This is a genomic window from Marinomonas phaeophyticola, from assembly GCF_026966905.1.
Classification (GTDB): domain Bacteria; phylum Pseudomonadota; class Gammaproteobacteria; order Pseudomonadales; family Marinomonadaceae; genus Marinomonas; species Marinomonas phaeophyticola.
In genome coordinates this window covers 230687-319977 of sequence record NZ_JAPUBN010000006.1, presented here as the reverse complement: position 1 = coordinate 319977, position 89291 = coordinate 230687, and the positions used below count along the sequence as shown (strand labels likewise).

The following is an 89291-nucleotide window of genomic DNA, read 5'->3' as shown; positions in this document are numbered from 1 at the left end:
AGCTCGGAGATAGCTGGTTCTCCTCGAAAGCTATTTAGGTAGCGCCTCGTATCTCACCATTGGGGGTAGAGCACTGTTTGGGCTAGGGGGTCATCCCGACTTACCAACCCCATGCAAACTCCGAATACCAATGAGTGCAATTACGGGAGACACACGGCGGGTGCTAACGTCCGTCGTGGAAAGGGAAACAACCCAGACCGTCAGCTAAGGTCCCAAAGTTACAGTTAAGTGGGAAACGATGTGGGAAGGCTTAGACAGCTAGGAGGTTGGCTTAGAAGCAGCCATCCTTTAAAGAAAGCGTAATAGCTCACTAGTCGAGTCGGCCTGCGCGGAAGATATAACGGGGCTAAAACTGTACACCGAAGCTACGGATGCAAGATTTATCTTGCATGGTAGAGGAGCGTTCTGTAAGCCGTTGAAGGTCAAGCTGTAAGGCAGGCTGGAGGTATCAGAAGTGCGAATGTTGACATGAGTAACGATAAGGGGAGTGAAAAACTTCCCCGCCGGAAGACCAAGGTTTCCTGTCCCATGCTAATCAGGGCAGGGTGAGTCGGCCCCTAAGGCGAGGCAGAAATGCGTAGTCGATGGGAAACAGGTTAATATTCCTGTACTTATGTATATTGCGATGGAGAGACGGAGAAGGCTAGGCTAGCACGGCGATGGTTGTCCGTGTTTAAGGTGGTAGGTTGAGAGCTTAGGTAAATCCGGGCCCTCTTAAGACCGAGAACTGATGACGAGTCCTCTTTTGGACGAAGTAGTTGATGCCATGCTTCCAGGAAAAACTTCTAAGCTTCAGATATACATGAACCGTACCCCAAACCGACACAGGTGGTCAGGTAGAGAATACCAAGGCGCTTGAGAGAACTCGGGTGAAGGAACTAGGCAAAATGGCACCGTAACTTCGGGAGAAGGTGCGCCGGTTAGTGTGAAGGATTTACTCCGTAAGCATTGATCGGTCGAAGATACCAGGTGGCTGCGACTGTTTATTAAAAACACAGCACTCTGCAAACACGAAAGTGGACGTATAGGGTGTGACGCCTGCCCGGTGCTGGAAGGTTAATTGATGGGGTTAGCGTAAGCGAAGCTCTTGATCGAAGCCCCAGTAAACGGCGGCCGTAACTATAACGGTCCTAAGGTAGCGAAATTCCTTGTCGGGTAAGTTCCGACCTGCACGAATGGCGTAACGATGGCCACACTGTCTCCACCCGAGACTCAGTGAAATTGAAATCGCAGTGAAGATGCTGTGTATCCGCGGCTAGACGGAAAGACCCCGTGAACCTTTACTATAGCTTCACAGTGAACTTTGAACCTACTTGTGTAGGATAGGTGGGAGGCTTTGAAACTAGGACGCCAGTTCTAGTGGAGCCAAACTTGAAATACCACCCTGGTATGTTTGAGGTTCTAACTCAGGTCCCTTATCGGGATCGAGGACACTGTGTGGTGGGTAGTTTGACTGGGGCGGTCTCCTCCCAAAGAGTAACGGAGGAGCACGAAGGTGTGCTCAGCATGGTCGGAAATCATGCGTAGAGTGTAAAGGCAAAAGCGCGCTTAACTGCGAGACAGACACGTCGAGCAGGTACGAAAGTAGGTCTTAGTGATCCGGTGGTTCTGTATGGAAGGGCCATCGCTCAACGGATAAAAGGTACTCCGGGGATAACAGGCTGATACCGCCCAAGAGTTCACATCGACGGCGGTGTTTGGCACCTCGATGTCGGCTCATCACATCCTGGGGCTGAAGCCGGTCCCAAGGGTATGGCTGTTCGCCATTTAAAGTGGTACGCGAGCTGGGTTTAGAACGTCGTGAGACAGTTCGGTCCCTATCTGCCGTGGACGTTTGAGATTTGAGAGGAGCTGCTCCTAGTACGAGAGGACCGGAGTGGACGAACCTCTGGTGTTCCGGTTGTCACGCCAGTGGCATTGCCGGGTAGCTATGTTCGGACGGGATAACCGCTGAAAGCATCTAAGCGGGAAGCCTCCCTCAAGATGAGATCTCACTGGGACATAAGTCCCCTAAAGAGCCGTTGAAGACTACGACGTTGATAGGTTGGGTGTGTAAGTGCTGTGAGGCATTGAGCTAACCAATACTAATTGCTCGTGAGGCTTGACCATATAACACCAAAGTGGTTTTGAGTGATAAAGAGAGACTGAGAAAACTCGTAAAGAGAAGGGTCAAACGGCATCATGAAAAGATCATAGAGACACAGATTACGACAGCATCAGCAATGATGTGGCTGGTTTGATACTTGGTTATCGCTATTTCAAAAAAAGCATTGTTAAAGATTCAAGCACGTATTGGCGTGTTGTGAGTGAACATGCTGGATTAAGCCTAACGGCTTAACACAGACACTCAGAACGAACGCAACCCGTTTGCTTGACGATCATAGAGACGTTGAACCACCTGATCCCATCCCGAACTCAGAAGTGAAAAGCGTCATCGCCGATGGTAGTGTGGCATTCGCCATGTGAGAGTAGGTCGTCGTCAAGTTTTATTTAGAAAGCCCTGATTGCTCGCGCAGTCAGGGCTTTTTTTCGTCTGTAGGTTGGCCTTTAGGCCAACAATAATGCCACACATAATACCTATATCGACTAACATGATACTTTTTGTCGGGATGAATCCCGACTTACATCTCCTGTAGATACTATCTCTCCCAACTACCCGCAACTTAATTTTTTAGCAGTGGGTAGTATTCATTTTGATGATTAATAACACCAAAACAAATTTGTACAAGCTTTCTCATAGCGGCACCTAAAGCCTGAATTTGGTCTAATAGCCAACGCCCTAAACGCTGATGCTCATCAGTCGTATTTTTGAATACCTTTGTTTTCACTTTATTGAGTTGAGGGTCTTTTAGCCACAAGCAATCCAATTTATGTTTACTGATATCTATTCCAATATTATTCATCTTTTATTACCCTTGTTCATACGGCGTCACTAATCAATAGGCACCTGAATACCATTCAATATAACAAGATGAAGAACCCGGGAGCGTAATCTACAGAACAGCATTTAGTGCTAAGGTCGGGCACGGCCTCATCGGATTCTTAGAGCCTCTATTAGCTAAACAGAAACTCTAGGAGAGATACAAGGTTGGAATTAATGGCGACAATGTGTGTTCGTAATAAATTCAGACCTGTATTGCTCTTCAAGAGTAACCAATCAACTTATCCTGATGATCCTCTTTTTGTCGGCATAAATGCCGACCTACCTTAACTAGGGTTGTCGATCTAACCTCCACAATCAATAATAAATAAAATAGAATATCTATCATTAATTTAGATAACAGCTATCCAATTTCACTAAATGGATAGCTGTTAACTTTTCATTAATATTAATGTGTTATAGCTAATTATTGTATAACTCTAAATCTAGTTTGAAATAAATAATAACTAAAAATGGACTCTGATTTTTACAATGATAGAACATAATAAGAAGACTTTACTAATAGTAGACGATGACCAAGATATTAGAGACCTCCTTTGTGATGCTTTTACTCAGAAAGGATATCTTTCCATCAGTGTGAAAAATGGTTCTGGAATGTGGGAGCAATTAAATCAACATCATGTAGATTTAATTTTAATGGATTTGTATCTTCAAAATGAGGATGGTCTTCAATTAGCTAGAAAAATACGGGAAACATACTCTATGCCTATTATGATGCTAACTGGGAAAGGGGATGAAACAGACAGAATCCTTGGCCTAGAGTTAGCTGCCGATGATTATATGATGAAGCCTTTTAATTTAAGAGAGCTTATGGCTAGAGTACATGCTCTTTTACGACGCGCAAATAACTCGCCTATTGGGATAAATCATGTAATAGAAGAATCCCATGATTACCTATACTTTGACGGTTGGAGTTTAAATTTAACCTCACGTCAATTACATGATCCAAAGGGTAAGCAGGTAATTCTCACTTTAGGTGAGTTTTCATTATTAGAAGTGTTAGCACGCCATCCCGATCGAATTTTTTCTCGCGAACAATTAATTGATCAAAGCCGAGGTTTAGAAACAGAGGTATTTGATCGTACTGTCGATGTGTTAATTTTAAGGTTAAGGCGTAAAATTGAAATAAATCCAAAAACGCCGCAGTTTATAAAAACACAACGAGGGCTAGGGTATTGTTTCCAAGGTCCCGTCCGAGCAAGTTGAATGAATTTTATTAGTATTCGTCAAAAAGCTTCATTAACGATTTTTGCTATCAGTGCTGTGGCGCTTTTTATGGTGGGCATAGGTTGGCAATCAATGAAGGTCAGCCAAGCCTCATTATCTGAATTTGAGTCTGAGACCTTGCCAGAAATTAGTACTGCATTAACCTTAGCTGAAGGGGTTGCTCAACTTGCCGCTATCGCGCCTTATACCGCTGGATCAGGGCGACCGTTTCAGCTTCAAGCAGAATCTGAACGCATTCATAGTCGTATCTATGAATTAAGAGTTGTTGCTGAAAGTCTCGTCAATACTCGGTTTCGTAATAATATAGATAATCGCTTAAACGATTTACAAGACACATTAGAGGAACTGGTTGCTCTCGTCAGAGAGGAGCTTTATCTTCGTGAAGATAGTCTTGTCCACCAATTTCATATTCGTCAGCTTCAAAATGAAAATACTGCCATCGTGAGTGATTTACAGGGCCTAGCTTGGCTACTGCTGTTACTTGAAGATCCTAGTAATGTTCCTGAAAGTATCGAAGAAACTCTTCGTTTAAAAACGCAAAAGTCACCCGTATCAGGTATCGCTAATGATCTCTTATCCGCACATAAAAGATTGAATTTGACCCAAGAAAGGAAAAATTATTTATTGATTTCTATTCGTGCTAAATCAGAACAATTGAGTAGCCAGGTGAGTAATTTTGTTGGAGATCTACAAAAAAAAGTAAGTCGACAGCGTCAGGATGTGACTTCATTTGTATCCAATGGTCAGAATTGGATTCTTGGCATCTCTATTTTTTTATTATTTGGATTGACCCGTTTATATCTATATAGCCAACGTATGACAAAAGATTTAGAGTCAATTACCTATGAAATGGAACAGCTGTCTCTAGGACGGGTAGATTCAAAGAAACCTATGGCCCATAGGAATGATGAAATAGGGACATTAGTCGATGCCTTTGAGGTCTTTCGTCGTGATGCTCTACAGAGACTAGAGGTTACAGCCGAATTGTCTGAGCAAAAACGATTGTTAGAAACTATTTTTGACAATATGAATGATGGGTTAAGTGTTTTTTCTACAAAAGGAACACTGATCGCCTGGAATTCTGGTTACCAAAATGTATTTGGCCTAACAGATAAAGATTTACGTATAGGTATGTCACTCAGTGAAGTCCAAAGTTTAATTAATCGAGGACAACATAAAAACCTTAATCTAGAAAATCAACAAGTATATATGGAAGAAATTAACATTTCTCGTCATCTAAGTTCTCAAAGTTTCGAACGACACTTTGACTCAGGTAAAATCATTGAATTTCGGTCAAAACCTATGCCTGAAGGGGGCTTTGTTACCCTCTATACGGATTTAACCGAACGGAAAAATGTTGAGAGTCAATTGCAACAAGCACAAAAAATGGAAATGCTGGGGCAATTAACCGGTGGCGTTGCTCATGATTTTAACAATTTATTAGCAGCGATTATGGGGAATTTGCAAATGCTATCAGATTCCTTCCCACAAACACAAAATCAAACCAGATACATAGATAGAGCGTTAGCGGTATCAGAGAAAAGCAGTAACCTAGTTCAGCGCTTGCTCTCTTTTAGTCGACGACAACAACTGTTTCCAATATCTATTGCCGTTGATGACTTGATTGAAGGAATGTTAGATTTGGTTGAATACAGTGTAGGTGAAAAAATTCAGGTTAAAAGCAATTTACACTGTCCTGATGCCTTTAGCATAATTGATCCATCTCAGCTTGAAAATGCATTGTTAAATTTAGCATTAAACAGTGCTAGCGCTATGCCTGAAGGTGGAACGCTGTCTTTCTCTACAAATTTTTGTACTTTACCTGAAAGCGATGTTCCTGCTATAAGAATTCGTGTTACAGATACAGGAGAAGGCATTTCTGAAGAAGTTATTGATCGTATCTTTGAGCCTTTTTTCACAACCAAACCTATCGGTAAAGGAAGTGGGTTAGGGTTGAGTATGATTTATGGTTTTGTGAAGCAAAGTGGAGGCGAAATTTTTATTAAATCAGAGCTTGGAAAATGGACACAAGTGTGTCTATTTTTACCTAAACAGCTAACTTTTCACGATCCTTCTTTAGACAACCTTAAGAGTGATTCAGCATGGACTAGCTTGCCTGATTCAAGCACTATCTGGTTAGTTGAGGATGATAGTGAAGTGAGTCAAACAATACAGGAACAGTTAGAGAAAATGGGGTTTTTCGTACAATGTTTTGATCGTGCTGAGGCAGTTTTTGAGATGTTTACCTCATCTGTGTTACCAGATGCGATTGTTTCTGATGTTAATCTGGCTGGATCTATGAATGGTGTTGAGTTAGCGCATCGTATTGAAAATGAGAAGAGTCTTGGTACAACAGGGTTTTCCGGTCTGGTATTATTGATGTCAGGATTACCACAAGAAGAGCTTAAGGAAAAATATCATTTAGAAGATGATGACTTATTCATTCAAAAGCCATTTAAAATCAATGATTTAAACAGAATATTTAAAATATCATAAATGAAACATTACAAAAATTACAAATAAATATCTAATGTGAAATCATCTATTAATTTTTGTTCTCCATAGTTATTACTCAGAAACAAGAGCAAGACAATTTGTTTCTTGGCATTGCTGCCAATAATAACAACAACAGTGGAGTAATAAATAGAATGAAATTCATGTATCGTAAAATCGCTTGTCTTATCGCAGCTGGTGCTATGTCCTCTGTCACTATAGCTGATCCTACTATCATTGGTCTGATAACGAAAACAAATACCAATCCATTCTTTGTAAAAATGAAGGAGGGTGCTCAGCAAAAAGCAGAAGAGCTTGGTGTTGAGTTACGTACTTTTGCAGGTCGTTACGATGGTGACAATGAGGCTCAAGTTCAAGCGATTGAAAATTTAATTGCTTCGGGAGCAAAAGGCATTTTAATTGCACCAAGTGATCCTTCCGCCATTGTCCCAACGATTGAAAAAGCCCGTGAAGCGGGTTTAGTAGTGATCGCATTAGACACGCCTCTAAGTCCCGCCAGTGCAGCCGATATGACTTTCGCAACGGATAATTTTAAAGCAGGCGAAATGATTGGTATGTGGGCCAAAAAGAAAATGGGGGATGACGCCAAAACGGCAAAAATTGCTCTTCTAGACCTAAATAGTAGCCAAATTACTGTCGATGTTGCTCGTGATCAAGGTTTCTTAAAAGGTTTTGGGATTGATATTAAAGATCCTAATCAAATGGGCGATGAAACAGATCCAAGAATAGTCGGTAATGATGTGACTCAGGGCTCAGAAGAAGGTGGTCGTCGGGCTATGGAAAATTTACTTCAGAAAGATCCAGGAGTAAATCTCGTCTATACCATCAATGAGCCAGCAGCAGCAGGAGCTTATGAAGCTTTAAAAGCATTTGGATTAGAAAATAATGTCACCATTGTATCCGTTGATGGAGGTTGCCCAGGCATATTAAATGTTAGGGATGGTGTGATTGGTGCCACGTCCATGCAATTCCCATTAAAAATGGCTTCTGAAGGGGTAACAGCCATTGTTGAATTTTCGAAATCAGGCACGAGGCCATCCGCCTCAGATGGGTTGGATTTCTTCGATACTGGTGTGCAGTTGATTACGGATAATCCTGTTAACCATGTCAACTCAATAGGTTCTAAACCTGGTTTGAGTATGTGTTGGGGCTAATCCTTCTCAATTTTATTTGTAAGATAAAGGGCTAAAAGGCGCCCTTAGCATGCCGCTAGTCTCTTGTCTTTTCTAGCGGCTCTTTTCTCGCCTGGAGTAAACTATGAGTTCTACTGATCCAAAACCTTCTACAGCGGTGCTTGATCACGATAAAGTCGCAGATCAAGCACAGACTTATACTGCGAACTTCGAGAATAAAGAAAATTTTGTTCGAAGTTTTCAAAAATTCTTACATAAATACCCTATAGCGGCTCCAAGTATCGTGTTACTACTTGCTGTGTTCGGTTTTAGTTTAATTGTCGGTGATCGATTTTTATCACCTTTTAATTTATCCCTCGTATTGCAACAAGTCACTATCATAGGTGTGATCGGAGTTGCTCAGACCTTAATTATCCTTACGGCTGGCATTGATTTATCCGTAGGTGCAATTATGGTGTTGGCATCTGTTGTAATGGGTCGAATGGCAGTTGATTATGGGTTTGATGCTTGGTTAGCTTTGTTGATCGGCATTGGGGTCGGTGCATTCGCTGGGTTTATTAATGGCCTGTTAATCACTCGTATGAAATTGCCTCCTTTTATTGCTACTTTAGGCTCTTGGAATGTGTTTTTTGCTTTGAACCTTTGGTATTCGAAAAGTGAAACCATCCGCTCGCAAGACATTAGTTCTATGGCTCCGTTACTTCAATGGTTAGGTGAAACAGTGAATGTTTTTGGGGCTCGTTTAACCTATGGCTCCATACTAATGTTAGGTATTTTCTTTATTATCTGGTATGCCCTAAATTGGACTCCATGGGGACGTCATGTGTATGCCACAGGTGATGATCCAGCCGCTGCAAAATTGGCAGGGATTCGTACTGATCGCATTCTCTTATCCGTATATGTGTTGGCCGGTGTTGTGTGTGCTATAGGTGCTTGGGTTCTGATTGGAAGAATTGGCTCAGTTAGCCCTCAGGCAGGATATACCACAAATTTAGATAGTATAACCGCTGTTGTAATTGGTGGTTGTAGCCTATTTGGTGGTAGAGGATCTATTTATGGAACACTTGTTGGCGCTTTAGTCGTTGGCGTCTTTCGTAATGGCTTAGCCCTAGCAGGTGTGGATGTTTTATGGCAAGAATTCACTGTTGGTATTTTGATTATCGTCGCTGTTGGCGTCGATCAGTGGATCAGAAGAGGGACAGCATAATGAGTGCTCAATATGATAAAACACCGGTAATACAAACGAAAAATTTAGTAAAACGCTATGGTAGTGTAACCGCCATCGATCACGCTGATTTGGAATTGTATCCTGGAGAAATTTTAGCCATTATTGGTGATAATGGGGCTGGGAAATCATCTTTAATTAAAGCCTTGTCAGGGGCCTTAATACCGGATGAAGGAGAAATACTGCTTGATGGAAAAGCGGTACATTTTTCATCCCCGATGGAAGCTCGATCTCTAGGTATTGAGACTGTCTATCAAAATTTGGCCGTATCTCCAGCATTAAATATTGCTGATAACTTGTATCTCGGCAGAGAATTGCTGAAACCAGGTATCTTAGGCTCAGTATTTCGGATGCTAGATAAAAATAAAATGGAAAAGCGTGCACGTGATAAAATGGCTGAATTAGGTTTGATGACGATTCAAAACATTAGCCAAGCGGTTGAGTCGCTTTCTGGCGGACAGCGGCAAGGGGTTGCGGTTGCTCGCTCTGCGTTATTTGGTAGTAAAGTCGTTATAATGGATGAACCAACTGCCGCTTTAGGTGTAAAAGAATCCCGTAGGGTATTGAGTTTGATCAAGGAAGTGAGAGATAGAGGGCTTCCCATTATTTTGATCAGTCATAATATGCCGCACGTGTTTGAAGTAGCTGATCGTATTCATATACATCGTTTGGGTAAACGTGCTGCCGTGGTTACGCCTCAGTCTCATACTATGTCCGATGCTGTCGCTATAATGACTGGCGCAATGGAGGTAGAGAGTTCGACTGTTGCCGCGTAATACACTGCTGACTCGGATTTAATACCGAGTCAGCTACTCGTTGAAATCAGAGGAAAACTAATGCATCAAATGAAGAGGATAAGATTACTTATAAGTCAGCCATATCAACTGGCCGTTCAAATACGGTTGCTTCAAAGTATTTCGATGCTTTTTCTAGTCGCTATGTTACTAATGCCTCATACTATTCGCTCCTCTGAAACCTCCCCTCTTAAGTCGATTGGGATTAGCGTAGCCGATTTAGGGAACCCATATTTTGTTCAATTAGTGGACTCAATTACATCAAAAGCTCAAGCTGTTACTGGTGAACCTGTAAAAATGTTAATTCGTTCAGATGCTTATGATTTAAACCGTCAAATTGAACAACTCAACTATTTTATAGAACAAAAAGTAGATTTAATTGTATTAACTGCAGCGGATGAATACAAAGTTGCTGCTGTTGTTGCAAAGGCTCAAAGATTAGGAATTAAAGTAATTGCGGTTGATGTCAATGCTAAAGGTGCTGATGCAACGATCACTACAGATAATGTTCAGGCTGGTATGGTAGCCTGTGAGCGATTGGCAAGAGAAATTGGTTATAAAGGCAATTTTGTTATCATTAATGGAGTATTGGTTTCTTCGGTTATTGAGCGTGTCACCGGGTGTAAATCAACACTGGGTAATTATCCTGATATCAAATTACTTAGCGATAGAATGAATGGGGCGGGAAGTGTCGAAGGGGGCATGGAAGCTATGACGTACTTAATGGAGGAATATGATCGTATTGATGCAGTATTCGCCATTAATGACCCAACAGCGTGGGGAGCATTACGTGCCGCACAACAAGCACATCGAAATGAGTTTATCATGGCATCGGTAGATGGTGCGCCTTTTGCGATTGATATTATAATGGAGAAAAACGGTCCATGGATTGCTACAGCTATTCAAAGACCAGAGTTGATGGCGAAGAGGGCAATCGAAATTGGTATGAAGCTGCTTAAAGGAGAGGCTATAAACCAACATTTTATCCTAATCCCCTCTATCCTTGTTGAAAAATAGAGTGCCTATAATACTATTGCGGTAAAAATATTTTAAGGCATGCGCCATTAAGTAAGTCTGATTTTCCCTTAGTTATATAGCCACTCGTATCATTTATGATATGAGATTGTGCCGACAAATCACAAAAATATAGACCAAGCCCAGTATTTTGTGAAAACAAAAAATCATCATGTTCATCATTCTCAAAACCAGGGCCATCATCTTCAATTGAAAAAACCAAAAAATTCTCATGCATTTCAGCCGTAATAGTGATGGTTTTTTTAGCGAATCGAAAAGAGTTATATATTGTTGTACTGATTGCAGAAGTGATCAGTCGCTCATCGAATGTCGCGAATAAACCGTCCTTACATCTAAAATCTAACGTTAAATTTTTTGATATTGCTGTACTGCTTAATACAAAAACTTGATCATCTAGAAACTCAGATACATTCAAGGTTTCATATTGAATGTTATAGCCATTTGTTGATAATTTATAAAGATATAAATACTCAACCCATTCATCGTTCAGTTGTTTTAAAATATTTTCAATGGTATCAACTGTTTGGTCGATATCTGTATCCATTTCCTTATGATTTTTAATGGTATGGGTATGGTAAAGCAATGTGCCAATACGGTTTTTACTTTCGTGAATTGCGCTAGCCAAAATAGTACTGATATCTAATTCGTTCATAATAAATACCTAGTTAAAGACTAAGTTGCTCTTTGATTTCATTATAAGGCTGAGAAGCAGCCCCACTCTTAAAATCATCTTCCCATAAGCTAAACGCATCGGTTGCATTTATTTTATCATTTTGATTTAAATATAATTGTACTTTAATTTCATGCGCCGCTGTATTTGTTTCAATACTTTCACTTAAAAAGACTTCAACTTTCTTCAAAGTACTTTTAAAACTCTCTTTTTGACGAGGCAAAAGTTCTTGCTGAGATGCTATGCCCACAATCGCGCGTAAATGATTTAGATAAATATCAGACGAGTTGAAGCAAGAATGCTTAGCTAAAAATACAGCTCTTCTAAAAGAAATTTCTGCAAGATGATAATCTTTTAGATCTAAACTTAAACGGCCCAGCTCGATTTGTCTCAGTATACTTTTAGGGGAGCGCTCTAATGCATCAATTAAAACTGCTTGCGCTTCAGTGTGCCTGCCTTGAGCAATAAGGCACTTTGCTAGCCAGTCATAGGCATTAACAAAAAACTTATTATCAAGCATTAACTGTTTTAGTTTCGTTTCAGCGGCCGCATATTCTTTTAATAGCAGATGAGTTTTTGCCAAACCAAACAGAGACCAAGGCATTTTTTGTTTTTTAAGTTCTTTACTATAGAGTTTTTTGGCTTTGTCGTATTCTTCTAATGCAATATAACACTCACCAATAATACGGTTACACTTTCCTTGCAAGAAAGGGTACTTTTCAATGGTAATTCTGCATTCTTGTATCGCTACGTCATAATTTTTTGTATCAAGTGCGATATTGATATTTTTCAGTTTTTCTTTATTTTCTAGAAGCTTTAATAAACGTCTTTGAAGCAGTGCTTGAGAGAAAGGTTTGGTAATATAGCCATCAGGTTGGTATTCAATGGCACCCATAACCATTTCAATTGAGGTTTCAGCTGTCACCATTAAATAAGTGGATGTATTCGGAATAAGCGCAGAACAACGTACTTCTTCAAGAAGCTGTTGACCATCTTTACCATTACCAAGATTATAATCTGATAAGATCAGGTCATATGAGTTATTTCTAAGCAACTCGATGGCCGATTCGGCCTTCATTGCAATATCGATAGATTTAAAACCAAAATCCGTAAGCATCTTTTTCTGCAGAATCCTTGCTTCAGCCATGTCTTCAATAAGGATCGCTTTTTTTGTTGAAAAATCAATCATTGCTGGTACTTCCTTAGTGTAAGTAGCCAGAGTCAGAGGATAGATCTGCGGTCATAATCTCGTCCTCTTCTGAGTCAATTTGAGGGATACTGTAGCTTTCGTTAGCCCAGTCTCCAAAATCAATCAATTTACATTTGTCACTACAAAATGGTCTGAAGTCATTTTCTTTAGACCAAAGTGTTTGCTTCTTGCAAGTTGGACAAGCGATGAACGTGTTTTGTTTTACTTTATTCATTAATACTGTTTAAAATCTGTTGATGTAGTAAAGAGACTTTATCACCCAATTCATCTACATTGCCAGTATTTTCAATAACATATTTAGCTTTGGCTACTCGATCATCATTAGATAATTGCGTATTTATAATTTTTAATGCTTCTGCGCTAGAGGTTTTATCACGGTTACAAACTCTTTCGACTTGGAGATCTTTGGAAACAGATATGGCGATAACTGCGTCACAAATTTGATCTTGATTCGTTTCGAAAAGAAGAGGGTGGACTAGTAAACAATACTTTGACGTGAAAGACTCTATTCTTTCCATCGTTAATTGTCTAATTGCCGGGTGGGAAACGGACTCTAGCCATTCTTTTTCAGAGAGATCGTTAAATATAATACTGCGTAGTTTACTTCTATTGAGAGTGTGGTCAGAGTTTAGTATATCACTACCATATCGCTTTGATATTTTGCTTAATAAGAGCGAGCCTGGGAGAACGGTTTCTCTTGATATATCGTCCACATCAATATATTCAACATTGAGTTGTGAGAACAGTTTAGCAACGGTTGATTTTCCACTACCAATACCTCCAGTTAGCCCCACTAGAATTTTTTTCATAAAATTTGATTCCAAAAAAATAAATATGCAGCAGTACATAAATAAGGACCGAAGGCGGTTTGCCTTTGGCGGTGGAATAGAAAAGTAATAATTCCAAGTATACTAGCAATGAATAATACATAAGATAATGACCCAACACCTAACCAAGCACCAATACCGGCTAATAATTTTGCGTCACCTAAGCCAATAACTTCAATATTACGAAGTTTTAAAAAAAGTAAGCGAATGATATAAATCCCACCGTATCCAAATAAAACACCATATACCGAAGATTTTAAATCCGTATTCGAGTGAAGTACCAGAACAAGTGAGAGGAAAATCAGAATTCCATTAAGCTCATCAGGAATCCATTGGTGGTGGTAATCGAAAATAGCAACAGTAAGCAAACAACAAAAAATTGAACTTAATAAGAACAGTTGTAATACATTTACTTCAATAAAAATGAGTGGGATACAGAATAAGAGAGTGGCAATCTCAATCATGAAGTAACGAATGTTTATCTTTTTTTGACAATGACGACACTTTCCTAGTTGTATCAGATAGCTAAAAACAGGAATAAGCTCAATAAAAGAAAGTGTCTTGTTGCATTTGGTGCATTGTGAGCGTCCATATATGAATGATGGGGGCTCTTTTACATCAAAGGGAAGCCCAACAATATCATGAGCTTCTTTGTTCCAGCGGAATTCACATAGCAATGGCCACCTATGTAAAAACGCCGTAATTACGCTGCCTATGCATAACAAAATCAAGCTGTAAAAGAAAAGAAAAGTTATGTCATATTGCATCAAAAAGGTTCCATTAAAGGGGCGTAAATACTAATTAATAGCTGTGCTACAAATAAGCCTGCAATTAATAAAGAAGCAACAGGGATGATGTTATTCAGTGTGTTTAACGTTTTTGTCCATCGTTGTTTTTGTAATTCAGAAGCCATGCTAAGCGCTCTGTCTATACTGCCATTTTTATTAGAGTTTACCAAGGCCAGCCGAGACTCTTTAAGAAACCAATTTTGCGGGAAGCTGTCTGAATAATCAAAGCCAAGCCTGATTTTATAATAGAGAATATAGAGCTGTTTCTTATTTAGGTGGTGAGACGATGACATTGCTATTTTTTTGATGCTATTTTGCAAAGATTCACCTGAGTCGATGGAAGCCAATAGTAACTCAAAAAAATTATAAAGCCTAAGAGATGAAAAAAATTGCTCTAAAAAAATATGATCTTCCCACTGATGACCAAATACAAAATGACCGCCTGAACTCCGCATGTTAGCCCATAAATAGCTAAAAGAGAAAGTTCAAATGCATCTTTCATGATAGCGTTAATGATCATGATAATTGAAGATGATTGTGCTATAAAATAAGGGTAATACAGTGATTTTACTAATTTATCTGACACCTCTTTTCTGGATTTTAAATATTGAATTATGATCGCTAAACTCTTCTTAAAACCTTCTTGTGTTGTGTTCTCTGGCAGAAATTCACATAAAAACCGAGTCGCTTTATCGCATACATTTGATACAGATTGATGAACGGATACTCCGTTATTTATTTGTTGTGAAATATATAAGCATAGGCAGGACAGCTGTTTATCGCCAGATGAGGCAATACTCGAAATGGCTTGATTGAGGGTCATTCCCATTTCCATACTGTTATTTAACTCAACGAGCAAAGACATCAGTTTGACAGTATTTATTTTATGGATTCTTTTTTTTATGACCCTAAAATAACGCTTATTTTGTTGAAATTCATTTATACAAAATTGATTGTATTTTATTTCAATTTGTTGTCGATCCTCTCCTAAAAGGTAGTAAAAATAACAATTAGGCGTTTCCATCGTCATTAAAAACCTCCCAGATTGATTTATTATTGATCAGTGAAAAGTAATCATCGGGGAGATTATTTCCCCAATTAGGAGCAATACCGCTGAAGTGAGGGCGACGATGCCCCTCTTGATAGGTCATTTTTTGATGAATAACAAAATTTAATGCACTTACCAAGGTGAACATGTCGATATTCCAGTTCTGTAGTCTATAGAAAAGTTCTAGTGCGGAGTTTGTGTGTATTGTTGTCAGAACTAAATGACCAGTATGAGCGGCCATTAACGCAAGCTCTGCCGTCTCTTTGTCTCTTAATTCTCCAATAAAAATGACATCAGGGTCCTGCCTCAATAGGCTTTTTAATATATATTGAGGAGTAATATCAATTTGAGGATTCAGTTCACATTGATAAAATTCTTTAATAGTAAACTCTACAGGGTCTTCAATGGTGAAAATGGTTCTTTCACCATTATTCAAATATTCTAAGCAAGAGTATAGAGTGGTGGTTTTGCCTGCGCCTGTGGCACCACAAACAAAAATAATTCCTTTTGGCTTCAATAGCGATTGAATAAGGTTTTCGTGGATGCTCTTTGGTAGATTAATACTGCCTAATGAGTGTTTGAAGCCGGTGGGTAATATACGAAGTGCGACTTTTTCTCCTAGTTTCGTGTTAATAATACTGATTCGGATGAAAAAATCTTCTTTATGATGGGTAAATGAAAACTGGCCTTCCTGAGCTCTTCTAGTTTCAGAAAGATCAAGGTTAGAGAGCATCTTTAATCTATTTAATGCATTTTTTGAGACATGATTTGCATGAAGTTGGGTGATTTTACCGGATATTCTATATTGAACTAAGAAATCAGTTGCTGTTGGGCATAAGTGAATATCAGTAGCGTTATTTTCAATTGCAATGTTTAGTGACTCTTCAATCATTATCATCTTCATGCCCCTCATTGTTAATATTACGGCAATGTTCAGAAAGTAATGATTTTGGAAGCGTTGATGAGCAATCCCATTTAGCCGTTATGGTACGAGAAAAAAGAAAGTATTGATTTGCTTCGATTCCATTTTCTTCTTTTAACTCAATTTTAACCGTACCTGTAATGCCCTGAGCTTGCTCAATAGATGCAGAAGTAATAATGCTATTATCACTTAGGTTTTGTGATGTTTTTAATGATTCAAATTGGGTTGAGTTTGGGAAAGAGCCTGTAGTTAAGATAATTTCTTCTATTGCCGTTTGTAGGCCATTTGAATAACTATATACTTCTAGTAATTTGGCTTTCGCAATTTTTTGTATTAATTGTGGTGCACCAAAGCTTGCAAGAATAGAAATTATTGTTATGACAACAAGAAGTTCAATAAGGGTAAACGCACGGAGAGTCGTTGTTTTTTTCATTTTTTAATCCTTTAAAAAAGTTGATAATACATCCTGTATTATTGTTGGTTAATTAGACTATTTTAGATAAGGTACCTCCTATTGTGTTTGTGTTTGAGTTTAGTAAATAAGAGTCAATCGGCCGATAATTATTAATGTCATTTTGTGTATCGTTCGAATCGCTATTAACTGAATTGTTAGATTGCCGATCAGTCTGTTTGTTGTCAATAGTTTCATTTTTACTTTCTAAAAGCTCGGCTCTTGCAGCAGATATTTTGCTTTGAGAATCAGCGGCAATACTTCTATCTGCAGAAGAGGGTTGTGCTGGTGCAAGAGCCGCTTGATAAACCTGTTGCATTTTACTTATAGTGGCCTGTGGGTCATTTGCAATAGTACTTACATCAATTGGAACTTCACCTTCGACGGCGTAATTATTCCCATCATGTCCTTGCTCATAGGTATAACTAGGTGAGCCAGCGTGTTTACCACCCACCATTGCGTGAGCTTGTTCATGGGTTTTAACTTCAATATCTCGAGCTTTTAACTCGGCTACTTTTTTGACTTCATCTTCAGTTAGCTCTGTAGTCTCCTTGTCCTGTGTCTTTTCTGTTTCATTAATTTCAGCCTCTTCCGAAGCGCTATCGCTTTCTTCATTAGTAGACGTGTTTTGCTGAGATTTATCATTCTCTGACAGTCGTTTACTTTCTTCGGAAAGCGTTACTACAGTTGAAGCTGTTGTTAATGTTTGGTTTTCTTCATGTGATTTTCTTTCTTCAAGGCGAACGGATTCATTATCAACATAAGGCTGATTTTGAAAATTATTAATATAAGCAAGAGAAACCGACATAAAACACCTTATTACATGACCCCATAAACTATAACCTCCAGAGTTAGCCTTGTCTATTATTGGATTTTAGACAAGGCCTAGGTTGGAAATGATTCGTCTAGAGAGTCTAATTATTCGCAGCTTGAATAGCGGTTATCGCAATCGTATATACAATGTCGTCAACGAGAGCCCCCCTTGAAAGGTCGTTTACTGGTTTACGAATGCCTTGAAGCATAGGGCCAATACTGACAACATCAGCGCTTCTTTGTACCGCTTTATAAGTGGTATTACCTGTATTCAAGTCAGGGAAGATAAAGACAGTCGCTTTCCCTGCAACCTTACTGTTCGGCGCTTTTTGTTGCGCTACTTTTTCCATGATCGCTGCATCATATTGCAACGGTCCATCAATCAACAAATCTGGTCTTTTAGATGATGCGATTACTGTTGCTTTTCTAACTTTATCAACATCATTACCCGTACCTGAGCCACCAGTACTATAACTTATCATTGCCACTCTTGGAGTAATGCCAAATGCCGCCGCTGAATCAGCACTTTGAATGGCTATTTCCGCTAACTGTTCTGCTGTTGGATCAGGGTTAATTGCACAATCGCCATAAACCAATACTTGATCTGGTAAACACATAAAGAATACAGATGAGACAATAGATGCATTAGGGGAAGTTTTAATAAGTTGTAGCGCTGGTCTAATTGTATTCGCTGTTGTGTGAACAGCACCAGAAACTAAACCGTCAACATCGCCAGCTTGCAGCATCATGGTACCTAGAACCACGTTATCTTCTAACTGTTCTTGAGCTACCACTTCCGTTAAGCCTCTTTGCTTTCTTAGCTCAACCATTGGTCCAACGTATTTGGATCGTAGTAATTTAGGATCTAAAACTTCAACTAGATCATGTAGATCTATGCCGCTGTTTTTAGCTATTCTTATAATTTCCTCTTTATCTCCAAGCAATACACATCGAGCTATACCGCGCTCAGCACAAATGGATGCGGCTTGTATCGTACGTAGTTCATTACCTTCAGGCAGAATAATACGTTTATTTAATGCTCTAGCTTGTTCAATTAAGCGATAACGAAATGCAGGGGAGAAAATTTCCTTTCTTCTTGGTTTAGAGCAAAGGAATTAATCCAGTCATGATCGATACAACGAGCGATGTGTTCTTTAACATTTAGTATCCGCTCTTTGTCATCAAGAGGGATCTCTTGGTTAAAAGACTGCATGTTAATCGCCGTTTCCCAACTGTTAGAGTCAACAGACAACACAGGGAGTCCCTTTGCCATAGCTTTACCACAAAGTGCCATAAGGGCATTGCTGGGTTGATAACCCCCCGTTAAAACGAGCGCTGATATTTTAATGTCATTGAGTGCCGCAATAGCAGTAGCCATAATGACATCAGTACGATCTCCTGGAGTAAAAACAAGCACACCAGGCTTTAATGCTTCCAGCATGTTTTCGACACTGCGTGCGCAGAGAGTGAAAGACTGAACTCTACGAGTTTCTATTTCACCTTCATTGATGATCTTTGCGTTCAAAAAGTCAGATATATCTTTAACTCTAGGATGGGTAAGTTCCTCTGATGCAGGTATTTGACCTAAAAGGCTGAAATTACGTTTAAAGATTGGTCTTTGAGCAAATATATCACCGTAAGATCTGGACCCTAATGATCCTGGAAGTGTTTTATTAAGAATGCATCCAATCACATCTGCCGCTTTTATGCCGCCATAAGAGCCAGCAGCTATCTCAACATGATGTTCTAATTCATTCGGTTTCATGTTGTTTGGCGCGGTAACTAAAACAAGTCCAGCATCTAAAGTTTTCGCTATGGCTTTATTTAATCGAGTTGCATACGGGTGACCGGGAATTTGAGCAAGCCCTTCAACAATCACAGTTGACCCAGGTTCTATTGAGGCTTGAAAGCGACCAACAACTTCTTCCATTAATTCATTTAATTTATCATTATAAAGATAGCGTTCTGCTTCAATTAAGGAGATCGGTTCAGCTGGCGATAGTATTGACCCTTGAGATACCATCGATGTTGACCTATCAGGGCCAGTATCTGATGGATGGGGTTGCGATATCGGTTTAAAAAAACTGGCTTTGAGTCCTTGCTGTTCTAATGCTCTAACAAGACCCACTGAAACAGAAGTCAATCCGACTCCGGGGCCTGTTGGGACAGTCATCAATACATTTGTTGACATCTTAGTGTTCCACCTTGTGAAATAAGGTAATGAAAGTATTATTCATCATTTTTTATTAGATTAATTGTGTCTAGGGCTATCATCTTTTCTTCATTAGTTGGAATTATCCAGATTTTAGATGATGAACTATCTTGAGCTATCGAACTAATGTCACCCCTTGAGGCGTTCAGGTTTTTCTGAGTATCAATGCTTATATTGAATGCTTTTAGATTGGTGCAAATTTTTTCTCTGATGTAAGTTGAGTTTTCGCCAATCCCACCTGTAAAAACAATATGGTCTATTGAATTTAAAGTGGTAGCGACACTCATAAGTTGTTTTGCGGCACGATTTGAAAACATATCTAAGGCAAGCTTTGCTTTCACGTTACCCGCTTGCATCGCTTCTTCTAAAAGACGGCAATCATTTGAAATTTCAGATACCCCTAATAAACCACTTTTCTTATTTAAAACATCAATCGTTTCTTCGACTGTTAGTTTTTCTTTTTCAGCAATAAATGCAATTAGGCTTGGGTCAACACTGCCTGAGCGAGTGCCCATCATTAATCCATCTAAAGGTGTAAGTCCCATACTAGTATCAGAAGATTTACCTGAATTGATTGCACAGACACTTGCACCATTACCTAAATGAGCGACAAGTACCCCCTGTTGAATGCTTAAAGGAAAGCATTCTTCCAGTTTTTGGCTGATATATCGATAGCTTGTTCCATGAAATCCATACTTTCTAAAATGGTAGTCTTGATAGTAGGATATTGGTATTCCATACAAAAAGTGCTCTTTTTCTATTGTTTGATGAAAAGCTGTATCGAACACGGCGACTTGAGGTAGAGTAGGGAATAAGTATTGTGCTATTTCAATACCTTTTAAGTGAGCTGGACTGTGTAATGGTGCTAACTCAGCGCATTCATTTAAGTGTTTAATCACATTGTCATCGATGATGACCGAAGCGCTAAAAAACTCTCCTCCATGAACAATACGATGACCAATACCTTTTAGGCAGGACTTCAAAGATGGACTCTCTTCAAGCCATGAGTTTATTTTTACCAATGCATTCTTATGATCAGCTTGTGTCAGTTCTTGAACCGTTTTTCTGCCGTCACACTTAATTGTTAAATGGCCAGCCGAAGAACCAAGCCCTTCGGCAATTCCTTCTACAACAAGTTGGTTACCTGCTTGCGCAAGAATGGCAAACTTTAAAGATGAGCTACCACTGTTGATAACTAATATCGCATCATCCATTTATGATTCCTTGATAACTCTTAATGATAAGTCAATAGCGATTACATGTTTCGTTAACGCGCCAATAGAAATGTAATCAACTCCAGTTTTCGCTACCAGTAAAAGATCCGATTTTGTCATATTGCCTGACGCTTCAAATCTCACCTTAGATTTGTATTTAGTAACGGCCAATGTCATATCTTCTAGAGTAAAATTATCGAGCATAATGATATCTGCACCAGCTTCAACGGCTTGATCAACTTCGTCTAAGTTTTCAGTCTCTACTTCTATAGCCTTACCGGGTGCTATTAACTTGGCCATTGATATCGCTTTTTCGATAGAACCTGCTGCCATGATGTGATTTTCTTTAATTAAGAAGGCGTCGTATAAACCAATCCTATGGTTTTTAGCTCCCCCAACAGTAACGGCGTATTTTTGAGCCAATCTCAATCCGGGGATGGTTTTTCGAGTATCTAGAATCGCAAGTTGGGTACCGCTTACTATATCTGCATATTCTCTTGAGACTGTGGCTGTGTAGGAAAGTGTTTGCAAAAAATTTAATGCGGTCCTTTCTGCTGTAAGGATAGATCTAGCCGAGCCTTCAATGATCAAAAAAGGTTTATTTGGCTCTAATAAATCGCCTTCTTTTGCAAGCCAAGTTAAAGAAACTCGGTCATCGATCTTATTAAACACAGTGTTAACCCATAAGGTGCCACATAAAACAGCAGGCTCACGCGTTATAACATTAGCGGTTAATGTATTTTCAATAGGTATTAGTTGGGCCGTAATGTCGCCACTTCCTATGTCTTCTTTTAATGCGGTTTCTACTTGTTGAATAATAGAGGCATGAAAGTGATCATCTAGAGTCATGATATTGAATTCCGGTCATTTAAAAAATAATCTATTGTAGCTTTTAATTGTTATTTCGTCAGTTACTCAATTATTGAGAATTGTATAAATGTAGTCGCTAAAGTTTGATAATAACAAGTGCCCATAGCAATAAATGATGAGTAGAAGGCAGGTAAACGCGCAACCAACTGACGAAAACGTAGGGGTGTTATAGGTATAAGGAGGTCTATAAATAGTGGGGATTTCATAAAGAAGTAACATATCAATCTTTTGATATCGACTATTCATTAAGTGAATAAGGCGCTCTAAATAGATAAAATGCATAATGCAACTAACTTGAACTTCTCTTTTTACTCTGAATCTAGGTTTTTTTTGCTTTTTTTAACCGCTTTTTATGCTCCTACATTAAATGAATATAACTTGTCCAGTCTAGGCGATGTAAAAATTAGGTGTTACTCTTAGCGCGAAGTTGTAAATAGGTTAGATGTTTTTTTACATATCAAAGCTGATTCTAATAGATGATAAACAAGGCTAAAGGTCTGATTTTCTATTAAAAACAGCTTGATTTCTTTTGTAAATCTAGCAAAGTTATTTGCAAAAAATACGGATGTGAATTTTTTATCAAGCAATTTTCTATCCACAAAGAGTTCCAATTAAATAAACGATTCAAGTGATGTAATTCATAAATGACGTTGAATAGAGAACAAAATAATAACTCTGCGCATTTGAGAGATTACTAATATTATGCCTAAATACTCATTAAAGTATGGCATGGTTGTAGCTGGTTTTTACATTAATGATAGTGTAGATTCCGACGTTTCGTTTAACTCTTCCCAATCATTGACTCAAAAAGTCAAATGATAGGGATTTTAGAATCTGTTCTTATGGCGGGGGTTATAACACTATGACGGAGCAGCATATACTCGAAGATATCGATCCAACTCAAACAAAAGAGTGGCTAGATGCACTTGAGTCTGTCCTTCGAGAAGAAGGTCCTGATCGCGCGCAATTTATTCTAGATCGTTTAACAAAGGAAGCTGCAAAAGCGGGTACACCGATGCCAGCTTCTATAACGACATCTTATCGCAATACCATTTTACCTCATAATGAGAAAACGTTACCGGGCGACTTATTTATGGAGCGTAAAATTCGCTCTATTATTCGCTGGAATGCGTTAGCAATGGTGATGAAAGCGAACCGTATTGATTCGACACTTGGTGGGCACATTACCAGTTTCTCATCAGCTGCGACGCTATATGATATTGGTTTTAACCATTTCTTCCGTGGTAACACAGAAAAGCAAGACGGTGATATGGTTTTTTTCCAGGGTCATATTTCCCCTGGAATCTATGCTCGTTCTTATATAGAAGGGCGTTTAACAGATGAGCAGTTAGATAATTTCCGTCGCGAAGTCGATGGCAAAGGGCTTTCCTCTTATCCACACCCTTGGTTAATGCCTGATTACTGGCAGTTCCCAACGGTATCTATGGGTCTTGGTCCTTTACAAGCTATTTATCAAGCACACGTCATGAAGTATCAACATAGTCGTGGCTTAGTAGATCAAGGTGACCGTAAGGTTTGGGCATTCTTAGGAGATGGAGAGTGTGATGAACCTGAATCTTTAGGTGCTATAGCACTCGCTGGACGTGAAAAACTTGATAATTTGATTTTTGTTATCAACTGTAATTTACAGCGCTTAGATGGCCCTGTACGTGGTAATGGTAAAATCGTACAAGAGCTTGAAGGTGTGTTCCGTGGTGCTGGCTGGAATGTCGTTAAATGCTTATGGGGCCGTCATTGGGATCCATTATTTGAAAAAGACGATAAAGGCTTACTAATAAAACGTATGGATGAAGTTTGTGACGGTGAGCTGCAAAATTACAAAGCGAATGGTGGCGCTTATACACGCAAACATTTCTTTGGTAAGTATCCAGAACTATTAGAAATGGTTAAGGATATGTCTGATGACGATATCATGAACCTTAACCGTGGTGGACATGACCCTTATAAAGTTTATGCAGCGTATGCAGAAGCAACGTCTCATAAAGGTCAGCCAACTGTTGTTCTTGCTCAAACTGTTAAAGGTTATGGCATGTTCAAAGCGGCAGAAGCTCAAAATACAGCACACCAAACTAAGAAGTTGGATGAAGAGTCATTGGCCATGTTCCGTGACAAATTCGGCATTCCAATTACAGATGAAGAACTGAAAGATCTTCCTTACTATCGTCCGGCAGAAGACAGTCCTGAGATGAAGTATTTGAGAAGTCGCCGTGCGGCACTTGGTGGAGATTTCCCTGTTAGACGCCGTGAGTGTGAAGCATTAGAAGTTCCATCACTTGAAACCTTTAAAGCTCAATTACAAGGTACAAAAGGCCGTGAAATTTCGTCAACTATGGCGTTTGTTCGTGTTCTGAATACATTAGTAAAAGATAAGAAAATTGGTCATCGAGTTATTCCAATTGTTGCGGATGAAGCTCGTACTTTTGGTATGGAAGGTATGTTCCGTCAATTGGGGATTTACTCAGCTGAAGGCCAAAAATACACACCTCATGATCATACTCAGATCATGTATTACAAAGAAGATGCAAAAGGCCAAATCCTTCAAGAAGGGATTAACGAAGCCGGCGCTATGTCTGCTTGGTTAGCCTGTGCTACCTCTTATAGTAATAGTAATTATCCAATGATTCCTGTGTATATCTATTATTCCATGTTCGGTTTCCAACGTATTGGCGACCTTGCTTGGGCGGCAGGTGATTCGCAGGCTCGAGGTTTCTTGATTGGTGCAACAGCAGGTCGAACAACCTTAAATGGCGAAGGTTTGCAGCACGAAGATGGGCACTCTCACATCATTGCTGGCACTATTCCTAACTGTGTTTCATATGATCCGACCTATTCTTATGAAGTCGCTGTTATCGTTCAAGATGGCATGCGTCGTATGTATCAAGAGAAAGAGAGTGTTTTCTATTACTTAACCGTAATGAACGAAAACTATACACATGAAGACATGCCTGAAGGTGTCGAAGCCGATATCATCAAAGGTATGTACAAACTTCAAGAACATACTAAAAAAGGCAATAAGCAACATGTACAACTTCTTGGTGCTGGTGTTATCTTGCGTGAAGTTGAAGCGGCCGCTGAAATCCTATTGAATGACTTTGGTGTTAATTCAGATGTGTTTAGTGTGACGTCTTTCAACGAATTACGTCGTGAAGGTTTAGATGTTGAGCGTTGGAATATGTTGCACCCAGAAGCAACCGCAAAAACGCCTTTTGTTGCTTCTTTGTTGAATGGCGAAAGTCCTGTAATTGCTTCAACAGACCATATGAAACTCTATGCTGATCAAATTCGTCCATTCGTTAAAGGATCTTATAATGTCCTTGGAACCGATGGTTTTGGTCGCAGTGATACTCGTGAAAAACTACGTCATTTCTTTGAAATCAATCGTTATTGGGTCGTTGTGTCTTCACTTAAGGCATTGGCGGACAAAGGAGAGATTGACGCATCTGTTGTAACACAAGCAATCGTCAAGTTTGGTTTAGATCCTGAAAAGCCTAACCCAGTTACTTGCTAATTGTCAGTCAACTAATAGTTCATCGACCTGAACTTCGGGTCGATGTAGTTTTTTTTGTTTATTTGATGCGTCTTTACGACAAAGGAGATTTCCGTGAGTACAGAAATCATTCGCGTACCGGATATTGGTGGTGCAGCCGATGTCGATGTAATCGAGATTAATGTTAGCGTAGGCGACATGATCGAGGTTGATCAACCAATTATTGTGTTAGAAACAGACAAAGCCTCAATGGATGTTCCATCTCCATTGGCAGGTAAAGTTTTGGCTATCTCTATTTCTGAAGGTGACCAAGTGTCTGAAGGCTCGGTGGTTCTAGAGCTTGAAGTGGCTAGCACTGCAGAAGCACCGACTCAAGAGACGGTAACGCCAGTAGTTGAACCGGCTCAAAAAGAAGTATCTGCTGATTCTGCAGCTACAGAAGCAGTAAATACAGAAACAGCAAATAAAGCTGTTGTTGTTCCTGATATTGGTGGAGCAACAGATGTTGAAGTAATTGAAATTTGTGTGTCTGAAGGTGATGATGTTGAAGAGGGCGATTCTCTAATTGTTCTTGAGACAGATAAAGCATCTATGGATATACCCGCCCCATTCAGTGGTAAAGTTGGCTCAATTAGCCTTTCTATTGGTGATAAGGTGTCTGAAGGTAGCGATATGATGCTGCTATCTACCACTGAAGCAGCACCCGTTAAACCGGCTGCTGACGCTCAAGAAACAGCCGTAGTAATTGAGACTGTTACAGAAGCACCTACAACGGCCACCACGGCAGGTGGAGTTGAATCTGTTAATGTTCCTGACATTGGCGGCGCTACTGATGTTGACATCATTGAAATTGCTGTTGCTGTTGGTGATAAAGTATCGGAAGGTGATTCTTTAATCGTTCTCGAGACAGATAAAGCGTCTATGGAAATACCTGCTCCTAAATCAGGCGTGGTAAAATCCATTTCGGTTAAGGAAGGTGATAAAGTTTCTGAAGGCGATTTGATTCTTGATTTAGAAGTTGAGGGTAGCGTGATTTCCGCTCCTGTAGCGACGGCTACTCCAGCAACATCAAAAGCTGAATCAGCACCTGTTGAGAAAAAAATAGCGGCTGCCGCTCCTGCTTCAGATCAAAATTCAGCCGTCTTATCAACGCCTTCTAAAAAGGTTCATGCTGGCCCTGCTGTTAGAATGCTAGCTCGCGAACTTGGTGTTGAATTAAGCCTTGTACGCGCTACAGGTCCTCGTGGACGAATTGTGAAAGAAGATTTGCATGCTTATGTTAAAGCCGCCGTTAAATCTTCTATAGCAGCACCTACCCAAGCCGTCTCTTCTGGCACCGGTATCCCTCAAGTCCCTGATGTTGACTTTAGTCAATTTGGCGAAATTGAAATTGTGAAAATGAGTAAAATCCAAAGACTTACGGCACAGAACATGTCTCGTAATGCATTGGTTGTTCCTCATGTTACACAATTTGATAAGGCCGACATCACTGATTTAGAGGCATTTCGTAAAGGTCTTAAAGGGGAGATGGAGAAAAAAGGCATTAAGCTAACACCTTTGCCATTCCTAATTAAAGCCGCGGCACAAGCGTTGGTAGAAAATCCTTCGTTTAATGTTTCTTTAAAAGCCGATGGTGAAAGCTATGTGCAGAAGCATTATGTAAATATCGGTATAGCTGTTGATTCTCCAATTGGTCTAGTTGTACCTGTATTACGTGATGTTGATAAGAAATCCGTTCTGCAAATTGCTGAAGAAGCGAATGTATTGATTAAGAAAGCCTTAAGTAAACAACTTAAGCCAAATGATATGCAGGGCGGTTGCTTTACTATTTCAAGCCTAGGCGCAATCGGAGGGACAGGCTTTACACCCATCGTGAACTGTCCTGAAGTAGGTATCCTTGGGGTATCTAAAGCCGATATCGAGCCAAAATGGAATGGTAAAGAATTTGAACCACGCACAATGTTACCTCTATGTTTATCTTATGATCATAGAGCTGTAAATGGTGGTGATGCAGGACGATTTATGACTTATTTAAATTCGATCTTGAGTGACCTACGTCGTATGGTTCTGTAATTCTAGTGATCATAATTGCTTAGAGAAGCGCTTCTCTTCAAAAGGCCCGCTTAATTAAGTGGGCCTTTTTATCTCTAATGAAAACTAGAAATAACACGGCAATCCTAATAATTCTTTGGTCTTAGAGTATGTTTTTAAATAAGATGCCAAGATAGGCTAATTGATGATTAAAAGCAGACGATTGGATGAAGTAGATATATTACTGTAAAAAAACGCATCTCGAAAATGCGTTTTGTGAAACAGGTAAACCATTGAACATTTAATCTAGAGCATGCGATTGCTGACCAAGGTGATACGTATGAGCGCCTACTTCATAAAACATTCGCTTTAGTTCTCTAAAAGGTATGTCTCTTAAAAGTGTTGTAGGGATAGATAGACTTTCTCTTTGCCCTGCAAACCATTGGGCTAACTCTGCCCCGACTACCGTTCCAGGGCCAATTCCTCGCCCGCTATACCCTGCGACACTGAATAATCCATTTTGAAGCTGTTGGCAATGTGGCAAATGATCTTCACTGTAAGCAATTTTACCTGTCCAGCAGTAATCCCATTCTACGGCTTTGTTGAGAAATGGAAATAATTCACTCACTCGCTGGCAAGCCCAATTAGAAAGTACACTTCCTTCGCCTCCCATCCCTCCAAATATTAAGCGACCTTGTTGATCTAAACGAAAGGAGCTCATTACTGTACAAGTATCCCAAGCACCTTCTTTATTTGGCAGTATTTGTCTTAATTGAGGTTCAGAAAGAGGTTTGCTGGCAAGTTGAGAATAGAAAATCGGCACAAACTTACGCGCTTGCTCCTTGACCCCATGTTCACTGTAAGCATTTGTAGCCAAAATCACCTTTTCCGCATGTACTTCACCTTGTTCCGTAAATATTGCCCAACCTTCCTGAGTCGGCTGAATTTTATTTACAGGTGAATGATCAAACAATTTTGCCCCTTCTTTGAGAGCCGCATCAGCTAAGCCCCTTGCATAAGCTAAAGGTTGGATGGTTCCAGCTCTAGGATCAAATAATGCAGAGTTAAACTTTTCGGAACCAATACGAGACTGGGCTTCGGCCGTGTTTAATAATTGCACTGGCGCGCCACGCTTAGCCAGTTGCTCATAACGTCGCTCTAATTGTGCTAGTCCCGCTTTACCAACACCTGCATGTAGGGTGCCGTTACGGGTAGCTTCACACTGAATTTTGTATTCGTCTATTAATTTGTAAACGTAATCTGGGGCAGCGGCTAGAGCATCATAAAGCACTTTTCCAGCTTCTATACCTATCGCTTTATCCAGTTGATCAGGTTCTAACCACAAACCCGCATTGGCTAGTCCAACATTACGACCAGAACCGCCAAATCCAATTTCTTGCGCTTCTACAACGGCAACCGATATGCCAAATTTTGCCATATGTAGAGCAGCCGATAGCCCCGTAAAGCCTCCGCCGACAATAACAACATCAACGTTTAAACGACCCTCTAGTTGGGGTAACACAGGAGCGGCAGGTGCACTTGCACGCCATAAAGAATCACACGATAGTTCAGACATAACGACCACCTCAATAGCGACCATTGTATAAATGTAAGTATTAAATGCAGAAGACCCAACTGAACATTGATTCAGTCGGGTCTGTTGGTTTTACTCGAAAACAATACCTTGAGCTAATGGTAAATCGCCACCATAGTTCACTGTATTTGTCGTTCTACGCATGTAGTTTCTCCAAGCATCAGAACCTGATTCACGACCACCACCCGTTTCTTTCTCTCCTCCAAAAGCACCACCGATTTCAGCACCAGAAGTACCAATATTAACATTAGCGATACCACAATCAGAGCCGGCAGGAGACATAAACAATTCAGCTTCACGCATACTTTCAGTGAATACAGCAGAGGATAAACCCTGAGGTACTTCATTTTGAATTTCAATTGCCTCTTCAAAAGTACTGTAAGTTAATACATACATGATAGGTGCAAACGTTTCTTGATGAACGATAGAAGCATCGTGTGCAATACGAACAATTGCGGGTCTCACATAGAAACCGCCAGCAGGCACATCCTCTGTAACGCGCTCGCCACCACAAATGATTTCACCGCCTTGCTGCTTCGCAGTTTCCAATGCCGCTTGCATACGATCAAAACTGCCTTCATCGATAAGTGGTCCAACAAGCTTACCCGCTTCCAATGGATTACCTACTGGTAGGGAGCTATAAGACTTAGCTAGACGCTCAACTAGCCCGTCAACGATGCTTTCATGAGTAATAAGACGACGTAAAGTCGTACAACGTTGGCCTGCTGTGCCGGCAGCAGAAAAGACAATAGCACGTAACGCTAAATCAAGATCCGCTGTATCAGAAACAATCATGGCATTGTTACCACCAAGTTCTAGCAAAGAACGCCCTAAACGACCTGCAACAGTCTTTGCAACAGCACGCCCCATTGCTGTTGAACCCGTAGCTGAAACGAGCGGGAAAGTCTCGTTAGCGGCAATAGCTTCACCTAAATCACGGTCACCGATCATGACAGATACTGACGCTTTTGGTATATCAGGCATATCAGCAATAACATTTTGTGCGATTTGATACATTGCCAATGCACATAAAGGTGCTTTTTCAGAAGGTTTAAGAAGAATAGGGTCGCCACACACAAGACCTAGCATTGCATTCCAAGCCCATACCGCCATTGGGAAGTTAAATGCCGTAATAACGGCAACTGGGCCAAGTGGCTGCCATTGCTCCATCATACGATGACCTGGACGTTCAGAAACGATGGACAAACCATGTAGCATGCGAGATTGACCTACAGCAAAGTCACAAACATCAATCCATTCTTGAACTTCTCCTAATGCTTCAGGAACGATTTTCCCAGCTTCAAGAGAAATAACTTGAGCAAGTTCATTTTTGTATTTTCGAGCTTCATCACCAATACGACGCACCAATTCACCACGACGAGGAGCTGGAATAGTACGTAATACTTTAAAAGCATCTTTTAGTTCCGCATTTACTTTATCCAATTGCTCAGGAGAAGCGTTATTGAAAGTGGATAGCTTAGCGCCATCTATTGGACTATGAGCAGAAAAAGTACTGCCATTACCTAAAGCCAATGTATTGCCTGTTAACAAGCTATAGTAAGTATCGCCTTGCTTAAGATTATTGATACCAAGTGTTTCTAGGCATGTAAGTGACATATGAACCTCTTTAAGTGTTGATGTAATAAGATTTTCTAACAATAACCACTCTTGAAGTAAATGAGAAATACCGTTTTTCTGCCATAGGTCTAGTTTTTAGCTATAGCAATGAGCTCCCTCTATAGATATATTAGAACAACACTTAACATTAAAAGGGTTTGATATGGACATACGATCATTACGTTACTTTATTGCTGTATATGAAGAGCGTAGCTTAAGTTCAGCGGCTAAGCGTTGCTTTGTTGCACAGCCATCAATTTCAACCACAGTCGCTCAATTAGAGGATGATCTCGGTACTAAGTTGTTTGTTAGACATTCAAAAGGGGTTTCACCAACAGACAGTGGTTCTCAGCTCTATCCACATGCCTGTAGAATGGTGAGTGACCTCAGTGCAATCCGTAGTTTATTTATTGATACTCCAACACCGCTGTCCTTATCTATTTCACTGGCGCCTTTTTTATCGGGCTCTCTTATTAGCCAGGTAATAAAAACGATGCTGGACGAGGTATCAGGGTTGACACTTAAACTCGTTAATGAATCTGAAAGTGCTGATTTACGCTTTACCTGTAACCGATACACTAACGAAGATGATGTTTTCTATCCGTTATGGGAGGACGATTATGTTATTGCTATGCCAGTAGGGCACTGGTTAGCCGACTTTTCTTCTATCTCGATCAAACAGATAGATAAACAACCTTTTATATCTCGTACTTCCTGTGACATTTTAGAGTCGTGGAATTACTTGATGCAAAAACAGGAACTTACGACAGATGTGCGAGCAGAGGTAAAAACAGAAGAGTACGCTTTAGATTTAGTCGCTGCAGGACTCGGAATTTCTTTGATACCGGAGCACTCTTCGCGAGGTCGGCACGACTTGTGTTTACGACCACTTAATGATGTGAAACTAAAGCGGATTGTTGGTTTAGCCCATAAAAAGACATGTAGTTTCCCTGCGCACCTTATTAATACTATTCTAGCTGTTAAACAGCAGCTATTAGTTAATAAACTCCCTAATCAATAGAGGGCTTTAGTCAAATGCTACTTTAATAAAGTAGAGAACTAAAAAACCCCTCATAAAGAGGGGTTTTTGTAACGCTAAATTAAGTGATTATGCCGTCGTATCTGTAGCAATAACAGAAGATGCTTTCTTAACGAAATCACCCATCTTATCAAAGTTCAGGTAGCTATAAACTTCAGCAGACATGCTGTTAATTTTATTAGCATATTCTAAATACTCTTCAGGTGTTGGTAATTTACCTAGAAGAGAGGCCACCGCGGCCAGTTCAGCAGAAGCAAGATATACATCAGCGCCATTACCTAAGCGGTTAGGGAAGTTACGTGTTGAAGTCGATACAACCGTTGATTTTTCTGCTACCCGTGCTTGGTTACCCATACACAATGAACAGCCAGGCATTTCCATGCGAGCACCCGCTTTACCAAAGATGCTGTAATAGCCTTCGTCGGTCAGTTGTTGTGCATCCATTTTTGTTGGTGGCGCAATCCATAAGCGGGTTGGAACCACTTTTCCAGCGGCATCAAGCAGTTTACCTGCTGCACGGAAATGACCAATATTAGTCATACAAGAACCGATGAATACCTCATCAATTTTTGCACCTTGAACATCAGACAATAAGCGAGCATCATCAGGATCGTTTGGTGCGCAAAGTACAGGTTCTTTGATGGTATTTAGATCAATCTCAATAATAGTAGAATATTCTGCATCAGCATCAGCACGCATCAATTGAGGGTTAGCTAACCATTCTTCCATTGCTTTAGCGCGACGTTCGATCGTGCGAGGATCACCATAACCTTCAGCAATCATCCAACGTAGCATCACAATATTTGAACGAAGATACTCGGCAACGGACTCTTCAGAAAGGTTGATGGTACAACCTGCAGCAGAGCGCTCAGCTGACGCGTCAGATAATTCAAATGCTTGTTCAGCTGTTAAGTTTTCAAGACCTTCAATTTCTAGGATGCGACCAGAGAAAATGTTTTTCTTGCCTTTCTTCTCAACAGTAAGATGGCCTTCCTTAATTGCTTGGTAAGGAATAGCATGAACCAAGTCACGTAAAGTGATACCAGGTTGCATTTCACCTTTAAAGCGAACAAGTACAGACTCAGGCATATCTAATGGCATTACACCTGTAGCCGCTGCAAAAGCAACTAAACCAGAGCCGGCAGGGAAAGAAATACCTAGAGGAAAACGTGTATGAGAATCACCACCAGTACCAACAGTGTCAGGTAAGAGCATACGGTTTAACCAAGAGTGGATGATGCCATCGCCTGGACGCAAAGCAACACCAGCCCGGTTCATTATAAAATCAGGCAAGGTATGATGTGTTACTACATCTACCGGTTTTGGGTATGCTGCGGTATGACAGAAAGACTGCATAACCAAATCAGCTGAAAAGCCAAGGCATGCCAGATCTTTTAGCTCATCACGTGTCATTGGACCAGTTGTATCCTGAGAGCCAACCGTTGTCATTTTCGGTTCGCAATAGGTTCCTGGGCGAACACCGGCAACACCGCACGCTTTACCAACCATCTTTTGTGCAAGGGTATAACCTTTGCCTGTATCAGCTGTTTCACCTGGCGTTTTAAATAAATCAACAGGACCTAAACCTAAAAGGTCACGCGCTTTGGCGGTTAAGCCACGACCTATGATTAGAGGGATACGACCACCAGCACGAACTTCATCCAATAAGACGTCTGTTTTCAATTCAAATGTACTAATGACTTCATCAGAGCCGTGTTTTTTAACCACGCCTTCATAAGTATAGATGTCGATTACATCGCCCATTTCTAGACCATTAACATCCATCTCGATCGGTAGCGCGCCAGCATCTTCCATTGTATTAAAGAAGATAGGAGCAATTTTATTACCAATACACACACCACCGCCACGTTTATTAGGGATGAATGGAATATCATCGCCCATGTGCCACAACACAGAGTTTGTAGCTGATTTACGGCTTGAGCCAGTCCCCACTACATCACCAACATAAGCAAGAGGGAAGCCTTTTTCTTTTAAGGCTTCGATTTGTTTGATTGGTCCAATAGTGCCATCATCGTCTGGATTAATGCCTTCACGAGACATTTTAAGCATGGCATTAGCGTGTAATGGAATGTCAGGACGAGACCATGCATCTGGTGCAGGAGACAGGTCATCGGTATTTGTTTCGCCTGTTACTTTAAATACAGTAACTGTGATTTTTTCCGATGGTTTTGGCTTAGTAGTAAACCATTCGCCAGCGGCCCAAGATTCTAGGATCGCTTGAGCATGAGAATTACCTGCTTTTGCTTTTTCTTCGACATCGTGGAATGCATCAAATACAAGCAATGTATGAGATAATGCTTTCACGGCAATAGGGGCAAGAGCATCATTGTCTAGGCAAGCAATTAAAGGTTGAACATTATAACCACCTAGCATAGTACCTAATAACTCAGTGGCCAATTCAGGAGAAATAAGAGTAGAAGTTGCTTCTCCAGTAGTGATGGCAGCAAGGAATCCAGCTTTCACATAAGCGGCTTGGTCAACACCTGCAGGGATTCTGTTTTTCAAAAGGTCAAGAATAAAATCTTCTTCACCTGCTGGTGGATTTTTTAGAAGTTCAACAAGCGCAGAAACTTGATCAGCGTCAAGTGCTTTTGGTGGTATGCCTTCTAATGCGCGTTCTTCAACGTGTTTACGATATGCTTCTAACACAATTTATTCCCCTTTTTTATTATCCATCTATTCAAATCGATGAATAGATATGATGGCTCGAAGGATTATTTAAAAAGCAAATAACCCTTCTGTATATTAATATTCCCTATTTTATAGGAATATCATCATAAAAAACGCTTCTTAGTCATAAGATTTCAGAATAAGGGCCATTTAGTAGAATTATTACTCTTATAAATCATAAGGTTGCATCACTTTTAATGACTCTTGTTACTCTAAATCCCCAGTTACTGGCTTTTAAATTTGGATCTGCTCGATAGCGGGTAGAGCTTCTGCCGACCCTTGGAATGTCAAACCATGAGCCACCGCGGATCACTCTACTGTCACAACTCTCATCATTCCAGGCGGTATTCGATGTTGGAGCACCGATATAATCATCGTGGTAACAGTCCTCAACCCATTCAGCAACGTTTCCATGCATGTCGAAAAGACCAAGAGGGTTACTGAGTAAACTGCCCACTGGAGCCGTTGATTTTCCGTCCCAAATACTACCGCATCCATCACAAACTGAATATCCAGAACTTACTTTATCCCCATACCAAAAAGAGGAGCCAGATCCAGCTCTAATTGAATACTCCCATTCAATTTCAGTAGGTAATCGATAGTTTTCATTTGTTTGCTCAGTTAACCACTGAGTATAGGCTTTTGCATCATACCAACTCACATTAATAACTGGACGTTTACCTCTTCCCCAGCCGTTATCTGATGGGAGAGGGCGATTAGTGGATTTTGCAAATAAGTCATAATGATCAAACGTCACTTCATACGAGCTAATATAGAATCCTGTAGGAACTATTACGGTATGGACCGGTTTTTCATTATCATCACCCACATTTTGTCTATCCCCCATCTCGAATGTACTGGGCTGTATCTTAGTAACCTCAGGTGCTTTATCACCATTTTGCAATTCATCTTGAAGTGTATTAGGTAGCAATTTAAATTCATCTTCTGGAGTTTGCTGCGCTGAATTTTTTGCGGCTTGTAATGGAGCTTGTGTTTGAGGAAACGCCTCTTCATCGGGAGCGTTAAACACAAAAGCAAGTATAGTCGATATAAAAAAGAAGGAGCTTACACCTATAAGTGCAAGTTTATGCTTTTTGATTATGGTAAATTTCTTTTTAACGGGTTTTCTATCAATATTCTTATTGGCAGTAACTTGGTATAAGTTCGCTCTTAATAATCGAATAACATCAATCAAATTCTTTGGGCGTTGCTTAACCGGGGTTCGACACCAGTTACAAATCGTCTTCCAATCTTTATCGCTTATTGTTGAGTGAGAACTAGGAAGATCAATGCGTCCATCTGAAGAAACCTTTGATTCACCTAATAAAGAAGCCAGTAAAATCCTCATAAAGGAGTAAGAATCTGTGCTGGCATTAATTTTTCTCTGTGCTGTTTTGGATTCCGGAGCAATAAATCTTAAATCGGCATCATCTTCCGTAATGGAGGTTAACCAATTGTTATGACCAAATGCGATCATCACGCCAACACCATTTACAACATGAATGTGATTAAGATCTAACGTGCCATGAAATAAATTACTTTTGTGAGATTGATCCAGTGCTTTTGCTATACCTTCAAAAATGCTAATGACTACGTTCAGAGGGGCTCCTTCAGGGTATTTTCCTAAATAGCTATAAAGTTTTTCCCCTCCACAGACCGCTGATAAATTATAAACCCAAAGGCTAGAATAAAAAGGAGGGTAATTGGGTGTGATAGAAGGATGCTTTAAATTTAAATATTTTCTAGCATTCACGAGAAAATCATCCGATGACCCTCTTTTTGGATCATAGAAACGCAATACAAAAGGGCGTCCACCTTGATCAGCGACCCAGGTGTTTTTAGTATTGCCTAAAGGGTAATTTAACGTATAAGGTTCAAGCTCAAGACCAACCTTTACCCCTATAGTGAGTTTGTTTGGATCAAAAAACTGATTCATTGTTAAAATAGTATCCAAATCAAAGAGTTGTTACTTAAAATTTTGTACAATTGCTATAATCCGTGTTTTTACAGTAAAAAGGTAGAAAAATGTTATCGTCCTATCCTGAATTAATGGCTTTTTTGCCTTGTACCTCTCCAGAGTCTTGGGTTCATTGGGCCATTGAAAACCAAGATATCATGTTAGTTGATCATGCTCATTGTGAGAAAAAAGCCGCATCAACCGCAATGAGCCTTATGTATCGCTATGTTGAGAGGGATAATTTATTACATAAAATGTCACGATTAGCCAGAGAGGAGCTGATTCATTTTGAACAAGTACATAAATTAATGAAAAAGCGTAACATATCTTATGAACATTTGGCGGCATCAAGATACGCTGATGGGCTACGTAAAAAAATTCGTACTCACGAACCCGCACGATTAGTTGACACGCTTATCGTTGGTGCTTTTGTTGAAGCTCGTTCATGTGAACGCTTTGCCGCCCTAGCACCTCACCTTGATGAAGAGCTATCCGCTTTCTATATATCACTTTTAAAGTCAGAGGCTAGGCACTTTGAGGACTATCTAGCGCTTGCTCAAGAATACAGTGAAGAGAGTATTGATGATAGAGTGGCCTTATTTAGGGAAATAGAGCAAACGCTAATTGTTGAACCTGATGATGTTTTTCGCTTGCACAGTGGTCCCCCAAATAAACCCATTTAAATTCATCTCAAAAGTTGATAGATATATTTTAAAAAGATTTTTATGTTCTCCAGAAAATACTGCTACACTTTTAATCGTACGACAGTAAAACTGGAGAATATCATGAAAGATAAACTTGCAGATGTGACTTTTTGGTTAGCAATGGAAATTGCAAAAAGCGATCCACCAGTCAATTTAAATGAAATATATCAAGGCTCTCTTGAACTAGATTACTTATACCAAATATTAACAAATAAGGCTCAAAGCCATTGGCGGATTGCACATAAAGAAGAGCTGACACCAGTATTAATCAATAATGCCTTTTTTCGAGCAATAGCACTTTTATATGATCGAGGTTTAGAATACGAACGATCAAGAGGCGCCAAAGAAACGATTTGGGTAAAAGATTTACTGCATTTGCCGATTTAAAAAATATCTAAATATACGTAAGGGCGAGCTATCTAGATGTCTTTAAATGATTAATGAGTGCATTTTGCACAAATTTGACAATGCCCAATCATCCTCATTATTCATACTCTTAATATCTGCTTTGTATTGCTGTAATTTATTGTCTTCTAGAATAGCCACCCAAATATCTTGGTCCCAATCACCTAAAACCAATCGCTTGTAGTTAAGCTCCTTATGCAGGCAGGGTTTATGGGTGTGCCCATGAATACACACCTTGCATTGATGCCTATTTAATTGATTGATTATTTCCGTTTCTGTGACGTCCATAATATCGTTTGCTTTATCAGAAGACATGCTCTTACTGTCATTACGTAGTTGTTCAGCTAAGGCGAGTCGATTTGCTAAAGGCATAGATAAAACTGTTTCCTGCCATTCAGGTTGTCGCACTTGGGCTCTGAAAGATTGATATTCAACGTCTGCAGTACAATACTCATCACCATGAGATAAAAGAATAGGGGACTGGTTTTCTGCATAAACAAGAGAGTGCTCTGTAAGTAAGCTAGCGTGAGTTTGCTGTAGCCAGGCTTTACCTAATAAAAAGTCCCTATTCCCATGCATGATAAAGACAGGAATGTGGCTTGTATTGAGCGATACTAATGACTCAATAATTGGCTTATTCCATTCAGGTTTATAATCATCCCCAATCCATGCTTCGTAAAAATCTCCTAAAATATAAAGTTCGGTAGGCTGATCGTGAGTTTTTTTAATTTGCTCAATTAATAAAACAAACGCCCGGATTAAATCCAGGCGTTTGTCACTTAAATGCAAATCAGATATAAAATATCGACGCATCTTTTACTCTTTAATGATTTCTGCACTTTCAATGATCACATCTTCAACTGGAACATCCTGGTGCCCAGATTTTGATGTTGTCGCCACTTCTTTAATTTTATTAACAACATCGATACCGGCGGTTACTTTACCAAATACGGCGTAACCCCAGCCATTTGTTGTTTTAGATTTATGATTTAAGAACCCATTGTTACCAACATTAATAAAGAATTGCGCAGACGCTGAATGAGGGTCCATGGTACGAGCCATCGCAACAGTACCAATTTCATTAGTTAAACCATTATCGGCTTCGTTTTCTATCGTGTCTTGGGTTTCTTTCTGAGTCATTCCTGGCTCAAAGCCACCACCTTGAATCATAAAGCCGTTAATTACACGATGAAAAATTACGCCATTATAAAAACCCGATTCAACATACTGCTCGAAGTTTTTAGAGGTTTTTGGCGCTTTTTCGTAATTTAATTCAAGAGTGATGTCGCCATAATTCGTATGTAAAACGATCATAATAAAATTCCTTACAAAGGGATTGAGTTTAAAAGGTGACATTTAATGAAAGAATGTCGTTATTCAATGATGGGCATTTTATGTGTTTGTCCGCTAAGACGCCACCGTGTATTCGTTAAACACGTACTTAAAGTTAGATTTTTTGATGCTTAAAGTCGAATTCTCACCACCTATCCGTGACTTTTATCCATTAATTGTAAACAGAAGAGTACATTCTATTCTTTTACTCATAGTCAATTGGGTCATTTTTCCCTTGCTCAGCAAAAGCCTCTAATCGCTCAATGCAAGAACCGCATCTTCCACAAGCCTTATGTCTACCATTATAACAGGTCCAAGTATCAGCGTAATTCAATCCCATCGCCAAGCCTGATTTTAAGATTTCACTTTTAGTATTCTTTAAGTAGGGCGTTACTATCTCAACAGGATGGTAGTTGGCAATTTTTGAAACCACATTCATGGCATGTACAAATTCTGGACGGCAATCAGGATAAATATGATGATCCCCTGAATGGGCGCCGTAATAAACGGCATGAGCTTCAAGGGAAACCGCATAGGCAATGGCCATAGATAGTAAAACCATATTTCTGTTAGGTACAACCGTGGATTTCATATTGTCATCTTCATAATGACCTTCAGGTATATCGATATCACTCGTTAATGACGATCCGGCCATTAAAGTGCTAATACTATTGATATCGATTTCTTTATGAGAGATAGATAGGTCTTTGCATACTTTCTGGGCGACAGCTAATTCTTTAGAATGCTTCTGCCCATAATTGAAAGAAATAGCAAAAACCTCTGCCCCTGATCTTATTGCATGATGTAATACTGTGAAAGAATCCATTCCTCCCGAGTACACAACGACAACCTTATTCGTCATTAAATATTCCTGCTTCGGTGTAGTAGTTAATTTAGTGGTAAATGTTTCTTTAAATGAAAACTGATCCGTTGAATCAATTTCTAATAAATTATATCAGAAACGCTTACTGAAAATTTAGGCTTATATTTGATAAGCAGATTACTGCATTGATTCTGAGGCAAAGATTATTTATTATGCGTAACCAGTTACATATATGACAGAGGGTGAGATGGAGCAGTTTGGCGTATTGACCTTAGGGAGTCGCTTAAAGAGATTAAGTGATCGTCTTTTTTTGGATGTTCAAGAGTTATACATGGCATGTAAAGTTCCCATTTCTGGAACGTATTTTCCAATTTTAAAACTGCTGCAAGTATCTGGACCCTTATCGGTTGTTGAGGTTGCCAGTGAGCTTCGTTTGTCTCATCCTGCCATCAGTAAACAAGTGGCTAAAATGATTAAGGAGGACTTACTTGATAAGATAATTGACACTAAGGATAGTCGACGATTTATCTTAACTTTATCAGTAAAAGGCCAACTGGCGATGCTAAAAGCAGAACCTGTGTTGAATGAGATAAAGTTTGTATTAGAGCAAACCAATTCACTTAGCCAAGGCGATTTTTTAACCACTTTAAAGCAATTTGAAGATCAGCTTATGGCGGGGGAGCTATGCTTTAAAGTATTAGATAGGCTGAACCCAATCAAAATAATTCCCTTCGACAGTGCCTATCTAGATGAATTTAATCGCATCAATCTGGCGTGGTTAACGCGTTTTTTTCCGACACAAATCACGGAAAGTGAACGCTTGCTGCTTAAAGAACCCCAAGAAAAAGTCATTAACAAAGGGGGGAGTGTATGGCTAGCCATTAGCGATAGACCTGAATCAAATCGTCTTCTCGGTGCCGTAATAGTATTGCCTACGAGCTCGCCTATTCGCATTGAAATGGCCAAACTATCTGTTGTTGATCACGCTCAAAAAATGGGTGTAGCTCAAACGCTAATGGATACAGTCATTACGTATGCTAAGGATAACGATATAAAAATCATTAGTTTGGAAACTTCATCACGGCTCACCCAAGCTCAGAATCTTTATTTACGTAATGGTTTCATAGAGAAAGCACATCCTACCGTATCGAGTTATGAAAGAGCGGATATTTATATGGAAAAATATTTATTTCATTCACCCAACCTCGAGATGAAATCCTAATGCCCATTTTAATTGACATGAAACGCGGTTCTTTAGCCTCAATACCTATGATTATAGGTGGCATTCCATTTGGGGTTTTATTTGGCTCTCTTGCCTCGAGCTATGAATTGAGCCCTTGGTTTGCCATTGTGATGTCACTATTTGTCTTTGCTGGCTCGGCCCAGTTTGTTGCTATCGGTTTAATTGCTGTAGATGCGCCATTATGGGTAATCGTATCCACTACATTCATTGTGAATTTAAGACATTTGTTGTATGCCGCTGACCTTATCAAGTATGTAAAGCAATTACCGTTATTGTTAAGGGTGCTTATGGGATTTGGACTAACAGATGAAACTTATGCGGCGGTTCGTCCTTTATATGGCTCAGGTGAAATATGTGAAAGAGCCGGGTATTACACTTATCTGGGATCATTTCTTTCTTTCTACTTAATGTGGAATATTACAACGGCATTAGGCGTTATTTTCGGAGAACTAATTCCGGGCATGAGCGAATGGGGGCTTGAATTTGCCATGGTAGCCACTTTTATTAGTATCATCACTCCTTATCTTAAAACCTATCCATTTTGGCTTGCCATGGTAACGGCTGGTGGCACATCCATCCTATTAGTAAGTTTACCAAACAATCTCGGTTTATTGGTGTCGGCAATGGCTGGAGTTGCTGTCGGGTATCTGGCTGATTTGCAATATAGAACTATAAAACCAGTCAGCAATAATGAGGGAGCTTCATGACATTCGCTGATTATACTTTTATTCTAATAGGCATGTTTATTGTAACCTTCGGTATACGTTTTGTTTTATTTGCTAAAGCCCACAAGGTGGTCATGCCAGACTTTCTGGAAAGAGCATTAAAGTTCGTTCCTGTTGCGGTTTTAACGGCTATTATCACACCGATGATTTTCTCTACAGATAAGATATTTTCAGCGGTGGTTTCAAACGAATGGTTTGTAGGGGCTCTATCTGCTTTTATTGTAGGCGTTTGGTTACAAAAACAGCTACTAACTATCCTTATAGGTGTTACTGTCTTTTTTATTGTGAAATTTGTTAACTCCTAAAGCATATTTTTACAGGTGCATTATTACTATAAAACCGAAATCGGATATACTAGCTAGCAAAATTAACAATCTTGTTAGATGAACTCAGATCGGGACACGCATTTACATGTCAGAGATTTCAAAACCAGGCAATTTTATTACTCAAATTATTGATAAAGATAACGAATCAGGAAAGCATGGCGGTAATGTAATGACCCGCTTTCCACCAGAGCCAAATGGTTATCTTCATATTGGCCATGCAAAGTCCATTTGCTTGAACTTTGGTATAGCTGAGCGCTTCAATGGCAAATGCAACTTACGTTTTGATGATACTAACCCTGAAAAAGAAAGTTTAGAGTACATCAACTCTATTAAGAAAGATGTGCAATGGCTTGGCTTTGAGTGGAACGAGGAACCAAAATTTGCGTCCAACTATTTTGATCAGCTGTTTGATTTTGCTGTTCAACTTATTAAATTAGAAAAAGCCTATGTGTGTAAACTAAATGCAGATGAAATGCGTGAATATCGTGGAACCTTAAAAGAGCCAGGTAAAAATAGCCCTTATAGGGATACATCAGCAGAGGAAAATCTAGCACTCTTTATGCAAATGAAGAACGGTGATTTTGCTGATGGTGAAATGGTTTTACGTGCAAAGATAGATATGGCTAGCCCAAACATCAATATGCGTGATCCTATTATCTATCGTATTCGTCATGTACATCACCATCAAACGGGTGATAAGTGGTGTGTCTATCCAATGTATGATTTTACGCATTGCTTGTCTGATGCAATGGAAAATATTACACATTCGATTTGCACATTAGAGTTTCAAGATCATCGACCTCTATATGACTGGGTATTAGACACTCTGGGGACAGCCCATCCCCAGCAAATTGAGTTTGCACGTCTAAACTTAAACTACACAGTGACCAGTAAACGTAAATTGAAACAGCTAGTGGATGAAAAACATGTAGAAGGTTGGGACGACCCTCGTATGTCTACCATCTCAGGGTTGCGAAGACGTGGTTATACAGCAAATTCAATTCGCAACTTTTGTGAGCGTATTGGTGTCACAAAATCGGACGGCACCGTCGACTTAGGAATGCTTGAGCACGCTATTCGTGAAGATTTGGATCAAAATGCCAATCGTGCTATGGCTGTTTTAAACCCAATAAAAGTTACTCTCACAAACTATCCAGAAGATAAACAAGAAATATTCACGGTAAATAATCATCCAAAGAATACAGATGCAGGAACTCGTCAAGTTCCTTTTTCAAAAAACTTATTTATTGATGCTGCCGACTTTGCAGAAGTACCACCTAAAAAATGGAAACGTCTAACTTTAGACAGTGCAGTTCGTTTACGAGGTGGTTATGTCATAACCTGCGACAAAGCTATTAAAGATGATAATGGGGACGTTGTTGAGCTACTTTGTCGCTATGATGAGAATACATTAGGGGTTAACCCGGAAGGTTATAAGCCGAAAGGAGTAATCCACTGGGTGAGTGCCACGCATGCTGTTACAGCAGAAGTGCGTCTATATGATCGTTTGTTTAATGAAGCAGCACCTGACGCCAATCACGAAGGGAAAACGTTCTTAGATTTCATAAACAAAGACTCTTTAGTTATTTTAACAAATGCCAAGCTTGAACCTTCCCTTAAACAAGCCGAAAAAGGCAAAGGATTCCAGTTTGAACGGGAAGGGTATTTCTGTCGAGACTTAGAATCTGAAGGGATGGTATTTAATCGCACCGTTACATTGCGTGATTCTTGGGCAAAAATTGAAGCAAAAGGATAAAATAGACCAATGCTAAAAATATACAACACACTTACAGGTAAGAAAGAAGAATTTCATCCGATTGTTCCCGGTAAAGTCGGCATGTATGTGTGTGGCAATACTGTCTATGACTTTTGTCATATTGGTCATGCTAGAGCAATGATCTCATTTGATATCATTTCACGCTTCTTACGACATGTCGGTTATGAACTAAATTATGTTCGGAACATTACAGATGTTGACGATAAGATCATCAAACGGGCAGCGGAAAACAATGAGTCAACAGAATCGTTAACCCAACGAATGATTGCAGCACAGGTGGAAGATGAACTGAAACTTGGTAACAAAATGCCTGATAGGGAGCCCCGAGCCACCGAGTTTATTCAAGAAATTATTGATTTGATTGAAATATTGGTTGAAAAAGGTTTTGCCTATCAAGGAAGTACAGGTGATGTTTATTACCGTGCTTCCGCATTTAAAGAATACGGTAAGTTAAATAACCGTAAACTTGAAGATATGCTGGCGGGCGCCCGTATTGATGTTGAGATTGCAAAAGAGCACCCAGCCGATTTTGTGCTTTGGAAAACGGTAAAAGAAGGGGAAGTTTTTTGGACGTCTCCATGGGGTAATGGTCGCCCTGGTTGGCATATTGAATGTTCAGCGATGTCGATTAGTTGTTTAGGTCCCCATTTTGATATCCATGGTGGTGGTCCTGATCTCAAATTCCCTCACCATGAGAATGAGATTGCTCAATCTGAAGCAGCAACAGGACAACAACTTGCAAATGTATGGATGCACTGCGGCCCGGTTCGAGTTAATAATGAAAAAATGTCTAAGTCATTGGGCAATTTTTTTACTGTACGCGATGTTCTGGCAAAGTATAACCCAGAGATTGTTCGCTTTTTGATGGTTTCAAGCCAGTATCGTAGTGCAATTGATTATTCAGAAGACAGCTTGCTTGAGTCAAAAGTCGGTTTAGAGCGTTTGTATAATGCATTAAAAGGACAAGACAAGACCGAGGAGTATAGCAAATCAGAGTTTTCCATTCGCTTTGAAGATGCGATGAATGACGATTTTAATACTCCAGTGGCACTTTCTGTTTTATTTGATTTGGTGCGTGAGTTAAATAAAGCCAAAGCGGATGATGAGCAGCTAGCCGCAACGCTCGCAAAAGAATTATCCGTTTTGTCTGAATTACTTGGGTTATTGCAGCAAGAGCCAGAATATTTTTTACAGAATAGTGTGCTTACTGATGGTTTGACTGCAGAAGAAATTGAGGCGTTCATTCAAGAGCGAACTCAAGCTCGAAAAGACAAAAACTTTGCTCGTAGCGATGAAATCAGAGATGAGTTAGCGTCTCGGGGAGTTGAGTTGCTAGACAGTAGAGAAGGAACAAGTTGGACGCGTTGTTAAGATGTTTCAATGTAATGTACAGAGAAATAAAAGAGGGTGATGTTAAAGCATCACCCTTTTATTTTATGCGGCTTAACTAAGCATGAGATTAATCTGTTTTTACTCTGACGGCTAAAACGTCACAAGGTGCACCGTGCAATACTCCATTGGCGGTTGAGCCCAATAACAAAGCTAAACCGTGACGACCATGGCTGCCAACAACAATAAGATCAGCACCTTTTTCTTCTGCTAGACGATGAATTTCGTGCTCAATGCCTCCCTGTGTAATGCAGGTATCAGAGGGTGTAATATCGAGTTCTTGAATCAATTGCTCCATTTTGCTCTGTGCATCGCTGTGTAACTGTTGTTGGATATCTGTGATGTCAATCGGAACATCACCCCCATAAGCATAATTTAGAGATTCAATGACATGTATTAAGATTAACTCTGCACCTGAATCTTTACATAGTTGAATAGCCTTATCTGATACTTGATTCATTCCATCAGTCAGATCAGCCGCAAGTAAAATTTTTTTATAGGGCATAGTAAGTACCTCCAGTTAATTACATAATAATAGCTTAGTTCAATTTTGAGAAAATAATGACAATAGTAATTGTAGTATTTATCACGTTATCTTTAATGGGTTCGGTTTTATGGATTATGCCATCAAAAAGAGATAAAGAAAAAATGTCTCTAAGAATGGAAGCCCGTCAATATCAGCTAACTGTACAACTAATGAAGGTGGAAATACCAGATAAATGGGATAAAACAACAGAATCTATTGACTCGTGTGCCTATAGGTTAAATCGAATCAAAGAAAAAAAAGCCATTATTAATACGATTCGCCTATTGCCGAAAGAGGTTTGGAAGTACGATTCTGTTTGTGACGGCTGGTGGTCAAGTCAACCACTCCATTTGAGTGTTACGGCGATTGAATCATTACAACTAATTGGAAAAAATATTGATAGTATTGAAATAACATCAAATTCAATTAGTTGTTTTTGGAATGAACAAGGTAACAAAAAAGACGTATTAACGCTGTCTTCTCTTTTAAATGAGCTTAAAGAGACCATTTAATTTGGATTGTTTTTTTCATCTATCAGCTGTTCATCTGGCGTTTCATCGAAATCCAGAACCAGATCCGCTACCATGTCGTCAGGATTATCAGACTCTTGTATAGCAACAATAGGAGGTTTCAGTATTGACTTGATCTGACTGTCGACATAACGTATTGCTTCATGTCTCTCAGGACGGTCTATAGAGGTCGCTTTTAAATGAGACATGATGACACTATAGAGTGACTGAGCTACTCTCATATCGCCGCTGGTAAAGTTATTGTTTGCTTGTACGAGCTGTCGATTAAGTTGCAGCCAGAGGTTGAGCCAGCGAATATAGTCGTAGCATGCCTTATAATGTGAATGACTTATGCGGCCTTTACGGCGCATATAAAGCAAAAGCTTAGCCGCTTTCGTTAATCGTTCTTTATACTTGCTTTTTTCTTGAAAACTATAAGAATGAGGCGTGGTAGTAAACTCAACTAAATCGTCATTACGTTCTTCTTCGGCTTTAGAAATTCGTAATTCGATCTCATCAGGCTGGTCGCTATAGTTCATTAAGTCCCGTAACGTATCAATATAAAAATCATACAGAACGTCAGTAACAATTGCGTCAGTATTTAAATTTTTAAGGCCAGCTATGTGGTGTTGAACACGATCCGCTCTATTCATCAATTGTAGCTGTTTAAAACGACGCTCGGTTACTTCTCTTTCTTTTTGATGAGCTCTAGTACCAACGATTACCGAAATCACAACAATAACAAATAAAATAGCAATCGTAATAAATTGTAGTAATGGCATGATTGTCCTCAAGTGATTTATTGAGTATGTTAAAAAAGAAATACGTAACTTGGCAAATAATAATGTGCGAAACAATACAGTGATCGCTTGTCATATAAAAGAGGTTTGCTTAATATCAGCGCCCCGAGCGAATAAATTACGCAATTGTATTGATTCGGAGATGCACTCTAAAATAAGGCTTATATAGCACAATGGGAAAATCACTGGTTATCGTGGAGTCGCCAGCAAAGGCGAAGACCATCAACAAATATTTAGGCAACGACTACGTCGTAAAATCGAGCGTAGGGCATATCCGTGACTTACCTACAGGGAAAACAGCCACTTCTACGCCCCAGGAGCGTGCCAAACAAGCGGCTTTAACTCGTAAAATGAGCGCTGAAGAGAAAGCAGAGTATCGCCATAAAAAATCCCGACAGCAGCTTATTAACCGTATGGGGGTGAATCCAGAAAATAATTGGGAAGCCCATTATGAAATTCTGCCAGGGAAAGAAAAGGTCGTTGAAGAGCTTAGACGTTTAGCGAAAAATGCCGACACCATCTACCTCGCAACCGATTTGGATAGAGAGGGAGAAGCGATTGCTTGGCATCTTCGTGAAGCAATTGGTGGTGATGACTCTCGTTATAAACGGGTTGTTTTTAATGAAATAACTAAAAATGCCATTACGCAGGCGTTTGAATCTCCTTCGGAATTGGATATTGATCGAGTTAACGCTCAGCAAGCAAGGCGCTTTTTAGATCGCGTTGTAGGGTTCATGGTTTCTCCTTTACTCTGGTCTAAGGTGGCTCGTGGTCTATCCGCAGGACGAGTGCAGTCCGTTGCCGTGCGCTTAATCGTTGAGCGTGAGCAGGAAATACGTGCGTTTATTCCTGAAGAATTTTGGGAATTGGACGCACAGCTTACAACACCATTGAACACATCGTTAACTTTCGAAACAACAAAATACAAAGGCAGTGATTATAGGCCTTCAAGTGAAAAAGAGTCTCAAGAACATGTAAATAGGCTGCAGAAAGCGTCTTTTAAAGTGGCTAAACGTGAAGACAAGCCGACTTCGAGCAAGCCTTCCGCTCCATTTATCACTTCGACATTGCAACAATCTGCCAGTACCCGTCTGGGTTTTGGTGTCAAAAAGACAATGATGCTTGCTCAGCGTTTATATGAAGGTGGTTACATCACCTATATGCGTACTGACTCGACTAACTTAAGTGCTGAAGCCGTTGAGGCCCTACGTGAATATATTCTTAAAAGTTATGGCAAAGAGTATCTACCGGAAGAAGCCATTCGTTATTCGAGTAAAGAAGGTGCTCAAGAAGCGCATGAGGCTATCCGCCCATCTGATGTATCAATCACATCAAATGACTTACTTGGAATGGATAAGGATGCACATCGTTTATATGACCTGATCCGTAGTCAGTTTATGGCGTGTCAAATGCCTCCGGCTTTATATACATCGACCACAATAACGTTATTGGTAGATGATTATGAGCTGAAAGCCCGTGGAAGAATTCTACGCTTTGATGGTTACACCCGAGTAATGAGTGCCATTGGTAAGAAAGCAGAAGACAGTATTTTGCCCGATATTGAACCAGGTGAAATACTTACACTCAAGGAACTACTACCTGAGCAGCATTTTACTAAACCAACAGCGCGTTTTAGTGAGGCAAGTTTAGTAAAGGAGTTAGAAAAACGGGGGATTGGCCGCCCGTCAACGTATGCCTCTATTATTTCGACCATTCAAGACCGGGGCTATGCTCGGGTTGAAAATCGTCGCTTTTATGCCGAAAAAATGGGCGACATTGTTACTGAGCGTCTAGTAAATAGCTTCCACACTCTAATGAATTTCAGCTTCACTGCCCAAATGGAAGAACAGTTAGATGAAATCGCTGAAGGACGTGAAGATTGGATTAAAGCGCTTAATTCATTTTATGCAAGCTTTAATGAGACACTTAAAAAGGCAGAAGACCCAGAAAATGGTATGATGCCAAATGAGCCTACGCCTACAAACATTGAATGTCCAACGTGTTCTAGACCAATGCAAATCCGTACAGCGAGTACTGGTGTGTTTTTATCTTGTTCAGGCTATGTGCTGCCTCCTAAGGAGCGGTGTAAAGCGACAATTAACCTGACACGTGGTGAAGAAGCGGTTGCTCTTTATGATGAAGAAGCGGAATCAAAAGCACTTATTGCAAAGCGTCGTTGCTCAATATGTAGTGCCACAATGGACAGCTATCTAGTTGATGAACAAAGAAAGCTGCATGTTTGCGGTAATAACCCAACATGCAGTGGTTATGAAGTTGAGCATGGTGCATTCAAGATAAAAGGGTACGATGGTCCAGTATTAGAGTGCGATAAATGCGAATCTGAAATGCAATTAAAAAATGGCCGCTTTGGTAAATATTTTGGGTGCACAAACGAAGACTGCAAAAATACGCGTAAACTGCTTAAAAGTGGCGAAGCAGCACCACCAAAAATGGATCCGGTACCAATGCCAGACCTCGCTTGCCTTAAAGTGGAAGACCATTATGTACTACGTGATGGTGCGACAGGGCTGTTTTTAGCGGCCAGTCAATTTCCAAAAAAACGGGAGACTAGAGCGCCTCTGGTTGCTGAGTTACTCCCCTATATGGAGCAGATAGATCCTAAATATCATTTCTTTTCAAATGCCCCTATTGCTGATTCAGAAGGCCGTCCAGCGATTATTCGCTATAGCCGTAAGACAAAAGAGCAATACATTATGACAGAAGACAATGGTAAACCTACAGGTTGGAAAGCGTATTATGTTGGTAATAAATGGGTAATTGAAGAAGGTAAAAAATCTAAATGAGTAACCCAAGTGAGGCGAGTGTAACCAATCAGAGACTTGATGTAGCTCGTCGCTTCTTAATAATGACAAATGGGGTTGAAGAATCTTGGATGGAAAAGGCCTATGAAAACGCAGCCTTATTCCATCTCAAAAGCGCTATTAATGGCTTACTTCAGGAAGTCTGTAGTAATTATTCTCTTAAGCGTGATATGAATATTTCTGCTTTATTAGGTCATGCTCAAGAAAAAGGTACGTCAATTCCTGTATTACAAGAGTTAAATGCTTTATCATTCGATCCTGCAAGTTGGTTTTCTCAGCTAGAGAAAGACTATACCGTCGCTATAGAGTGTTATTCAAGGTCACCAGTGGTTGTGTCAACTAACGTTATCGCGAGTAGTCAAAGCTTAGAAAGTTCAATAGCATTCTATTTAAAGTCTATTACTGAGCTTGTCCTCAGATATAGAGAAGAGTCCTCAGAGTATTAAGAATGAATGAAGCTTATTTAGAAATTGTTGAATTAGATAATGGCGATATTGTATTACGCCCAGTAAATACAGACGAAAATGAAACTTCTGAGCCGTTAGCCGTATTAACGATTTCTGATGATACAAAGGCTTTTTTACAGAATCGATATTTTGATCTTGCTAAATGCATGTTTCATGCAGGAATTGATTTTGTTTATTCTGAAGATTTCAGAGAAATGACGGATGATGACCAAGATATTCTTGATGAATTTGAGAGTCACTTAGATATTTCTTCTACATTGCATTAATTCAATAGAAATCATGAGTTCGCTCTGATTAGACCAGATAGACAGACTAAACTTAATCGGTTTATTTGGTCTAATGATTTAGAGGTTCACGAGCACTTCTATACAGACTGTCTAATGACGCCGACCGAAATGCCTTCAATAGCAAACTCAGAGCTTTCTAAGTCTACCTCAATGTTATTAAAGTCTTCATTTTCAGCAATAAGGTGAACGATATTCCCTTCTTGTTGGAAACGCTTAACCGTCACTTCATTATCGATTCTAGCAATGACAACTTGGCCATTTTTTACTGACTCGGTTTTATGCACGGCAATCAGGTCACCATCTAAAATGCCAATATCTTTCATACTCATTCCAGTAACGGAAAGAAAATAATCCGCTTTTGGATAAAACATTTCCGGAGGTATCTGCACATAAGATGAAACATTCTCTTGCGCTAGAATTGGAAAACCGGCCGCCACTTTGCCTATAATGGGCAAACCAAGATCTGTAGCTGCGGGGTCTTGCGCTTCCTCGACTATGCGTAATCCTCGGGAAGCTCCAGGTAAAATTTCTATAGCACCTTTTTTACATAATGCTTTAAGATGCTCCTCAGCTGCATTAGGAGATTTAAAACCTAAATGTTTCGCTATTTCTGCTCTTGTAGGCGGAAAACCTGTTTCAGCAATAAATTCGCGTATCATGTCCATTACTTCGGATTGTCTATTTGTTAATTTAATCATAAGGCATCTGGTTGTTTGTACAGTTACTGTTATTATATACAGCTTTTAAAGATGTTCTCAATTAAATAATGCTATCAGATGAATTAAAGACAAAAATACATGCCGCATATCGAGCGTCGTTGGCAGCAAAAGGCCATAAACCACGATTAGGTCAAAAACAAATGATCGCCACTATTGCTCGTACAGTGGGTAATATATTGCAGGGATCTGAAGGAGAGAGATTAGGGGAGAAGCATGTAGCGGTTGTCGAAGCAGGTACTGGAACGGGTAAAACCCTTTCTTATTGCCTATCTGTTATCCCAATTGCTAAAGCCCGAGATAAAAAATTGGTTATTTCGACCGCCACCGTAGCGTTACAAGAACAAATTCTTCACAAGGAACTACCTGATCTGCTAAAACATACAGAATATCATTTCACCTACACCCTTGCTAAGGGTCGTGGTCGCTATTTATGCCTCAATCAACTAGAGGGATATTTAGATACAGAAAATAAAGTTATGGAAGATATGTTTGCAGGCCTGTTTGAGCAACATCTACAAGCTGGTGATATTAACACTACGTTATATCAAGAAATGGATGAACTGATTAAAGCGGGAAACTGGGACGGCGATAAAGATAATTGGGAGGGTATATTACGAGAAGAAGATTGGAGGAGAGTCACAACTGATCACCAACAATGCACAAATCGCAATTGCGCAAATTTTTCAGCGTGCCCATTTTATAAAGCGAGAGCAGAGATTGAAACGGCGGATGTGATTGTAGCCAATCATGACTTGGTGCTCGCGGATCTATCTTTAGGGGGTGGAGCGATTTTAACAGACCCTAGTGAAACTATTTATGTGTTTGACGAAGGCCATCACCTACCTGATAAAGCAATCAATCACTTTCGCCATGAAATACGCTTACAACAGAGTATTCAATGGCTAAGGCAGTTAGAAAAAAATCTAGTGAGCCTTAAACAAGAATTAACGGAAGAAATCAGTTTAACAGGGCAGTTGCTATTAAAAGTACCACAGCAAATACAAGCTTTGGTGAATTTCATACAATATGCACAGCAGGGTCTTGCACCTTTTATTTCAGAGAAAAATTTAGATAGTGAAAATAATGTCTATCGATTTGAATTTGGCGTTATTCCTGATGAATTAAGGCAATTGTCTTACAGCTTACAAACTGGCTTTCAAAAACTGTTTAATAGCATTGAAAGTATTCAAGACGAATGTAAAAAAGTGAAACAAAATGAAGGTATGGGACTGACTCAAGAGGTGGCTGAGACTTGGCTATCCATACTTGGTGTGGTGTTATCTCGCTTAGATCAAGCAAAAAATTTATGGCAATTGTTTTCACTGCAAGATGATCTTAACTACCCTCCCAATGCGCGCTGGTTAAGCGTGACCGGTAGTGGTATGGAACAAGATATTGAATTGGGAGGGTCTCCTATTTTAGCCGCCCATACATTACGCCAACAATTATGGGGAAAGTGCTATGCAGCCGTTGTGACCTCAGCAACATTAACGGCTCTAAATAACTTTCATCGTTTTAATATGAGAAGTGGAGTTCCTCAAGAAAGTGAATACTTAAGAGTGTTAAGTCCCTTTGACTTCGAAAATAAAGGGCAACTCATTATACCTAAAATGGACTGCGAACCTACACAAGTTGAATTGCATACCACCACCATAGTAAATTATTTGAACAAAAATATTAATGTAGAAGGCTCAAGCTTGGTGTTGTTTTCATCCAGAAAACAAATGGAGGAGGTATCACTGAGACTAGAAGCTAAATTACAATCCATAATGCTAGTTCAAGGAGAGCAATCTAAACGTATCATTTTAGATTCACATAAAGAAAAAATCGATAATGGGGACGGTAGCCTGTTAATGGGATTAGCCAGTTTTGCGGAAGGTGTTGATTTACCAGGAAAATATCTGACGCATGTTATTATTGCTAAAATTCCCTTTTCCGTACCAGATGATCCGGTAGACGCAACCTTAGCCGAATGGATTCAAAAGCGTGGCGGCAATCCATTTATGGAAATTACTATTCCTGATGCGTCTCTACGATTAGTGCAGGCTACAGGAAGACTATTAAGAAGCGAGCAAGATGAAGGTAAAGTCTGCATTCTTGACAAGCGGCTGATATCGAAGCGATATGGTAAGCAATTAATTAATAGCTTACCGCCTTATAAACTCCTTGTTGAGTCCTAATAGGCGCACCATTTTTAAGTTTAAATACGGTTAAAGGTGTCTAAATCTAACCCATTTAGGTACACTTATGACAAATTAAGTTATTCAAATCATTTATAAAGAAGCAAATAGATTTCAAATGGAAAAACAAACTGTAGATACCCCATCAAAGCCAAAAGAAGCCGTAGAACTTATTCAAAGCCAAATAGAAAGCCTTCAAAACAAACTGAATCGAATCAATCTGATAAAAAAGTCTGGTCTATAGAAGAATTTCAAGTTGAAAAAGTAGAAGGGAAGCTTAGGTTTCATGATTTAAACCTTCCAGATCGTGTATTAAAATCTATCTCTGAAATGAACTTTGAGTATTGCAGTGAGATTCAGGCCGCAACCTTACCTCATACCCTTGAAGGTTATGACATTATTGGTCAAGCGCAAACAGGAACGGGAAAGACCGCCGCATTCCTAATTGCAATGATTTCTGATTTTCTTGATTACCCTATTGAAGATGATAGAGGGGATCGTTTTGCCCGTGGTCTCATTATCGCTCCAACACGTGAACTTGCGCTGCAAATTGCGGAAGATGCGGAAAAATTAACTTCAAACTCGGACTTAAATGTCATTTCTTTAGTCGGTGGATTGAGTTATGAAAAACAAAAGCAGCAGCTTGACACATTGAGAGTCGATATTGTTGTGGCAACACCTGGGCGTTTATTAGACTTTGCTCGAAGCAAAAAAGTGATGCTAAACAAAGTTGAGTCCTTAGTTTTGGATGAAGCGGATAGAATGCTTTCTATGGGATTCATTCCAGATGTTAAAAGTATTATTCGTATGACGCCTCACAAAGAGAAACGTCAAACTATGCTTTTCAGTGCGACTTTCCCAAAAGATATTCAAGCTTTGGCAACCCAATGGACTTACGTGCCTAAAGAAGTCTCTGTGGTACCTCTTGAAACTACAAATAAAAACATCGACCAGGTCATTTATACTGTTGAAGCGGATCAAAAATGGGATGTTTTACATCAGCTATTATTGGAAAAACCAGGTGAAAGAACGATTATTTTCGCTAACCGTCGCGATGAAACTCGTGATTTATATGAGCGTTTAAAAGAAGTTAATATAAATTGTGCCATGCTATCTGGAGAAGTGGCTCAAGATAAACGCGTTAAAACCTTAAATGGCTTCAAAAGTGGTAAAATTCAGGTCTTAGTTGCTACAGATGTAGCGGGTCGTGGAATTCATGTTGATAATATTGAGCTAGTCGTAAATTACTCTCTTCCTGAAGACCCAGAAGATTATGTACATCGTATTGGCCGTACTGGTCGTGGTGGTGAATTAGGTCGCTCCGTAAGCTTTGCCAGTGAAGATGATGCGTTTTTGGTGCCAGAAATTGAAAAAGTCGTTGGAGAAAGTATTCGTTGTGAATACATTGAGCTAGCTGCAAAATAATATATTTCACTATAATAAGACTCATTGATTGGAGGCTGACATGATAAAACATGTTTTTTCACAACTTGGTGAGTCTTTTTTTTGCTTCACCAAAGTGCAACCTTTATTAGAACAGCGCCTTGTCGAATGCAATCACACACTTGCTGACGAGTTAGGGTTGGATTTAAAAGACCCTCAACTGCTATCAAAATTAAGTGGAGAATCACACGACCCTCTTAACTTAAGCATGGTTTATGCCGGCCATCAATTTGGTGGCTTTTCTCCTCAGCTAGGTGATGGCCGTGGGGTCCTTCTAGGTGAAGTCCAGACAGAAAAAGGTTTAATCGATTTACATTTGAAAGGGGCTGGACTGACTCCCTATTCAAGAAGGGGGATGGGCGAGCGGTACTGCGTTCGTGCATACGAGAATATCTAGCGGCGGAAGCGATGACGGCCTTGGGAATCCCATCTTCTCGTTCTTTATGTCTCTTCGACAGTAACCAAGCCGTATATCGTGAAAAACCTGAGCCTGGAGCGATGCTCTTAAGAACCGCTAAAACACATATTCGATTTGGCCATTTCGAGTATTTCTTCTATCGCAAACAACCTGAGCAGCTACAAACACTCATAGATTTCACTATCGATAACTATTTCCCTCATTGTCGCGCGAACTCCAACCCAATTAAACAAATGTTGATTGAAGTGGTTGAAGCTACCGCACTTATGATTGCTCATTGGCAATCAATAGGCTTCCAGCATGGGGTTATGAATACGGATAATATGTCGATTCTAGGGGAAACTATCGATTATGGTCCTTATGGTTTTATGGAAAACTACGACCCAACTTGGATAGCGAATCACTCTGATTATGAAGGGCGTTACACTTTAGAGAATCAACCTAGTGTAGGTCTATGGAACTTAAATTGTTTAATGAGAGCATTCTCAGGTCACCTAGCAAAAGACGATTTAATTGATGTACTAAGTCACTACGAGCCAAAGCTGATAACTCATTATCGTACACTTACCTATAAAAAGCTTGGACTATCATTGGATGAAAAAAATAGTGAAAAATACGATATTGAATTTGTGCGTGAGTTAAATCAAATACTTAAGCGAGAGTCTCTAGATTACACATTATTCTTTAGGATATTATCGAATATTGAAAATCCAAATGACCTATCAACCGTACTCGATGAAGTTGTTGATAGGGAGCCAATGGCCCAATGGCTTAGCCAATATATCCTAAAAAGAGAGCAAGAAAATGTAGACTGGCATAACTCAAGCATTGAAATGCTAAAAACTAACCCCAAATTTATCTTGAGGAATTATCTTGCTCAACATGCAATCGAAGCAGCAGAGCAAGGTAATTACCTGCCATTTCGTCGACTGCTTTATGTATTGCAGACGCCATTTGAAGAGCACCCTGAATCTGAAGAGTTGTCCTTTAGGCCACCAGAGTGGGCCAAAGGTTTAGAAGTAAGCTGCTCTTCTTGATAAATTATATGGCAACACTCTAAGGGATATTGAATATATGACGAACAAATCGGTCTGTGTTTTAGGTGGCGGCAGTTTTGGCACCGCATTAGCTAATATTATGGCTCACAATGGTCATCAAGTCAGTCAGTGGATGCGCAATGAACAACAAGTAGAAGAAATTAATTTAACAGGATTAAATAGCCGTTACCTCCCCAACTCGCCACTCCATCGAGAGTTATTAGCAACAACTAATTTAGAAAAAGCCATTTATGAAAGCGATACTATATTAGTCTCAATTCCATCCAAATCATTTGAAGATGTGATGGTCCGTATATGCCCATGGTTAACTGCCGAAAAAACCTTAATTAGCACAACGAAAGGGTTCAACCCAAACCGTTTTGAATTAATGAGTGAAATATTAAATCGTAATGGAAAAACAAAGAAGATCGGCGTGCTAAGTGGCCCTAATTTGGCTAAAGAAATTGCGGCGGGTCAATTGACTGGAAGTGTTGTGGCTAGCGACTGTATTGAAGTGCGTTCACAAATGATTAAGCTACTTAAATCACCGACTTTTCGTGTATACGAAAGTACCGATATGACAGGTGTCGAATTGGCTGGAGCGCTAAAAAATATTTATGCAATCGTATGTGGTTTAGCCAAAGCCTTGCAGGTAGGTGAAAATACTATGGCAATGATTATGACTCGCAGCTTAGCTGAAATGAGTCGATTCGCCGTTCATTTTGGCGCTAACCCAATGACTTTTCTAGGTCTTGCCGGAATGGGAGATCTTATTGCAACATGCTCTTCACCATTAAGTCGCAATTATAGAGTAGGATTTTCTATTGGTTCCGGAAAAGCTTTGGATCAAGCTATCACAGAGATTGGCGAAGTGGCTGAAGGCGTAAATACATTAAAAATGGTTGTTGAGGAGTCACAGAAACACGATCTTTACATGCCATTAGCTCAAGGTCTATATCAACTGCTATTTTCAGGTGCTAGTCTAGAGTCTCTCATTAGCAGCCTTATGACAGGCGATCAAAAATGGGATGTAGAATTTATAACTCAGAAGGAGAGTTTTAATGTCTAAACCAGGTTATACGCAACAAGATTTTTGGATAAGGCTTATTTTTATGTTGGTATATTGGGTTATTCTCAATGTATCTCTCTCTATTTTTGGTTTTTTAGTATTAGTCATGACCATTATTCGTTTTGGCTCTCAACATAAGCCGGAAGGAATGATTCAATTTCAATTTAACCTGACAGAATTTATTACTCAGATATTGTCATTTTTAATATTCAAAACAGATAACAAGCCTTTTCCATTTTCTCCATGGCCTAAGGTTAAAGATAATGACTGATAACAAAAAGTCTTTATTTATTTTAAGACACGGTACGGCCCAATCTTCTGACTTTCAACATGATAGTGAACGAGAACTGACTCAGAAAGGGATTGATGAAGCAAAGTTATCCGCAAAATATTTTGATGAGCTAGGTGTGAAACTCGATGCTATATATATAAGTCCTTATACTAGAGCTCAGCAGACAGCTAAGTATTTTCTTGGTGAACTGAACCAAGATGTTATTGTCGAAACTTCTGATTTGATTACACCAAGTGGTAGACCTTTAGATGTCGCTTTATGGTTATCTAATTTAAAAGCAAAAAATGTGCTATTGATTACACATCAGCCTTTTGCATATCAACTAGTTGATTTACTTTCTAATGCACATTTACCAACCGAGTTTGCAATGAACACTGGAACTTTGGTTTCTATGACAGGGGAGCTTTTCGTTACCGATTGCTGTTCTTTCGATGGGTTTTATTCACCAGAAGTTAAGTTTTAAAAGGTTGAATCATTCAGTTATGCCTAAAGAGATTAAGATTTCACTAAAGCATACATCACTCACAGCCTTGGAGTGGAAGTCAGAAAATACAAAGGTGGTTTCAGCTGTTGGGTTGCACGGTTGGCTTGATAATGCAGCTAGTTTCTCGGAACTGGCCCCTGCAATGTCTAATTTATCAACTACGGCGCTAGATTTATCGGGACATGGCTATTCCGATCATAGACCTGATGGGTCGTTTTACCATTTGTGGGATTATGCTCTGGATGTTATCGAGTATTTAAACACAAAAAAACAAAGCGTCTGGTTGATAGGTCATAGTATGGGTGGATCCGTTGCTATGCTAGTTGCCGCGCTGGCACCAGAAAAAGTAAGAGGGTTAGTTGTTTTAGATAACATAGGCCCAATTACAGAAGAAGTAGCTACTCGGGTGACCACGATGCAACGCGCGATTCAGCGAATGTCAAAATTTAAAAAGGGCAATGGTACTCGTTACAAAACGAAAGAAGATATGATTCTTGCCCGTATGGATGGATTTACTAAATTAGGGTATTTTGCTTCTAGTAAACTGGTTGACAGAGGGGCGATACGTAAAAACGATCAATGGGTATGGCGTCATGACGGCAAGCTGTCTTTTCCTTCACCTTATAGAATGGATGAAGAGAGCGTATGCAGCTTTATTGATAAAATTATTTGTCCAAGTCTCTTGCTGATTGCTAATGATGGTATTTACAAAGAGCAAGAAAGTTTAGTTTCATCTAGAGCGGATTACTTTTCTTGGGTAAAACTAAAGTGGCTTGATGGAGGGCATCATTTCCACCTTGAACCCGATACAAGTAAAGTGGTTGCCGAGGAAATCAAGCACTTTATTGATCATAATTAAATACTGTGCTTTTCAATAATAAAAGCGAGATTATATGCGCACCAAAATAAGAATATCATCAATCATAGTATCGAGTTTTTTATCTATTACGGCGCTATCTCCAATAGCTAATGCGGCTTCCATTACACCATATCGTGATGCGCAAGTTGAAAATACAGCCATTTCAAATAATCATAACTATGTTATTCCATTGTCAAAAATACAAAGATCTGGCAGAGGCTGGTCTCCCGAGAAAGTATTAGATGTCGATGCTCAAGTAACTCGCTTTACGTTTAAAATACCAAGAAGTAATGATCTAAGTGAAGTTTACCGATTCTATTTAAATCAAATTAAACTGGCGGGTAACGACATTATTTTTGAGTGCAATGGTCGCAGTTGTGGTAGTAGCAATGCGTGGGCTAACAATTTTTTCAATGATTATCGGCTGTATGGTGCCGATGACAATCAATCTCTTGTGGTTGTACAAAACCCTGATTACTACCATGTAATGTATCTTAATAGAAGAGGGGCGGGAGACGTTATGGTGAGAATTGACCAGGTAACGCCAGCAATAGGTAATAGTGCCAACCCTTTCTTTCAGCAACAACTATCTGTATTTGATCTTCCAAAAATAAGACGCTTTATCGAAGACAAAGCCGACGGAGATCGTTATTTTGCAATTGTTACAGCTAATTCCAATACCCCAGTGGAAAGTTTTGAGAAAGCCGCCATTTACATTAATGATATAAAACTAGGGTTAGGGACTAGGCTGCAAGCTGATATTGAATTTATCAATTTAGGTAATTCAGATACAACCCTATATGGAGAAGATAAAGTTACTTTTATAAAAAGACAATGAATTGATTTGCACTCAATTCATTTTCATAAATAAAACTATTATTAGGCTAAAAAAAATATAAGATAAAAAAAGTAAATAATTTATTAAATCTTTTATCTTAATGGGATTCGTATCAATATGGCGCGTAAGGCAAATATATCTCGAGAAGAAATTCATTTAGCCTGTTGGAATCTATTAGAGCAAAATTTTTCCCCAACATTCCTCGTGTTGCTGACTACTTTTTAAAGCTAGATGGGAGGAAATGTTCTAACACAACACTCCTCAATAGTATTTCCGAATGGGAAGAGCTTTATCAAGAACATCAAAAGATTAAATTTCATGCACTAGACGAAGTACTAGCGCCAGTATTCAAAAAGCTTGAGCGTGAAATATCTCAAGTACTTCAAGCACAGCTTGATGAGAAAGTAGGGGAGCTAGAGTATGATGAAAAACTCAGATCAGATGCCATAAATGGTCAATACCTATCCTTATCTCATTCTCTGACATCTCAAGATGACGCCTTAGAAAAAGCCTTAGAAAAATCCACAAACCTTGAAAAGCAACTTCATGATCTTTCTAATAACTTGAGCTATATGAAGCAAAGGTATGAAGATACACTCTCAACTTTGTCTATTGCAAATGAAAATTTAAGCCTTTGTGAACACCAACTTAAGGAATCGCAATTAAACCTCGTTCAGAAAGAAATGGACTTGGTGAAACTTGAAAGTAAGCAATCCTCACTTCAGCAGGAAAACGAACTCCTTCAGTCTCAAGTACAATCACTAAAAAATGAGCTTGATTTATTAAAGAGTGAAAATAGTCGACTCAAAGATAATAGTGACCTCAACATTATTACTATTTTATCGGCCAAAATAGACAGCCTGAATAAAGAAGAAAGATCTAAAGAATAAGCATTTCTAGTAGATACAGATCCAGTGAAATACAAGGTATAATCCTTTCTTTCGTTTGTTAATAAGTGATTTTTATGAGTGTCAATCAATCAGCTGTTCGTGATCTAAAAAACATTAAAGATTTTATTCGTTGGACCTATAGTCGTTTTTTAAAAGCCGATTTATTTTACGGACATGGTACCGACAATGCCTGGGATGAAGCCGTTCACCTAGTGTTAAGAAGTTTAAAATTACCTTTAGATTTTGAACGCTCTATGCTTGATTGTGCTTTAACAACAGATGAAAAAAAACGTATATTGAAATTAGTTCATTTACGTATTTCTAAAAGGCAACCACTACCTTACTTATTAGGTGAAGCTTGGTTTATGGGACTTCCATTTAAAGTAACCCATGATACTTTAATTCCTCGGTCTCCTATTATGGGGCTGTTAGAGAATGAATTTCAACCATGGCTACCATATAGTCCCACGACAATTTTGGATATGTGCACTGGTTCTGGTTGTCTTGGTATTGTGGCCTCACTCGTTTTCGAAGATGCTCAAGTAGACATCACTGACATCAGTTCCTCTGCATTAGAGGTTGCTAAGGAAAATATCCTTTTCCATCAAGTAGAAGACAGAGTCAATGCAATTGAGTCGGATATGTTTGCTAATCTTGCCGACAAAAAATACGATTTAATTATCTGCAATCCTCCTTATGTTGATGCCGATGACTATAACTCAGCACCAAGAGAATTTCATAATGAGCCTCAGCTCGCATTAACGTCTGGTGATGATGGTTTAGACTTTACTCGTAATTTTTTAACAAAAGTGGCTGAGCACCTAACGGATAACGGCATCTGTGTTTATGAAGTAGGCAATACAGAAGTTGCACTACAGGAAAACTACCCAGATGTGCCTTTTATGTGGGTTGAACTGCCCGCCGGTGGTAATGGTGTATTTGTATTAACAAAAGAACAGTTATCGAAATTTCATTTTTAAAAGAGTAATTATACGTTATGTCTGGTAATACATTTGGTACTTTATTTACAGTTACAACCTTTGGTGAGAGTCACGGTTTAGCACTTGGAGCTATAGTTGATGGTTGTCCGCCTGGATTGGAATTAACTGAAGCTGATCTTCAAAAGGATTTAGATCTGCGCAAGCCAGGAACATCGAAGCATACAACTCAAAGACGAGAGCCAGATCAAGTAGAAATTTTATCCGGCGTATTTGAAGGTAAAACGACTGGTACCCCAATAGGATTATTGATAAAAAACACAGATCAACGGTCTAAAGATTACGGTAATATTGAAGATACTTTTCGACCAGCTCATGCTGATTATACCTATGATCAAAAATACGGTTTTCGGGATTACCGTGGTGGCGGTCGTTCATCCGCTCGTGAAACCGCAATGCGCGTTGCGGCTGGAGCGATAGCTAAAAAATACTTAAAGGATCGTTTTGGTATAGAAATACAAGGATTTCTATCACAGCTTGGTCCAATTAAGCTGGACGTTAAAGACCTTTCTCAAGTATACAAAAATACGTTTTTTAGCCCAGATCCTGATGCGATTCCAGAACTCGAATCCTATATGACCGCTTTACGACGTGAAGGTGACTCTGTAGGCGCAAAAATCACGGTATTGGCTAAAAATGTTATGCCTGGATTAGGTGAACCTGTTTTTGATCGTTTAGATGCCGATATAGCTAAAGCTATGATGGGAATTAATGCGGTTAAAGGGGTTGAAATCGGTGACGGTTTTGAAGTCATTGAACAAAAAGGCAGTGAACACCGGGATGAAATAACACCAGAAGGCTTCTTAACGAATCATGCAGGAGGGGTGCTTGGAGGGCTATCATCGGGTCAAGATATTGTTGTCAATATTGCGCTTAAGCCAACCTCAAGTATCACTATTCCTGGAAAAAGCATTAACCGTAAAGGCGAGTCAATTGATGTCATCACGAAAGGTCGACACGACCCATGTGTGGGCATTCGCGCGACTCCGATAGCAGAAGCGATGCTAGCACTTACCTTGATTGATCACTTAATGAGAAATAGAGCTCAGAATGCTGATGTCCATTGTCAGACACCGATTGTCCCTGCCCATATTTAATATCGTTAACAACACAAAGCTCCGAGTTACGGGGCTTTAGTGTTTACCCTGTTCTTAATTATTTTGTATTGCTACTCATGATCAATTATGGCATTTTAAATAAAAATAATAATCACATGGAGAAGGTTGATGGCACTAACATTTGGTAATAGAGACGAAGGTTTTGGTAGTGAGCTTGTCTGTCCAAATTGCGGATCCAGTCATTTACATCAAAAAATTGTTGATGTGTATGAAAGGCATGAAGACGCGCGAACAGGCTTACATGCTCAAATCAAAGACAATAAATCAATTACAGATGCCAATATGACGGAAAATCCAAGCCCAAGAAGGCAAGGAATGCTTATTCACTTTAACTGTGAAGAATGTACTACGTCACCTACATTGAAAATCTTCCAACACAAAGGAACTACCTACATGGATTTTCAGTAATCTAAGATAAAATGTGAAAATCAAAATAACTAAGGGAGGCATCAGGCTTCCCTTATTAATTATATAGACCTACCCATGACCGCATAGATAGAAATCTGTTTTGCTCACTTCTATTAACATTCATCACTAAGGAGCTTACTTTGTCCCCTAAAATTGGAATGCGGCACTTACAAATGATCCAAATGATAGCCCAAACAGGAAATGTATCTGATGCGGCTACAATGCTTACCATAACTCAGTCTGCTTTAAGCCATCGAATTCGTGAAGCCGAACGCTTATTAGGCACACCGATTTTCATTAGACGTAATAAGAAACTGGTTCCTACTTCGGCTGGAGAAAGGTTATTGCATGCGGCCAAGGTGATTTTAGCAGAGGTGGAAAAAGCTGAATTCGATATAAGTAAATATTCTGCGGGGATTGAGCAAACCGTTCGACTAGGGATTGATCATCGTGTTGGTAATGATTGGCTTCCCGAATTATTTCAAAATTTTACAGAGCAGGTTCCAAAGGCGGAATTTGAACTCGTTACAGAACTTAGTCCAGACCCATTATATTGTCTTCGCAACGGTAAAATTGATTTATGTCTAGTATCAGGATCTAAACCTCAGGCCGCATTTGCTAGCGATTTACTACTTCGAGATGAGTTGGTTGTCGTTTTTTTACCTGAGCACCCATTCTTCCTAAAGAGCCGTGTTGAAGTAACGGACTTTCATAACCAGATATACATCACTGATACCACTACGCCAGAATACCATAGAGAATATGAGCAGGTATTTAGTCCAAACAACAGTTTTCCAGAAAGAGTTATTCGAGTAGGGCGATCAGATATGATTATTGAATTTATAAAATCTGGAAAAGGCATTAGCATTTTACCTAAATGGACCTTTGAAACTTACCGTAAAGATTCAAACCTAGAGCACAAATCTATTGGGGATGGATTTTATATTGATTGGTTTATTTTTATGCGTAAAGACGAAGAAGAGGGGTCGGCTACAAAAAAATTAGCACAATGCATGAAAGACATGCTGCCTAGCTTATCATAATATTTCAATAGGCTAGACAGCCAAGATTCTAATTTCCGATCGAGAACATAGCTTCTAAATCATGCTTAGAGAATGCCTGAAACGCAATCAGTGTCTCTGTTTTTACGATATTTGGATTATTTGCCATCGCAACGTTAACTAAATCAGCCAACTGATCATTCGTATTTACGCGACATAAAGCCACTAGGTCAAAACGACCTCCAACCGAAAAAACTTCGGTAATACCGTTGGTATCAATAAGTGCTTTCGCAACATCATTGGTCTTTGAACGCTCAGTATTAATTAGAATAATGCCAGTTACCATAGTATTTTCCTTTATCATTATTTAGTGAATGGAATATTTTAAACGTCGAACAATTAAAAATTAGGTGACTTTGCTTCTTTTCATGAATTCAGGACGGTTCCAAGTTTCATTGCGCATAATATTTTCCAATGTATTCACTGTGTTCCACAAATCCATAAATTGCACGTATAACGGAGCAAATCCAAAGCGTAAAATGTTGGGTGCTCTAAAGTCACCAATAATATTCTGATGAATAAGAGCCTGTATAATGGCATAGCCCTCTGGATGAGTATAAGACACTTGGCTTCCACGATGATTTGGATCTAATGGAGTCGCTAACTCAAAGCCATATTGTTCACATAATGGCGCCATCAGCTTTATAAAATGTTCGCTTAAAGACAGTGATTTTTCCCTAAGCACCACGAAGTCCACCTGACTCATAATATCAACTCCTACTTCTAAAGCAGAAGCGGCAATTACTGGAGTTGTACCACAAAGTGTTTTTTCGATACCTGAAGCTGCTTCATACTCGTCACTCATGGCAAACGCATTCGCATGACCAAACCAGCCTGTTAATGGTTGCTGCAAGCTTTTTATGTGTTTTTCCGCAACATATAAGAAAGCAGGTGCACCAGGGCCGCCATTAAGGTATTTATAACCACATCCTACCGCCAAATCGGCCTGTGCTTGATTTAAATTTACCGGCACAGCACCCGTACTATGACTTAAATCCCACATCATTAACGCCCCTTTTTCATGGGCCGCTTTAGTAATGACATTCATATTCAGCATGGTCCCAGATTTATAATGAACATGCGTTAAACAAACAAGAGCCGTATTTTCATCAATATGCTGAGTGATTTCATTGCTAGGAACAGTGACAATTTCAATATCTGCTCCAATAAAGTTCTTTACGCCATTTAGAATATATAAATCAGTAGGGAAATTGCCAGGCTCCGTCACTATCTTAGTTCGCCCAGGATTCAGTTTAATCGCCGCGGCAGCCAGCTTAAATAGATTAACTGAAGTGGAATCACTAACGATCACTTCGTGTTCCTTGGCGCCAACAATTTTTGCCAGTTTAGCTCCGATTCGTTGTGGTAAATCAATCCAACTATAAGTATTCCAGCTACGAATTAGACCTTCACCCCATTCTGTAGCAATGACCTCTTGCATACGGGCTTTAGCGGCTGTAGGCAATACGCCTAGTGAATTGCCATTTAGGTAGATTAAGTCATCGGCTAATTCAAATTGATCGCGAAAACAGGTTAATGGATCTTGTTTATCGCATTCTACAAAGTAAGCTTCATTAAGCTCCGCATGCGTAGGCAGTGAGCTGGATGTTGCATTAAAAGACATAAAGTGGCTCCATAAAAACGAGATTGTTATTTTAACGTGGTTGAAGTAGTGCACGCACAGGAGAAGAGTCGAGGCCATTAAGTTTAAGTGGTGGTGCAATCAGCTGGTATTCTCCGGCAGGCACATTGTCAAAAACAAGACCTTCTAAAATAGCCATTTTATTTCGCTTAATGGCATTGTGTGCGTCTAACGTTTTTGAGGCCTGATGGTCTAAGGAGGGACTGTCTACTCCAACTAAACGACAGCCATGGGACGCTAGCCACTCTATCACCTCGAAATGCAGGCTGATAAAATCATTGTCCCAAGTCTCAACAGGAAAAACTTTATAGGTTTTAAATAAGACTCTTTCTATTGAGGGCTTATCAAGGTCTATAAGAGACTGGCAAAGCAATAGGTCTATCGAATTATTGTTAAATACAGCATTAGATAAATCAATTACCTGACAAGGGCCAATATAAATGTCTACTGGTACCTCTGAAATAGCCAACCCCTCTGGGTCATAATGAAAAGGCGCATCCGCATGGGTTCCTGTATGGGTAGAACATGAAAAAAACGACACATTAACAGGGCAATGCTCATCAATTTTCCATTTAGATTGAGCATGGTACTCAGTATCACCCGGCCAAACAGGTATGTTTGGTCTCAGTGGTTGGCTGATATCGATATATTGTGGCTTAGTGAAATGCGTTGTCATGATTAAATATCCGTTCTAACCGCCCATAGCTCTGGGAAGAACTGCAGGTCTAAAGCTTTAGTAAGATAGCTCACGCCGCCAGTGCCGCCGGTGCCTTTTTTATAACCAATAATACGCTCTACTGTTTTCATATGACTGAAACGCCAGCGTTGGAAATTAAACTCCAGATCGACGAGTTTTTCCGCTAGTTCATACAGATCCCAATGAGTGTCTGTGTCTTTATAAATAACGCTCCAAGCCGCTTGTACTTTATCGTTATGCATATAAGGCTCAGAAAAATCACGCTCAATTACCTCACTCGGAATATCAAAGCCACGCTGTAACAACAACTTGAGACAAACATCATATAGACTTGGCTGTTTTAAAACTTCGGTTAAATGATCAAAGTGCTTTGGGTTGGCTTTATGGGCATCAACCATGCTTTTATTTTTATTACCAAGTAAGAACTCCAGCTCACGATATTGATAGGATTGAAAGCCTGAACTTTGCCCAAGATCATCGCGAAAACTCGCATAATCTGCAGGAGTCATGGTCACCAGTACTTCCCAAGCTTGGATCAACTGCTCTTGAATACGCGCCACGCGAGTCAGTTTTTTAAAAGCTGAGCTAAGTTTTCCATCAAAGATGTTTGTGGCTGCAGCATGGGCTTCATGCAAGCATAATTTTATCCATAATTCTGAAACCTGATGAATGACAATAAACAACATTTCATCATGCATGCTAGAGCGGGGGGATTGAGATTTCAAAATATCATCAAGATCTAAGTATTGACCGTAGCTAATATCTTGCTCCCAATGAACATTTTCATCGCTTAAATCAACAGTGGCTTGATAGGGGCATTGTGACATTATGAAAGTACTCCAACTTAGGGATAAAAAGATTTCTTAGAACTAGTGTATATTCTGAAGGATATAAAATATATCTCATAAAAATGACCGTATTTATGAAAATAATTTGTTTTTTATCTCACTAATAAATGATTGACTACTGATCGATTAAAATTATTCTTTTAAATCATATAATAAGAGTATTTTATGAAGCTAAAGTTTAGCAAAAACAAAAAGCGAGGAAGTATCGTGAATGCAGGAATCACGGCCTATAAAGCAAGTGTATAAGGAAAAAAACCAATAAGCATACCTATACTTATTGGTTTTTTATTAGCCTTTTTAGAGAAAAGGCTAGGGGAAAGTTATCGAAGAATAACCAGTGGTAAATGGGTATTTTCTATCATTTTAAGAGTGTTACTACCAAGAAAAACGTGAGCGATTTTAGAATGGGAGAAGGCACCCATTACTAACATTTCTACACCACTTTTGCTTTTGTATTCCATTAAAGAATCAAAAATATTGCCTTCTAGCATACTTGATTTAACATCGAAGCCGTTTTCAAGGAGAAGCGCTTCAGTCTGCTTGAATTTTTCGTCCAAGTCACTTTGGCGGTTTTTAACTGTCACTAAATGGCACGTTAAATTATGTAGTAATCCACCTTCAATAATACGCTTGACGGCTTTATCGGCATTCTCTCTACCATCATAAGCCAACATAAAGCTCTTTGGCTCAGTAAAACCTTCGTTAGCAATCAATACTGGAGTATGGACTTGTCGAATAATCTGCTCAATATGAGAGCCTAGTACTTTAAAGCCAATTCCAAGTTTACTGCCTGAACGACCGATAACCACAAGACGTGCATCAGATTCAAGGTCAACAATAGCTTCAGAAATATCGCCGTGTCGCTGAACTTTTTCAATGGAGTCGCAGCCTTTTTCACTCGCTAGGGAGTAAGAATGGGCAAGCATTTCTTTACCAACTTCTAATGCCAGCTTACTACGTTGTTCATCTAGGGCCGCCATTTCACTTAACAGAGCCGTCCGGGTACCAAACCCAATAGCACCACTTAAATCATCCGTACTTGAAGCGTTGTTTTTTTCTATTGCATGTAAAAATAAAATACTTTTATTTAATTTTTTAGCCGCCCAAATACCAGCATCACAAACATTATCGGAATAAACCGAACCATCCACGCATGTAATAATTTTATTCATTGTCATCTCCTTAGTGACCCGCCATCATTTTTTCAACTTCGGCCGGGTCGTTGTGGACACCAAATTTATCAACAATCGTTTCAGTTGCTTCACTCATTCCAATAATTTCTACTTCAGCACCTTCACGTCTGAATTTAATGACCACTTTATCAAGCGAGGATACCGAAGTAATGTCCCAAAAGTGAGCATGAGTTAAATCAATAATAACTTTATCAACGGCCTCTTTAAAGTCAAATGACTCAGTGAATTTTTCAGAAGAGGCGAAAAATACCTGGCCGATTACTTGGTAAGTGCGAACATTTTCTGTCGCCTGTTCAGATTTAACCACCATAAGGCGGCCAATTTTATTAGCAAAGAATAGGGTGGCTAACAGTACGCCAACTAGAACACCAAGCGCTAAGTTATGAGTTGCAACGACGACAATAACGGTAGCAACCATGACGATATTGGTCGATAAAGGATGATCTTTTAAATCTCGAACCGAAGCCCAAGAAAAAGTACCTATCGATACCATAATCATAACGGCTACTAATGCCGCCATTGGAATCTGCTTTAACCAGTCATCAAGAAATACAATCATGATAATCAAAACAGTCCCTGCGGTAAAAGTAGATAACCTGCCACGGCCACCCGATTTGACGTTAATAATAGACTGCCCAATCATGGCACAGCCTGCCATTCCACCGAATAACCCAGCGCCAATATTAGCAATACCTTGCCCTTTACACTCTTTATTACGATCGCTTTTTGTATCAGTAAGATCATCAACAATAGTAGCTGTCATCATTGATTCAAGTAAACCAACAACAGCAAGCCCCACAGAATAAGGTAAAATAATTAGCAAAGTGTCAACATTCAAAGGCACATCAGGCCATAAGAATATAGGTAATGTATCTGGTAATTGGCCCATATCGCCGACAGTACGAATATCTAAACCTAACGTAATAGCAACAGCGGTGAGAACGAGAATACAAACCAATGGGGAAGGGATGATCTTGCCAATAACAGGTAAGTATGGAAACAGATAAATAATACCTAAACCGGCTGCCGTCATCGCATAAACATGCCATGTCACATTTGTTAGCTCAGGTAATTGTGCCATAAAAATCAGTATGGCAAGCGCATTCACGAATCCGGTTACAACAGACCTAGAAACAAAACGCATCAAGCTACCAAGCTTTAAATATCCAGCAATAATTTGAAAAACACCGGTTAAAAGTGTCGCAGCCAGTAAGTACTCAAGTCCATGTTCCTTAACTAGCGTAACCATTAGTAAGGCCATGGCTCCGGTCGCGGCTGAAATCATTCCTGGTCGCCCACCGACTATGGCAATCACAACGGCAATACAAAAAGAGGCATATAAGCCAACTTTAGGATCAACGCCCGCAATAATCGAGAAAGCAATTGCTTCTGGTATTAGTGCCAACGCAACCACAATACCAGCGAGTAAGTCGCCACGTATGTTAGAAAGCCATTCGAGTTTCAATTTTTCAAGCATAGTAAACCTTATATTATTCAGCAAAACATAAAAGTAACAGATCAAATCAACAGATAGATTCTATCAGGCCGTTGTTACACATAGACGATATCGTGTATTAACCGGTAATTTTCTAACAAAGAATTCCTACCGTTAGACGGTATAGTTTGTCACGCAGAACGGTGACGGTACGAGGGAAAAGCCTATGGTGGCGTAATTAGCAAAGCGCTTTACCTTATATTAGTGAGTATTTAATGAGGTCGAGATTTTACAGTAATTTGACATATAAGAAAATAATAACTTGTGTCTACTCCTCATCTATAAAAATAAAATAGACCAACGACTACTTGGTAAGAAATGTTTCGCACGTTTGCTTTTGTACTGCGCGAGATGAGTAGGCTCGATAAAGGAAGTTTGAATGCTACAAGAAGATTAAGGTTTATGAGCTTTAGTTAGTTGACACTGAAAAACTCTTAACCTACCAAATCTAATTTTTTTACAAGGTAGTTAATACCGAAATCTTATTATAAATACGCCATATGGATGCCAAAAAATTGGACGCTATGGATATGCCAAACAATACAAATAAAGTGGCTTTATTGCGCTCGTATTGTGGAAAATTTTTAAGGCGATTATGACGGTAAATAACGTTTGCAATGAAAATACCTAGAAATAGCATGGCGCTTCTGCCTGAAACGCCATGATTCAGGGACGACTCATTAATAAAGGGAATTACATCCACTCTATAATAAAGGTTTTTTAACTTTTTTGTAATAAAACGTCCATTAATATGAATTGAACATAATTGAAATGCATTTTTAATAGGGGGGATTATAAATAAAAAGCAGGATAACAGAGTAAATTCAAAGACCTATAGACTTAATGGTTGATATATAAAAGTGAGTTGTTTATTATCCGTGGCAATAAATTTAATTATCAGGATAGCGGTTTAATTTATTCATTATAAGCATACAGTTTTAATGTAAAAGTTAAGGATAATATAATGTTAAATCAAAAATCACTGGTTAATTTGGCCGCTGAAGTTGAAAGCACTATAGGTAGTACTACACAAAAAGAAAGTACTACAGAAAATAACGCCACTGAAAAAAATGTAGAGCAAGCTCTGGCTTTACGTACCCAAGTAAGAGAATCATTTGCTAAAGTTACCTTGAGTTTAATGAACCTTCCTCGTTATCGTTCACAGTCCATAGAAGACCTTAATCACTTGGTGTTTAACCCGTTAATTCGTAATCGAATTGCCTTTGCCTACCCAAAAGAAAATAAAAACCCTATTGATGGTATGACGGGACTAGCGATCTGGGCCAGTGTGTCAGCCGAAGTGGATGCTAAAATCCGCGAACAAATCGCTGCGGGCGTTTTTCCAGTAAAATTGAAAGCCGAAGACTGGACCAGCGGTGAAGTGAACTGGCTTTTCGATGTGATTGCCCCTTCCAAAACACTGACCAGTAAAGTGATCCGTAATCTAAAACAAGTGATCAAAGGCGGTGATCTAAATATTCATCCTCTAGTCGCGAAATTGGTGGATGAGTCCGCATTGGAAGCCATGGGTGCCAAGCGCCAGTCAAAGAGCGTACCCGAAGAAGCGCCGGATGTGGCGACTAATTCAGTAGATGGCGGCATTGATCCGATTAAACACTAAGCATTGAAAATATTTTAACGATTTTAGAAGAGGGAAAGATATGTCCGCCACGTTAACGCCCGACCATAGCGAAGAGTTTCCAAAATTTAGAGTTAGTTTTGTATCCGAACAGGATCAAGAAAATTTCGTTAAATTAAAGGAAGAAATTAGAGCATATATTAATAATGGTCGGAATAAAAATATTGGAAGAATTCAAAGAGATGAACCCCTTTTGGATTTTGTCGATTTTCGAGCCTACCAACTGTTACACCCAGTGAATGAAGCCTTACTACCGGAAAAAATCTGCCAATTAGACCCTAATTCATTACGGGATTTTTCCCATTATACGGATCAGATTTATGTGGTTAGTGAGCGATTTAAAGCTGTGATTGAGTCCATAGAACCGTCGGTGCATTACTTTAAGCCGTTTGAACTGATCGATCAGGCAGGAGAACATCTGGCCCAGTATTATTTTTTTCGCTGTATGAATGTAGTGGATGCTTTAATAGAAGATTCCGACGGTTTTTCTAAAGTAAATAAAAATTTTACTCGCTATGAGAAAAAAATCTGACTATTTTTGGTATAAATATATCACATTCGATAATAGAGAAAAAAATAGATAAAGGAAAAATCAGCGGAAAAGCATGTTTCTATGAAGTGCATGTTAATACTAAAAAAATAATGTTGTCGGATAAAGTCAGGGCTTTGTTAGAAGAGCAGAATTTAGGGCCTATTATTTATAGTGATATTTTTACAGAAGTGTAAAGTCAGAATTTAATGTTAACTTATATTTATTTTTTATAAACTTCTCATACAAGGACGTAAAATGTTTATTGTTCCCCTTTATTATAGGGTTATGAGGTGCCCAGCAGCGATCCAAAAAAGATAGCTCAACGTTAAGGAGCTAAACGTCAGGTTAACGCCCAGCAAGACATCGCTGATACGCCGATTCAACATTAATAACGATTACGACAATAGAGGTAATTATGGCTTGTACCATAAAGGAAGATTTTTCCAAAGATGAGTTTTTGATTGCGTTTATTTCCGAGGAAGATGAAAAAAATTATCAAGCCCTAGTTAAGCATGCTCAAAATAATTGGCGCAGAATAATTCGTGAAGAAGTATTCGGAAAACTTAATGGGGGACAGGGGTTTACTTATTATGAGCAGCAGAAAAAAAATTAATCTACGATTTTGATACTGACCTTTTACCTAAAAGTTTGTGTGCAGTTGATGTTGATAATGTTTATGATTTTTCAAAATTTTTTGGTCAAACCTATATGGTCAGCCAGAAATTTAAAGACATAGTTGAATCGATTGAGCCAGGTGTCCATGATTTTATTCATTTTTATTTGATGGATAATATGAAAAATAAAATTGCGGATTATTATTTTTTTAGCTGTAAGAATATTATTGATTCTATCAACCCAAATGTAGGTGGGTTAGAACGGAGGCATGTAGATTTAAAGGAAGATTGTGCAGATTATTATTATGGCGCACGACCTGCGGATGAAAATAACCAAGTTCTCTTTAAAGAAAAGCTCGATGGCAAAGCATGTTTTTACGAACTGCATTGGAAGGAAGAATATATTTTTATCACTGATGAGGTATACCAAAAAATTCAACAGGCGGGTCTCAAGCCACTTAGATTTGGCTGTAAATTTAAAGAGCAATCCATGAGCTAATCCGTTCTATCTATTTTATTCCCTTTTCTCTTTAAATCTTCTTCAATGTTTATAAGGATGTAATAAAAAATCATGAAGGGTGTCTTATTAAACTGGTGGATGACGGTTGTATCTTTACATTCTGTTACCGCGCTACCGCTCTCAATCCATTGCGGATCTGGATCAAATCGTATTTAACCCTCTGATTCGCAATCGCATAGCCTTTGCATATGCGGCTCCAGCTAACACTGAACAGAGCGACAAGATTGACCAGCAAGAGGGCAGTGCTCAACCACAATCCATTCCTATGGAGGATATGGCTGGGCTGGCGATCTGGGCCAGTGTGTCAGCCGAAGTGGATGCTAAAATCCGCGAACAAATCGCTGCGGGCGTCTTTCCAGTAAAATTGAAAGCCGAAGACTGGACCAGCGGTGAAGTGAACTGGCTATTGGATGTGATCGCTCCTTCAAAAGAGCGAACGGCTCAAGTAGTACGAAATCTAAAACAGGTCATCAAAGGCGGTGATTTGAATATTCACCCATTGGTAGCGAAATTGGTGGATAGCGAAGCACTGGAAGCCATGGGCGCGAAGCGCCAGTCAAAGATCGTACCCGAAGAAGCGCAGCATGTGGCGACTAACTCAGTAGATGGCGGCATTGATCCGATTAAACACTAAGCATTTAAAATATTTTAACGATTATAGAAGAGAAAAATATATGTCCGCCACGATAACACCTGACCATAGCGAAGAGTATCCAAATTTTAGAGTTAGCTTTGTATCCGAACAGGATCAAGAGAATTACATTAAACTGCAGGAGGAAATTAAAAAATATATTACCGATGGGAGCAATGAAAATATTAGTAGAATTCAAAGAGATGAACCGCTTTTAGATTTTGTCGATTTTCGAACCTATAAATTACTGCACCCAGTAAATGACGCCTTGCTACCGGAAAAGGTCTGCCTATTAGATCCTAATTCTTTACGGGATTTTTCCCATTATACTGATCAAATTTACGTGGTCAGTGAGCGTTTTAAAGCCGTGATTGAGTCCGTAGAACCGTCGATTCACTACTTTAAGCCGTTTGAATTAGTCGATCAAACTGGGCTGCATGTGGCTCGGTACTATTTTTTTCGTTGTATGAATATAGTGGATGCTTTAATAGAAGACTCTGAAGGCTTTATTAAAGTAAATAAAAATTTCACGCGTCATCAGAAAAAAAATCTGACTATTTTTGGTATGACTATATCACATTTGATAATAAAGAAAAAAATAGAGAAAGAAAAAATCAGCGGAAAAGCCTGTTTTCATGAAGTGCATATTAATACTAAAAAAATAATGATACCAGATAAAGTTAGGGCTTTGTTAGAAGAACAGAATATAGGGCCTATCATTTATAATGATGTTTTTACAGAAGTGTAAAGTCAGCATTTAATAAAAAGTTATATTTATAGTTTATAATTTCCTCATGCAAGGACGTAAAATGTTTATTGTTCCCCTTTATTATAGGGTTATGAGGTGCCCAGCAGCGATCCAAAAAAGATAGCTCAACGTTAAGGAGCTAAACGTCAGGTTAACGCCCAGCAAGACATCGCTGATACGCCGATTCAACATTAATAACGATTACGACAATAGAGGTATTTATGGCTTGTACCATAGACGAAGATTTTTCTAAAGATGAGTTTTTGATTGCGTTTATTTCCGAGGAAGGTGAACAAAATTATCAAGCCCTAGTTAAGCATGCTCAAGCTAATAGGGGAAGAGTAACTCGCGAGGAAATATTCCAAAAACTTAATGGGGGAGAGGCTTTTACTTATTATGAGCGGAAGAAAAAAATATTAATCTACGATTTTGATACTGACTTATTACCTAAAAGTTTGTGTGCAGTTGACGTAAATAACATTTATGATTTTTCAAATTTTTTTGGTCATACCTATATGGTAAGTCAGACATTTAAAGACATTATCGAATCGGTTGAACCAGGTGTCCATGACTTTATTCATTTTGATTTAATGGATAATATGAAAAATAAAATCGCGGATTATTACTATTTTATCTGTAAAAATCTTATCGATTCTATCAACCCAAATGTAGGTGGGTTAGAACGGAGGCATGTAGATTTTAAGGATGATTATGCAGATTATTATTATTATGGCGCACTACCTGGAAATGAAAATAATCAAGTGCTTTTTAAAGATAAGCTCAAAGGTAAAGCATGCTTTTACGAACTACATTGGGATGAAGAATATATTTTTATCACTGATGAGGTATACCAAAAAATCCAACAGGCGGGTCTCAAGCCACTTAGGTTTGGCTATAAATTTAAAGAGCAATCCATGAGCTAGTCCGTTCTATCTTTATTATTCCCTTTTCTCTTTAAATCTTCTTCAATGTTTATAAGGATGTAATGCCGAGTTTAATAAAACATACACTTTTCAAAATGATTAGTTCGACATATGTGGCTTCTTTTATTCATTGGTAGCGAAATTGGTGGACGCTGAAGCACTGAAAGCCATGGGTGCGAAACGACAATCGGATACGCAGGCGGAAGCACCGCAAACAGAGCAACCAGACGCAACGGCTTTAGCGGAAGAGCGTCATATTGATGCCGGTGCCGATCCAACATTAATAACGATTACGACAATAGAGGTAATTATGGCTTGTACCATAGACGAAGATTTTTCCAAAGATGAGTTTTTGATTGCGTTTTTTTCCGAGGAAGATGAACAAAATTATCAAACCCTAGTTAAGTATGCTCAATCTAATTGGGGGGAGATATGTATGGAAATGGCACAACGTAAAGTAAATGGAGAGGCTGATTTTTCTTATTATGAACGGCAGAAAAAAAATAAATCTACGACTTTGACACTAGCCTATTACCTAAAAACTTGTGTGCAGTTGATGTGGATAATGTTTATGATTTTTCAAATTTTGTTGGTCAAACCTATATGGTAAGTCAGGCATTTAAAGACATAGTTGAATCGATTGAGCCAGGTGTCCATAATTTTATTCATTTTGATTTGATGGATAATATGAAAAATAAAATCGCAGATTATTACTTTTTTAACTGTAAAAATATTATTGATTCCATTAACCAAAATGTGGGTAATTTAAAGCATAGACATGAAGAATTTGAGGAGGATAAAGCAGATTATTATTATTATGGCGCACGATCTGCGAATGAAAATAATCAGGTGCTTTTTAAAGATAAGCTCAAAGGTAAAGCATGTTTTTACGAACTGCATTGGAAGGAAGAATATATTTTTATCACTGATGAGGTATACCAAAAAATCCAACAGGCGGGTCTCAAGCCACTTAGATTTGGCTGTAAATTTAAAGAGCATTCCATGAGCTAATCCGTTCTATCTTTTTATTTCCCTTTCTCATTTACTCGTTTTCGATATTTATAAGGATGTAATACCGAGTTTAATAAAACATACACTTTTCAAAATGATTAGTTCGACATATGTGGCTTCTTTTATTCATTGGTAGCGAAATTGGTGGACGCTGAAGCACTGAAAGCCATGGGTGCGAAACGTCAATCGGATACGCAGGCGGAAGCACCGCAAACAGAACAAACTTTGGTATAAATATATCAAACTCGATAATAAAGAAAAAATTAGCGGAAAAGCCTGTTTTTATGAAGTGCATGTTAATACTAAAAAAATAATGGTACCGGATAAAGTCAGGGCTTTGTTAGAAGGACAGAATATAGGGCCTATTATTTATGATGATGTTTTTAAAGAATCGAACATTTTATTTCAATTAAAAATAACTTTAATTTTGTATTTATACTCATACAAGGACGTAAAATGTTTATTGTTCCCCTTTATGGTAAAAGCGCTGAAGCGACGCCAACAGCTGAGCAGAAAAAAATAACTCTGAGACAAAGTTAATCATTCCTGAAGGGGCAGGGCCGAAACCAGGTTTTTCATGGATTCATACAGGCATGGAGAAAAATACTGGAGAGCTTGGTTATTCGTACTTAGACCTGATATTCCCTCAAAAAAGGACGGAGGGAGCTCTGGAGAAGATAATGGAGCGGATTCTGGGCGTCATAATATTACGCAAGGGCATCATATCAATACCACCTAAAATAATAAAGATCCAGATTTAGAGAAACTTTTTAAGGCTATTAAGCCCTTAGGTTATGATCACCAAGCTTATGACACGAATGGCGTGGAGCTGGTAACGGAAGGCAAAAACGATCGATTAACCGGCACCACGGTCCAATCAAAATGCGACCATTCGATTTAGTTCATTTGATCAAAAAACAACTCCAGAAATTACGGGCTTTGTTAATAAAATATCTCCAACTACTATTATTTTTTTAGTTGATAAAAATCAACTCTCTAAGCTATCAAATTTAAAAATCATACCGGGAATGCCTATTGAAGCTTATCTACAAACTACTGGCAGAACTGTGTTAAGTTATCTTATAAAACCAATATCTGATCAAATTCAAAGAGCATTCAAAGAAAGATAATATATCTTAATACAATACTCAATCATCACATTTTTTCCCAGCTGAGCTTGTTTTTCAGTATGGGGGATATAAAGAATTTATGCAGACTATTTTTTAATTTTAATACTTCACTAAAGTAAATTTTGGCTCAGATTATTAATCAGTGTGATTGTCTTTATATTAATCGTTTTAATTTAGGCCGATAAATAGAATCGCTTATTGCTATTTCGGTAAGAGGAGTAAAAATTTTTAGATTATATAGTAAGTTAATTAATAGGGTTAAGTCTGTATTTAGAACCATCAATATAGCTTCACTATTTCCGATAAATGTTATTATCGGAAATAGTGTATAGTTGTGTATTACGTTGATAACGTTACTGTTTCTCTGAATACAATTATTGATTCCAATACATGTGATGCGAAACGACTTACTATCGCAAAAATTTTCACATAATTTGGTTTGGTAACGATCTCTTAGACAAACTACAAGCAACGATCTAAACCACAACTCCATGGCTAATCTACCCCAAAAAACATAATTGACTCTGGTAACAACCTTACACCGATACCCAGATTTTTCATCGCCTTATGCAATGACTTTTTCGATGGGACCGTTGCCGTTCATTTCGGGTGTAAAGGTGTCGTATAGGATGAGCTTTTGACAAGACATAATTAAAGCGGCAACCCGCAATGAATTACGACTTTAATAGGTTATTTTCGATCTTTGAAGAATATCACAATCAAGTCGTTCGGCATCCAAAGTTTGGAAAAGTGTGTTTTTCCACCTGAAGGAAAATGAAGCCGAGATTCTGGTAAAACTTAACGAGATCATCGTCTTTGGCGTCAACAAATCATTCAACGACACCCATCTTCTTGTTTATTAGCAATGTTCACCGCATTACATCGACCACCACGATCTTAGCGATACCCTGCCCTTGGTAACCTTTAGTCACGCCCATTCTGACTTTTGAACGGTCTACAGATCCAGCTTAGGCTGTATAAAGTCGATAAAAGCAGAAATTCTTTTAGCAACTGAAGAAGACTTATAGTAAACCGCGTTAATTTGCTCTCTACCTGAAAGACTAATTTTTTCGTTTTCTAATAAAGGAACTAGCCTTCCTTCCGCAATGTCTTTTTTCACCATGAATCCTGATAGGCAAGAAATACCATTCCCCATCAAAGTGAGCTGCCTGATGGTTTCACCGTTACTTGTAATTAAGGCAGGGTTCAGCCCCGAAAACCCTTTCAGAGGCCAATCATTGAGTGTTTTGGGTGCGGAAAAACCGATCGTATCATGATGAATTAAGTCACTACTTTTACGGGGGAATCCACGCTTAGCTAAATAATCAGGTGAAGCGACTATGTAAAGTAAGCTTCTACCAAGTGGCCTCGCATGCAATGTAGAGTCATTTAATGTACCAATCCGAATGGCGATATCCGTTTTCTTTTCTAGCAAATCAACAATGCCTTCGTTGGAAGTCAACTCTAACTCAATATCAGGATATGCTTGATTAAATGATTGCGCCAAAGGTACTAGCTGGTGAAACACAAACGGACTAGCGGCATCAATACGCAATCGCCCTTTGGGTAACTCTCCGCCAGATATTATCTCCTCTTCTGCTTTTTGTAACTGAATCAACCCTAATCGTACTGAGTTAACAAATTGCCTCCCCTCATCCGTTAATTCAAGCCGTCTCGTGGTTCGGTTTAATATTGTCACACCAAGTTGGCTTTCTACCTTGCTCACTGATCGCGATACTCGCGCGGCCTGAATATCTAGACTCTCTGCAGCCGCAGTAAAGCCGCCGGCATCAACAACAGAAAGTAAAATTTCTAAATCATCTGATCTTGTCCTCATAATGAGCATTTCCCCCGTTAGCATCACACCTTTATTGCGATTATAACAAATATATTTTGTTAAATTCTCTATTTTTCACAATAAAGTTTCTACGCATAATCCCTATCCACCAAATCACGGCACAGCAATACGTTGATAAATCATACTTTGCTGTGTTTTTACAACCCATATAAAGAGAGTAAATAATATGCCATTAGCATTACTCGCGCTCACATTAAGCGCATTCGCTATAGGAACCACTGAATTTGTAATAGTTGGCTTAGTTCCAACTATTGCTGCTGATTTAGGGGTTTCTTTACCATCAGCTGGTCTATTAGTTAGTTTGTATGCACTTGGGGTTGCCATTGGCGCGCCTGTGCTTACCGCCCTAACAGGTCGCTGGAATCGTAAATCTGTACTTTTGACGTTAATGGGTATTTTCGTCTTAGGTAACCTTTTGGCTTGGCAAGCACCAAGCTATGAAACATTGGTCCTAGCTAGAATATTAACTGGCTTAGCTCATGGTGTTTTCTTTTCAATAGGGTCAACGATTGCGACTGGCCTAGTTTCAAAAGAAAAAGAAGCTAGCGCTATTGCCATCATGTTTACAGGATTAACCGTTGCGTTGGTAACAGGTGTACCATTAGGCACTTGGATCGGCCAAGAGTTGGGCTGGAGAGCGACATTTTTAATCGTGTCAATTCTCGGCTTAATTGCATTACTTGGAAGCGCAATTTTAGTGCCTTCGAATTTAAAAAAAGCAGCGCCTGCAAAAATCTCAGAGCAATTAAAAGTGCTTACTCAACCACGCCTACTATTAGTATACGCCATGACGGCTGTCGGCTATGGAGGTACCTTTGTCGCCTTTACTTACCTAGCTCCAATACTTGAACAAGTATCTGGATTTGAATCAAGTTCAATTGGTCTAATCTTGTTGGTTTATGGCGTATCTGTCGCTTTTGGCAATATCTGGGGCGGAAAACTTGCAGATAAAATAGGACCGGTAAAAGCGTTACAAATCATTTTCGCAGCATTAGCATTAGTTCTATTTGTTTTTACCTTCACCGCAGGCAACCAAATTAGTGCTGTCCTAACTGTTCTTGTATGGGGCGCATTTGCTTTCGGAAATGTTCCTGGATTGCAAGTTTATGTTGTTCAGTTAGCTGAGAGATATACACCTAATGCAGTTGATGTTGCTTCAGGACTCAATATTGCGGCTTTCAATGTTGGTATTGCTATCGGATCAATTGTTGGCGGTGTCATTGTGGAAGATATGGAGTTAATGGATACACCTTGGATTGGTGCATTAATTGTTGTATTCGCAATCGTCCTTACAAGAATTTCAGGCTTCCTTGATTCTCGTGATCAAATACAGCAAGCCTAACGGAGCGTTGGGGAGTAATCTCCAACTACAAACATCATGAATTTAGACAAATTAAAACAACTCGGTTTCTCTGTCGGTGTCGAGTTACCTCTTGACTCCGATTGGAGTAAAGCAGGCCAAATAAACAGGATTAATGATAATAGGCCTTTTGGTGTACCGGATACTAGTCAACATAAAGAACGCATTATATTAGCTGACCAGCTAGGTTTTAGTACGGCTTGGGTACGAGATGTTCCTCTATACGACCCTAACTTTGGTGATGCTGCACAGGTATTTGAAGCCTTCTCATACCTTGGTTACCTATCGGGTGTAACTAAAAATATATTGTTAGGTACCGCCGCGATAGTTTTACCTTTGAGGCAACCTTGGCTAGTAAAAAAGTCAGCTAATACGATAGCTTCCTTAAGTAAGGATAGATTAATCTTAGGAGTTGCCAGCGGTGATCGTCCCTCTGAATACCCACTTTTTGGGGTGGATTATCATGCAAGAAGTGAGCTATTTCGTAAAGCCGTTGAAATACTAAAAGATCGTTCTGAAGAAGAGCTTGAGACAGGGCAAAAGGTTCTTCCTGACGTTCCGCAATATCCAATTTATGTTGCCGGACTTGCTCAGCAAACCCCTCAATGGGTTGGTGCAAATTTAGATGGATGGCTCTCATATCCAGGTAGTCCGGAAGACCATAAAAGAAGAGTGGCATTATGGCGGCAAGTCGCTGGAGATAAACCGTATGTAAGCTTCATTCATTTAGATTTAGTCTCTGAGAATGACGCTCCTATTGAACGCCACCGCTTTGGTATCAAAACTGGCATTAACGGTTTGATACAAGAGTTAAATGAAATGAAATCAGTTGGTGTAGACCACATAGGTCTACATTTTAGAAGAAATGAAGCGCCAATTGAAGACAGTATGCAAGCTATTGCAAAAACAGTACTACCTATTTTCCATAAATAAAGGAATCAGAATGCAATTAATACATAATGAAATGCCAATTTTAGGTATGGGCACATTTCGACTTGAAGGAGATGTTGCATACAACTCAGTTAAAATGGCACTAGAACTTGGTTATAGACATATTGATACTGCACAAATCTACGGTAATGAAACTCAAGTTGGCAAAGCCATCGCTGACAGTGGAATAGAAAGAAGTGAACTTTTCATTACTACAAAAGTGTGGAATGCTCATTTAAATGAGCATTCTTTCCTCGATAGTGTTCGAGAAAGCTTAGATAAGCTTCAAACTGATTATGTCGATTTACTACTAATTCATTGGCCTTCACCTGAAAACAATGAACTTATGGATGAGTATTTAAATGAATTGATTAACGCTAAGAATCAAAAACTCGCTAAGCATATTGGTGTTTCTAATTTTACAATCAATTTATTAGAGCAAGCGCTAAAAATATTGCCTGCATCAGAAATATTCACAAACCAGGTAGAAGTCCATCCATACCTTACCAATGAAAAATTACGTTCATACTGTGATAGTAAAAACATTCATGTCACAGGATATATGCCATTTGCTGTTGGTAAAGTACTAAAAGATAATCTCATTATTGAGATTGCGAATAGCAAGGGAGTTACTCCTGCTGAGGTTGTAATCGCATGGAGCATAGCAAACGGCTTATCTACAATCCCTTCTTCAACTAAACGTGCTAACTTGTTAACAAACTTGGCTGGAGAATCTTTAATGCTTAGTCCTGATGAGGTTATAGCCATTAACCAACTTAATTCAAATGATCGTCAAGCTAGTCCAGAGTTTTCTCCGGAGTGGGATATCTAAAATGGAAAGCATTTTTCAACAATCCAATTATTTAAAACATTAACAGCTATTAATCAATTTCTTTGCGTAGCTTTGCTCAGCTAACCAAAGAAAAGAAAGTGAATAAAACACCACCGCCTCTACATTATAGGGCGGTGGGTTCTCTTTTCTTGTATTGAATATTCTATAGAGAAATCACCTGATCACAGGTTTTACGAATTAAATCTGGATCATGACTTACTAACAACACGGCGCACCCTGTTTCGTTTGCCAATTCAACCAGTAATTCAGTGACTTCTTTTGCCGTAATAGGGTCAAGACGTGACGTAGGTTCATCAGCAAATAGAAAGACAGGATCAAGCAATAGTGATCGTAAAATAGCAAATCTCTGCAACTCTCCTCCAGACACTTCTAAACAATTTCGTTCAAGAATACCTTTAGGAAGCTTTAAACGTCTCATTAAAGGTTGAATTCGTTGAACATCAATTCGATGTAACCGAACGAGATCATTAAGCAATTGTCCTAACGATACACTAGCACTGAATGCGGATGGTGGATCTTGGTAGAGTTTCAACCATTGATGCGGTTTTGCCTCATGATTTAAGCGAGATATGGTTCCGTTAGTAAACGGCAGTAAGTTAAGCAAAGCGTCCCCTAATGACGATTTTCCACACCCACTGTCTCCTACTACACCGACAACCTCTCCTTTTCTAATAGTAAAAGACAGCCCTTCGAATAAAATTCTGCCTCCACGTTTGAGAGAGAGCTGATTAACAATCAAGATTTCATCATGAGATTCTTTCGATACAGGTTCAGCATCAATCCAAGTTTTCGGCTCAGCCTCAATAAGCGCTTGGGTATAATCCGCTTGAGGATTGCGTAGGATTTGTTCCGCGACACCCTGCTCTACCAAACAACCTGCTTTCATCACCATCAAATCGCCACCTAATTGGCGGGCAATGGCCACATCATGGGTAATGGTTAACAATCCACCAGCCGCTGAACGAGATTGCAGTAAACGCACGACATCATCCCGGCGAGAAACGTCCAGACCTTTAGTTGGTTCATCGGCTAGAATGAAATTAGCGCCACCCGCTGTTGCCGCAGAAATAGCAAGACGTTGCGCCATTCCGCCCGAAAGCTGATCTGGACGCTTGTATTCACTTCCAGACAAACCGACATTACGAAGATCATCCATAGACAATCTTAATGATTCTTGAGGCGTTTTATTCTGTACATACTGATATACCTCTTTAACTTGCTCCACTCCTTTCATTAAAGGGTCTAACGCATTCCAAGGCTCTTGAGGAAGCATAACTAATTTACTCCCCCATAAAGATTGACGTTCTTTTAAAGTCATCTCTTTACCAAAAAGTTCAATGGTACCTGTGGAAGTAAGACCATTAGGTAAAAGTCCCATAATGGCTTGAGCCAGTAAGCTCTTGCCAGAGCCCGTTTGCCCTAAGATTGTTAAAGGAACATTTTGCTTCAAAGTCAGAGAGATTGGTTCCAGTAGACAAGTATCGCCAGCATAGACAGAAATATCCGTTAATTTAAGCAAAACCTTCATGTGCGCTTACCTGCCAATAAGTGAAACCCAAATACCATCAACGCAATCGCTAATAGTGGCTGAGCTAGTACCCAAGGCGCTTCACTGTAATAAGGGAATAGTTCAACCGTCATTAAACCTAATTCAGCTAACGGCGGCTGTATACCAACATAAACAAAGCCAAGGGAGGCCATAGTCAATATGGCATTGGCACCGCCAAACGCCGCTAAAGTGAAAATTGAAGGGGCTATCGATGGCCAAATGTGTCGCTTAAATTGATACCACACGCCAAACCCCATCATTTTAGTGGATTGCCGAGCCGGACTGTGAATCACATTTTTTGTAATCGCTCTTACTACTCGAAAATATTCAACCCATTGAACCAAGGAGATAGCCAGATACAAAACTAAAAAAGAACCTGGAGCAATAGCCGCCAGCATTAATACAATTACCAGGCCAGGTAAAGCAAGTAAAATATTAACCAAAACCCCCATGATACTATCAACGGTTTCCCCCCATGCAGCCCAAACACCGAGTGTTACACCAATAATTGCAGAGGTAATCACGCATATAAGCCCCAAACTAAAAGACAGCATCACCGCTTCAGACATACGAGTTAGCATACTTCGTCCAAATTGATCTGTTCCTAGCCAATGCCTTGTACTCGGTGGCTGCAAAATTGCATTTAAGTCTTGTTGAGAAAGCGAATATGGTGATACCCAAGTTCCTCCAAAAGCAAACACCAATAAAATAAGTAGTATCACCAAACCGATTTTTTGAGAAAGAGTCATTTTCATGATTCCGCCACCCCTCGAGGATCGATCCAGTGACATAACAAATCCACCAAGGTATTCAAAAATACAAACAATATACCCATTACCAAAGCAGCACCCTGTATCACAGGAATATCACGAGCAAAAATAGCATGTGCTAACCCATGACCAATTCCTGGCCAAGAAAACAAAGACTCAATCATGACAATACCTTCAATCATGCTAACCAGTTGAATACCCAGAAAAGCAACCACTGGAACGGCTATATTTCGAATCCCATGGCGTTTAAACGTTGTCCACTTAGAAAGGCCTTTAACCCTTGAAAATAGATAAAAAGAAGAACCGAAAACACGCTTAGCCGAATCGCGGACCACTCGATTAGAAACCGCCGCCAAACTCAACCCTAGAGTTAGAGCGGGTAATACAAGATGTGCCGGTGTGCCAAAGCCTGCAACAGGAAACCAGTTCCAATGGAGTGCAAAAAGCAAAAGAAGTAGAACGCCAATAACAAAAACAGGCATAGCTCGAATAAGACTAGAAAAACCCATCAAAGCGGAATCAACCATTTTACCTTTTGAGGCAGAAAGCAAGCCAATAGGTACGGCGATAGCAATAGATAAAGCCAATCCCGCGAATGAAAGCAACAAAGAGTGCCCCAACATATGCTGAACTGTTTCTATTACGGGCTCCCCGCTCACAAGCGAGTCACCTAGCCTGAATTGTAATAGATCCAATAACCAGTCCTTGTAAGCAGACAATGCCCCTTGGTCTAATTGCAATTCTTCACGTACTAGAGCCGCCGCCTGAGAATCAACATTGTCTTGTCCATAGCGGCTTGCTGCAATTCGATAAGCCATGTCTCCGGGTAATGAACGCATAAGTACAAATGTCAGCGTTCCAACCCCCCATATAACACCAACAAGCTGTACTAGTCGCTTAAAAATCAACGTTTTCACTGTTTAATAAATTCCATATTATTCAAATAAAAACTACGCTCATACGGGTCAAAATAAAAACCTTTCACTCGTTTATTAACCGCCGTTTGTTGAATATAATAAGACACAGGAATCATAGGTTTTTCATCGAAAATCACACGCGCATTTTTTTGTGTAAGTTGATGATATTGAGCCGTATCATTTATTTGTTCTAATCTTTTTAAGTCAGCACTTATGTCTTGACTATACCAATTCATCGCCCCCCAATCTCCACCTCCATTTTCTCCAAAATCGGCCAACACAACACCTAACGGGTTAGCAATAAATCCATAATTACGAGCAATAAGAGCCATCTCCAAAGTACCATTCTTATGGCCCATTGGAATTGCACTTGAATTAGTCACATCTACTTTTAGGCTCACTCCCAGTTCAGCCCATTGAGCTTGAATAGCTGTCGCTACCGTCGTCAATTCAGGTCTGTCCGCATAAGTAATCAGCGTCATCTCAAATGGTTCTCCATCTTTCTCTAACACACCGTTACGGTTCATTTCCCAACCTAAAGAAGCCAATATTTCTTTTGCCTTTACTAATTGGTAGGTCGTTTTTTCAACATCACTTAAATACCAGTCTCCCATAGATGGTGGCATCAATTGATCGGTTTCAGAACCCGGTGTACGTAAAATAGCATTACTAATACCTGCACGATTAATCGCTAAACTTAAGGCCTGACGAGCTTTTACATCTTTTAGAAATGGATGGCCGCTGTTTAACTTGAGAACGATCGTTCTAGGAATGGCGTTAGAATAAACCGTTAAATTAGGCAGTCTTTTTAATGAAGGCAAACTGGCGGGATCCAATCCAAATACAATATCCGCTTGACCACTTCGAGCTTGCAATACGCGGCTTTCTGCGCGATGACCAGTTAAATAACTCACATAAGGAATAGACCCTTGCTTTCCCCAGTAACCATCAAACTTTTCAACCACCAATTTATGAGGAGGCAAATAAGTATAAACTTGATAAGGCCCTGTACCAGATAGAGTTAAAACCTCCCCATTATCATCATAAGATTCTGAGGATAAAATGGCTGAGGAATAATGCGCTAATACAGCGGGTAATAAGTTATATGCTCGAGACAATGTAATTTCTATTGTATGTGTATCAATCGCTTTGATTGCTTCAACAGGAGATTTTTTCAATGCACCATGCTTTTGTTGAGCAATTGACAAACTTTTCAATACAGTGGCAGAATCCATCACACTGCCATCATGAAATAGAACATCTTCTCGTAAATTTATCGTCCATACCTTACCATCTGAACTTACCTGCCAATTATTGGCGAGTCCCTGCGTGATACTCCCCTTGCCATCGACATTGAACAAGCTCTCTACCACCTGCATGCGCGTATAAATATATCCATTTTTAGAAGGATCTAAACTGGTAAATTCAAAAGCAGCGCTAATCGATAGCGTATTAGAGGGGTTTGGTAGCGAAAACGACCATGAGCTATAAGTTACTAGAAATCCTAATAATGAGAGTAAGCCAAGCCGACGTGTAATATGAAGCAGAGTAATCATAAAATTTACCATTTACTAATGAAAAAGAATAATTATCAAATGTTATGTTATAACATCATAAAAATAAAGACCTTAAATTAATAAATAGTCATCATCCACCCTTACCACTTAGGTGCGTTTAAAGTTCATGGCAGTAGGTTATCGACACCCTCTATACTCTATCTTTTGACAGGTCTTCGGACAGCAGTGTTTATTCGGCCTACACTTTGTTGGGAGTTTTGATAACAAATAAGGTGGCCGTGTGTTCACAGGGTCGCATTGCTCTGCGACAAACAGGTAAACAAACGCATGGACGCGACGTTATAAACGTTCGTCTTCTGTGGTGGGTCACTTATGTTAAACCAATGCGCATGCCGTGAATGCGACACATAATAGATAGCGCATTCCTCCTTGCCCAGTCTTTCCCATTTCCAAGAGCATTTTTTAAATAACAAGGAGATACAAATAGAACAACAAGCACCTTTAATGAAATGTCTAGTATTCTTGGTTTCATATGCACAACGTTTCAGGTTGCACCATAACAAAATCATATGTTATAAACATATTATGTTTTAGAGTTTTGTGTTTTTTAGAATACAACCATAAAAATAAAACGAATGTCTATTTGGGACGCAGAACACCTAAAAGTAACACTCTAGTCAAAATAGATTAATTAAAGTTAAAAATAAAACTCATAATTAAAAAAATAAAAATGAGTATCAAATTTGATGCTATGGAGTTTTCTTGATAATAAATTTTTTAAAATTTAAAAACAGCCTTATTGGAAAAGCTATTATATTATTTTTCTCGTTGGTTGCTATACCCGCACTAGTAACAGGTTTAATAGGAAAAAAATATATACTAGACATCGTTCAAGAAAATGCATCCAAATCCTATGAATATTCCCTAGACAATCTGCAGGCTCAACTATCGCACGAGCTTTTCGAAACAAAAATGAATGCCTACTATGTCTATTTAGATCTCGACCTTAAAAAAGCAATAAAAAATTTTATAGACAGCCCATTTGAAAGTATAAACGCTCAAAAGAATGTTCATCTGAAACTTGAAAATTATCGAATTTCTTCTCAATTTAGTAATGTAAATGCTATTAAAATCTATGGGTTTAATGGATTAAAAATGACATTTGGAGACCCCATATTTAGTGACGCCATTAGTGACGAATGGGTATTAAATAATCCACTATATGACTATGCTCTTAAAAATCCAGATGAGTTTGTATGGTCTAGCATTGATCGAAGCTCAAGTAAGGGGAATATACCCAATTCAATTTCATTATTTAGGGTTATAAAAGACAGAAGCTATCATGAAGATATTGGAATGCTATATATAAATTTAGATTTGAAATTATTTTCAACTGTTTTAAGTAGTTACAATAATAGAGGAAATGGGAAAATATATGTATTAGATTTAGATTCAAACACTCTTTCTGGAGAAGTTATTCCATCATATATCCTTGATAAATTAATAAAACATTATAATAAAAAAACTAAATTCTCTTTAATAAAATTAAAAGAAAAAAATATAAATATATATATTAAAAATATACCAGATTATAATTGGCTAGTTGTGGGTGTTCTCGATTTAGAAACAGTAAC

83 protein-coding genes, 2 rRNA genes and 2 pseudogenes (1 of these 87 cut by a window edge) are annotated in these 89291 nt (G+C 39.2%); 51 read left to right on the top strand and 36 right to left on the bottom strand.

Annotated elements, in window-relative coordinates; all coding sequences use genetic code 11:
- Together O1D97_RS02185 and rrf are read left to right on the top strand one after the other, a co-directional pair.
- Positions 1-2109 (top strand): 23S ribosomal RNA (locus tag O1D97_RS02185); the annotation flags it as partial.
- A gap of 261 nt (positions 2110-2370) precedes the next feature.
- Positions 2371-2485: ribosomal RNA gene (gene rrf, locus O1D97_RS02180) — 5S ribosomal RNA — on the top strand.
- 178 nt (positions 2486-2663) lie between these two features.
- Here rrf and O1D97_RS02175 read toward each other — a convergent pair.
- On the bottom strand, positions 2664-2903 hold the full coding sequence (locus O1D97_RS02175; RefSeq protein ID WP_269122411.1) for a hypothetical protein: 240 nt from the start codon (positions 2901-2903) through the stop codon (positions 2664-2666).
- A 509-nt stretch (positions 2904-3412) separates the two neighbouring features.
- Here O1D97_RS02175 and O1D97_RS02170 point away from each other — a divergent pair.
- From O1D97_RS02170 to O1D97_RS02145, 6 genes are all read left to right on the top strand, one after another.
- Positions 3413-4147, top strand: a complete 735-nt coding sequence (locus O1D97_RS02170) for a response regulator (RefSeq protein WP_269122408.1) — start codon at positions 3413-3415, stop codon at positions 4145-4147.
- Positions 4148-6664 (top strand): PAS-domain containing protein, encoded by a 2517-nt coding sequence (locus O1D97_RS02165; RefSeq protein ID WP_269122407.1) that lies wholly within the window; start codon positions 4148-4150, stop codon positions 6662-6664.
- 152 nt (positions 6665-6816) lie between these two features.
- Complete coding sequence (locus tag O1D97_RS02160) at positions 6817-7836, top strand: sugar ABC transporter substrate-binding protein (RefSeq protein WP_269122405.1); 1020 nt, start codon at positions 6817-6819, stop codon at positions 7834-7836.
- A 103-nt stretch (positions 7837-7939) separates the two neighbouring features.
- Entirely contained in the window at positions 7940-9022 is a 1083-nt protein-coding gene (locus tag O1D97_RS02155; RefSeq protein ID WP_269122403.1) for an ABC transporter permease, read from the top strand.
- Positions 9022-9816 carry an ATP-binding cassette domain-containing protein gene (locus tag O1D97_RS02150; RefSeq protein ID WP_269122401.1) on the top strand — a complete coding sequence of 265 codons (795 nt, stop codon included), beginning with the start codon at positions 9022-9024 and terminating at the stop codon, positions 9814-9816. The genes O1D97_RS02155 and O1D97_RS02150 overlap by 1 nt, the downstream gene beginning before the upstream one ends.
- Before the next feature lie 69 nt (positions 9817-9885).
- The gene (locus O1D97_RS02145) at positions 9886-10851 is read left to right on the top strand and encodes a substrate-binding domain-containing protein (protein ID WP_269122399.1); all 966 of its coding nucleotides are present in this window, start codon (positions 9886-9888) and stop codon (positions 10849-10851) included.
- 13 nt (positions 10852-10864) lie between these two features.
- On the opposite strand, the gene O1D97_RS02140 is transcribed toward O1D97_RS02145, so the two are convergent.
- The 14 genes from O1D97_RS02140 to nadC all read right to left on the bottom strand — a co-directional run bounded on the left by O1D97_RS02140 (position 10865) and on the right by nadC (position 21873).
- On the bottom strand, positions 10865-11521 hold the full coding sequence (locus O1D97_RS02140) for a sensor histidine kinase (protein WP_269122397.1): 657 nt from the start codon (positions 11519-11521) through the stop codon (positions 10865-10867).
- Positions 11522-11534: 13 nt separating this feature from the next.
- Positions 11535-12728, bottom strand: coding sequence for a response regulator (locus O1D97_RS02135; RefSeq protein WP_269122395.1), 1194 nt, complete (start codon positions 12726-12728; stop codon positions 11535-11537).
- Between the two features lie 13 nt (positions 12729-12741).
- Positions 12742-12963 (bottom strand): DNA gyrase inhibitor YacG, encoded by a 222-nt coding sequence (locus O1D97_RS02130; protein WP_269122393.1) that lies wholly within the window; start codon positions 12961-12963, stop codon positions 12742-12744.
- Complete coding sequence (gene coaE / locus O1D97_RS02125) at positions 12956-13558, bottom strand: dephospho-CoA kinase (RefSeq protein ID WP_269122392.1); 603 nt, start codon at positions 13556-13558, stop codon at positions 12956-12958. The genes O1D97_RS02130 and coaE overlap by 8 nt, the downstream gene beginning before the upstream one ends.
- Entirely contained in the window at positions 13555-14343 is a 789-nt protein-coding gene (locus O1D97_RS02120; RefSeq protein WP_269122390.1) for a prepilin peptidase, read from the bottom strand. Before O1D97_RS02120 ends, coaE begins: the two co-directional genes overlap by 4 nt.
- Positions 14343-14819 carry a type II secretion system F family protein gene (locus O1D97_RS02115; RefSeq protein WP_269122388.1) on the bottom strand — a complete coding sequence of 159 codons (477 nt, stop codon included), beginning with the start codon at positions 14817-14819 and terminating at the stop codon, positions 14343-14345. Before O1D97_RS02115 ends, O1D97_RS02120 begins: the two co-directional genes overlap by 1 nt.
- Entirely contained in the window at positions 14759-15388 is a 630-nt protein-coding gene (locus O1D97_RS02110) for a type II secretion system F family protein (protein WP_269122386.1), read from the bottom strand. The genes O1D97_RS02115 and O1D97_RS02110 overlap by 61 nt, the downstream gene beginning before the upstream one ends.
- On the bottom strand, positions 15375-16310 hold the full coding sequence (locus O1D97_RS02105) for a GspE/PulE family protein (RefSeq protein WP_269122385.1): 936 nt from the start codon (positions 16308-16310) through the stop codon (positions 15375-15377). The genes O1D97_RS02110 and O1D97_RS02105 overlap by 14 nt, the downstream gene beginning before the upstream one ends.
- The gene (locus tag O1D97_RS02100) at positions 16297-16767 is read right to left on the bottom strand and encodes a pilin (RefSeq protein WP_269122383.1); all 471 of its coding nucleotides are present in this window, start codon (positions 16765-16767) and stop codon (positions 16297-16299) included. The genes O1D97_RS02105 and O1D97_RS02100 overlap by 14 nt, the downstream gene beginning before the upstream one ends.
- 52 nt (positions 16768-16819) lie before the next feature.
- A complete protein-coding gene (locus O1D97_RS02095; RefSeq protein WP_269122382.1) occupies positions 16820-17593 on the bottom strand; it encodes a putative metalloprotease CJM1_0395 family protein in 774 nt (257 codons plus the stop codon).
- A gap of 106 nt (positions 17594-17699) precedes the next feature.
- On the bottom strand, positions 17700-18653 hold the full coding sequence (gene pta / locus O1D97_RS19745) for a phosphate acetyltransferase (protein WP_428981081.1): 954 nt from the start codon (positions 18651-18653) through the stop codon (positions 17700-17702).
- Positions 18653-19789, bottom strand: coding sequence for a DRTGG domain-containing protein (locus tag O1D97_RS19740; protein WP_428981078.1), 1137 nt, complete (start codon positions 19787-19789; stop codon positions 18653-18655). Before O1D97_RS19740 ends, pta begins: the two co-directional genes overlap by 1 nt.
- 38 nt (positions 19790-19827) lie before the next feature.
- Positions 19828-21024 carry an acetate/propionate family kinase gene (locus tag O1D97_RS02085; RefSeq protein WP_269122380.1) on the bottom strand — a complete coding sequence of 399 codons (1197 nt, stop codon included), beginning with the start codon at positions 21022-21024 and terminating at the stop codon, positions 19828-19830.
- Complete coding sequence (gene nadC, locus O1D97_RS02080) at positions 21025-21873, bottom strand: carboxylating nicotinate-nucleotide diphosphorylase (RefSeq protein ID WP_269122378.1); 849 nt, start codon at positions 21871-21873, stop codon at positions 21025-21027.
- Positions 21874-22756: 883 nt separating this feature from the next.
- On the opposite strand from nadC, the gene aceE reads away from it, so the two are divergent.
- Together aceE and aceF are read left to right on the top strand one after the other, a co-directional pair.
- Entirely contained in the window at positions 22757-25423 is a 2667-nt protein-coding gene (gene aceE / locus O1D97_RS02075) for a pyruvate dehydrogenase (acetyl-transferring), homodimeric type (protein ID WP_269122376.1), read from the top strand.
- Positions 25424-25516: 93 nt separating this feature from the next.
- Positions 25517-27475, top strand: coding sequence for a pyruvate dehydrogenase complex dihydrolipoyllysine-residue acetyltransferase (aceF, locus tag O1D97_RS02070; RefSeq protein ID WP_269122374.1), 1959 nt, complete (start codon positions 25517-25519; stop codon positions 27473-27475).
- 259 nt (positions 27476-27734) lie between these two features.
- Here the strand turns inward: aceF and O1D97_RS02065 are convergent, their stop codons facing one another.
- Positions 27735-29009 (bottom strand): NAD(P)/FAD-dependent oxidoreductase, encoded by a 1275-nt coding sequence (locus O1D97_RS02065; protein WP_269122372.1) that lies wholly within the window; start codon positions 29007-29009, stop codon positions 27735-27737.
- Positions 29010-29099: 90 nt separating this feature from the next.
- Positions 29100-30644: an L-piperidine-6-carboxylate dehydrogenase gene (amaB, locus tag O1D97_RS02060; protein WP_269122370.1), complete on the bottom strand. Its 1545-nt coding sequence runs from the start codon at positions 30642-30644 to the stop codon at positions 29100-29102.
- A 163-nt stretch (positions 30645-30807) separates the two neighbouring features.
- Here amaB and O1D97_RS02055 point away from each other — a divergent pair, with 163 nt between their 5' ends.
- The gene (locus O1D97_RS02055; protein WP_269122368.1) at positions 30808-31665 is read left to right on the top strand and encodes a LysR family transcriptional regulator; all 858 of its coding nucleotides are present in this window, start codon (positions 30808-30810) and stop codon (positions 31663-31665) included.
- Between the two features lie 87 nt (positions 31666-31752).
- Here the strand turns inward: O1D97_RS02055 and acnB are convergent, their stop codons facing one another.
- Complete coding sequence (gene acnB, locus O1D97_RS02050; RefSeq protein ID WP_269122366.1) at positions 31753-34353, bottom strand: bifunctional aconitate hydratase 2/2-methylisocitrate dehydratase; 2601 nt, start codon at positions 34351-34353, stop codon at positions 31753-31755.
- 196 nt (positions 34354-34549) lie between these two features.
- Entirely contained in the window at positions 34550-36310 is a 1761-nt protein-coding gene (locus tag O1D97_RS02045; protein ID WP_269122364.1) for a formylglycine-generating enzyme family protein, read from the bottom strand.
- Positions 36311-36399: 89 nt separating this feature from the next.
- Between O1D97_RS02045 and O1D97_RS02040 the strand changes: the two genes are divergently transcribed.
- Positions 36400-37014, top strand: a complete 615-nt coding sequence (locus O1D97_RS02040) for a MiaE family protein (RefSeq protein WP_269122362.1) — start codon at positions 36400-36402, stop codon at positions 37012-37014.
- Positions 37015-37116: 102 nt separating this feature from the next.
- On the top strand, positions 37117-37422 hold the full coding sequence (locus O1D97_RS02035) for a hypothetical protein (RefSeq protein ID WP_269122360.1): 306 nt from the start codon (positions 37117-37119) through the stop codon (positions 37420-37422).
- Positions 37423-37464: 42 nt separating this feature from the next.
- Here the strand turns inward: O1D97_RS02035 and O1D97_RS02030 are convergent, their stop codons facing one another.
- The 3 genes from O1D97_RS02030 to queC form a co-directional block, all read right to left on the bottom strand.
- Positions 37465-38253 (bottom strand): UDP-2,3-diacylglucosamine diphosphatase, encoded by a 789-nt coding sequence (locus O1D97_RS02030; RefSeq protein ID WP_269122358.1) that lies wholly within the window; start codon positions 38251-38253, stop codon positions 37465-37467.
- A 3-nt stretch (positions 38254-38256) separates the two neighbouring features.
- On the bottom strand, positions 38257-38754 hold the full coding sequence (locus O1D97_RS02025; protein WP_269122356.1) for a peptidylprolyl isomerase: 498 nt from the start codon (positions 38752-38754) through the stop codon (positions 38257-38259).
- 223 nt (positions 38755-38977) lie between these two features.
- The gene (queC, locus tag O1D97_RS02020) at positions 38978-39634 is read right to left on the bottom strand and encodes a 7-cyano-7-deazaguanine synthase QueC (RefSeq protein ID WP_269122355.1); all 657 of its coding nucleotides are present in this window, start codon (positions 39632-39634) and stop codon (positions 38978-38980) included.
- Positions 39635-39842: 208 nt separating this feature from the next.
- Between queC and O1D97_RS02015 the strand changes: the two genes are divergently transcribed.
- From O1D97_RS02015 to cysS, 5 genes are all read left to right on the top strand, one after another.
- A complete protein-coding gene (locus O1D97_RS02015) occupies positions 39843-40817 on the top strand; it encodes a helix-turn-helix domain-containing GNAT family N-acetyltransferase (protein WP_269122353.1) in 975 nt (324 codons plus the stop codon).
- Positions 40817-41545, top strand: coding sequence for an AzlC family ABC transporter permease (locus O1D97_RS02010; RefSeq protein WP_269122351.1), 729 nt, complete (start codon positions 40817-40819; stop codon positions 41543-41545). Before O1D97_RS02015 ends, O1D97_RS02010 begins: the two co-directional genes overlap by 1 nt.
- Entirely contained in the window at positions 41542-41868 is a 327-nt protein-coding gene (locus O1D97_RS02005; RefSeq protein ID WP_269122349.1) for an AzlD domain-containing protein, read from the top strand. Before O1D97_RS02010 ends, O1D97_RS02005 begins: the two co-directional genes overlap by 4 nt.
- A 106-nt stretch (positions 41869-41974) precedes the next feature.
- On the top strand, positions 41975-43645 hold the full coding sequence (locus O1D97_RS02000; RefSeq protein ID WP_269122348.1) for a glutamine--tRNA ligase/YqeY domain fusion protein: 1671 nt from the start codon (positions 41975-41977) through the stop codon (positions 43643-43645).
- A 9-nt stretch (positions 43646-43654) separates the two neighbouring features.
- A complete protein-coding gene (gene cysS / locus O1D97_RS01995; RefSeq protein WP_269122346.1) occupies positions 43655-45037 on the top strand; it encodes a cysteine--tRNA ligase in 1383 nt (460 codons plus the stop codon).
- A gap of 88 nt (positions 45038-45125) precedes the next feature.
- On the opposite strand, the gene O1D97_RS01990 is transcribed toward cysS, so the two are convergent.
- Complete coding sequence (locus O1D97_RS01990) at positions 45126-45560, bottom strand: universal stress protein (protein WP_269122345.1); 435 nt, start codon at positions 45558-45560, stop codon at positions 45126-45128.
- A gap of 56 nt (positions 45561-45616) precedes the next feature.
- On the opposite strand from O1D97_RS01990, the gene O1D97_RS01985 reads away from it, so the two are divergent.
- Positions 45617-46093: a hypothetical protein gene (locus O1D97_RS01985; protein ID WP_269122343.1), complete on the top strand. Its 477-nt coding sequence runs from the start codon at positions 45617-45619 to the stop codon at positions 46091-46093.
- Here the strand turns inward: O1D97_RS01985 and O1D97_RS01980 are convergent.
- Positions 46090-46872, bottom strand: coding sequence for a DNA topoisomerase I (locus O1D97_RS01980; RefSeq protein ID WP_269122341.1), 783 nt, complete (start codon positions 46870-46872; stop codon positions 46090-46092). The two genes, O1D97_RS01985 and O1D97_RS01980, sit on opposite strands and share 4 nt — an antisense overlap.
- A gap of 191 nt (positions 46873-47063) precedes the next feature.
- On the opposite strand from O1D97_RS01980, the gene topA reads away from it, so the two are divergent.
- Genes topA through O1D97_RS01965 form a run of 3 tightly spaced genes read left to right on the top strand, consistent with a single transcriptional unit; the run spans position 47064 to position 50445 of the window.
- A complete protein-coding gene (topA, locus tag O1D97_RS01975; RefSeq protein ID WP_269122340.1) occupies positions 47064-49694 on the top strand; it encodes a type I DNA topoisomerase in 2631 nt (876 codons plus the stop codon).
- Entirely contained in the window at positions 49691-50158 is a 468-nt protein-coding gene (locus tag O1D97_RS01970; protein ID WP_269122339.1) for a DUF6586 family protein, read from the top strand. Before topA ends, O1D97_RS01970 begins: the two co-directional genes overlap by 4 nt.
- Before the next feature lie 2 nt (positions 50159-50160).
- Positions 50161-50445 (top strand): hypothetical protein, encoded by a 285-nt coding sequence (locus O1D97_RS01965; protein WP_269122337.1) that lies wholly within the window; start codon positions 50161-50163, stop codon positions 50443-50445.
- A gap of 98 nt (positions 50446-50543) precedes the next feature.
- Here the strand turns inward: O1D97_RS01965 and lexA are convergent, their stop codons facing one another.
- A complete protein-coding gene (gene lexA / locus O1D97_RS01960; protein ID WP_269122335.1) occupies positions 50544-51164 on the bottom strand; it encodes a transcriptional repressor LexA in 621 nt (206 codons plus the stop codon).
- Between the two features lie 68 nt (positions 51165-51232).
- Here lexA and dinG point away from each other — a divergent pair, with 68 nt between their 5' ends.
- The 14 genes and pseudogenes from dinG (at position 51233) to O1D97_RS01885 (ending at position 64262) form a co-directional block, all read left to right on the top strand.
- Positions 51233-53365 carry an ATP-dependent DNA helicase DinG gene (dinG, locus tag O1D97_RS01955; protein ID WP_269122333.1) on the top strand — a complete coding sequence of 711 codons (2133 nt, stop codon included), beginning with the start codon at positions 51233-51235 and terminating at the stop codon, positions 53363-53365.
- A gap of 118 nt (positions 53366-53483) precedes the next feature.
- Positions 53484-53609, top strand: coding sequence for a hypothetical protein (locus tag O1D97_RS01950; protein ID WP_269122331.1), 126 nt, complete (start codon positions 53484-53486; stop codon positions 53607-53609).
- A complete protein-coding gene (locus O1D97_RS01945; RefSeq protein ID WP_428981080.1) occupies positions 53606-54790 on the top strand; it encodes a DEAD/DEAH box helicase in 1185 nt (394 codons plus the stop codon). The genes O1D97_RS01950 and O1D97_RS01945 overlap by 4 nt, the downstream gene beginning before the upstream one ends.
- Positions 54791-54830: 40 nt before the next feature.
- A pseudogene (locus O1D97_RS01935) lies at positions 54831-56263 on the top strand (protein adenylyltransferase SelO).
- A gap of 37 nt (positions 56264-56300) precedes the next feature.
- Complete coding sequence (locus tag O1D97_RS01930) at positions 56301-57332, top strand: NAD(P)H-dependent glycerol-3-phosphate dehydrogenase (protein WP_269122323.1); 1032 nt, start codon at positions 56301-56303, stop codon at positions 57330-57332.
- Positions 57325-57603 carry a DUF4389 domain-containing protein gene (locus O1D97_RS01925; protein ID WP_269122321.1) on the top strand — a complete coding sequence of 93 codons (279 nt, stop codon included), beginning with the start codon at positions 57325-57327 and terminating at the stop codon, positions 57601-57603. The genes O1D97_RS01930 and O1D97_RS01925 overlap by 8 nt, the downstream gene beginning before the upstream one ends.
- Positions 57596-58087: a phosphohistidine phosphatase SixA gene (sixA, locus tag O1D97_RS01920; protein ID WP_269122319.1), complete on the top strand. Its 492-nt coding sequence runs from the start codon at positions 57596-57598 to the stop codon at positions 58085-58087. Before O1D97_RS01925 ends, sixA begins: the two co-directional genes overlap by 8 nt.
- 19 nt (positions 58088-58106) lie before the next feature.
- A complete protein-coding gene (locus O1D97_RS01915) occupies positions 58107-58967 on the top strand; it encodes an alpha/beta hydrolase (protein WP_269122317.1) in 861 nt (286 codons plus the stop codon).
- 34 nt (positions 58968-59001) lie between these two features.
- Entirely contained in the window at positions 59002-59805 is an 804-nt protein-coding gene (locus tag O1D97_RS01910) for a DUF4892 domain-containing protein (RefSeq protein ID WP_269122315.1), read from the top strand.
- 164 nt (positions 59806-59969) lie between these two features.
- Positions 59970-60695, top strand: a complete 726-nt coding sequence (locus O1D97_RS01905) for a hypothetical protein (RefSeq protein ID WP_269122314.1) — start codon at positions 59970-59972, stop codon at positions 60693-60695.
- 74 nt (positions 60696-60769) lie between these two features.
- Entirely contained in the window at positions 60770-61675 is a 906-nt protein-coding gene (gene prmB, locus O1D97_RS01900) for a 50S ribosomal protein L3 N(5)-glutamine methyltransferase (RefSeq protein WP_269122312.1), read from the top strand.
- Between the two features lie 17 nt (positions 61676-61692).
- Complete coding sequence (gene aroC, locus O1D97_RS01895; protein WP_269122310.1) at positions 61693-62790, top strand: chorismate synthase; 1098 nt, start codon at positions 61693-61695, stop codon at positions 62788-62790.
- Positions 62791-62919: 129 nt separating this feature from the next.
- Positions 62920-63219, top strand: coding sequence for a hypothetical protein (locus tag O1D97_RS01890; protein ID WP_269122308.1), 300 nt, complete (start codon positions 62920-62922; stop codon positions 63217-63219).
- Positions 63220-63359: 140 nt separating this feature from the next.
- Positions 63360-64262 (top strand): LysR family transcriptional regulator, encoded by a 903-nt coding sequence (locus O1D97_RS01885; RefSeq protein WP_269122306.1) that lies wholly within the window; start codon positions 63360-63362, stop codon positions 64260-64262.
- A 28-nt stretch (positions 64263-64290) separates the two neighbouring features.
- On the opposite strand, the gene O1D97_RS01880 is transcribed toward O1D97_RS01885, so the two are convergent.
- The 6 genes from O1D97_RS01880 to O1D97_RS01855 form a co-directional block, all read right to left on the bottom strand.
- The gene (locus O1D97_RS01880; protein WP_269122304.1) at positions 64291-64566 is read right to left on the bottom strand and encodes an Lrp/AsnC ligand binding domain-containing protein; all 276 of its coding nucleotides are present in this window, start codon (positions 64564-64566) and stop codon (positions 64291-64293) included.
- A gap of 60 nt (positions 64567-64626) precedes the next feature.
- Complete coding sequence (gene kynU, locus O1D97_RS01875; protein ID WP_269122303.1) at positions 64627-65904, bottom strand: kynureninase; 1278 nt, start codon at positions 65902-65904, stop codon at positions 64627-64629.
- A 31-nt stretch (positions 65905-65935) separates the two neighbouring features.
- Complete coding sequence (gene kynB, locus O1D97_RS01870) at positions 65936-66598, bottom strand: arylformamidase (protein ID WP_269122301.1); 663 nt, start codon at positions 66596-66598, stop codon at positions 65936-65938.
- Positions 66599-66600: 2 nt separating this feature from the next.
- A complete protein-coding gene (gene kynA / locus O1D97_RS01865; RefSeq protein ID WP_269122299.1) occupies positions 66601-67446 on the bottom strand; it encodes a tryptophan 2,3-dioxygenase in 846 nt (281 codons plus the stop codon).
- 341 nt (positions 67447-67787) lie between these two features.
- The gene (locus O1D97_RS01860) at positions 67788-68639 is read right to left on the bottom strand and encodes a universal stress protein (RefSeq protein ID WP_269122297.1); all 852 of its coding nucleotides are present in this window, start codon (positions 68637-68639) and stop codon (positions 67788-67790) included.
- A gap of 10 nt (positions 68640-68649) precedes the next feature.
- Entirely contained in the window at positions 68650-70137 is a 1488-nt protein-coding gene (locus O1D97_RS01855; RefSeq protein ID WP_269122295.1) for a SulP family inorganic anion transporter, read from the bottom strand.
- A gap of 982 nt (positions 70138-71119) precedes the next feature.
- On the opposite strand from O1D97_RS01855, the gene O1D97_RS01850 reads away from it, so the two are divergent.
- The 11 genes and pseudogenes from O1D97_RS01850 to O1D97_RS19985 all read left to right on the top strand — a co-directional run.
- Positions 71120-71776, top strand: a complete 657-nt coding sequence (locus tag O1D97_RS01850) for a toxin-activating lysine-acyltransferase (protein ID WP_269122293.1) — start codon at positions 71120-71122, stop codon at positions 71774-71776.
- Positions 71777-71816: 40 nt separating this feature from the next.
- A complete protein-coding gene (locus O1D97_RS01845) occupies positions 71817-72326 on the top strand; it encodes an imm11 family protein (protein WP_269122291.1) in 510 nt (169 codons plus the stop codon).
- A gap of 415 nt (positions 72327-72741) precedes the next feature.
- Positions 72742-72939, top strand: a complete 198-nt coding sequence (locus tag O1D97_RS01840; RefSeq protein WP_269122289.1) for a hypothetical protein — start codon at positions 72742-72744, stop codon at positions 72937-72939.
- A 35-nt stretch (positions 72940-72974) separates the two neighbouring features.
- Positions 72975-73439, top strand: coding sequence for an imm11 family protein (locus tag O1D97_RS01835; RefSeq protein WP_330221424.1), 465 nt, complete (start codon positions 72975-72977; stop codon positions 73437-73439).
- Between the two features lie 106 nt (positions 73440-73545).
- Entirely contained in the window at positions 73546-74094 is a 549-nt protein-coding gene (locus O1D97_RS01830) for a toxin-activating lysine-acyltransferase (protein ID WP_269122285.1), read from the top strand.
- A complete protein-coding gene (locus O1D97_RS01825) occupies positions 74066-74839 on the top strand; it encodes an imm11 family protein (RefSeq protein WP_269122283.1) in 774 nt (257 codons plus the stop codon). The genes O1D97_RS01830 and O1D97_RS01825 overlap by 29 nt, the downstream gene beginning before the upstream one ends.
- A gap of 221 nt (positions 74840-75060) precedes the next feature.
- A complete protein-coding gene (locus tag O1D97_RS01820; protein WP_269122281.1) occupies positions 75061-75762 on the top strand; it encodes an imm11 family protein in 702 nt (233 codons plus the stop codon).
- 130 nt (positions 75763-75892) lie between these two features.
- A complete protein-coding gene (locus tag O1D97_RS01815) occupies positions 75893-76372 on the top strand; it encodes a hypothetical protein (RefSeq protein WP_269122280.1) in 480 nt (159 codons plus the stop codon).
- On the top strand, positions 76366-76773 hold the full coding sequence (locus O1D97_RS01810) for an imm11 family protein (RefSeq protein WP_269122278.1): 408 nt from the start codon (positions 76366-76368) through the stop codon (positions 76771-76773). Before O1D97_RS01815 ends, O1D97_RS01810 begins: the two co-directional genes overlap by 7 nt.
- Before the next feature lie 577 nt (positions 76774-77350).
- Positions 77351-77512, top strand: coding sequence for a hypothetical protein (locus O1D97_RS01805; RefSeq protein ID WP_269122277.1), 162 nt, complete (start codon positions 77351-77353; stop codon positions 77510-77512).
- A gap of 145 nt (positions 77513-77657) precedes the next feature.
- Positions 77658-77903 (top strand): annotated as a pseudogene (locus O1D97_RS19985) (HlyD family type I secretion periplasmic adaptor subunit); the annotation flags it as partial.
- 955 nt (positions 77904-78858) lie between these two features.
- Here O1D97_RS19985 and O1D97_RS01800 read toward each other — a convergent pair.
- Entirely contained in the window at positions 78859-79740 is an 882-nt protein-coding gene (locus O1D97_RS01800) for a LysR family transcriptional regulator (protein ID WP_269122276.1), read from the bottom strand.
- Positions 79741-79927: 187 nt separating this feature from the next.
- Between O1D97_RS01800 and O1D97_RS01795 the strand changes: the two genes are divergently transcribed.
- The 3 genes from O1D97_RS01795 to dkgB are packed head-to-tail and all read left to right on the top strand — an operon-like array spanning position 79928 to position 82883.
- Positions 79928-81103 carry an MFS transporter gene (locus O1D97_RS01795; protein WP_269122275.1) on the top strand — a complete coding sequence of 392 codons (1176 nt, stop codon included), beginning with the start codon at positions 79928-79930 and terminating at the stop codon, positions 81101-81103.
- A gap of 36 nt (positions 81104-81139) precedes the next feature.
- A complete protein-coding gene (locus O1D97_RS01790) occupies positions 81140-82054 on the top strand; it encodes a TIGR03571 family LLM class oxidoreductase (RefSeq protein WP_269122274.1) in 915 nt (304 codons plus the stop codon).
- A 10-nt stretch (positions 82055-82064) separates the two neighbouring features.
- Positions 82065-82883: a 2,5-didehydrogluconate reductase DkgB gene (gene dkgB / locus O1D97_RS01785; RefSeq protein ID WP_269122272.1), complete on the top strand. Its 819-nt coding sequence runs from the start codon at positions 82065-82067 to the stop codon at positions 82881-82883.
- Between the two features lie 163 nt (positions 82884-83046).
- Here the strand turns inward: dkgB and O1D97_RS01780 are convergent, their stop codons facing one another.
- From O1D97_RS01780 to O1D97_RS01765, 4 genes are read right to left on the bottom strand one after another with little or no spacing between them, the layout of a single operon-like run.
- Positions 83047-84432 (bottom strand): ABC transporter ATP-binding protein, encoded by a 1386-nt coding sequence (locus O1D97_RS01780; RefSeq protein WP_269122270.1) that lies wholly within the window; start codon positions 84430-84432, stop codon positions 83047-83049.
- Positions 84429-85208 (bottom strand): ABC transporter permease, encoded by a 780-nt coding sequence (locus tag O1D97_RS01775; RefSeq protein ID WP_269122268.1) that lies wholly within the window; start codon positions 85206-85208, stop codon positions 84429-84431. Before O1D97_RS01775 ends, O1D97_RS01780 begins: the two co-directional genes overlap by 4 nt.
- A complete protein-coding gene (locus O1D97_RS01770) occupies positions 85205-86140 on the bottom strand; it encodes an ABC transporter permease (RefSeq protein ID WP_269122266.1) in 936 nt (311 codons plus the stop codon). The genes O1D97_RS01775 and O1D97_RS01770 overlap by 4 nt, the downstream gene beginning before the upstream one ends.
- Positions 86137-87696: an ABC transporter substrate-binding protein gene (locus O1D97_RS01765; RefSeq protein WP_269122264.1), complete on the bottom strand. Its 1560-nt coding sequence runs from the start codon at positions 87694-87696 to the stop codon at positions 86137-86139. Before O1D97_RS01765 ends, O1D97_RS01770 begins: the two co-directional genes overlap by 4 nt.
- A gap of 723 nt (positions 87697-88419) precedes the next feature.
- On the opposite strand from O1D97_RS01765, the gene O1D97_RS01760 reads away from it, so the two are divergent.
- Positions 88420-89291 carry the beginning of a sensor histidine kinase gene (locus tag O1D97_RS01760; protein ID WP_269122262.1) on the top strand. 886 nt of this gene lie beyond the right edge of the window, so only the first 872 of its 1758 coding nucleotides appear in the window; the start codon lies at positions 88420-88422; its stop codon lies beyond the right edge, outside the window.

Bases quoted from the DNA above. Each gene is read 5' to 3' on its own strand.
- O1D97_RS01950 (WP_269122331.1), top strand. From the start codon at position 53,484: ATGGAAAAACAAACTGTAGATACCCCATCAAAGCCAAAAGAAGCCGTA.
- O1D97_RS01915 (WP_269122317.1), top strand. From the start codon at position 58,107: ATGCCTAAAGAGATTAAGATTTCACTAAAGCATACATCACTCACAGCC.
- O1D97_RS01980 (WP_269122341.1), bottom strand. From the start codon at position 46,872: ATGCCATTACTACAATTTATTACGATTGCTATTTTATTTGTTATTGTT.
- O1D97_RS01925 (WP_269122321.1), top strand. From the start codon at position 57,325: ATGTCTAAACCAGGTTATACGCAACAAGATTTTTGGATAAGGCTTATT.
- O1D97_RS01850 (WP_269122293.1), top strand. From the start codon at position 71,120: ATGTTAAATCAAAAATCACTGGTTAATTTGGCCGCTGAAGTTGAAAGC.
- O1D97_RS01795 (WP_269122275.1), top strand. From the start codon at position 79,928: ATGCCATTAGCATTACTCGCGCTCACATTAAGCGCATTCGCTATAGGA.
- O1D97_RS02140 (WP_269122397.1), bottom strand. From the start codon at position 11,521: ATGAACGAATTAGATATCAGTACTATTTTGGCTAGCGCAATTCACGAA.
- O1D97_RS02100 (WP_269122383.1), bottom strand. From the start codon at position 16,767: ATGAAAAAAACAACGACTCTCCGTGCGTTTACCCTTATTGAACTTCTT.
- O1D97_RS02095 (WP_269122382.1), bottom strand. From the start codon at position 17,593: ATGTCGGTTTCTCTTGCTTATATTAATAATTTTCAAAATCAGCCTTAT.
- O1D97_RS01765 (WP_269122264.1), bottom strand. From the start codon at position 87,696: ATGATTACTCTGCTTCATATTACACGTCGGCTTGGCTTACTCTCATTA.
- sixA (WP_269122319.1), top strand. From the start codon at position 57,596: ATGACTGATAACAAAAAGTCTTTATTTATTTTAAGACACGGTACGGCC.
- O1D97_RS02000 (WP_269122348.1), top strand. From the start codon at position 41,975: ATGTCAGAGATTTCAAAACCAGGCAATTTTATTACTCAAATTATTGAT.
- O1D97_RS01890 (WP_269122308.1), top strand. From the start codon at position 62,920: ATGGCACTAACATTTGGTAATAGAGACGAAGGTTTTGGTAGTGAGCTT.
- O1D97_RS02035 (WP_269122360.1), top strand. From the start codon at position 37,117: ATGAAAGATAAACTTGCAGATGTGACTTTTTGGTTAGCAATGGAAATT.
- O1D97_RS02175 (WP_269122411.1), bottom strand. From the start codon at position 2,903: ATGAATAATATTGGAATAGATATCAGTAAACATAAATTGGATTGCTTG.
- O1D97_RS02120 (WP_269122390.1), bottom strand. From the start codon at position 14,343: ATGCAATATGACATAACTTTTCTTTTCTTTTACAGCTTGATTTTGTTA.
- O1D97_RS02115 (WP_269122388.1), bottom strand. From the start codon at position 14,819: ATGCGGAGTTCAGGCGGTCATTTTGTATTTGGTCATCAGTGGGAAGAT.
- O1D97_RS01780 (WP_269122270.1), bottom strand. From the start codon at position 84,432: ATGAAGGTTTTGCTTAAATTAACGGATATTTCTGTCTATGCTGGCGAT.
- kynU (WP_269122303.1), bottom strand. From the start codon at position 65,904: ATGTCTTTTAATGCAACATCCAGCTCACTGCCTACGCATGCGGAGCTT.
- O1D97_RS01855 (WP_269122295.1), bottom strand. From the start codon at position 70,137: ATGCTTGAAAAATTGAAACTCGAATGGCTTTCTAACATACGTGGCGAC.
- O1D97_RS01965 (WP_269122337.1), top strand. From the start codon at position 50,161: ATGAATGAAGCTTATTTAGAAATTGTTGAATTAGATAATGGCGATATT.
- queC (WP_269122355.1), bottom strand. From the start codon at position 39,634: ATGACGAATAAGGTTGTCGTTGTGTACTCGGGAGGAATGGATTCTTTC.
- O1D97_RS02015 (WP_269122353.1), top strand. From the start codon at position 39,843: ATGGAGCAGTTTGGCGTATTGACCTTAGGGAGTCGCTTAAAGAGATTA.
- O1D97_RS02130 (WP_269122393.1), bottom strand. From the start codon at position 12,963: ATGAATAAAGTAAAACAAAACACGTTCATCGCTTGTCCAACTTGCAAG.
- O1D97_RS01985 (WP_269122343.1), top strand. From the start codon at position 45,617: ATGACAATAGTAATTGTAGTATTTATCACGTTATCTTTAATGGGTTCG.
- O1D97_RS01805 (WP_269122277.1), top strand. From the start codon at position 77,351: ATGGATTCATACAGGCATGGAGAAAAATACTGGAGAGCTTGGTTATTC.
- O1D97_RS01790 (WP_269122274.1), top strand. From the start codon at position 81,140: ATGAATTTAGACAAATTAAAACAACTCGGTTTCTCTGTCGGTGTCGAG.
- coaE (WP_269122392.1), bottom strand. From the start codon at position 13,558: ATGAAAAAAATTCTAGTGGGGCTAACTGGAGGTATTGGTAGTGGAAAA.
- O1D97_RS02110 (WP_269122386.1), bottom strand. From the start codon at position 15,388: ATGGAAACGCCTAATTGTTATTTTTACTACCTTTTAGGAGAGGATCGA.
- O1D97_RS01930 (WP_269122323.1), top strand. From the start codon at position 56,301: ATGACGAACAAATCGGTCTGTGTTTTAGGTGGCGGCAGTTTTGGCACC.
- O1D97_RS01775 (WP_269122268.1), bottom strand. From the start codon at position 85,208: ATGAAAATGACTCTTTCTCAAAAAATCGGTTTGGTGATACTACTTATT.
- aroC (WP_269122310.1), top strand. From the start codon at position 61,693: ATGTCTGGTAATACATTTGGTACTTTATTTACAGTTACAACCTTTGGT.
- O1D97_RS02135 (WP_269122395.1), bottom strand. From the start codon at position 12,728: ATGATTGATTTTTCAACAAAAAAAGCGATCCTTATTGAAGACATGGCT.
- aceE (WP_269122376.1), top strand. From the start codon at position 22,757: ATGACGGAGCAGCATATACTCGAAGATATCGATCCAACTCAAACAAAA.
- O1D97_RS02085 (WP_269122380.1), bottom strand. From the start codon at position 21,024: ATGGATGATGCGATATTAGTTATCAACAGTGGTAGCTCATCTTTAAAG.
- dinG (WP_269122333.1), top strand. From the start codon at position 51,233: ATGCTATCAGATGAATTAAAGACAAAAATACATGCCGCATATCGAGCG.
- O1D97_RS01860 (WP_269122297.1), bottom strand. From the start codon at position 68,639: ATGAATAAAATTATTACATGCGTGGATGGTTCGGTTTATTCCGATAAT.
- O1D97_RS02155 (WP_269122403.1), top strand. From the start codon at position 7,940: ATGAGTTCTACTGATCCAAAACCTTCTACAGCGGTGCTTGATCACGAT.
- O1D97_RS01810 (WP_269122278.1), top strand. From the start codon at position 76,366: ATGGTAAGTCAGGCATTTAAAGACATAGTTGAATCGATTGAGCCAGGT.
- O1D97_RS01800 (WP_269122276.1), bottom strand. From the start codon at position 79,740: ATGAGGACAAGATCAGATGATTTAGAAATTTTACTTTCTGTTGTTGAT.
- amaB (WP_269122370.1), bottom strand. From the start codon at position 30,644: ATGTCACTTACATGCCTAGAAACACTTGGTATCAATAATCTTAAGCAA.
- kynB (WP_269122301.1), bottom strand. From the start codon at position 66,598: ATGACAACGCATTTCACTAAGCCACAATATATCGATATCAGCCAACCA.
- O1D97_RS02105 (WP_269122385.1), bottom strand. From the start codon at position 16,310: ATGATAATGATTGAAGAGTCACTAAACATTGCAATTGAAAATAACGCT.
- O1D97_RS02030 (WP_269122358.1), bottom strand. From the start codon at position 38,253: ATGCGTCGATATTTTATATCTGATTTGCATTTAAGTGACAAACGCCTG.
- O1D97_RS02165 (WP_269122407.1), top strand. From the start codon at position 4,148: ATGAATTTTATTAGTATTCGTCAAAAAGCTTCATTAACGATTTTTGCT.
- O1D97_RS02025 (WP_269122356.1), bottom strand. From the start codon at position 38,754: ATGATCGTTTTACATACGAATTATGGCGACATCACTCTTGAATTAAAT.
- O1D97_RS02145 (WP_269122399.1), top strand. From the start codon at position 9,886: ATGAAGAGGATAAGATTACTTATAAGTCAGCCATATCAACTGGCCGTT.
- O1D97_RS02150 (WP_269122401.1), top strand. From the start codon at position 9,022: ATGAGTGCTCAATATGATAAAACACCGGTAATACAAACGAAAAATTTA.
- O1D97_RS01845 (WP_269122291.1), top strand. From the start codon at position 71,817: ATGTCCGCCACGTTAACGCCCGACCATAGCGAAGAGTTTCCAAAATTT.
- prmB (WP_269122312.1), top strand. From the start codon at position 60,770: ATGAGTGTCAATCAATCAGCTGTTCGTGATCTAAAAAACATTAAAGAT.
- dkgB (WP_269122272.1), top strand. From the start codon at position 82,065: ATGCAATTAATACATAATGAAATGCCAATTTTAGGTATGGGCACATTT.
- O1D97_RS02055 (WP_269122368.1), top strand. From the start codon at position 30,808: ATGGACATACGATCATTACGTTACTTTATTGCTGTATATGAAGAGCGT.
- lexA (WP_269122335.1), bottom strand. From the start codon at position 51,164: ATGATTAAATTAACAAATAGACAATCCGAAGTAATGGACATGATACGC.
- O1D97_RS02040 (WP_269122362.1), top strand. From the start codon at position 36,400: ATGTTATCGTCCTATCCTGAATTAATGGCTTTTTTGCCTTGTACCTCT.
- O1D97_RS01990 (WP_269122345.1), bottom strand. From the start codon at position 45,560: ATGCCCTATAAAAAAATTTTACTTGCGGCTGATCTGACTGATGGAATG.
- O1D97_RS01880 (WP_269122304.1), bottom strand. From the start codon at position 64,566: ATGGTAACTGGCATTATTCTAATTAATACTGAGCGTTCAAAGACCAAT.
- O1D97_RS02170 (WP_269122408.1), top strand. From the start codon at position 3,413: ATGATAGAACATAATAAGAAGACTTTACTAATAGTAGACGATGACCAA.
- O1D97_RS01910 (WP_269122315.1), top strand. From the start codon at position 59,002: ATGCGCACCAAAATAAGAATATCATCAATCATAGTATCGAGTTTTTTA.
- topA (WP_269122340.1), top strand. From the start codon at position 47,064: ATGGGAAAATCACTGGTTATCGTGGAGTCGCCAGCAAAGGCGAAGACC.
- O1D97_RS01840 (WP_269122289.1), top strand. From the start codon at position 72,742: ATGGCTTGTACCATAAAGGAAGATTTTTCCAAAGATGAGTTTTTGATT.
- O1D97_RS02065 (WP_269122372.1), bottom strand. From the start codon at position 29,009: ATGTCTGAACTATCGTGTGATTCTTTATGGCGTGCAAGTGCACCTGCC.
- O1D97_RS19740 (WP_428981078.1), bottom strand. From the start codon at position 19,789: ATGTCAACAAATGTATTGATGACTGTCCCAACAGGCCCCGGAGTCGGA.
- O1D97_RS02160 (WP_269122405.1), top strand. From the start codon at position 6,817: ATGAAATTCATGTATCGTAAAATCGCTTGTCTTATCGCAGCTGGTGCT.
- O1D97_RS02045 (WP_269122364.1), bottom strand. From the start codon at position 36,310: ATGAATCAGTTTTTTGATCCAAACAAACTCACTATAGGGGTAAAGGTT.
- O1D97_RS01820 (WP_269122281.1), top strand. From the start codon at position 75,061: ATGGCTTGTACCATAGACGAAGATTTTTCTAAAGATGAGTTTTTGATT.
- cysS (WP_269122346.1), top strand. From the start codon at position 43,655: ATGCTAAAAATATACAACACACTTACAGGTAAGAAAGAAGAATTTCAT.
- O1D97_RS01970 (WP_269122339.1), top strand. From the start codon at position 49,691: ATGAGTAACCCAAGTGAGGCGAGTGTAACCAATCAGAGACTTGATGTA.
- O1D97_RS02005 (WP_269122349.1), top strand. From the start codon at position 41,542: ATGACATTCGCTGATTATACTTTTATTCTAATAGGCATGTTTATTGTA.
- nadC (WP_269122378.1), bottom strand. From the start codon at position 21,873: ATGACTCTAGATGATCACTTTCATGCCTCTATTATTCAACAAGTAGAA.
- O1D97_RS01825 (WP_269122283.1), top strand. From the start codon at position 74,066: ATGGCGGCATTGATCCGATTAAACACTAAGCATTTAAAATATTTTAAC.
- O1D97_RS02010 (WP_269122351.1), top strand. From the start codon at position 40,817: ATGCCCATTTTAATTGACATGAAACGCGGTTCTTTAGCCTCAATACCT.
- kynA (WP_269122299.1), bottom strand. From the start codon at position 67,446: ATGTCACAATGCCCCTATCAAGCCACTGTTGATTTAAGCGATGAAAAT.